Annotated in this window: 72 protein-coding genes, 1 pseudogene and 1 riboswitch (1 of these 74 only partly in view); of the genes and pseudogenes, 47 read left to right on the top strand and 26 right to left on the bottom strand. The window is 51.6% G+C overall.

The window, feature by feature from the left end; genetic code table 11:
* Positions 1-34 precede the first annotated feature (34 nt).
* Entirely contained in the window at positions 35-1,111 is a 1,077-nt protein-coding gene (locus C7E10_RS01045) for an IS30 family transposase (protein WP_105325528.1), read from the bottom strand.
* Positions 1,112-1,300: 189 nt separating this feature from the next.
* Here C7E10_RS01045 and C7E10_RS01040 point away from each other — a divergent pair, with 189 nt between their 5' ends.
* Positions 1,301-4,435: a hypothetical protein gene (locus C7E10_RS01040; protein WP_105325529.1), complete on the top strand. Its 3,135-nt coding sequence runs from the start codon at positions 1,301-1,303 to the stop codon at positions 4,433-4,435.
* A gap of 978 nt (positions 4,436-5,413) precedes the next feature.
* Here the strand turns inward: C7E10_RS01040 and C7E10_RS01035 are convergent.
* Positions 5,414-5,791, bottom strand: coding sequence for a hypothetical protein (locus C7E10_RS01035; RefSeq protein ID WP_199614758.1), 378 nt, complete (start codon positions 5,789-5,791; stop codon positions 5,414-5,416).
* Positions 5,792-5,863: 72 nt separating this feature from the next.
* The gene (locus C7E10_RS01030; protein WP_276802734.1) at positions 5,864-6,400 is read right to left on the bottom strand and encodes a hypothetical protein; all 537 of its coding nucleotides are present in this window, start codon (positions 6,398-6,400) and stop codon (positions 5,864-5,866) included.
* Between the two features lie 504 nt (positions 6,401-6,904).
* Between C7E10_RS01030 and C7E10_RS01025 the strand changes: the two genes are divergently transcribed.
* On the top strand, positions 6,905-7,876 hold the full coding sequence (locus tag C7E10_RS01025) for an ESPR domain-containing protein (protein WP_105325456.1): 972 nt from the start codon (positions 6,905-6,907) through the stop codon (positions 7,874-7,876).
* On the opposite strand, the gene C7E10_RS01020 is transcribed toward C7E10_RS01025, so the two are convergent.
* The 3 genes from C7E10_RS01020 to C7E10_RS01015 all read right to left on the bottom strand — a co-directional run bounded on the left by C7E10_RS01020 (position 7,799) and on the right by C7E10_RS01015 (position 10,352).
* Positions 7,799-8,677 (bottom strand): IS3 family transposase, encoded by an 879-nt coding sequence (locus C7E10_RS01020; RefSeq protein WP_200820168.1) that lies wholly within the window; start codon positions 8,675-8,677, stop codon positions 7,799-7,801. The two genes, C7E10_RS01025 and C7E10_RS01020, sit on opposite strands and share 78 nt — an antisense overlap.
* A complete protein-coding gene (locus C7E10_RS12110; RefSeq protein ID WP_105325519.1) occupies positions 8,628-8,996 on the bottom strand; it encodes a transposase in 369 nt (122 codons plus the stop codon). The genes C7E10_RS01020 and C7E10_RS12110 overlap by 50 nt, the downstream gene beginning before the upstream one ends.
* Before the next feature lie 279 nt (positions 8,997-9,275).
* Positions 9,276-10,352, bottom strand: coding sequence for an IS30 family transposase (locus tag C7E10_RS01015; protein WP_105325528.1), 1,077 nt, complete (start codon positions 10,350-10,352; stop codon positions 9,276-9,278).
* A 529-nt stretch (positions 10,353-10,881) separates the two neighbouring features.
* Here C7E10_RS01015 and C7E10_RS01010 point away from each other — a divergent pair.
* The 9 genes from C7E10_RS01010 to C7E10_RS00975 all read left to right on the top strand — a co-directional run bounded on the left by C7E10_RS01010 (position 10,882) and on the right by C7E10_RS00975 (position 19,084).
* Entirely contained in the window at positions 10,882-11,175 is a 294-nt protein-coding gene (locus tag C7E10_RS01010) for a DUF6110 family protein (protein WP_105325543.1), read from the top strand.
* A gap of 38 nt (positions 11,176-11,213) precedes the next feature.
* Positions 11,214-13,328 carry a heavy metal translocating P-type ATPase gene (locus C7E10_RS01005; RefSeq protein WP_105325527.1) on the top strand — a complete coding sequence of 705 codons (2,115 nt, stop codon included), beginning with the start codon at positions 11,214-11,216 and terminating at the stop codon, positions 13,326-13,328.
* Between the two features lie 187 nt (positions 13,329-13,515).
* The gene (locus C7E10_RS01000) at positions 13,516-14,862 is read left to right on the top strand and encodes an ISL3 family transposase (RefSeq protein WP_146109029.1); all 1,347 of its coding nucleotides are present in this window, start codon (positions 13,516-13,518) and stop codon (positions 14,860-14,862) included.
* A gap of 638 nt (positions 14,863-15,500) precedes the next feature.
* On the top strand, positions 15,501-15,689 hold the full coding sequence (locus tag C7E10_RS11925) for a hypothetical protein (RefSeq protein WP_118286657.1): 189 nt from the start codon (positions 15,501-15,503) through the stop codon (positions 15,687-15,689).
* Between the two features lie 200 nt (positions 15,690-15,889).
* The gene (locus C7E10_RS00990) at positions 15,890-16,510 is read left to right on the top strand and encodes a plasmid pRiA4b ORF-3 family protein (protein WP_158572295.1); all 621 of its coding nucleotides are present in this window, start codon (positions 15,890-15,892) and stop codon (positions 16,508-16,510) included.
* A 215-nt stretch (positions 16,511-16,725) separates the two neighbouring features.
* Positions 16,726-17,421, top strand: a complete 696-nt coding sequence (locus tag C7E10_RS00985; protein ID WP_146109028.1) for a hypothetical protein — start codon at positions 16,726-16,728, stop codon at positions 17,419-17,421.
* 83 nt (positions 17,422-17,504) lie between these two features.
* Complete coding sequence (locus tag C7E10_RS00980; protein ID WP_105325522.1) at positions 17,505-18,098, top strand: plasmid pRiA4b ORF-3 family protein; 594 nt, start codon at positions 17,505-17,507, stop codon at positions 18,096-18,098.
* Positions 18,099-18,219: 121 nt separating this feature from the next.
* The gene (locus C7E10_RS12470; protein ID WP_420837389.1) at positions 18,220-18,408 is read left to right on the top strand and encodes an MBL fold metallo-hydrolase; all 189 of its coding nucleotides are present in this window, start codon (positions 18,220-18,222) and stop codon (positions 18,406-18,408) included.
* 238 nt (positions 18,409-18,646) lie between these two features.
* Complete coding sequence (locus C7E10_RS00975) at positions 18,647-19,084, top strand: DUF559 domain-containing protein (RefSeq protein ID WP_160101760.1); 438 nt, start codon at positions 18,647-18,649, stop codon at positions 19,082-19,084.
* Positions 19,085-19,430: 346 nt separating this feature from the next.
* Here the strand turns inward: C7E10_RS00975 and C7E10_RS12465 are convergent.
* The 3 genes and pseudogenes from C7E10_RS12465 to C7E10_RS00960 form a co-directional block, all read right to left on the bottom strand.
* Positions 19,431-19,574: pseudogene (locus C7E10_RS12465) on the bottom strand (IS30 family transposase); the annotation flags it as partial.
* A gap of 185 nt (positions 19,575-19,759) precedes the next feature.
* Entirely contained in the window at positions 19,760-20,776 is a 1,017-nt protein-coding gene (locus tag C7E10_RS00965) for an IS3 family transposase (RefSeq protein WP_105325520.1), read from the bottom strand.
* Positions 20,727-21,095 (bottom strand): transposase, encoded by a 369-nt coding sequence (locus C7E10_RS00960; RefSeq protein WP_105325519.1) that lies wholly within the window; start codon positions 21,093-21,095, stop codon positions 20,727-20,729. Before C7E10_RS00960 ends, C7E10_RS00965 begins: the two co-directional genes overlap by 50 nt.
* A 1,230-nt stretch (positions 21,096-22,325) precedes the next feature.
* Between C7E10_RS00960 and C7E10_RS00955 the strand changes: the two genes are divergently transcribed.
* A complete protein-coding gene (locus C7E10_RS00955; protein ID WP_160101757.1) occupies positions 22,326-25,307 on the top strand; it encodes an autotransporter family protein in 2,982 nt (993 codons plus the stop codon).
* A 1,472-nt stretch (positions 25,308-26,779) separates the two neighbouring features.
* On the opposite strand, the gene C7E10_RS00950 is transcribed toward C7E10_RS00955, so the two are convergent.
* The 3 genes from C7E10_RS00950 to C7E10_RS00940 form a co-directional block, all read right to left on the bottom strand.
* The gene (locus C7E10_RS00950) at positions 26,780-27,787 is read right to left on the bottom strand and encodes an alpha/beta hydrolase fold domain-containing protein (RefSeq protein ID WP_105325517.1); all 1,008 of its coding nucleotides are present in this window, start codon (positions 27,785-27,787) and stop codon (positions 26,780-26,782) included.
* 132 nt (positions 27,788-27,919) lie between these two features.
* Positions 27,920-28,126 carry a hypothetical protein gene (locus C7E10_RS00945; RefSeq protein ID WP_105325516.1) on the bottom strand — a complete coding sequence of 69 codons (207 nt, stop codon included), beginning with the start codon at positions 28,124-28,126 and terminating at the stop codon, positions 27,920-27,922.
* A 100-nt stretch (positions 28,127-28,226) separates the two neighbouring features.
* Positions 28,227-29,225 carry an alpha/beta hydrolase gene (locus tag C7E10_RS00940; protein WP_105325515.1) on the bottom strand — a complete coding sequence of 333 codons (999 nt, stop codon included), beginning with the start codon at positions 29,223-29,225 and terminating at the stop codon, positions 28,227-28,229.
* Positions 29,226-29,444: 219 nt separating this feature from the next.
* Between C7E10_RS00940 and C7E10_RS00935 the strand changes: the two genes are divergently transcribed.
* Both C7E10_RS00935 and C7E10_RS00930 read left to right on the top strand, forming a co-directional pair.
* Entirely contained in the window at positions 29,445-30,791 is a 1,347-nt protein-coding gene (locus tag C7E10_RS00935) for an MATE family efflux transporter (protein ID WP_105325514.1), read from the top strand.
* Positions 30,792-31,034: 243 nt separating this feature from the next.
* Positions 31,035-32,597 carry a PAS domain-containing protein gene (locus C7E10_RS00930; RefSeq protein ID WP_105325513.1) on the top strand — a complete coding sequence of 521 codons (1,563 nt, stop codon included), beginning with the start codon at positions 31,035-31,037 and terminating at the stop codon, positions 32,595-32,597.
* 128 nt (positions 32,598-32,725) lie between these two features.
* Here the strand turns inward: C7E10_RS00930 and fba are convergent, their stop codons facing one another.
* Positions 32,726-33,655, bottom strand: a complete 930-nt coding sequence (gene fba / locus C7E10_RS00925; protein WP_105325512.1) for a class II fructose-1,6-bisphosphate aldolase — start codon at positions 33,653-33,655, stop codon at positions 32,726-32,728.
* Between the two features lie 34 nt (positions 33,656-33,689).
* A complete protein-coding gene (locus C7E10_RS00920; protein ID WP_231086280.1) occupies positions 33,690-34,568 on the bottom strand; it encodes an RluA family pseudouridine synthase in 879 nt (292 codons plus the stop codon).
* Between the two features lie 139 nt (positions 34,569-34,707).
* Between C7E10_RS00920 and C7E10_RS00915 the strand changes: the two genes are divergently transcribed.
* The 29 genes from C7E10_RS00915 to C7E10_RS00775 all read left to right on the top strand — a co-directional run bounded on the left by C7E10_RS00915 (position 34,708) and on the right by C7E10_RS00775 (position 70,810).
* Positions 34,708-35,322, top strand: a complete 615-nt coding sequence (locus C7E10_RS00915; RefSeq protein WP_105325511.1) for a hypothetical protein — start codon at positions 34,708-34,710, stop codon at positions 35,320-35,322.
* A 2-nt stretch (positions 35,323-35,324) separates the two neighbouring features.
* Positions 35,325-35,774, top strand: coding sequence for a dCTP deaminase/dUTPase family protein (locus C7E10_RS00910; protein ID WP_105325510.1), 450 nt, complete (start codon positions 35,325-35,327; stop codon positions 35,772-35,774).
* 13 nt (positions 35,775-35,787) lie between these two features.
* The gene (locus tag C7E10_RS00905; RefSeq protein ID WP_231086282.1) at positions 35,788-36,228 is read left to right on the top strand and encodes a hypothetical protein; all 441 of its coding nucleotides are present in this window, start codon (positions 35,788-35,790) and stop codon (positions 36,226-36,228) included.
* Between the two features lie 75 nt (positions 36,229-36,303).
* Positions 36,304-36,465, top strand: a riboswitch (Lysine riboswitch).
* A 105-nt stretch (positions 36,466-36,570) separates the two neighbouring features.
* Positions 36,571-37,341: a 4-hydroxy-tetrahydrodipicolinate reductase gene (dapB, locus tag C7E10_RS00895; RefSeq protein WP_105325508.1), complete on the top strand. Its 771-nt coding sequence runs from the start codon at positions 36,571-36,573 to the stop codon at positions 37,339-37,341.
* Between the two features lie 45 nt (positions 37,342-37,386).
* Complete coding sequence (locus C7E10_RS00890; protein WP_105325507.1) at positions 37,387-38,418, top strand: aspartate-semialdehyde dehydrogenase; 1,032 nt, start codon at positions 37,387-37,389, stop codon at positions 38,416-38,418.
* A gap of 21 nt (positions 38,419-38,439) precedes the next feature.
* Positions 38,440-39,681: an aspartate kinase gene (dapG, locus tag C7E10_RS00885; RefSeq protein ID WP_105325506.1), complete on the top strand. Its 1,242-nt coding sequence runs from the start codon at positions 38,440-38,442 to the stop codon at positions 39,679-39,681.
* The gene (gene dapA, locus C7E10_RS00880; protein WP_105325505.1) at positions 39,678-40,577 is read left to right on the top strand and encodes a 4-hydroxy-tetrahydrodipicolinate synthase; all 900 of its coding nucleotides are present in this window, start codon (positions 39,678-39,680) and stop codon (positions 40,575-40,577) included. Before dapG ends, dapA begins: the two co-directional genes overlap by 4 nt.
* A 195-nt stretch (positions 40,578-40,772) precedes the next feature.
* Positions 40,773-40,931 carry a hypothetical protein gene (locus C7E10_RS11980; RefSeq protein WP_158572329.1) on the top strand — a complete coding sequence of 53 codons (159 nt, stop codon included), beginning with the start codon at positions 40,773-40,775 and terminating at the stop codon, positions 40,929-40,931.
* Positions 40,932-41,122: 191 nt separating this feature from the next.
* On the top strand, positions 41,123-41,956 hold the full coding sequence (locus C7E10_RS00875; protein WP_105325504.1) for a PHP domain-containing protein: 834 nt from the start codon (positions 41,123-41,125) through the stop codon (positions 41,954-41,956).
* 19 nt (positions 41,957-41,975) lie between these two features.
* A complete protein-coding gene (locus C7E10_RS00870; RefSeq protein ID WP_105325503.1) occupies positions 41,976-42,887 on the top strand; it encodes an Asp23/Gls24 family envelope stress response protein in 912 nt (303 codons plus the stop codon).
* Positions 42,888-42,918: 31 nt separating this feature from the next.
* Positions 42,919-43,902 carry a ribonuclease HIII gene (gene rnhC / locus C7E10_RS00865; RefSeq protein WP_158572330.1) on the top strand — a complete coding sequence of 328 codons (984 nt, stop codon included), beginning with the start codon at positions 42,919-42,921 and terminating at the stop codon, positions 43,900-43,902.
* 239 nt (positions 43,903-44,141) lie between these two features.
* Positions 44,142-45,146 carry a lysylphosphatidylglycerol synthase transmembrane domain-containing protein gene (locus tag C7E10_RS00860; RefSeq protein ID WP_105325501.1) on the top strand — a complete coding sequence of 335 codons (1,005 nt, stop codon included), beginning with the start codon at positions 44,142-44,144 and terminating at the stop codon, positions 45,144-45,146.
* Positions 45,143-46,072, top strand: a complete 930-nt coding sequence (locus tag C7E10_RS00855; RefSeq protein ID WP_105325500.1) for an NAD-dependent epimerase/dehydratase family protein — start codon at positions 45,143-45,145, stop codon at positions 46,070-46,072. The genes C7E10_RS00860 and C7E10_RS00855 overlap by 4 nt, the downstream gene beginning before the upstream one ends.
* Positions 46,073-46,113: 41 nt before the next feature.
* Positions 46,114-47,085: a TAXI family TRAP transporter solute-binding subunit gene (locus C7E10_RS00850; protein WP_105325499.1), complete on the top strand. Its 972-nt coding sequence runs from the start codon at positions 46,114-46,116 to the stop codon at positions 47,083-47,085.
* A gap of 208 nt (positions 47,086-47,293) precedes the next feature.
* Positions 47,294-48,961, top strand: a complete 1,668-nt coding sequence (locus tag C7E10_RS00845) for a ribonuclease J (protein ID WP_105325498.1) — start codon at positions 47,294-47,296, stop codon at positions 48,959-48,961.
* A gap of 41 nt (positions 48,962-49,002) precedes the next feature.
* Entirely contained in the window at positions 49,003-51,333 is a 2,331-nt protein-coding gene (locus C7E10_RS00840; RefSeq protein ID WP_105325497.1) for an FtsK/SpoIIIE family DNA translocase, read from the top strand.
* On the top strand, positions 51,330-52,793 hold the full coding sequence (locus C7E10_RS00835; RefSeq protein WP_105325496.1) for a helix-turn-helix domain-containing protein: 1,464 nt from the start codon (positions 51,330-51,332) through the stop codon (positions 52,791-52,793). Before C7E10_RS00840 ends, C7E10_RS00835 begins: the two co-directional genes overlap by 4 nt.
* 36 nt (positions 52,794-52,829) lie before the next feature.
* On the top strand, positions 52,830-54,158 hold the full coding sequence (gene rimO / locus C7E10_RS00830) for a 30S ribosomal protein S12 methylthiotransferase RimO (RefSeq protein ID WP_105325495.1): 1,329 nt from the start codon (positions 52,830-52,832) through the stop codon (positions 54,156-54,158).
* A gap of 6 nt (positions 54,159-54,164) precedes the next feature.
* Positions 54,165-55,409, top strand: a complete 1,245-nt coding sequence (locus C7E10_RS00825; RefSeq protein ID WP_105325494.1) for a competence/damage-inducible protein A — start codon at positions 54,165-54,167, stop codon at positions 55,407-55,409.
* Positions 55,410-55,439: 30 nt separating this feature from the next.
* A complete protein-coding gene (locus C7E10_RS00820; protein ID WP_420837390.1) occupies positions 55,440-57,059 on the top strand; it encodes a DEAD/DEAH box helicase in 1,620 nt (539 codons plus the stop codon).
* A 4-nt stretch (positions 57,060-57,063) separates the two neighbouring features.
* Positions 57,064-58,890 (top strand): GTPase HflX, encoded by a 1,827-nt coding sequence (gene hflX, locus C7E10_RS00815; protein ID WP_105325492.1) that lies wholly within the window; start codon positions 57,064-57,066, stop codon positions 58,888-58,890.
* A 2-nt stretch (positions 58,891-58,892) separates the two neighbouring features.
* Entirely contained in the window at positions 58,893-60,134 is a 1,242-nt protein-coding gene (locus tag C7E10_RS00810) for a methionine gamma-lyase family protein (RefSeq protein ID WP_105325491.1), read from the top strand.
* 228 nt (positions 60,135-60,362) lie between these two features.
* Positions 60,363-61,034 (top strand): hypothetical protein, encoded by a 672-nt coding sequence (locus tag C7E10_RS00805; RefSeq protein ID WP_105325490.1) that lies wholly within the window; start codon positions 60,363-60,365, stop codon positions 61,032-61,034.
* An 85-nt stretch (positions 61,035-61,119) separates the two neighbouring features.
* The gene (locus C7E10_RS00800; protein WP_105325489.1) at positions 61,120-64,842 is read left to right on the top strand and encodes an autotransporter outer membrane beta-barrel domain-containing protein; all 3,723 of its coding nucleotides are present in this window, start codon (positions 61,120-61,122) and stop codon (positions 64,840-64,842) included.
* A 638-nt stretch (positions 64,843-65,480) separates the two neighbouring features.
* Positions 65,481-66,995 carry an AbgT family transporter gene (locus C7E10_RS00795; RefSeq protein ID WP_199614631.1) on the top strand — a complete coding sequence of 505 codons (1,515 nt, stop codon included), beginning with the start codon at positions 65,481-65,483 and terminating at the stop codon, positions 66,993-66,995.
* Between the two features lie 49 nt (positions 66,996-67,044).
* Positions 67,045-68,541: a gluzincin family metallopeptidase gene (locus C7E10_RS00790; RefSeq protein WP_158572331.1), complete on the top strand. Its 1,497-nt coding sequence runs from the start codon at positions 67,045-67,047 to the stop codon at positions 68,539-68,541.
* Between the two features lie 8 nt (positions 68,542-68,549).
* A complete protein-coding gene (locus C7E10_RS00785) occupies positions 68,550-69,158 on the top strand; it encodes a TetR/AcrR family transcriptional regulator (RefSeq protein ID WP_105325488.1) in 609 nt (202 codons plus the stop codon).
* 737 nt (positions 69,159-69,895) lie between these two features.
* Positions 69,896-70,075 carry a hypothetical protein gene (locus tag C7E10_RS00780; RefSeq protein WP_146109027.1) on the top strand — a complete coding sequence of 60 codons (180 nt, stop codon included), beginning with the start codon at positions 69,896-69,898 and terminating at the stop codon, positions 70,073-70,075.
* A gap of 66 nt (positions 70,076-70,141) precedes the next feature.
* A complete protein-coding gene (locus C7E10_RS00775) occupies positions 70,142-70,810 on the top strand; it encodes a hypothetical protein (RefSeq protein ID WP_105325486.1) in 669 nt (222 codons plus the stop codon).
* A gap of 197 nt (positions 70,811-71,007) precedes the next feature.
* Here the strand turns inward: C7E10_RS00775 and lexA are convergent, their stop codons facing one another.
* Positions 71,008-71,649: a transcriptional repressor LexA gene (gene lexA / locus C7E10_RS00770; RefSeq protein ID WP_105325485.1), complete on the bottom strand. Its 642-nt coding sequence runs from the start codon at positions 71,647-71,649 to the stop codon at positions 71,008-71,010.
* Between the two features lie 1,189 nt (positions 71,650-72,838).
* Between lexA and C7E10_RS12105 the strand changes: the two genes are divergently transcribed.
* Both C7E10_RS12105 and C7E10_RS00765 read left to right on the top strand, forming a co-directional pair.
* On the top strand, positions 72,839-73,207 hold the full coding sequence (locus C7E10_RS12105) for a transposase (protein WP_105325519.1): 369 nt from the start codon (positions 72,839-72,841) through the stop codon (positions 73,205-73,207).
* On the top strand, positions 73,158-74,036 hold the full coding sequence (locus C7E10_RS00765) for an IS3 family transposase (RefSeq protein ID WP_200820168.1): 879 nt from the start codon (positions 73,158-73,160) through the stop codon (positions 74,034-74,036). Before C7E10_RS12105 ends, C7E10_RS00765 begins: the two co-directional genes overlap by 50 nt.
* A 169-nt stretch (positions 74,037-74,205) precedes the next feature.
* On the opposite strand, the gene C7E10_RS00760 is transcribed toward C7E10_RS00765, so the two are convergent.
* The 9 genes from C7E10_RS00760 to C7E10_RS00720 form a co-directional block, all read right to left on the bottom strand.
* Positions 74,206-75,579 carry an MmgE/PrpD family protein gene (locus C7E10_RS00760; protein ID WP_105325484.1) on the bottom strand — a complete coding sequence of 458 codons (1,374 nt, stop codon included), beginning with the start codon at positions 75,577-75,579 and terminating at the stop codon, positions 74,206-74,208.
* Positions 75,580-75,581: 2 nt separating this feature from the next.
* Entirely contained in the window at positions 75,582-76,946 is a 1,365-nt protein-coding gene (locus C7E10_RS00755) for an MmgE/PrpD family protein (RefSeq protein WP_105325483.1), read from the bottom strand.
* Positions 76,947-76,965: 19 nt separating this feature from the next.
* The gene (gene gltS, locus C7E10_RS00750; RefSeq protein ID WP_158572346.1) at positions 76,966-78,183 is read right to left on the bottom strand and encodes a sodium/glutamate symporter; all 1,218 of its coding nucleotides are present in this window, start codon (positions 78,181-78,183) and stop codon (positions 76,966-76,968) included.
* 71 nt (positions 78,184-78,254) lie between these two features.
* Positions 78,255-79,649 (bottom strand): MmgE/PrpD family protein, encoded by a 1,395-nt coding sequence (locus C7E10_RS00745; RefSeq protein ID WP_105325481.1) that lies wholly within the window; start codon positions 79,647-79,649, stop codon positions 78,255-78,257.
* Positions 79,650-79,689: 40 nt separating this feature from the next.
* Positions 79,690-81,249 (bottom strand): citrate lyase subunit alpha, encoded by a 1,560-nt coding sequence (citF, locus tag C7E10_RS00740; protein ID WP_105325480.1) that lies wholly within the window; start codon positions 81,247-81,249, stop codon positions 79,690-79,692.
* Positions 81,249-82,145, bottom strand: a complete 897-nt coding sequence (locus tag C7E10_RS00735; protein ID WP_105325479.1) for an aldolase/citrate lyase family protein — start codon at positions 82,143-82,145, stop codon at positions 81,249-81,251. Before C7E10_RS00735 ends, citF begins: the two co-directional genes overlap by 1 nt.
* On the bottom strand, positions 82,132-82,440 hold the full coding sequence (gene citD, locus C7E10_RS00730) for a citrate lyase acyl carrier protein (protein ID WP_105325478.1): 309 nt from the start codon (positions 82,438-82,440) through the stop codon (positions 82,132-82,134). Before citD ends, C7E10_RS00735 begins: the two co-directional genes overlap by 14 nt.
* Before the next feature lie 14 nt (positions 82,441-82,454).
* A complete protein-coding gene (locus C7E10_RS00725) occupies positions 82,455-82,976 on the bottom strand; it encodes a LeuD/DmdB family oxidoreductase small subunit (protein ID WP_105325477.1) in 522 nt (173 codons plus the stop codon).
* A 13-nt stretch (positions 82,977-82,989) separates the two neighbouring features.
* The gene (locus tag C7E10_RS00720; protein WP_105325476.1) at positions 82,990-84,270 is read right to left on the bottom strand and encodes a 3-isopropylmalate dehydratase large subunit; all 1,281 of its coding nucleotides are present in this window, start codon (positions 84,268-84,270) and stop codon (positions 82,990-82,992) included.
* Between the two features lie 253 nt (positions 84,271-84,523).
* Here C7E10_RS00720 and C7E10_RS00715 point away from each other — a divergent pair, with 253 nt between their 5' ends.
* Together C7E10_RS00715 and C7E10_RS00710 are read left to right on the top strand one after the other, a co-directional pair.
* On the top strand, positions 84,524-85,351 hold the full coding sequence (locus tag C7E10_RS00715; protein ID WP_105325475.1) for an amidohydrolase family protein: 828 nt from the start codon (positions 84,524-84,526) through the stop codon (positions 85,349-85,351).
* A gap of 165 nt (positions 85,352-85,516) precedes the next feature.
* Complete coding sequence (locus tag C7E10_RS00710; RefSeq protein WP_105325474.1) at positions 85,517-85,780, top strand: LysR family transcriptional regulator; 264 nt, start codon at positions 85,517-85,519, stop codon at positions 85,778-85,780.
* Between the two features lie 1,315 nt (positions 85,781-87,095).
* Here the strand turns inward: C7E10_RS00710 and C7E10_RS00705 are convergent.
* Both C7E10_RS00705 and C7E10_RS00700 read right to left on the bottom strand, forming a co-directional pair.
* On the bottom strand, positions 87,096-90,374 hold the full coding sequence (locus C7E10_RS00705; RefSeq protein ID WP_105325473.1) for an autotransporter outer membrane beta-barrel domain-containing protein: 3,279 nt from the start codon (positions 90,372-90,374) through the stop codon (positions 87,096-87,098).
* 944 nt (positions 90,375-91,318) lie between these two features.
* Positions 91,319-91,516, bottom strand: partial view of a beta strand repeat-containing protein gene (locus C7E10_RS00700; protein ID WP_105325472.1) — the 3' end only. 3,225 nt of this gene lie beyond the right edge of the window; the window shows 198 of its 3,423 coding nt (coding positions 3,226-3,423); its start codon lies beyond the right edge, outside the window — the gene reads right to left on this strand; it ends in the stop codon at positions 91,319-91,321.

Here is a 91,516-nt window from a genome sequence, read left to right as displayed (position 1 = left end):
TGGTAAATTGCAAGTTGAATTTGAACAACTATAATCAAGAAACACACTCAATAGCATAAACTTCATCGAGGAATGCATCAAATAGCTCTGACGGCGTATGGTAGCCCAAAACACGACGTGGGCGCTGGTTCAGCGTATCTGCCATGTTCAGGATATCCTCATCAGAGAACCGCTCTACGGACATGCCCTTTGGGATGAAATCCCTCAGCAAGCCATTGTGGCGTTCGTTTTGAGCCCGTTCCCACGAGCTGTACGAATGTGTAAAGTACATCTTGGTGCCGAGACTCTCGAACTGTGACAAGTTCTCAAACTCAGGACCGTTATCGGCCGTCATCGTCTTAAAAATCTGGCTGAAGCGCTCTGCGCCATATAGCTCCTGCAACTGTGCAAGAGCGGATTCAACGCCGGCACAGGTACGTCCAGGAATGCGGATGGCGATGTAGTTGCGCGTAACCTTTTCAACAGCAGTGAAGACTACTGCCTCACGGCCTGCACGCTGACCAACGACCGTGTCCACTTCCCAGTGGCCAATTTCGGTACCTTCATTGACGACGGCAGGACGTTCCTCAATGGAGCGACCCTTCATACGCTTGTTCTTACGTACCCATTTCCGACGGTGTTTATGCTTTAAGGCTCGCGGGACTTCGAAGAGCGACAGCGGAAGCTTATTAGCCCAAAGCATGTTGTAAAGCGTCTTGGTACAGGGAATCTGTTCCGGCGTAAATAGCTTGTTCCGCCTAGCATAGCCAACGCAGGCATCCAGTGACCAACGTTCCTGGCGGACTTGTTCTACCATCCATTGGATGAACGATTCGCAGTCGTCATGATCGATTTTGCAAGTCTTCCTGGAGTTCTTGCGATTCTTTGCGTATGCCTTCTGACCGCGCTTTGCCATATACTGTGGGGCACGACCGTGCTTGCTTTTTCGTTCCGGCGTTCCACGCCGAAGCTCATAGAAAACAGTCGTATGAGCACATCCTACTGCAGCAGCAATGTTGCGAAGGGAAAGCCCTTGACGATGCAGAGCTTGAATCATACCACGTTCTTCCAAAGAAAGATGGCGGCCGGGGATACGTACGTCCTCCATTGTGTTAGAATGGATGTGATCCATCGTGATTGCTCCTTTGTTGATGATTTCTCGCAAAACCATTTTAGCATGAGGCTTCACTATGGATTTTTATTTTTTGATTAACTGTTCAAGTTCATTTTACAACTGACCAACATCATTGATTCCACTATCGGTTTGGATTCAAGCAACCCGGTTATCATTATGGGAGCAATGACAGGCGGGACCGGTGCAATGGATTATAATTCCGTCGTTATTGATCATTCCAATACAGGTTCCAAAATCATTCGTGCAGCGGATCGTAGTTTCGATGTAACGGGTACCGAAAAATTTAATTACATTGAAGCTAAGAATGGAAGCACGGTCGGCCAATTAAATGCTGCCTATGAACGCTATGGTAATATCAGAAACAATACCGTGTCGGTAAAGAATAGTCAGGTGACTAGAGAGATTATTGCTGCCCGGGTTTCAAAACATGGTAATGTGACGGATAACTACGTAATGGCAACGGACAGTACTGTTGCAACAGAAGTATATGGAGGCATGGCTGCCCGCGGCTATGCGGCCGGCAACTCGGTCCTCCTTGACGGCACAACAACGGTTGGGCAAACGGCCTACGGCGGGGACAGCTTTGTTTATGACGAAGGAACGGTGGGCGCAGCCGGCAACCGCGTAACGGTAACCGAAAATGCCAGTGTTCCTACGGTTTATGGCGGCTATGCAGGCAGCAAAACAACCATTAACGGTACTGTTTATACTGGCTCCGCAGCAGCCGTGGGCAACTCCGTGATTTATGACAGCCTGGCAGGGCAGGCAGGTATTGCGGTCTATGGAGGCTACTCCAAGGCCGGCAATGCAGGCCAAAAAGACCCCGTTACGCTTGATGGCGTCATCTATCAGGGCGGCAATACGGTTACGGCAGCGGGCAATAGCACTTTTCAGCGTATCACGGGCGGCTATGCAGCCAAGGACAGCGCAGGCAAGGGCGGCAATGCAGACAATAATACCGTTAGCTTGGACGGCGCCGGCGGTGCAGTGGCCCAGTTGATTTACGGCGGCAATTCCCTTAAAGGAAGCGCCAATGACAATATCGTTTCTGTGTCCAATATTACGAGGGATACCCCGGCAGTGGATCCTGCCGCAGCTGAGAGCAATATACTTGTCGGCGGCAGCGGGTTTACTAGTGCCACAGGCAATACGGTAACCATCTCTGCTTCCAAGCTGACCAACCAGGGAAATGTCTATGGCGGCCAGGGCGGCAGCAGGGCTAATGGAAATACCTTGAATGTGATAAATTCCACCTTGTCCGGGGCTGCAGCCGTTGCCGGCGGTAAGTCCAATGCCTTAACCGAAACTGATGCGGAGGGCAGCACTACCAATCCCAGTGCCAATGGGAACAAAGTCATTTTTAGCGGCAGTACCCTTTCGGCGGATAATCTTTACGGCGGCTGGCTTGCAGCGCCCGACCTTAATTCTGATTCCAATTTCTATTCCGCCGAGCAGGCTGCGGCCACTGGCACAGCTGATGGAAATCAGTTCGCTGTCAGTTCCGGTATTACCGTAAAAGAAGCCATAGGCGGCAAAAATGAAATCGGTGGCTCAGCCTCAAAGAATATCGTCACTGTGGATGACGGAACCATTGAAGAAAACCTGGTTGGCGGCTTGACCCAGTCTGGGGCTGCTTCCGGCAACACCCTTACCCTTAACGGCGGCACCTTTGGCACCAGCGTCAACAGCAGCGAAACCAGCAATCTTCTGGCAGGCGGCTATACAGCTTCCGGCCCGGCTGCTGACAATACCGTGACCATTGCCGGTGGTATTTTGGGCAATATGCTGAGCCTCTACGGCGGCTACAGCACCACCGAAAGCACCGGTAACACCCTGAATCTCTATACCAAGGACAACACCGTCAAGAACCTGGGTTACTTCCAGACCCTGAATTTCTATGTGCCGAAAGGAACCAAAGCTGGAGAGACCATGCTGGAGGTTACGGGCAACGCTGATGTCCACGGCGCGGCCATTTACGCCGGGGTGGAGGATACCACACAGCTGAACCCGGGCGAAGTGATCAACCTGATCCACGACGGCAATAACGAGATTAATACTACAGGCACCAGTTACGCCATGATGGACGGCAAGGATATCGTCACCGATGCAGCGTTCCTCCAGCGTAAGGCATATATCAAAAAGCAGGATGCCAATACCATCGTCCTGTATGTGCCCACGGACAGCCAGCCCATCCTGCATCCGGGTACGGAGATTATTGCTGACGGCCAGACCAACGCTTCCAGTACCGTTTCTGGCGGTTCTGACGCAGCTGTTACCGATGGCCTTCAGGCAGCTCTGACCGCTTGGGCAGAAAGCCACGAAGCTGCCCGGCTCCGGGAAGATGACCATGCGGCCCTGAGTATGACCGGTAGCCCCTACATTTCCAGCCCCGCGGGCATGAGCCTGAGACAGGGCCCTGTTATGGCGGCCGCTTCTCCCCTTGATGCAGCAGACGCCAAGAACGCCAATGTAACTCTCAGTGCAGAAGAAATCGCAGAGCGGGAAGAACGGGAAGTGGAAGCCAAGTTTACCCCTTATGTCATGCTGGGTGGGCACAACCTCCGGTACAACAGCAGTTCCACCGTAGATACCAATGGCTTTAACGGCGAACTGGGCTTTGTAAAGCGGGTTTTTAAGAAAGACTATGCTGACACCATCATGCCCTTCATCGAATACGGCACTGGCAGCTATACCAGCTATAAGAACGGCAGCAGAGGTGACGGCAGCCAGCGCTACGTAGGCGCAGGCATTCTCCTTCGCAGAGATCACGATAACGGCCTTCATTACGAAGGCTTGGTCCGGGTTGGCCGCCTTATGGGCGACTACGCCGGCAGCATCGGTGGCTATCGCACTACCTATAACTCCAGTGCCAACTACTTTGCCGCCCATGCTGGCTTGGGTAAGATTTTCCGTCAGGACAGCAACGATTATAATCTCTATGGGAAGTTCTTCTATTCCCACCTGGGCGGCGACAGCGTTACCTTACGCAGCAGTTTGGGCAGCGCTGACTACAGCTTGAGCAGCGTAAATTCCTACTGGACCCGTCTGGGCTTCCGGTGGACCAAACACTTGGATGAAGACACCACCAGTTTCTACGCCGGCCTGGGCTGGGATTACGAATTTGACGGTAAAGCCACTGCACGCTATAGAGACTATACAACCCCTGACGCCAGCATGAAAGGCTCCAGCGAATTTTTGGAACTGGGCTGGCAGAGCAAAGTAACCAAAGAGAACCCTTGGGGCGCCGACGTAAGAATCACCGGCTGGCACGGCGTGAAGCAGGGCTTCACATATGGTGTAACGATAACAAGACGTATGTAAATGTGAACTAAGGTAAAAAAAGCATTCCTACGGAAGCACAGATTTTCTGTAGGAATGCTTTTTTGTGTGAAATCGGGGGAATGGGTAGGGGACTAACAGGTAGTGCTGAAGAAAGCTGACGACGTGCTACAGTTTCTACGAAACTGTAGAGGTGTTTTTCAGAATATATGGCGGCACCAGCACCGCAGAAGGAGCTTTCCCCACCCAGGGCCCTTGGATTCTTGGTGTGGCCCGTCCCTCCCCTTCCTAAAGGCGGGGAGGGCAGAGGACGTGCTGGCCGGTTCTGTAGGTATTTTTGATAGTGAATGTAGTGGTAATGCTATATTAACGACTAACAATTGACCAGTAGTGGTTTTAGAATGCTTCCTGCGAGCGTTGCGGCCGCATCCAAACATCCCCAAAAATATCCCAGAGGATGTTTGGTTAATAAGGCCCATGCGATAGCCGTCCAAGGAGCAAGTCCGTCAGGACGCAGCTGCTTGGAATACGGCGAACCGCTCAGGAAGTGTCGCCATAGGCGACGATAGAAGTTTAATCCAGGTATCATCTTTTAATCAATTATTCGCGGCCCTTGGCCGCAGTAGGAGCACTCTCTGTATAACCCTCAACGTTCACGGGGAGGGTGTCGCACAACGTGCGACGGGAAGGGCCGGTGCCACCTGCGCCCGCATGCGTGCGAGGTCAGTTACTTGAACAAATCCGCAATAATAATATATTTTGTGCTGCTTAGCTCCTTCCACATTGTGCTCAAAAATAAGTAATTTTAGAAACGTGGTGGTGCATAACTGTTGACTTTCATCAAGAATGAGGGAAGTGGCGCCGGTAGGCGACGAAGAGAGTTTTCAAAGCACATAAATATCAAAAACGATATATTTTTCCTTTCATTCCAATATTTGCGGCCCTTGGCCGCTGCCTTCCCAGCCCAACAGCAGTCCCAGGCTGGGAAGGTGGGGCGCCCAGCGCCTCGGATGGGTGGCCCTAAGGCCGCTCCAGGCCCTCTGCTTGCAGGTCTCTAGCCATCCTTTCAATAGATTTTCTAAAGAATACAAGATATTTTCTCAATTCCTCGCTGAAACCGTCCAAATCTGCGTCCGTAATAACACCGTCATAGAGAAACCGCATCAGAAAATCAATCATGGTACCCTTGCTGACTTCACATCTGACCCCAGGATGTTTTTTGTCTTCACGCATTTTTTTCCAAAGGGTCCAAAATTTTGTTGATGCTGGATCCTTTCCTTGCAGGTACTGCGCGTATTCCTGAACCAATTTTCCCATATAGGCTTCCTGCCATTTCGGAAGTCTTTCCTGGTAAAGCTTCCAGTCTTTTTTGGTTACTTCATAATACACAGGCTCCATAAGCGCTCCTCCTTTACCTCAGTCGTCCTCGCCGCGCCGTTCCGTTAAAATCTCGTTCAAATCCCCACAATCCTAAGAAGGGGCGTCCCCTATATAGGGCACCGGTCTGGGAGGTCCCATTTTATACAGCTTGCAGTTCTTTGGCCCATAGCAAAAGCTCTCGAACCGGAATTTTTGGGAAACGCCCCAATCGTATTCAATGGCAACATTGGCCATACAAGCCCATTTGCAGGTGACGCATTTGCTGCCCCACCGTCTTTTGTCCAGCAGGCGGCAGCCGCGCCAGGCATAGACTTCCAAAGCAGGGACCTCTCCCACCCAGGGCGAATCCTTTGCTTCATCTACAAAAGCAGCTTCCGCCGTCTTTTTCAGAGCCCCGGCCCGATAGTAGTCGGCATATTCCCACTTGGGATACTGCTTCGTCCAGGCCGTTCCAGATATTTCATCACCAATATGAAAGCGCAGTCTGTTCTGCTGCCGTTCCGAAATGGCAATGGAAAAATCCCTGGCCTCACCGTCCGCCTTTCCCGTCAAAAACAGATTATAACCAATCATGCCATGGGTGCGGTTATCCAGCCGATAGCGCCAGACCTTGGAACGGGGCTGCACCGACAAAATACGGCCAAAAACTTGATTTTCTTCTGTTCGTTTTTCATAAAAATGCCTCCTTCAGGTGGAGTGCTTTTTGTCACAACCATTATACCCACGAAGCAATCCCAAAAGCAAACGCTAAAACGTTTGGAGTGTCCAGAAAGCCGGCAGTGGGGGATGCCCCGTGCCAACGCAAAGGGTTCCCAGGCCGCACCTACATAACCAAAATACGTACTTCACACACGTACAACAATCCTTATTTCGTACCATAAATTTGAGTACTATTACATAAATAATGAATTATATTACAAAACGCTGTACATATTATATAGTTATTTCGTATTCGTGAAAAATTCATTACATCATATTCTTTGTTTAATAACATAATGCTTATAAAATATAAAAACAATTAAAAGAAAACTGAAAAGTCATTGACAATTGTCCTCTAATGGAAGATAATTTGATACAGAGAACAGTTCTTAATTGTGCTCAAAATGGAATACGAGAAAAGGGGCGAGGTTTATGAACAAGGCATATCGAGTCATTTGGAGTCGAGTAAAACATTGTTACATCGTTGTCTCCGAACTGGCAAGAAGCCACACGAAAAAATCTGGGAACGCCAGAGCTGGGGGAAAAAGCATGGCAGCTCTTTGTACGTTCCTATTGCTCAGCAGTGCCGGTGTCGCAGGAGCAGCTGACACCACTGTTGGCGGCGGAGCAGGTGTGGCCTATGGGACGGGCAGTTCGGCACCCAAAGCGGAAAATGTGGCTATCGGGAAAAATGCCACCATTTCCTACTCTGGCGGCGTTGGGCAGCCATCTACAGGCGATATTGTTATCGGTGGTGGTGCACATACCAATAACTATATTGACCAAGGCGGTGGTATCGCAATTGGTGCCAATGCTTTTGTGGAAAATATGGTTGGAGGCTTAGAGCGATCTTTTGATTTTAATCAGGCCCAATATGATAGCATCTTTGGCATATCGTATGGATTCCCGAAAGATCCATCAAAAATGGTAACTGGTGTAGCTATTGGTCAGAATACCTATGCCCGTTCCGGCAGCGTCATGCTTGGTACTCATAATTATAAGGGAGCATTAGGCGACACAGAGGTCGATAGTGCAAATGCAAAGGCTGATAATATGTCGTTGTTTTCTACAACGGTAGGTGCCAATAGTTATACAAATGGATTATTTTCTTCCGTAACAGGCTCGTACTCCATTGCATCTTCTGATTATAGTGGTGGAACTACTAATGCTGTAAAGAATTTTGGCGCGACTATTACAGGTTCTTTAAACAGCATCGAATCGAAAACAGCATCCTCCGCTTACTCCGGCATCGCCAGCAGTATTGTTGGTGTGGCCAATTATAGTGGCACGTTTGTCAAGACCAAAATCGATGAATTTCTAAATGTATCAGGCAGCAGACATTGCAGCATTGAGCAGCAGTGCCGGGAAGTAGCGCTCTGCTGGCGGGACGTTCCCGATGGCTGAGTGGCAGCGCTGGAAGTTATACACGTTGATGTAGTTGCGGATGGCCTTGCGAGCCTCCCGGATGTTGCGGTACTGCGTGAGATAGGCTTCCTCATACTTGAATGTCCGGAACCACCGCTCAATCTTGATGTTGTCGGCCCAGCGGCTCTTGCCATCCATGCTCTGGCGGATCTTGTGTTCCTTGAGGAAAGCCTTGTACTCCTTGCTGGTGAACTGGCATCCTTGGTCGGAGTTGAGAATCTGCGGCTTTGCTATACGGAGCGCCTTCCTTACGGCGGCAATGACCATCCGGGTGTCCAGGGTATCGTCCACCTCCCAGCCAACAATGCAGCGGCTGTACCAGTCGATGATGGCTGTCAGATAAACGAAACCGTGCTCCAGGGGAATGTAGGTGATGTCGATGGACCATGCCTGGTTAGGCTGCTGAATATCCACATGCTTCAGCAGGTAGGGCATCACCTGCGCTTGTTGCTGCCGCTTGGAAAGGTTCATCTTCGGATAGATGACGTCGATGCCCATCTCGCGCATATAGCGAGCTGTCTTGCGTCGTCCGGCCTGATGCCCGAGGCGCTGCAGCTGCGAGGCCAGCTGCCTTGCGCCCCAGGCAGGATTGTCCGTGTGGAAACGATCGATGATGCGCTTGCATTCCAGCTCTTCATCTGATGGAGTGTTCTCTTTGGGGTGGTAGTATTGGCTTGTGCGGTTGACGCCGAGCAGCTTTGCTGCTTTCCGAAGGGAAAGCTCCTTGCACTCACTCCTCGAAAGGTTTTGGAGAATACTGTTTCTCGTAGTCCGGTCCAAGAATTTCCTCAGATTTTTTTTTCAACCAATCCACCTGCATGGTGAGTTGGCCAACTTTGCGGGCATAGGAGGCTTTCTCCTTCCGCTCGGTCTCGAGTTTTTGATTGAGGTTGTCCTCTCTGGAATCATCGAATATGATGCTTGCCTTGCTGAGAAACTCGTTCTTCCAGTTCCGCAAGAGGTTCGGCAGGATTTCGTTCTCAGCCGCCAGCGTGTTGAGGTCTTTCTCACCCTTGAGCAGCTCGATGACGAGATCGGATTTGAATTTCGACGTGAAATGACGGCGCGTGCGTGACATGATGATTATCTCCTTTTTCATTGATCGCCTCCAGTATACCACGAGATTCACATTAAGAAATAGTTTCGAAGTTGTCTTAATTCATAGTTCCATTATAGTACACCCCCACCGCCAGAACCACCATACACAGATCCGTGAACTTCAGCTTCACTTGCAATTCACCTCCCGAGCAGCATAAACCCCAGCCCCGTCGTCAATTACAGTCTAGACCGTTAAGGAGAATTTCTCAAGAGGGAGTTGCAGGAAGCAAAAAGATGGAAAATACATGGTAAATTGCAAGTTGAATTTGAACAACTATAATCAAGAAACACACTCAATAGCATAAACTTCATCGAGGAATGCATCAAATAGCTCTGACGGCGTATGGTAGCCCAAAACACGACGTGGGCGCTGGTTCAGCGTATCTGCCATGTTCAGGATATCCTCATCAGAGAACCGCTCTACGGACATGCCCTTTGGGATGAAATCCCTCAGCAAGCCATTGTGGCGTTCGTTTTGAGCCCGTTCCCACGAGCTGTACGAATGTGTAAAGTACATCTTGGTGCCGAGACTCTCGAACTGTGACAAGTTCTCAAACTCAGGACCGTTATCGGCCGTCATCGTCTTAAAAATCTGGCTGAAGCGCTCTGCGCCATATAGCTCCTGCAACTGTGCAAGAGCGGATTCAACGCCGGCACAGGTACGTCCAGGAATGCGGATGGCGATGTAGTTGCGCGTAACCTTTTCAACAGCAGTGAAGACTACTGCCTCACGGCCTGCACGCTGACCAACGACCGTGTCCACTTCCCAGTGGCCAATTTCGGTACCTTCATTGACGACGGCAGGACGTTCCTCAATGGAGCGACCCTTCATACGCTTGTTCTTACGTACCCATTTCCGACGGTGTTTATGCTTTAAGGCTCGCGGGACTTCGAAGAGCGACAGCGGAAGCTTATTAGCCCAAAGCATGTTGTAAAGCGTCTTGGTACAGGGAATCTGTTCCGGCGTAAATAGCTTGTTCCGCCTAGCATAGCCAACGCAGGCATCCAGTGACCAACGTTCCTGGCGGACTTGTTCTACCATCCATTGGATGAACGATTCGCAGTCGTCATGATCGATTTTGCAAGTCTTCCTGGAGTTCTTGCGATTCTTTGCGTATGCCTTCTGACCGCGCTTTGCCATATACTGTGGGGCACGACCGTGCTTGCTTTTTCGTTCCGGCGTTCCACGCCGAAGCTCATAGAAAACAGTCGTATGAGCACATCCTACTGCAGCAGCAATGTTGCGAAGGGAAAGCCCTTGACGATGCAGAGCTTGAATCATACCACGTTCTTCCAAAGAAAGATGGCGGCCGGGGATACGTACGTCCTCCATTGTGTTAGAATGGATGTGATCCATCGTGATTGCTCCTTTGTTGATGATTTCTCGCAAAACCATTTTAGCATGAGGCTTCACTATGGATTTTTATTTTTTGATTAACTGTTCAAGTTCATTTTACAACTGACCGTTAAGAAAATCTGCTATTCCTTTAACTTATCCATACCTATAGCCAACCAGGGAAATACCCCTGCAATAGAAAAGTCCTTATAAAAATAGCAAGAAAATGGAAGAAGAATAAGCAATATTCATAGTTACAGCGTTTTAAAATTTTATAAAACAATAGAACATACGGATAGGCATGAAAATGCGTTGAATTTTGCCTAAAAATGTTGCATTATCAAGTTAGTTCGTACTATAATGAGGAAAGTCAAATTGGACTATAACCTCCCCGGATGATACTGGAGTGTGGTGCAGACGCAATTACAATGCGGCTTTTGGGCGGGAATTAGGACGCCCCCCAAAGGATTGCGGCTGCAGCGGACTCATGTGAAACGTTCTCCTAATGGGCCAAATGCTCCGGGCAATTTACGGAAAGGTGGCAATGGATATGGAAAGAGAAGATTGGGTAAAAACGGGATTGGTAGCTGGAGGGGCTGTACTGGGTCTTTTGGGTGAAAAGCTGGTAAAATCCAAGCTGATGAAAAAAGCCCTGGTCAAGAGCACGGCCGCTGCCCTGCGGGTGCAAAAATGCGCTTCTGAAAGCACTGCCTGCCTGCAGGCACAAGCCGATGACATTGTAGCGGCTGCCAAGGAAGAAAACAAGAAAATTGAAGAAGCAGAAGCTGCTGCAGAAGCTGCTGAAGCTGCCCAAACGCCGGTTATCGAAGACGCTGCGAAATAAGCCCCGTTCCCTAGGGTCAAAACAAGGGAGCGAGAGCCATGAAATTTCAAATTCAAAATGAGGTTCCAGGCCGCCTGCGGGTGCGCTGCCTGGCCCAGGAGGGGCGGAAAGTCCGCTCTTTTGACCTGGAGCAGGGAGCTGCCATTTTAGGGGGCTTGGAACGGGTTGCCGGCGTCCGCAAGGTGAAGCTGTATTCCAGCGCCGCCGGCATTGCCGTCTTTTATGAACAGGATTTGGCAGGCGATAACCGCCAGGGGATTATTACCGCCCTGGCCCGGCTGAACATGAACGATCCGGAACTGCGGAAGGCCACCAAGGAGAAGGCGGGCTCCCTGCAGCTGAACCGGCAATACCGGAACCGGCTGATTGGGCTGGTAACCCGGCATTTTGCCTGCAAGTTCTTCCTGCCCCTGCCGCTTCGGATGATTCGCTCCTGGTACCATACCTTGGGCTTTATCCGCCTGGGGCTCCGGTCCCTGCGTCAGGGCCGGCTGGATGTGCCGGTGCTGGATGCGACGGCCATTACGGCAGCCATGCTGCAGAACGACCTGTCCACGGCGGGCAGCGTTATGCTGCTGCTCCATATTGGGGAACTGCTGGAAGAATGGTCCTACCGGAAGTCCGTCCACGACCTGGCCGAGAATATGTCCCTGCACATTGACACGGTCTGGAAAGTGGTGGAAGGTACGGAAGTGGAAGTACCCCTGGCCGAAATTGCGGACGGGGATCTGGTCAGCGTAAAGATGGGCTCCACCATTCCTCTGGATGGGGAAGTGACGGCTGGGGAAGCCTTGGTCAACCAGGCTTCCATGACCGGGGAATCCCTGCCGGTGGAAAAGAAGCCGGGGCTTACGGTGTACGCCGGAACGGTGGTGGAAGATGGGGAAATTACCGTGAAGGTCAAGGGCGGCGCTGGTGCCACCCGCTACGACCGGATCGTGGAAATGATCCAGGCTTCCGAAAGCTTCAAATCCAACCTGGAAAGCAAGGCCGCCCATTTGGCGGACAAGCTGGTGCCCTGGTGCTTGGGCGGTACCGTCCTGACCTACCTGCTGACCCGGAACGTTATGCGGGCCATGTCCATCCTGATGGTGGACTTCTCCTGTGCACTGAAGCTGTCCATGCCTCTTTCGGTGCTGTCCGCCATGCGGGAATGCAGCACCCATAAGATTACCGTCAAGGGCGGCAAGTTCCTGGAAGCGGTAGCGGAAGCGGATACCATTGTCTTTGACAAGACTGGTACCCTGACCCTGGCCAAACCCAAGGTGGCCGATGTCTTGTGCTTCAGCGGGTACGACCGGAGCACGGTGCTGCGGTATGCTGCCTGCCTGGAGGAGCATTTCCCCCATTCGGTGGCCAACGCCATTGTGCGCCAGGCTGCGGAAGAGGGCCTGACCCACGAGGAAATGCACAGCAAGGTGGAATATATTGTGGCCCACGGGATTGCTTCCCAGGTGGAAGGGAAACGGATTGTTATCGGTTCCGGCCACTTTATTTTTGACGATGAGCACTGCGTTATCCCGGAAGGGGAAGAAGCCATCTACGAAAGCCGGCCGGAAGAATATTCCCATATCTATATGGCCCTAAACGGCAAGTTGATGGCCATTATCTGCATTCAGGATCCTCTGCGGCCGGAAGCACCCCAGGTGCTGCGGAATCTGCGGCAGGCGGGCTTTAAACGCCTGGTCATGATGACTGGGGACAGCGAGCGGACGGCAGCGGCGGTAGCGGCCAAAATCGGGGTGGACCAGTTCTACGCCGAAGTGCTGCCGGAAGATAAGGCACGATTTGTAGAAGAAGCCAAGGCCCAAGGCCATACGGTGGTGATGGTAGGGGACGGTATCAACGATTCCCCGGCCCTGTCGGCGGCAGACGCCGGCGTTGCCATTGCCGAAGGAGCGGATATTGCCCGGGAGATTGCGGACATTACCATTTCTGCCCACGACCTGCAGCAGCTGGTGGTGCTGAAGCAGCTGAGCACCCTATTGATGCGCCGGGTAAACTTCAACTATGACTTTGTGGTATCCTTTAACGCCGGGCTCATTGGTTTGGGCGTATTAGGCATTCTGCCTCCGGCTACCACGGCTTTGCTGCACAATGGGTCCACCATTGCCATCAGTCTGCACAGCATGACGGATCTGATGGAAGCCTAACTTAAAAGAATGAACTGATAAGTATATAGAAAAAAAGGAAGTTCCTTTAGGAACTTCCTTTTTTTAGGCTCATCACGGAAAATTGGGGGATACGAAATCTAAGACAGAATTTAAAAACTGAAAAAAGGTATTGAAAAAGAGCACGGGATGCTCCATTCTAAGTAATAGCGACAAAACTACGAAAGGAATGATCCACGTGCTCTCAACCTCAAGTATAGCAAATTTATGCAAAAACATACAGGACAATTTTAATATTCCTACGAGTATTGCTTCTCTTTTTGAAGAGATCATAGATGTAAATAGTACCCGGCCTACAGCCGACGTTGTATGCCCTTGCTGCGGCGGTAAGGTCCATGTCCATGACAACCCTGTAACTACACTTAAAGACATGCCCTGGATACCCGGAAAGCCACGGATTCTTCGTGTGAGATTCCACCGCTACCGGTGCCAAAAATGCGGGCATACCTTCAATGAAAACATAACCTTTAAGTATCCTGGAACCAGAGTCACTTCTCGTGCCGCTTTATGGATCAAGATTTTGCTTATGCATCAAATGACGATTAAAGCAGTCAGCGATTTGACCGGTATCCATTGGGGAACAGTTTCTAAAATCCATAAGGAAATTATGGACGAGGCTCTCAAAACGCGAAGCGAGGAACTTCGCAAAAGTGGCTACCGTCCTAAGCATCTTGCCGTTGATGAGTTTGCAATGCACAAAGGCCATACTTACGCAACCTGTGTTATGGACCTTGATATGGGAGACATCCTCTGGGTTGGTGCGGGACGCTCTATAGCTGCCTTTACAAAGTTTTTTGAAGAGACAGACCTGGAGTATTTGTCTGAAGTAGAAGCTGTCGCAATGGACATGAACGCATCGTTCAACACCCTGGTAGAAAAGTATCTGCCTCATGCGGCAATAGTATACGACCGCTACCATATGCAAGCCCAGTATGGACGAGATGTGCTGGGAGCCGTAAGGCTGGAGGAAGCAAGACAGCACAAAGAGAAAGCCGATAACCTAAAGCTTGGGATTACAGAGAATATTGCTGAAGAGCAGGCAACAAAAGCAGAGGATTCAATTAAAGAGGAGAATCGGCTTTACAAGGAAGTAAAACAAGCTCGCTGGACGCTGCTTTGCAAGGAAGAAACACTAAGCGATAAAAAGGCAGAAAATCTCAAGGAAATCCTTAAAAAACATGAAAATTTGACAGTTTGCCATACAATGAAAGAGGAACTAAGTGATCTATTCGAGCTTAGAAACCCCGATTTAGCTGCCGTAGAATGGGAAAAATGGTTTAAAGGAGCCGAGGAGAGCAACATACCGCAGCTGCAAAAGTTTGCCCGCTTAAAGCGAAAACGCAAAGAGGGTTTGATTGCTCACTCAGCCCATCCGATTACCACAGGAAAGCTTGAAGGCTTCAATAACAAGATTAAGGTTGCAAAACGAATAGGGTATGGATACAAAAATGATGAATATTTTTTCACTCTGATTCGATATTCAGCATTACCATCTATACGAAACGGCACTGTCTAGAGATTGCGACAGTGGGATGTTGCTAGACATAAAAGAAGGATGGCAGAAATCTGCCATCCCACAATAAAACGTGAAGAGCCAATTTTTCAGGGTTTTACAGGTCCTTGTATAAGTGCGCCCTTTTGCCGGTCTGTATGCGAAGGTAAGGGCAGAATAGGGTAGGTAAGTATAGGCTAGACCAAACCAGAAAAATCCAAAAAACCGGTATGGTTTGTGATCACAGTATTAGCCCCTGATCGAACAAAAACCCCAGTTAGCCATGGATCGAAGTAGTACCCTATAGTTCCCATAGCGATAGTTCTTCTTAGTACTAAAAATTTACTATTGCCAAAGTAACTTACTAGGGGGTTACGCCGCATCCTGTGGATAACTGCGAACTGTTGCAAAATATCCACAAGTCTTAAAATGTCCGCACCATAAGGACTAACTGCAATGCAAAACAAGTACATTCCTCTTCAGCCCTGCCAAAAATTGCGGATTTGCGGTAAAAAAAACGAGCGCCATACCGGCATTGGCTCAGCCTTATTAAACTCTTTGCTGTAAGTGAAGCTGGCACTGGAACTTGGTAAAAAGGCCTGATGGGGTTTCGGATATCGGACGTTTTTTCTGCCAAGAAGTTTTGCTGTAGGAGTGTGTCCTTGGCTAATGCTGAAGCCCCGGTTAATGCTGAAGCCCCGGTTAATGTAAAAAACCTCACCATGGAAGATTCCTTCTATGCTGGGGATTTTTTTGTTTGCAGCAATATTTGCGGCAAGCGGCAGCTATGTGCTTTTTTCTGCTTGTTCTTGGGCTTGTCTTATAGCTTTCCGAGTTTGAGGTTGCTATAATTATTATAATAAGTGTATGCTATGGGAGCAGAAAACCTAGGCGTATTCACTTGGAATGCTAAAACCCTCAAACGTGAATCAATCCACTGATGAAATCCCACTTGCTATTGTTCAAGGAAAGGTGTACGGAACAGCCTAAGCCCGGCGGGGTCTGTGCTGCCAATACCAAGGTGATTAACAATTTTACTAAGGAGAATTCTATGACGGATGTATACTCTTTCCACGTAGCTCTGCAGGAATTTGAAAGCAAATTTTGGCGGGATTTTCAAATTTCTTCTAATGCTACTGTGGCCTTTTTGGCCTATACAGTGTTGGGATCCTATCAAGCCCAGGGAGAACACTTATTTTGCGTAGACTGTAAAGGAGTCCATTACGAATTTCCTATTGATGATTTTGATGATGAACTACCGCCTTCCGTAGACCCTTCTGCGGTGAAACTGCGGCAGTTGAAACTGGCTCCTGGGGATACACTGACGGTGGTTTATGACTACGGTGACGAATGGACCTTCCAACTGGAATATCAGGGAAAGGCGCCTATGGAGCGCAATACCTGGCCCCGTTATCCCCTGATAACGGACGGTGCCGGACAAGGTATCATAGAAGATATCGGCAGAGATGGTCTTGAAGAAATTGTCCAGAACAAGGACGAAAAAGGCGAGGACTATATCATTAGTGAATTTCAGGGCATACCGATGTATTGGGATTATACCCGGTTCGATTTGGCTTCGGAGAATCTAGTGCTCAAAGAAAAAGCCCGGTATCTCAGGGCGTTGTACGAAATTCCTTTTGAGGATGATTTTGAACCGGATTTCTCGGAATAGGCAGAAAGAGGATAGTGTCAAACCTCAGGACCAGAGGGAAAAGCGGCTGGAGTAAGCTTTCTTTGTTCCCTATTCGATAATTGAAGGGCCTGGCGGGAATTTATCTTGGAAATGATGGCCTGCTGAAAGGAATGCTTGACACTCTGGGGGAAGCCTAGAACAACTGGAAACCGGCATTTAAGGAAGCTTAATTTGGTGATTAGGGGATGAAAGTTTTGCGCATCAAAAAGAAAATAGTAAGCTTGGCCCTTTTGGCCTGCCTTGCAGTGGCTCCAGCGTATGCGGCGGAGTGGTATTGGTTGGGGTCAGATTCTTATAACTCCAGATTTGTAGATACTGCTTCCTTGGAGAAAAATGATTACCAGGCTATTGTTTGGTGGAAAAACACAGGACCAAAGGGAGACAGCTACCTGAAGAAATTGGCCTTTAACCGCTATGACCGGACCGTAGCGGTGGCAGCCTCGTATTTGCTTGACAAATATGGGGACTACAAGAAGACGTATTCTAATAAACCCCGGTCGGAGTGGAAGTATGAGGCCATTGTTCCGGAATCCTTTATGGAAGAAATTTATAACTGGCTTTGGCCTGCGGCTGCAGGCACGGCCAATCGTTGGTATTATTTGGGAAAGTGGTCGGACGGAGCCACTTTCTTTGTAGATAACTTGAGCGTTAGGAAAGATGCTCAGACGGCCCGGGTATGGACGAAAGAGAATGACCCCAACGGCCATTATTCCATACAATACCGCATCATCAGAAGAAATGAAAAAACGCTGACGATTTGGAAATCGTATACCCTTCGAGGCTCTGCAGGCCATGAATATATCGATACAGAAGCTTTCCCTAATGAGGTGATTCCCATTTTGCCTGGGTCCATGGATGAAAAGCTGTTTTATGCCATTTGGCCCAATTAAGCTTTTTAAGCAACAATTCGGCGGGGGTTACAGACGCTGCTTTTGCGTGGTAAAGTCTTTGTATATCTGGAGGTGTATTTGAAATGGCAGAAGTCTATACTTTTCACGTTGCCGTGAAAGAAATGGAGAATAAGATTTGGCGGGATATCGATATTTCTTCTAAGTCCACACTGGCCCAACTGTCGTACGCAATCCTGGTAGTCTTCAACACAGAGTATAATCATCTATTCTGCTTGTACTATAAGGGAAAAAGGTATGAGCTTCGCTTTGATCCGGATGCACCCAAGTCAATCCGACCCAATCGGGTACACCTGGAAAAAATGAAGCTTGAACCAGGGGACGAGCTGACCATGATCTATGATTATGGTTCTGAATGGGAATTCAGGATTACCTTCCAGGGTTCGCGGCCCATGGAAAAAGGCAAAGGAAACCATTATCCCAATGTGACAGCTGGTGCAGGGATTGGCATTAAGGAAAATATGTTCCCGCAGGAATACCTGGAATACATCCAAAAGGAAGATCAAACGTGGAAACCGGAAACTTTAGTAAACGCACTCGGCCAGGAATACCAACGGTCCTATAAAAATTTTGATTTGGAGCATATAAATTATGGACTGACCTGGGATGTACGATGGGTAAAGGCTGCCTACGAGCACACTAAAGACAGCCGCTGGTAAACTACAGTAAGCGACAAGAAACCCTCAGTCGGGTGATCTGTGAGATCACTTGGCTGAGGGTTTGTCATCATGACGCCTATTTGTAGTTGCCTACTACAGCGCTGCTGCTCACGCCGCTTTTGTGGGTGACACCATCTTTGACGGCAGTTTTGGCAACACGGAGTACTATGGCGGAAATGCCCGCGCCCTGCTTCACAGCATTTTGTATCAGCTTTTCCGCCTCCCGGAAGAAACCGTGCTGTATCCTGGCCATACTGGTCCCACCACTGTGGGACAGGAAAAGCTCCGGGTAGGATTGGAACTAAGCTGAAGGTGCAGGAAAAGAAATACGGATGCCCATTTCCTGCATCAAACATAATTTCACTGAATCCATTTAACAAGAACTATATTTTATTAAATTTGCATATTGAGAAACACATGTTCGCATGATATACTTTTTCTAACGAGAAATACCACGGATACAATTACATATTTTCAGGGCCTAGTTTTCGCTATCCACTTACAATGACTTTATTCCACCAACTATCTGCAGCAAAGGAAAGATCATGATGAACGAATCCAATCCCTACGTAAAACACCAAAAATTACAGCAAAAGGTAAAAGAACTTCGCAAGAACATGTCCAGAGCGGAAAAACGACTCTGGTTCGCCTTCCTTCGTCACCATTCCGTCAAGTGGCGCAGATTCAAGGTCTTTGACGATTATATCGTCACCTTTTACTGCGTCAAAGCCCAATTGGTCATCAATGTGATTGACGGGCAGGAAGCGGATGAAGAAACCTTGGCTTATATCCAGGCACGGACCGAATTCCTCAAACAATGGGGCCTGGAAGAAGTGCGTTTTTCCGAGAAAGATGTTCTTCAGTACTTTGATACCATCTGCTATGAAATCGACAATAAGGTACAAAGCCGGATCCAGGAAAATCCTGCCAGAAGGTCCCAATACCACGCAGATTATTGTATCTATTCCACGATTCCGTGGCCCTGAATTTAAAACTAGGCAAAAATAGTATCCAACATTTCTCGATGTACAAAAGTCTGAACCATTGTTTGCTTTTAGGAGCAGGACATTAGGTACAATAGAACTGGGACCTGTGATTCCACTGGGAATTTCTCGTCCCCGAAAATTAATTTGGGCGTTTTCAAAACGCTCGCAGCTTATCGGTGAAGTGGTAAAAACTGCGTTTGGATAATTGAATACGCCGTACCTGATGTCCTGCTCCATTATCTTGCTTGCCAGTACTGTAAACAAGGCCTAAGTGTGCCCGAATCATTTAAGCCAGCTATTTTACATAATCAATGGTAAATTGCAAGTTGAATTTGAACAACTATAATCAAGAAACACACTCAATAGCATAAACTTCATCGAGGAATGCATCAAATAGCTCTGACGGCGTATGGTAGCCCAAAACACGACGTGGGCGCTGGTTCAGCGTATCTGCCATGTTCAGGATATCCTCATCAGAGAACCGCTCTATATAGTGGCACGTTTGTCAAGACCAAAATCGATGAATTTCTAAATGTATCAGGCAGCAGACATTGCAGCATTGAGCAGCAGTGCCGGGAAGTAGCGCTCTGCTGGCGGGACGTTCCCGATGGCTGAGTGGCAGCGNTATATAGTGGCACGTTTGTCAAGACCAAAATCGATGAATTTCTAAATGTATCAGGCAGCAGACATTGCAGCATTGAGCAGCAGTGCCGGGAAGTAGCGCTCTGCTGGCGGGACGTTCCCGATGGCTGAGTGGCAGCGCTGGAAGTTATACACGTTGATGTAGTTGCGGATGGCCTTGCGAGCCTCCCGGATGTTGCGGTACTGCGTGAGATAGGCTTCCTCATACTTGAATGTCCGGAACCACCGCTCAATCTTGATGTTGTCGGCCCAGCGGCTCTTGCCATCCATGCTCTGGCGGATCTTGTGTTCCTTGAGGAAAGCCTTGTACTCCTTGCTGGTGAACTGGCATCCTTGGTCGGAGTTGAGAATCTGCGGCTTTGCTATACGGAGCGCCTTCCTTACGGCGGCAATGACCATCCGGGTGTCCAGGGTATCGTCCACCTCCCAGCCAACAATGCAGCNGTACTCCTTGCTGGTGAACTGGCATCCTTGGTCGGAGTTGAGAATCTGCGGCTTTGCTATACGGAGCGCCTTCCTTACGGCGGCAATGACCATCCGGGTGTCCAGGGTATCGTCCACCTCCCAGCCAACAATGCAGCGGCTGTACCAGTCGATGATGGCTGTCAGATAAACGAAACCGTGCTCCAGGGGAATGTAGGTGATGTCGATGGACCATGCCTGGTTAGGCTGCTGAATATCCACATGCTTCAGCAGGTAGGGCATCACCTGCGCTCGCTGCTGCCGCTTGGAAAGGATCATCCTCGGATAGACGACCTCGATGCCCATCTCGCGCATATACCGAGCTGTCTTGCGTCGTCCGGCCTGACGCCCGACCCGCTGCAGCCGCGAGGCCCGCTGCCTTGCGCGCCCGGCAGGATTGTCCGTGTGGGAACGATCGATGATGCGCTTGCATTCCAGCTCTTCATCTGATGGAGTGTTCTCTTTGGGGTGGTAGTATTGGCTTGTGCGGTTGACGCCGAGCAGCTTTGCTGCTTTCCGAAGGGAAAGCTCCTTGCACTCACTCCTCGAAAGGTTTTGGAGAATACTGTTTCTCGTAGTCCGGTCCAAGAATTTCCTCAGATTTTTTTTTCAACCAATCCACCTGCATGGTGAGTTGGCCAACTTTGCGGGCATAGGAGGCTTTCTCCTTCCGCTCGGTCTCGAGTTTTTGATTGAGGTTGTCCTCTCTGGAATCATCGAATATGATGCTTGCCTTGCTGAGAAACTCGTTCTTCCAGTTCCGCAAGAGGTTCGGCAGGATTTCGTTCTCAGCCGCCAGCGTGTTGAGGTCTTTCTCACCCTTGAGCAGCTCGATGACGAGATCGGATTTGAATTTCGACGTGAAATGACGGCGCGTGCGTGACATGATGATTATCTCCTTTTTCATTGATCGCCTCCAGTATACCACGAGATTCACATTAAGAAATAGTTTCGAAGTTGTCTTAATTCATAGTTCCATTATAATCAATGTCGCTGAATTTTTCCATGATATCCTATATTTTGCACACGGGGGTGTGCAAAATCCGGATTATCGTTGTATTGTATCAAATACAGGGTAGGATTGGATGGGGTAACATCCAGGCTGGCATCGCAATCCTCAAATTCAGTATTAAGGAGTGGGAAGATGATGAAAACGAAAAAACAATCTGAGTTGTCAGCAAAAATTTTGTTGGGAATTGTTGCTGCAGGTTTGACCTTTGGTGTGAACGGAATTACCCAGGCGGCAGACCTTGTGAATGTGGTGGGTACGACTGAAACGGCTAACTACTTCCACAATCTGACGCCAACAGCAGCACAATACAGATATGGCAATATTATGAACAATACTTTAAGTACAGAGAATTATACCGGTGATTCAGATGCCGCCACAGGTGGCGGTATTTTTCCACAATGTGCTTTTAGTACCACAGCACTGAAGGGAGTACAGACGATTGTTATCATTAATGGGGAGGTTTCCGGAAATACTGTTAAAGGTGCTCAATATCGTGCTGAAGGCGGCGGAGTATTTTTAAAGGGTTCTAATGTACTATTTGTAAATAAACCGATTACAAATAATAAAGCTATCAGTGTTGATTTTGCTCATGGTGGTGCGGTTGCTACCCATTACAATGGCAATTCTATAGAATATAATGGCAAAACATATAACTACCTTGTTCCAGGTTCTGTTTCTTTCTACGCCTTAACAAATAAAACTGTTTCTTATACTGGCAATGATATTATCTTAACGAATACAGCTGACTATAACAAGTTTGATGAATATGCTGGAGAGGCCATCGCTCCTTCTGGCGGCGGCTTTTTATCGCTCTTTGCCTACGGAAATGCAACTTTTAATACCTATGATGGTGCATCGATAACTGTCGGCAACGAAACGCCTGCTACTGCAACAGAAGACTCTATTTCCAGTGCCATCGTGGTTGACGGCAGAACAGATGTCCCCGAGCCAGCTATCACCAAGAAGGGGAACGGTACCCTGACTATTAATAGCAGCCTCAACAGATATTATGGTACGTTCACCCAACAAGCTGGTACGGTTAATCTAAATCAAGATCTGAATTGGGCCAACAAATATGACCTTCAAGCGGGCACGCTGAACTTAAAAAATGTTACGCTAGACAATATGTATGACAAGTTGAAGCTGGAAAATCTTGAAAGCACAATCGACCCAGATGACAGCAGTGTATTACATACTTCGACGTACCTTGCTTATTTTGATAAAACATATAATCATACTATCGTAAACTCTACAGGCAATCTTGTTACCGCTGCCGGTACCACCGTCAACGCACAGGATGTAACCCTGAAAGACGGCGGTTCTATTAACGCTGAAGGCGCCCTGAACCTCACCGGCGACCTGTCTGCAGACGCCTCCACCGTTACGGCTGCCAACGCTACCATTGGCGGCACTGTCTCGTCCACGAACGGTTCCACCGTTACCCTGGGCGGCGATAGCCTGGCCCTTAGCAAAGTCAATGTGGATGCAAACAGCAGTGTTGCCCTGAACGGCGGTACCTTAACCGCGACCAAGCTTGCTGATTCCATCACGGGCGGCGGCAAAGTTACCCTGGCTGGCACCGCAACCCTGGCCACCACGGCTAACCAGATCTTTACTGATACGGATACCACAGAAAAAACAGCAGGGGAAAATGCGCTGACAAGCACTGCGGATGCTTCTGTCAAGTTCAAGGCTGGTACCCTGTCCCTGAGTGATGACTACAGCTATACGTATTTGACCAATATCCAAGGCGTCATGGACGGCCTGGCCGACTCTACTACGGCTCTCGTCATGACCGGCAACCTGGTAGATACTACTGGTGTCAGCAATACCCTTTCCACCGATGCTATCAGCACCATCGGCAACACGGCTGCGTTGGACAGCGTTACTGTAAATACTGATAACAAAGATTTGGTTATCGGCAGCACCACTACAGAAGACGGCGCTGCATCCGTTTCTCGCGGCTTCAGCGTTGCTTCCCTGGACCTGGGTTCTGCTGACAGTGTTACCGTTACCGGCGGCCAAAGCCTGACCCTGGGCGGCCGCAGTACCACGGACGTTATCACCACCACTTCTTCTAACGGCAGTGCTGAAGTAGCTCTGACGGACGGCAGCTCTCTGACCATCGGCAACGCAGCCGTTACTGCTGACCAGACGCTGAACGTAAACGCTTCTGTAGCTGCTACCAACAGCACCGTAACCACCAACGGCCAAACTACGGTGGAAGGCAATGTAAGCCTGACCGACTCCACCATCGCTGCAAACACGGGTTCCCTGACCCTTGCCAAAGACCTGACTACTTCTGGCACCTCCACCATCACTGGCGACGTAGCTGTGGCAGGTACCATTACCGGCACTGCCAACACCACCCTGAACCTGGGCACCGGCACCACCGCAGCTACTCTGACGGCCGACAAAGTCAGCCTGAACGGCGGCACCCTGTACCTGGATCCTGTGTGGAACGGAGGTACACAAATTGACGGTACGGAAGTAGCCATCGAATCCCTGGATGGCACCAACGTAGTAGTAGGTGAAAACTCCACCCTGACCCTGGGTTCCAAGGATACCACCGCTGCTGAAAACATGTTCAAGGAAACGGGTCTGTCCTGGGGCTCTTCCGGCATCCTGTCCGCCCTGTATCTGGCTTCCAGCCAAGACCTGACCAATAACAGCATCGTGGTAAGCAGCACGGCTGACAATACCAAGGCTGGTACCGCCGGCACCTTCTCCATGGGAGACAATTCCCTCCTGATGGTGAGCGGCAGCACCGTATCCGGCAGCAATACCGCAGCCATCACCGGTGTTTCTACCACCAGCGTTTCTGATTCTGCCAAACTCTACATTTCCGGCGCCACCGCAGGCACCACCTATAACATCCTGTCTGGTTCCAGCGTCAAATCCGGCAACGCCTGGTACGCCGATGCCAATGCCGACACCACCAGCAACGTATTCACCCATAACCAGTTGCTGAAATTCGTGGGTGCTGAAGGCAACGGCGATACCCAGTACTCCGTTACCGCCGAAGCTAAGGACGCCACTGACGTTTATGGCAATGCCCTGAATGCAGCTAACGTAGTTTCCGCAGCTGTAGCTGCTGGCGGCGCCGCTGGTACCCTGTTTGGCAATGCGGCCAATAGCGACGTCCACAGCACCACCGCTTCTCAGGTAAACGCCCTGAACAGCGCCACCTCCCTCACCGAACTGGCTGGCGTTCAGCATGGTCTGTACACTGCTGGTAACCTGTTTACCGGCGCCGTTGCCAACCACTTGGCTGATGTCAAAGACACCACCCTGGATAAAGACCTGTGGGCTCACTACATCCATGACAAGGAAAACATCCGCGGCCTGGCTGTGAACGGCCTGTCCGGTGCAGACTACGATGCCCAGTACAACGGCGTGGTAGTAGGTTCCGACCTGTACCATAAGAATGGCGTGGTTGCCGGTGCAGCCCTGACCTACATGGACGGCTCCTTCTCCGGCAATACCGATACCGCTTCCACCAAGAATGATGCCGACTACTACGGCCTGAGCCTGTACGGCAGAGTACGCAGAGGCCAAACCTCCTACCTGGGCGACATCTCCTGGCTGCATGGCAAGAACGATCTCAGCCAGTACAACAGCGGCAGCGAGATTACCGGCGACGTTTCCTCCAACGCCTACACCGCCGGCGTACGGGCTGAACACGACTTCGCAGCCGGCGACGGCACCCTGACCCCGTATGCAGGTGTACGGTACGCCCACCTGGACTACGGCAACTACACCGACAGCCTGGGCATCCACCACGACAGCGACAACGCCAACCTGTGGCTGATCCCCGTAGGCCTGCGTTATACCCAAGACTTTGCGATGGACGGCTGGAACGTGAAACCCATTGCCGAAGCAGGCTACCTGTGGACCCTGGGTGACCGCAACAGCGACGAACGCCTGAACCTGAACGGTTCCTCCAGCACCTTCGGCTACGACGTATCCGACTCCGGCAGCTTCTACGGCCGCCTGGGCATCGAAGCAGAACACGGCCCCATGACCTATGGCCTGGGCTACCAGTACCAGAAAGGCAGCGACGTACGCAGCAACGTATGGAGCCTGGCCCTGCGGTACAAGTTCTAATAGGCTTTCCCCTTCCCTTCGGGGAAAGTGCACTTCCCATATATGAAAAACCAAAAAGAGCAGTCACAGCCCCATCTGTGATTGCTCTTTTTGGTTTAGTTTGCGGGAAGGTGCCTGACGTTAGGGAGGCGGATGGATCCAGTACGCACTAGCCCCTGCTGACCGCACGACCAAAAATCTGGTACAGAGTTTTCTACAGCAAAAATTTGCCCACGGGCAAATTTCCCGTCGTTGAGCTACCTAACGGTCCGCACTAGCCCCAAAAGGGGACAAATTTTCCCCCAATTGGGGGAAACGGCGCAAAGCGCCGATAGAGGAGCACTCTCCGTCTAATAGCCCTCAACATTTATGGGGAGGGTGTCGCACTCCGTGCGACGGGAAGGGCGGATGCCACCTGCGCCCGGAGTGGTTCGCGGCTTGCTGTTCATCATCGTCCTTCGGACTCGATTCACAGGCCGCTATCACAGGGGTCGTATATTCCACCCTTCTGCGGCTAAAGCCTTGAATGGTGGATACGACTCCCTGCGTGCGAGGTCAACTTCTAGAGAAAATACGCAATAATAATATACTTTATCCTGCTTATATACCCCCACATTGTGCTCAGTAAAAAGTAAGTTTAGAAATGTAGTGGTGCCTAATTGATTTCCTCAACCAAATGTTGCGGTCGCGTCCAAACAGCGTCGCAAGTATTCTATAAGCTGTTTGGTACACGCGAGCCATGTGATAGCCGTCCAAGAAGCAAGTCCGTGAGGACGCTGCTGATTGGAGCACGGCGAACCACTCGAGAGGTGTCACCGGAAGGTGACGAAGAGAGTTTAAAAAATGTAGAATAGCAATATTATTATACTTTACATCGAGTATAAAATATGCATTTAAACTTCCTTCGTCATCCCTGCGGGCTGACACCTACCACACGCTTGTGGTAGGCTTTCAGACCGCCACGGGTCAAGTATAATCTAAAATATAGTGCTGATATAAAGATGACCAGTACTTACTAAGAACGCTTCCTGCAAACGTGTAGGAAGTGGCACCGGTAGGTGCCGATAGAAGTTTAATTGCAGCTTTAGCGGCCATAGGCCGCAGAAGGAGCACTCTCCGTCATCCTTCGGATGCCACCTGCGCCCGCTTGCGTGCGAGGTCAACTTCTAGAGAAAATACGCAATAATAATATACTTAATCCTGCTTATATACCCCCCACATTGTGCTCAGTAAAAAGTAAGTTTAGAAATATAGTGGTGCCTAATTGATTTCCTCGACCAAACGTGGGAGATGCGCCTATTCCAAAGCTATTAAAGGCGCAGAGGGGGCACGAAACTGCGGGAAGGTGCCTGACGCTAGAAAGGCGTATGGGTCCGTCTAGACTATCTAATGATTCAAGTGCCTATAAAGAATAGTGTTGTCTTTTGTGGATGATAACAAACACCCCTGGAACGGCCGTAAGCCATTTCAGGGGTGTTAAGGTTTTGCAAGTTTTAATTTGCCATATTCAAATTAATGTAGGCCTGCATTTCTCTGTAGGCGTCAAGGCTGTCCTGGAGCTGGGGCAGGAGCATGGCGAAGTCGTGGGACATGCCGGGGTAAACGGTCAGGGTGACTTTGACGCCGTCTTTGACGGCTTTGTCGGTGAGTTTGGTGCAGTCATCCAGGAAGAGTTCATAGCCGCCGGCTTGGATCAGCATGGGAGGCAGTCCGGTCAGGTCGCCGTAGAGAGGGGACAGGCGGACATCATTCAGGGCCATGCCTTTGGGGGCGTAGCTGGGATTGTTGATTTCATGCAGCATTCCTTTATTGATTTCTCCCAGGCTCAGGTCTTTTTTCACGTTGTCCTGACGGGACGGGGACTGGGTTTCCATGGTGGTCCAGGGAGAGGGGAGTACTAGCAGGCCGGGTTGGGGCAGGTTTTGTTTTTTCAGTTCCAGGGCCAGGGCCAAAGCCAGGTTGCCGCCGGCAGAATCGCCGAAAAGAATCAGCTCTTTGGGATTGGTGCCGCGTTTCAGAATGGTCTTATAGGCGGTGACCATGTCGTTCAAGGCTGCCGGGTACGGATTTTTGGGAGCAATGCGATAATCCACCAGGTAGGTGTCCTTGGCATTGGCCACCACGGATTGCCGTACGGCCAGGTTCTTATAGTCGTTGTTCAGGGGGACGATGTAACCGCCGCCATGGACCTGGAGTACGGTGCGGTTGGGGTCGCCTTTGGGGTTCTCCAGTTTCACCATATTCAGCTTTTTGACCTTGAACGGGGTGTAGGTCCAGCCATCGGGCACGGAAAATTGGGAAGTCTCCGCACCGGTAACGGCCACTTTGAAATAGGCATCCATCTCTTTGTAGATGTAGGCCTGCTTGGCTTTGTCATCCTGGATTTGGACGCCTTGCTGGTTCAGGGACCAGGCGGGGGCGGCACTGACGGAAAAACCACCGGCAAATAAGCTGAAACCTAACAAGCCGGCTGCAGCCAGTCTGCGCAATTTGAGATTCATACAATCAGCTCCTTTACATTTTTATGAAAATTCACTTGTAGGACACATTTTCTGTATCTATTATACGCCTAATAATTGTTAGAGTCCAAGTAATTTATAAAATTTATAGAATATTTTAGGGCTGGGAATGGTTCACCTCTCCAGCTGCAGATTGATCAAGTCCCTGATTTCGGCGTAGGAATCGATGCTGTCCTGGAGCTCCGTCAGGTTCCTGACAAAGTCGTTGGGCATACTGGGGTACACGGTGAAGGTGACTTTCACGCTGTCTTCAGCGGCTTTTTGGGCCAGGGCTTTACAGTCGTCCAGAAAGAGTTCATAGCCGCCGGCTTGCCTCAGCAAAAGGAAAACACCCCAAAGCTGGAGTTTGGGGTCCAGTCTTGGGGTGTTCTTTTAGGGCTGGTGCGAATACGTTCAAGACAGCCTTACTAAGGTTTTTTGCTTATTTGGCCAGGTTCAGATTGATGAAGCTTTGGATTTCGGCGTAGGAATCCAGGCTTTCCTGGAGCTCAGGGATACACATATTGAAGTCGTGGGACATATTGGGATAGATGGTCAGGGTGACTTTCACATTGTCTTCAGCGGCTTTTTGGGCCAGGGTCAGGGCGTCATCCCGGAACAGTTCGTAGGCGCCGGCTTGAATCAGCATAGGAGGCAGGCCGGTCAGGTCGGCTTTTACCAGGGACAGGCGCGGATCGCTAAGCTTCATTCCTTTGGGGGCATAGGTGGGGTGATTGATTTCGTAGAACATTTTCTGGTTGGTTTCGCCCAGGACCAGGTCTTTCTTTACATTACCCTGGCGGGAAGCGGATTGGGTTTCGAAGGTGGCCCAGGGGGAATCCAGCACCAGCAGGCCGGGCTGGGGCAGTTTTTCTTCCTTTAATTTTACAGCCAGGGCCAGAGCCAGGTTGCCGCCGGCGGAATCACCAAAAAGGACAATCTGCTGGGGCTTGGTGCCTTGGGCCAGTACGGATTTGTAGGCGGTCAAGGCATCTTCCAGGGCTGCGGGGTACGGATTCTGGGGTGCCAGGCGATAGTTCACCATATAGGTGTCTTTGGCGTCTGCCAGTACGGCCTGGCGTACGGCCAGGTTCTTGTAGCCGTTGTGCAGGGGAACCACGTAGCCGCCGCCATGGAGCTGCAGGACGGTACGGTTGGCGTCGCCTTTGGGATTGGTTAATTTTTCCAGGGTAACGTTTTGGGCCTGGTATTTGGTGTAGGTCCAGCCGTCGGGGGCAGCAAAGTCTGCGGGCTTTTGGGCGGGATGGAAATAGGCATCCATGCGCTTGGCCACGTAGGCCTGTTTGGCGGTGTTTTCTTCAATTTTGACGCCGGGTTGGTTCAGGCTCCAGGCTGGAGCAGCGTAAACGGAAAGGGAGCCGGCAAAAAGGCTGAAGCCTAAGATGCTGGCGGTGATGACTTGACGCAATTTGGTATGCATTGGGGTACCTCCTTTGGTACAAACAAGATAGATTATTTTTATTATAAACCTGGAACCCGGCTCTAAGGCAAGAGTGTGAAGGCAAAAAGCTGATAGAATCTGGCTATCCTGGACTATACGCAAAAGCTATCGGTGCTATGCAGAAGGGGCAGTTGTAAATGCTTTGATTTCTACTATAATAGTAGAGTACAGAAAATTGTCTAGGAAAGTGTGAACGAGATGAGTGACGGAATTCGGAAAGGGAATCTGTGGAAGCAGATTCTGTTATTTGCCCTGCCCCTGGCGGCTACCACCATGCTGGAGCAGCTGTTCAACTCCACGGACGTGATTGTGGTGGGACGGTTTGCCAGCAGCAATGCTTTGGCAGCGGTGGGCAGCACCAGTTCGGTGGTGAATTTGTATATTACGATTTTTACGGGACTGGCCATTGGGGCCAATGTGCTGACGGCCCAGAACATTGGAGCCCGGAATCAGGCCAAGGTAACCCAGGCAGTGCATACGTCCTTGGCTCTGGCGCTGCTTAGCGGGCTATTGATGACCCTATTTGGGTACTTTACGGCGGAGCCGCTGCTGGTGGCCATGGGGACGCCGGCGGAAATCATGGATCTGGCGGTAAGCTACCTGAGAATCTATACCCTGGGGTCCATTTTCATCATGCTGTACAACTTTGAATCGGCCATTATGCGGGCCAACGGGGACACCAAAAGGCCCCTGTACTGCCTGCTGTTTTCCGGGGCACTGAATGTGGTGCTGAACTTGTTCTTCGTTATCGGCTGCGGGCTGTCGGTGGCCGGGGTGGCCATTGCTACGGTGCTGGCCAACGGGGTAGGGGCGCTGCTGCTCCTGCACTTTCTCCGGTCGGAAAAGAATATGGTTCAGGTGCGGCTGTCCTGGGTGCGGCTGGATATGCCCATGCTCCGGGAGATTCTGCGGATTGGGATTCCGGCGGCCATTCAGGGGGCCATGTTCAATGCGGCCAATGTGGTAATCCAGACTGGGTTCAACCAGTTGGGGGCAGACATTATTGCGGCCTCCACCATTGGGGTCAATGCGGAGATTTTTGCCTTCTACCTGATGAACAGCTTCAACCAGGCGGCGGTTACCTTCAACGGGCAGAATTTCGGGGCAGGGAACTACGCCCGGTGCCGGAAGTCCACCCGGGTGGCCATGATTCTGGCGGAAGTGATTTCCATGGGCTTTGTGGGGCTGCTGCTGGTATTCCGGGTGCCGTTTGCGGCACTGTACACCACCAGCCAGACCATCATCGAACTGGCGCAGGTGCGGTTAATCTACGTGCTGCCCTTTGAAGTGTTCAACATTATGATTGAAGTGTATTCCGGGTCCCTGCGGGGGCTGGGGTATTCTTCCGTGCCGGCGGCTATGTGTGCCATTTTCGTCTGCGGCGTGCGGCTGTTGTGGCTGTTTTTGGTATTCCCCCGTTACCATACGTATTTCTGCCTGTTGGTGGTGTACCCCATCAGCTGGATCCTCACCAGCGGAGCGCTGGCGGTGTGCTACTACAGCATAAGAAGAAAGGTGTTGCCACTGAAGACGGTGGAAGCCTGAGAAAAAATAATAGCTTGGCAACAACTCCCCTCCAAAAGGAAAATGGCGGGGAGTTTTCTTATGGGAAGTTTAGAAGACTTTCTTCGGCAGCCTCTATGGCACGGGTAGATTTTCTTTTCAAATTCTGCTGCAATGTTGTAAAAACAACATACTTCTTTCGCCCTTATATGTATACTAAAATTATACAGAAGGCTGTAAGGTACAGCGGTAAATCGATGTATGCAGTTAAGAAAGGAAATTTCTATGGCAAATCCCAAAACTTTCCAAGTAGATATAGAAAAATGCAAGGCCCTGGTTCAGCTGAAAAGGGACTATTTCAGCGGCAAGCTGTCTTTTGAGGAGGCCCGTGAGCTTCTGGTGCAGCGGTTTCCGGTGGTGACGCCGGAAGAGTTCGCCTATGGGGAGCAGCAGCTGAAGGAAGAAGGGGTCACGGACCAGGATATGCAGGACCGGATGGACGACCTGCTCCGGCTATTTGAACCGGTCTTGCAGGTGCGGAAGCTGGACAGCCTGCCGGAGGGGCACCCGGTAAAAAGCTATCTGGACGAAAACCGGGCGCTGGAGCCGGTACTGGCCCAGGCGGAAGCCCTGCTGCAGAAAGACAAGTTCATCAAGAACCCCTGGCTGGAGGTATACGACAAGCTGCTGGCGTATATCAAACACATTACCCGGAAGCACAACCAACTGTTTCCTTTCCTGGAAAAGGCGGGATTTGACCGTCCCACCGCCGTGATGTGGGCCTTTGACGATGCGGTCAGGGACAAAATCCTGAAGGGCAGCCGCCTGCTGCAGCAGGGGAATGAGACAGAATTTCTGGCCTTTCAGCCAGAAGTGGTGGCCGACCTCCGGGATATTATGGGGAAAGAGGAAACCATTCTGTTTCCTACGGCGCTCCGGGTGCTGACGGAGGGGGACTTCCGGAAAATGCGCATTGGGGAGGAAGAAGTGGGCTTTGCCAACATCCCGGAACCGATGGGCTTTCTGCCGGAAAAGGCCCAGCCCCAGGTGCAGGGTGCAGCGGTGCCTCAGGGCTTTATGGGGGAACTGGACGCACTGCTGCAAAAGTACCAGGTGGGGAAATCGGCCCAGGAATTCCTGGACGTGGCCAATGGGCAGTTGACCCTGGAGCAGATCAATTTAATCTACCGGCATTTGCCCATTGACCTGACCTTCACCGATGAAAACGACATTGTAAAGTTCTACTCGGATTCCAAGGAGAGAATCTTTGACCGGAGCGCCGGGGTAATCGGCCGGGTCATGCAGAACTGCCATCCCCGTTCGGTGCTGCCGGTGGTGAACAAGGTGGTGGAGCTGCTGCGCACCGGGCAAAAGGATAAAATCGAGTTCTCCCTGCGGAAGAAGGGAATGCTGGTTCACGTGAACTACATTGCCGTGCGAGACGAAAGCGGCAAGTTCCGGGGCATCCTGGAAACCATGCAGAACATTGCCCCACTGAAAAAGGATTTCGAAGGGGACCTGGTGGAGGCGGTGCCGTCTTCCCATAAAGCAGAGAAAACTCCTGGGGAGCAGGAGAAGCCGGAAGCAAAAGAGGCAGCGGGGGCTGCCCAGCAGGATCCGGCGGAAACAGTGGACCTGTCCATTACCATGGCGGGGCTGATGGATAAGTACCCGTATCTGAAGGACTATTTCGTCACGCTGAACCCCATGTTCAAGAAGATGCAAAATCCCATTACCTTTGCGGCGGTGGGGCGGTTTGTAACGCTGCAAATGGTGGCGCAGCGGGGCGGCTTTGTACCGGAAGAACTGCTGGAAAAGGTACGGGCAGAGATTCGAAGACACCAATAAGCGGGAAATAGAAAAGGGGAAAACAAAAAATGACTTGCGGCTCCTATGGGGGGGAGTTCACAAGTCATTTTTGTGCATTGTGTTGGGATTATTAAGGGTGGCAGGCAGCTGCGCCTGTCGGGCTGCTCTTACAGTCTATGGGAGGAGTTCAGTACGTCCTTCATCTTGTGGGCAACCATTTGTTTGATGGCTTCGCGGCCCTTGCCCAGGTAGGAACGGGGATCGAAGTCTTCCGGATGTTCTGCCAGGTATTGGCGGATGGAAGCGGTCATGGCCAGACGCAGGTCAGTATCGATGTTGATTTTGCAGACGCCGAAGGTGCCGGCTTTTTTCAGCATATCTTCCGGGCAGCCCTGTGCGCCTTCGATTTTGCCGCCAAATTCGTTGCATTTTGCCACGAATTCAGGCAGTACGGTGGAAGCACCATGGAGTACCAGGGGGAAGCCGGGCAGCAGGTTGGTGATTTTTTCCAGACGGGCAAAGTCCAGTTCGGGTTTGCCTTTAAATTTGTAGGCGCCGTGGCTGGTGCCGATGGCGATGGCCAGGGAGTCAACGCCGGTGCGTTCTACGAATTCTACAGCCTGGTCCGGATCGGTGTAGGTGGCGTCTTTGGTGTTGACCTTGACGGCATCTTCTACGCCGGCCAGTTTGCCCAGCTCAGCTTCTACTACAACGCCTTTGTTGTGGGCATAATCTACTACCCGTTTGGTCAGTTCGATGTTTTCTTCGAAGGGATATTTGGAGCCGTCGATCATTACGGAGGTGAAGCCGCCGTCTACGCAGGCTTTGCAGATATCGAAATCAGCGCCGTGGTCCAGGTGGAGCACGATGGGCAGGTTGGTGTCTTCTACAGCAGCCTGTACCAGGCTCAGCAGGTAGGCGTGTTTGGCATATTTGCGGGCGCCGGCGGAAACTTGCAGGATCAGGGGAGATTCTTCCTCTTTGGCTGCGTCTACAATACCTTGGATAATTTCCATGTTATTGACGTTAAAAGCGCCTACAGCATAATGGCCTTCATAGGCTTTTTTGAACATTTCTTTAGAAGTTACTAATGGCATATTTGACCCTCCTAGATTTTTTCTACGGTACTCATTATACCATACCTGGGGAAAATTTTCCCTGCTGAATGTAGGCCAAAAAGTCGGCAGGCAGGGGCGCGGTAATCCGCAGGGGCGCCCTGGTCAGGGGGTGTATAAGCTCCAGGGTTTTTGCGTGGAGCAGGTGGCGGCTCTGGGGCCCCGGGGGACCGTACAGGTGGTCGCCTGCCAGGGGATGGCCGGCGTGGGCGCAGTGGACCCGTATCTGGTGGGTGCGGCCGGTTTCCAGGGTAAACTGGACCAGGTCATAGTCCCCAAAGGTCTCAAGGACCTGGTAATGGGTAACGGCCGGGGCGCCGCTGGGGTCCACCTGGCGGCGGATAATGGAGCCGGGAGCCCGGGCAATGGGGCCATTCAGGCAGCCCTTGGGCGGGTCCCAATGGCCTGTGGTAAGACCCCAGTATTCTTTGCGGAGCTTCTGCTGGCTGAGCATATGGTGGATGCAGGCGTTTTTGGCAAAAAGCACCAGGCCGGAGGTTTCCCGGTCCAGGCGGGAGACCGGGTGGATGGCGGCGGGAATCTGGTGAGTCTGGTAATACCAGGCTACCCGGCGGCTCAGGGCCGGCTGGGGGTCAGGACTGGAATTGTGGGTTACCAGACCGGCAGGCTTGTTTACCGCCAGCAGCACGTCATCTTCGTAGACGATGTCTAGAGCCGCGGGCTCGGGCTCCACGGCGGAGGTCTCGGGAAGAAATTCCCAGGTGACGGTGTCGCCGGGGCTCAGCAGCAGGTCCCAGGACGTGGGAGCGCCGTTAACCTTCAGGACGCCGGCTTCCTTACATTTCTTCCAATATTGCTGGCTCATACCCCACTGGAGCAGCAGGGTCTTCAGGCGTAGGGGGGACTTTTCAGGGCTAAGGGTTAGACTGGGCAAAGGGAACCTCCTTGGGGCAAGTGTTGACTATGGGGGAAACATCAGTTAAGATGAACGGGTGGAAAGAACGTACAGGCTTTTTGGCTGTACGGCTATCTACACCAATAATACGCAATCCACGCAGGAATGGGGATATTAAATGAACAAGAAGATATTGGCCTTGGCGGTGCTGGGCTGTACGCTTTTCAGCAGCCAGGCTTTGGCAAAAGACGCAGATTGGAACCTCCTGGGCGAAAACAAGTCCGGGGCTTACTATGTGGACGCAGCTTCCCTTAAACCGGTGGGCAAGGAAGCGGACCTGACCCAGGCTTCCACCAAGGCGGTATTTAAGGACAAGGCGTTTTTGCGCATTCTTAACGACCACTTTGCCAAAAAACTGAAGGAAAACGATACAGCGGCCGGTTGTGAGCTTATTGTAACACTGAATTCGGTCCAAAACACCTATAAAATTGACCAGATCAAAGTGGTATCGGAAAAGGGCAAGACCTTGGAGTCCAGAAAGCTCCAGGAGGAGTTCTCTCCCATTCCGGCCAGGACCTTTGTGGCACAGCTGAACCAGGAAGTGAAGGCCTGGAAAATCCAAAAAAGCCACCCCTTGACTGTAGGGCGGGTAAAGCCCGGGGAAAAGGGCAAGCGGCTGAAGGTGAAGAAGGCTTCCAGTTCTCCTGCACTCCGGGTGGGCAAGGCAACCAAGCCTAAGGCTGCAAAAGCAAAGGTTGTACCCGTGAAGAAAACCCAGAAAGGAACCAACTAACTATGAAAATCAGAGGCTTTGAAAAAATTACTTCCTATCAAAATATGGATTTCCCCCTGCCCAGCAGACAAACCAGCCGCAGCGCCGGCTACGACATCTATCTGCCGGAAGAAGTCACCATTCCGGCCCATACCCAGAAGCTGGTGCCTACGGGAATCAAGGCGTATATGCAGGACAACGAATACCTGGGTATCCACATTCGCTCCAGCATGGCTGTAAAACGCCATTTGCGCCTGGTAAATAATGAAGGGATTGTAGATGCGGACTACTACAACAACCCGGACAACGAGGGTCATATGCTGCTGGCACTGTACAATGACAGCGACGAGGACGTGACTCTGCAAAAGGGCGAACGGGTGGCCCAGGGGATTTTCTATCAATATCTGTTGGCTGACCAGGACGGCGCCACCCCCAAACAGGAGCGCAGCGGCGGCTTTGGCAGCACCAAATAAGGAGCGATGCGCAATGAGCGACAATAAATGGAAGAAAATGGCGGATGCGGTGGATACCATCGGCGACTGGGCCGGCTACCATATTTATGAATGGTTCAAGCTGTTCCCGGAAGCCAGGGTAACAGCCCTGCGGGAATATATGTACGTGAAGGCCCATCTGGTGCAAAGCTGCGCCAAAATGGTGGGCCAGACCTACAGCCTGGAAGAATGGAACGATTTTTACCTGACCCTGGGCAAACAGATGGAAGCTACCCCGGACTACAGCTACGGGGCCAATTATGAGGAAATGTGTGAGGCCCTCCACGCCTATGAAGGGCTGAGCCTGCCCCAGGTACGCCAGGTCTTTGCCAAACGGGCAGGAATCGGGGCTACCGTATATTCCCAGCAATTTGTACCGGAATTAACAAATTTGTTCAGCCGGTGCATGGCAGATTTACGAAAAAACATTAAATAAGGCAAAAAGTGACGAAATTTGCTCAAATCGGTTGACATTTCGGCGCAGAATGCCTATACTAAAACCATAAAATTTACAAGTGATAGAGGCGCGGAAACGATCAGTAGTTTTCTGAGGGACACCAAAGAGGAAAATGAAAGGCCAACCGCCGAAGCAGGACCGTGGGTACATGGCCGTGCTGGGCTGCAGATCAAGAATCTGCAGACTGTCGCCTTAGGGTGGAGAGCTATCAATGATGTGGAATGAACAAGAGCTTCCTGGCAAAAGGAACGCTTCTATTTCTATAAGTCATTGGGCTCGCTCAATGACTTATTTTTTTAGGACAAAAGGAGAGATGGCTTCATGGTAAAAGTATTGGTAAACGGTGCATTGGGTAAGATGGGTCATACGGTTGTCCAAACGGTACTGAAACAAAGCGATATGGAACTGGTAGGCGCTGTAGATGTATTCGGGGAAGGCAAAACCGTGGAAGGCACGCCGGTGGATACCGATCTGGCAGCTGCCCTGGCCGCCCACAAACCTGATGTAGTGGTGGACTTCACCCGGCCGGATGTAGTTATGAATAGTCTTCGGACCATCTTGAACGCTAAAGTGAACGCTGTAGTGGGCACCACCGGTTTTACCAAGGAAAACTTGGACGAACTGGATGCCCTGGCCAAAAAGAATGATGTGGGCGTGCTGGTTTGCCCCAACTTTGCAATGGGCGCTGTGCTGATGATGAAAATCGCCACGGAAGTGGCCAAGTATTTCCCCCAAGTGGAAATCATCGAAATGCACCACGACCAAAAACTGGATGCGCCTTCCGGTACCGCCGTACTGACGGCCCAGAAATTGGCAGAAGCCAGAGGCGGGTTTGTAGCCCAGGGCAATCCGGATGAAACGGAAAAGCTGCCCCATGCCAGAGGTGCTGAATACGAAGGCATGAGAATCCACTCTGTTCGCCTGCCGGGCTTTGTGGCCAGCCAGGAAATCATCTTCGGCAGCATGGGCGAAACCCTGACGGTCCGCAACGATCCTGTCAGCCGGGAATGCTATATGCCGGGGGTTATGCTGGGCTGCCGTACCATGGTTAACAAAAAAGGTCTTGTCTACGGACTGGACGCCATTTTATAACATATCTAAAAACAATCGCTAGGGAAATAGAAAGGGGTACACATCATGAAACAATACAATTTGGCAATTTTGGGCGCTACGGGTGCCGTAGGTCAAGAATTTATCAATCTGCTGAACGAACGGGATTTCCCGTTTGCCAACCTGAAGCTGCTGGCTTCTGCCCGCTCTGCTGGCAAGGAACTGACCGTTCGGGGCAAAACCTATAAAGTGGAAGAAGCCAAGGCTGATTCCTTTAACGGCATTGACGTGGCTCTGTTTGCCGGCGGCTCCATCAGCAAGGAATTTGCTCCTATCGCTGTAAAAGCCGGCGCTGTGGTTATCGACAACTCCAGCACCTATCGGATGGACCCGGATGTGCCTCTGATTGTTCCGGAAGTAAACCCCCAGGACATCCAAAAACATCACGGCATCATTGCCAACCCCAACTGCTCCACCATTATCATGGTGATGGCCCTGAAACCCATCTATGACCTGGCTCGGATCAAACGGATCATCGTTTCCACCTACCAGGCTGCTTCCGGCGCCGGCAAAGACGGCCTGGACGAACTGGAACGCCAGATTCAGGAAGCTGCTGCCGGCAAAGAAATGGAAGCACATATTTTCCCCAGCGCTGGCATGCCGAAACATTATCCTCTGGCCCTGAACCTGATTCCGCAAATCGACGTATTCCTGGATAACCTGTACACCAAGGAAGAAATGAAGATGGTCAACGAAACCAAGAAAATCTTCTCCGATCCGGAAATGCGGGTAACGGCTACTACCGTTCGGGTACCTGTGTACAGAAGCCACAGCGAATCCGTCAACGTGGAACTGGAACACGATGTGGACCTGGCTGAAATCCGCAAGGCTTTGGCCAATTTCCCCGGCGTTGTGCTGCAGGACGATCCTTCCCAGCAGGTATATCCTATGCCCCTCTACACTTCCGGCCTGAACGATGTGTATGTAGGCCGTCTGAGACGGGACGAATCCGCTGCCAATAGCTTCAACTTCTGGTGCGTAGGGGACCAGATTCGTAAGGGCGCTGCCCTGAACACCCTGCAAATTGCAGAGACCATGGTTAAAAACGGCTGGCTGTAAGCAAAGAGGAGTCTGAGAGACATGAAAATCATTGTACAAAAATTCGGAGGAACGTCCGTAGCATCTCCTCACACCCGTGAGCTGGTTGTGAACAAAGTCAAGGAAGCTATCGGCAATGGCTATTCCCCTGTGGTAGTGGTATCTGCCATGGGCCGCAAGGGCGATCCCTTTGCCACCGATACGCTGATCAATATGCTGAAATCCGTGAACCCCTCTCCGGAGGATCACGAAATGGATCTGCTCATGGCTTGTGGGGAAATCATTTCCTCCGCAGTCATGGCGGCTACCTTGCAGGAAGCGGGCCTGAAGTCCAAAGCCCTGACTGGCGGCCAGGCAGGCATGATTACCGATAACGAATACGGCAACGCCAAAATCCGTAAGGTGGAACCGGATCACCTGCTGCAGCTGATTGAGCAGGGCATTATCCCGGTTATCTGCGGGTTCCAAGGGGTAACCGAAGACCATAAGAACATCACCACCCTGGGCCGGGGCGGCAGCGATACCTCTGCAGCCGCTTTCGGGGTAGCCCTGAAGGCTGACAAGGTGGAAATCTATACCGATGTGGACGGCGTTATGACCGCTGACCCCCGGGTAGTAAAAGATGCCAAGATTATCAAACAAATTTCCTACGATGAAATCCGGGAAATGGCCCACCAGGGCGCCAAGGTAATTCACCCCAGAGCGGTGGAAATCGTCATGCGCTACGGGGTGCCCATGGTAGTCAAGAGCACGTTCTCTGATGCCCCGGGCACGCTGATTACCAAGGAAGAAGATAACAACCCGGATATGGAGCAGCAGGACGATGTAAAAGGCCAGCATGCTTCCGGCGTGGCCAGCAAAACCGGCCTGTCCTTCTTTCAGGTAGAACTGGAACCGGGTGCCACCCACAACGGCAGTGAGCTGTTCGATACCCTGGCCCACAGAGGGGTCAGCATCGGCACCATGAGCCTCCAGCCCAGTTCCCTGATGTTTGCCACCTACAGTGCTGTAGCCAAAGATGCGGCTAAGGTGCTGGATGACCTGCATTTCAACTATACATTAACCGAAAATTGTGCTAAAGTAACGGTTGTCGGCGCTCACATGGGCGGGGTTCCCGGCATCATGGCCCGGTTCATCCTGGCCCTGACGGATGCAGGGATTCCCATTCTGCAAACCACTGATTCTGACAATCTCATTTCTGCCATTGTCAAGGACGACCAAGTGGATGCTGCTGTGAATGCGCTGCACAAGGCTTTTAAATCTCGGGAAGGTGAAGCGGAATGACTAGAACAAAACCCTACTTTGGTCGTTTGATGACGGCCATGGTAACCTTCTTTCACGAAGACGGCTCCCTGAATGCTGACGGCACAGCGGACTTTGCTGCCTGGCTGGTGGAACATGGCTCTGACGCAATCCTGGTTTCTGGGACCAGCGGCGAAGCCCCTACCATGACCGTGGAAGAAAAGGAAGAACTGTTTACCAAAGTAATTGCCAAGATTAACCATAAAGCTCCGGTAATCGTAGGCACCGGCTCCAACAACACGGCTGATGTGCTGAAGATGAACGAACTGGCAGAAAAAGTAGGCGCCGATGGGGTGCTGGTGGTGGGACCGTACTACAACAAACCGTCCCAGGAAGGTTTTTACCAGCATTTTAAGACCATTGCAGAGCATACCAAACTGCCGATTATCATCTACAACGTGCCCGGCCGTACCGGCACCAACATTCTGCCGGAGACCATCAACCGGTTGGCCCGGGAATGCTCCAACATTGTGGCAGTAAAGGAAGCTTCCGGCAATGTCAGCCAGGTGGCAGAACTGTACCGTATTGCTCCGGAAGATTTCTCCATCTACAGCGGTGATGACGGTTTAATCCTGCCGCTGATGAGCGTAGGGGCTGTGGGCCTCATCTCCGTACTCAGCAACGTAGGCGGAGAACTGCTCCAGGACCTGATGACCAGCTACGAAAAGGGCGAAGTACAAAAGGCCCGGGATTTGAATGCCAAGATGATTCCCCAGGCCAGATCCATGTTCCTGGTAAGCAACCCCATTCCCATCAAGGAAGCGGTTACCAAAATGACTCCCTTTAATGCCGGTCCGTACCGCCTGCCCCTGTGCCCGATGACGGACGCAGAACGGGCCAAGGTAACGGCTGCCTGGAAAGAAAGTGGCCTGCTGTAACAGCAAGGGCTGCACCACATAAGTTTGCGTTTGACCAAAACCACATGCAGTACCCGGACCTGCTGGGGGAAACCCTGGCAGGTCTTTTGGGCGTGCAAACCGTGTAATTGGACTCTTGACAAGCGGACATTTTTAGAGGAAAATGGTTACAGAAAAGATATCGGATGCATTGGCTAAAAGAGGAGACTAAAATTTATGAAACATTTGTTACAGCTAGATTTTCGCAAAGCCTTGCTGATCGTGTTCTTCTTTGCCCTGTACCGGAGTTTTATCACCGGGTCGCTGATGACCATGGCCGCAGCAGGCCTGATGGGCATCGCCCTCCTGGTGGAGTTTGGCCGTTCCCGGACTTAGCAAGGGTCCTGAACGGAAGTGTGGAAAAGGTTCGGATGCAGAAAAAAGCTTCAAGCAGCGTGCTGCCTGAAGCTTTTTTCGTGAATAGGGCCTGGCCGTACTTTATGGAGCAGGGAGGTCTTCCGCTCCCACGGTACCTTTTTCGGCTGCAAACTGGTATAATAGAGGCATAATCAAAGAGGAGAATTATTATGCTAGCTGATTTGCATATTCATACAACGTTTTCAGACGGAATTTATACCCCCCAGGAGATTGTGGACCAGGCGGTGGAAACAGGAACGCACACCATTGCCATTACGGACCATGACAATATCCAGGCGTTTGGGCCGGCTAATTCCTATATCCAGGAAAAAGGCTATACCTTGGAACTGCTCCGGGGAGTGGAGATAGATACCAATTATTATGGACGGGACGTCCATGTGCTGGGCTACCATTTTCGCCCGGACTATAAGCCTCTGCTTCAGGCCATGGCCTGGAACCGGGTGGGGCGGATTGACCGGGTCAGCCGGATCATAGACAAAATCAACAGTCTGGGCTATCCCCTGACCCTGTCGGAGGTGCGGGACGAGGCTGCCGGCTCCAAGAGCCTGGGCCGGCCGCATATTGCCAGGGTGCTGGTCAAGAAAGGGCTGTTTCCCACGGTGGGCGCGGTGTTTGATGCGCTGATTGCCGAGGGAAAGCCGGCCTACTGCCGCCAGGTGAAAATGAGCCCCAAGGAAGCTGTACAGCTGATTCACGAAGCGGGGGGCATTGCAGTGCTGGCCCATCCGGCGGAAATCAAGAATGTGAAGCTGGTGCTCCAGCTGCTTTCGGAAGTGCCCTTTGACGGGATGGAAGTCTGGCACCCTTCTACCCTGAAGGAACGGGTAAAGCACGATTGGCTGTCCATTGCCAAGGAGCAGGGTCTTTTGCCCAGCGGCGGCAGCGATCTGCACGGGAATCCTGACCGGTTCCCCAATCGTTTGGGAGAATTCCCCATTCAGTACGAAAATATTGCTGGCGTAATTAACGCCAAAAACCACTAAAATAAAGCGGGTGCGGCAAATGAAAGTGATTGCGTTTGTAGGCCCCAGCGGTACCGGGAAAAGCTACCGGGCCATCGGGGTAGCCCACGACCATGGCTGCAATGGCATCATCGATGATGGGCTGCTGATTGAAGGCACCAAGATTTTGGCAGGCAAGTCGGCCAAAACGGAACAGAATAAGGTACAGGCCGTGAAACGGGCCATCTTTATGGAAGATGACCACCGGGACGAGGTAAAACACGCCCTGACGGCCAGCGATATAGATACGCTGCTGGTTATCGGCACTTCGGACAAGATGGTGCGGACCATCTGCAAGCGTCTGGCTATTCCGGCACCGGCGGAGTACGTGTATATCCAAGACATTGCCACAGGCCGGGAAATGAAAAAGGCCCGGGAAATGCGCCTGAAGGAGGGCAAGCACATTGTGCCTGTGCCCACCATTGAGCTCAAGCCCCATTTGTCCGGGGTACTGGTGGATTTGCCCCACCGATTGTTCAACCGGAACAAAAGCAATAAGCCCCATTTGGCAGAGAAGTCCATTGTGCGTCCGGCCTTCAGCTACTATGGGAAGATTTCCGTGTCGGACTATGTGGTCATCGACATTGTGAAGATTGTGGTAAAAAAGAACAGAGATGTGGACCGAATCACGTCTATTAAGGTGCGCCGCCCTTCGGATACCAGCAAGGGCATGACCATCTATTTGGAACTGATTCTGTTCTTTGGTGCGCCGCTTTTTGAAGTGGTGAAAACCTTGCAGAATAAGATTAAGCTGAAAGTGGAGGGTATGACCTCCATGCCGGTAAAAAATATTGATGTTTCCGTGCGCAGCCTGACGGTGCGGCCGGAAGATAACCCGGAAAATAGTGAAAAGCCTGCGGCGGAGGATGATCTGGAACCTGTTATTGAGGTGGAGACCGAGGCTGTGCCGTAAGCCTGGAACCGGGCAGATAAGGAGAGTGTGCATGGCACCGGAAGAATTTGCCCGTTATGTGGCAGACAAGAAGAAAAAACTGCAGCAGGTAACGGCTGAGCCTGTCCAGCAGAAGGAAATCAACTACGGTCAGCAGCTGCGCATAGAGCAGGAAGGCGTGGCTGTCACCGTAGCTTTTTATAATGGAAAGAAAGGGCTCAAAATCGTCTGGGGCGGCAAGGAGTCCCCTCTGCGGCAGGTTTGTGAGGACTGCCTGTCGGGGTATGCGGTGACGCCCAAAAGCGTTGGCTCTACTACAAAAGAAGCGGTACTGGGCGGTCTGCGGGAAGAAACCCTGACCCTCCTGGCTGGCAAGCCGGGCTTTGATGGCTATTGGGCCGGCAGCGACGAGTCGGGCAAGGGGGATTTTTTGGGCCCTTTAGTAGTGGCGGCTGTGGCTGTGCGGGAAGAAACCGCCAGGCAGTTTCTGGAGTGGGGGATTCGGGACAGCAAGACCCTGACGGACGACAAAATCCACACGCTGGCAGAAAAAATCCGGGAGCATGCGGCAGGGTACTCTGTACTGACCCTGCGGCCCAAGTTCTATAACCAGCGGTATGCAGAGTTGAAAGCCCAAAAGCAGAATCTGAACCATTTGCTGGCCCACGGGCACGTGACGGCACTGGCCAAGGTGCTCAAGGAGTGCCCGGACTGTCATTTCGCCCTGGTGGACCAGTTCACCCGGGTTAATACCATTACCCGGGACCTGGAAGGGGCGTTCCCGGGACTGACGGTGTATCAGCAGCCCAGGGGAGAGCAGGACATGGCGGTGGCTGCGGCGTCCATTTTGGCCCGGGACCAGTTTGTCCAGGTGATGCAGCAGCTGTCGGAAGCGGCGGGCTTTGCCCTGCCCAAGGGCGGCGGTGCCCAGGCTACCAGAGCGGGAAAGAAACTGCTGGAAAAGTTTGGGGCAGAGCGGCTGGGAGAATTTGCCAAGCTGCATTTTGCCAATGCCAAGGAAGTGCTGGGAAAATAGACGTGGGGAAGGTTTGATGCCCTGCAAACGAGAAGAGAAAAGAGGCCAAGTGTGTGCAAACAGCTGGGCGTCCTTTTGATATTTGCCGGAAATATAGAAATATTTTCCGTTGTGACAACAAATTTACGATTGTTTCTCATTTGGCTGCTATAGCTATGGTATAATAAAGAGATGAATCAATGAACATGACAAAAATAGGGGATTTCCCCTAAATACAGATAATGGCAGGTTTTCGTACAATGAATAAAACTGTTTTTCGCGTGCTGTGCATTCTGTTTGTGGTAGTGGTCCTGGTTTCGGCTGGGGTTATCTACTTTACTTTTGATGTTTCGGCGCTGCGGTATCTTTCCACCTTTAAATTTTATTATGCCATTCTTGCTTTGTTGGTCCTGTCCATCGGCCTGTTCTTCGATGCCAGCCGGCTGATTACGCTGACCAAGATTTCGGGCGAGAAAATGGATTATACCCATGTGTACAATGCTGTATTCGCCAACTATTTCCTGGCCCTGTTGACTCCTGGCCAGGGGGGCGGCGGGATTGCCATGCTGCTGTTTATGAAACGGGCTGGGGTTCCCGTGGCCAAGTCCACGCTGATTATCATTGTGCGTACGGTAATGTCCATTTTGTTCCTGTTTCTGATGGTCCCTATTGTGTTTTATTTGGACCCGGAACTGGTTGGCTGGATGCCCAACAGTGTAATTGCCCTGGTCTGTGCGTTCTTTATCCTGACTCCTGGGCTTTTGTGGCATCTGGTGGTAACGGGCAAGATTGAGCACTGGCTGGTGCGTTTCTCCAAACGGTTTTCAACCCGGGTGCAGGAAGCAATTTTCCTGGGCTACCGGGATTTCCAACAGGCTATTTTCATGATGCAGCAGCATCCGCTCCAGGTTTTCCGGGCCTTTATTGAGTCTGGTCTGAGTTTGCTGTTCATTTATTCCGTAGTACCGGTGTTCATCCGGGCCTTTGGCATTCACATTCCTCTGTCCGTAATTATGGGCCGGATGTGCCTGATCAACCTGATTCTGTACTTTACGCCTACTCCTGGGGGTTCCGGCGTGGCAGAAGGCGGCTTTTTGGTACTGTTTAATCCCATTTTGCCTCCGGGCGTCTCCGGGGTGCTGGCCGTACTGTGGCGTTTCTTCTGTGAATACATTCCCTTCAGCATTGGGGCTGTGCTCACCATCCGTTACTTCGGCGTGGATATTTTGACGCAAATTCGCAATAGGAGGAACCTGGATTCATGACAAATATTCTGGTTACTGGCGGAGCAGGGTTTATTGGCTCCCATGTGGTTGCCTTGCTGCTGAAGCAGGGGTATGAAAAGGTATGCGTGCTGGACAATCTGTCCACTGGTAAAAAGGAAAACGTTCCCGCTGCCGTGCCCTTGGAAGTCCTGGACATCCGCAGCCCAGAACTTGAAGCCTTTCTCCAGAAACAGCAGTTTGATGTGGTAATCCATCTGGCGGCCCAGACCATGGTGCCCTTTTCCATGGCCCATCCGGATCTGGACGAAGCCATTAATATTTCCGGGATGGTGCATCTTTTGGAAGGCTGCCGGAAAAGCGGCGTGAAGAAGATTATTTTCTCCTCCAGCGCAGCCATTTACGGGGATAACCAGAACCTGCCCCTGAAGGAAACGGAAGCTCCGGCTCCCACGTCCTTCTATGGGCTCACCAAGGCGGCTGGGGAGCAGTACATCCGGCTGTACGAAAAGGCTTTTGGCCTCAAAGGCATCATCTTCCGCTTTGCCAATGTATACGGGGAGCGGCAGGGTGAAACTGGCGAAGGCGGCGTCATCAGCATCTTCGCCCAAAAGATTGCCAAACAGGAAGCGGTTTCCATTTTTGGGGACGGGAACCAGACCCGGGACTTTGTGTACGCCGGGGATATTGCCCGGGCCATTGTACTGGGAGTGGGCTATGAAGGCTCTGGTACCTTTAACGTTTCCACCAACCAGGAGGTCAGCCTGAACCAGTTGATTGCAGCCCTGGAAAAGGTTACCGGCAAGAAGCTCCAGGTAAACTACGGACCCGTACGGCCGGGAGATATTTATGCTTCCGTATTGTCCCACCAGGCCATTGTAGAAAAACTCAACATGACGGAGTTTACCCCTCTTGAACAGGGCCTGGCCAAAACCATGGCCTATTTTCAACGCCAGTACGGCAAATAATCAGCTACTAATTGAATGAAGGAATCCGGAGGTTTGGACCCATGAAAAAGTTTAGCGTATTTTGTCTCTTGCTGTGCCTGCTGCTTTTAGGCGGCTGTGCCGGCAGCAGCCAGAGCAGGGATAAAATGCAGAACAAGACCATGCGTCTGGCCACCGGCCAAAGCGGCGGTGCCTATGCGGGGCTGGGGGATGTTTTGACGCCCCTGCTGAACCAGAACATGAAGGGCGCTGCCGTTAAGACTGTAGAAACCAATGGTTCTGCAGCCAATATTGAGCTGCTGCGGCAGAAACGGGCAGAGCTGGCCCTGGTGCAGGGTGATGCGGCCTACGGGGCCCATACCGGGACGGAATCCTACCAGAACCGGAAAATGAGCAATCTCCAGGCCATCGGCACCCTGTTTGTGGAGCCGGTGCAGATTATCACCTACGATGTGACGGGAATCCGCAAACTGTCCGACCTGAAGGGGAAAACGGTGTCCGTAGGAGCAGCTGGCTCCGGCATGGAAAGCAACGCCCAACAGGTACTGGCTGCTGCAGGCATTACCTATGATGACCTGAATATCCAATATCTATCTGTAGCGGATACCCTGCGGGCGCTGAAGGAAGGCACGGTAGATGCGGCGTTTGTTACGTCGGTGCTGCCTACGCCGGCCCTTCAGGAATTGTCCCGGCAGCGGCGGCTGGTATTTGTACCGATAGCGGGCCAGGCCGCAGAAGAATTGTTGCGGAAGTACGATTTTTATCAGGAACTGGTGATTCCTGCGGGAACGTACGCTAACCAGACAGAAGCCTGTCCTACGGTGGCGGTGGAATGCCTTTTGGTGACCACCGATGGTACCAGCAAGGAAAACGCCCACAAATTGGCGGAAACCCTGTACGACCACTGGAATGAGCTGCGCCAGCAGTTCCCGTATCTGCCGGAACGGTCCCTAGAAAATATTTTACAGAATACGGAAATTCCCCTGACACCGGGAGCAGAGCAGTTCCTGACGGAAACCGAAGCCAAACAATAATCCAACGTTCAGGAAAAGTAATTTGCAAAACGGGCTCCAACACTGTATAATGAACAACAAGAGACTAGACCTATCGGTTTCGAAAAAGGGCCAAATGTTCGGAATCGTAGGGAATACGGGAAGAGAATCAAATAGTTTCGTTTGTTGGAGTATGGACGAAAATATACTCCAGTATTTCTATATGTAAAATAAATAAGGAGGTGTCTTTTTGAATAAAGGACAACAAAAGAAGTTAAGCATTATCCCCTTGGGCGGTCTGGGAGAGATTGGCAAGAATATGACCGCATTTCAGTACGGCAATGATATGATTTTGGTGGATGCTGGTTTGGCATTCCCCGATGACGATATGCTGGGCATTGATCTGGTAATTCCCGATACCACTTACCTGCAGGAAAACAAGGACAAGTTCAAGGCCATTTTCCTGACCCACGGTCACGAAGATCACATCGGCGCTCTGCCGTATATTATGAAGGACTTCAGCGTGCCCGTCTACGGAACTCCCCTGACCCTGGGAATCCTGGCCGGCCGTCTGAAGGAAAATGGTGTCAGCGACAGCAAATGCAAGGTGGTAAAGCCGGGCAACTCCGTACGGGCCGGCGCCTTCCGGGTGGAATTCATCCGGGTAAACCACAGTATTCCTGATGCCGTATGTCTGGCCATTCATACGCCTATCGGCGTGATTGTTCACACTGGCGACTACAAGTTCGACCAGACCCCTGTGGACGGTCAGGTGGCTGACTATGCAAAACTGGCGGAAATCGGCAATAAGGGCGTACTGCTGCTGCTGTCCGATTCCACCAATATTGAACGCACGGGCTATACGCCCAGCGAAAAAAGCGTGGGCAAGACCCTGGATGAACAGTTCAGACTGGCCAAGAACCGGGTCATTGTTGCCACCTTCTCTTCCAACGTACACCGGATCCAGCAGGTCGTTGACGCAGCTGTCATGACCCGCCGGAAAGTCGCTGTAATCGGCCGCAGCATGGTCAACGTAGTGAATATCTCCATTGAAATGGGATATCTAAACGTACCGGCCGGCGTGCTGATCGACATTGACGAAGCGAAAAACTACGCTCCCCGTCAGATTGCTATTATCACCACGGGCAGTCAGGGTGAACCGATGAGTGCCCTGACCCGGATGAGCAACAGCGACCACCGGAAAGTCTCCATTATGCCGGGGGATACGGTCATCATTTCCGCAACGCCTATTCCCGGCAACGAAAAGGGCGTAGCCCGGACCATCGACAACCTGTACAAACAGGGTGCTGAGGTGGTTTATGGCAAGGAGCAGGGCATTCACGTGTCCGGCCACGCCAGCCAGGAAGAAATCAAATTGATGCACCGGCTGATCCGGCCCAAGTTCTTTATGCCCGTCCATGGCGAATACCGCCATCTGGTAAAGCATAAGAAACTGGCCATGCAGCTGGGTATGCCTAAGGAAAACATCGTCATTGCCGAAAACGGCTCCGTAGTTGACGTAACCCCCAATTCCATCGGAATCAGCGGGAAGGTAACTGCCGGCAAGGTATTGATTGATGGTCTGGGTGTAGGTGACGTAGGCAACGTGGTTCTCCGTGACCGCCGCCAGCTGTCCCAGGACGGCATCCTGATTGTGGTGGTTACCATTGACCACAGCAACTACCGGATTGCTGCCGGCCCGGATATTGTTTCCAGAGGCTTTGTGTATGTACGGGAATCTGAGGAACTGATGGAAGGCGCACGGGACAGAGTGCTGAGTACCCTGGACAAGTGCCGGGAAAACAACATCACCGAATGGTCCGCCCTGAAATCGGCGGTACGGGATTCCTTGGGCAAGTATCTGTTCGAAAAGACCAGAAGACGTCCGATGATCCTGCCTTTGATTATGGAAATCTAAGTCTTAACTAATTCAAAACAAATCTTCAGGAAGGTAGAAGCGTGGAGAATAAAGGAAAACACGGGAGAAAAAAACAAACGAAATTTGATTTTACCATCAATCGGGAAGTGCTGGGGATTCTGCTGGCAGCCTTTGCCGTCTTTTTGGCGGCGGGGCTGGCAGGTCTGAATATCGGCAGCCTGGGGGCTTATCTGCTGAAGGTCCTGGTATATGCCCTGGGTGTGGGCAGCTTCCTTTTCCCCCTGTATGTGGGTGTTATGGGCCTGGCGTTTATCATCAACCATGAACACCTGCGGTTTTCCCGGAAATTCTTCACCCTTCTGCTGTTTCTTATTTCTATCCTATCCCTATGGCATGTGTACCACACACCGGAGGGCTCGGAACTGATTCCTGAGTATCTTATGACCGGTGGCGGCCTCTTGGGAGGCGCCATCGTGTTTGTTTTTACGAAAATATTGGGCCGGGTGGGTACGGTGATTCTCTTGAGTGCCAGTGCCCTGACGGCTTTGGTCCTCACCGGGAAGTTCTCCCTGAGCAAGCCGCTAAAAACGGCGGGCACCATGGCTGCCGAAGGAGCCGAAACTGCCGCCCAGAAATGGGAGGAAATGCGGGAACGGCGCCGGGAAAACAAGCATTCTTCTTTCTATAACCAGGAAGAGGACGGGAAAGAACTGCCTCTGTTCCCGGGACGCCAGGAAGAAAAACCTGCGGAGGAGCCCAAACTGACCTTTGCTGAACGGCTGAAAAAGGCCAGCAGCGGTCCTCTCCTGAAGTTCCAGAGGGAGCAGGTGGCTGCGTCCCCTTTGCCGGAACCGGCTTTTGCGCAGGCTTCTGAACCCTTTGGCGGCGAACCGGAAGACTCCGGCGAGTTTACGGTGCCGGAAAAGGACGGGGACAGCGGGGAAGAAAGCAACTACACCTTCCCGCCCCTGGATTTGCTGAACAAGGAAAAGCCCGTGAACAAGCGGAATTTCCAGCAGGAAATCGAGACCCAGGGTGGGACCATTGAGCAGACGCTCCACGACTTTGGGGTGAATGCCGCCCTGGTGAACGTGACCAAGGGACCTTCGGTCACCCGGTATGAACTGGAACCGGCCCCCGGGGTGAAGGTCACCAAGATTCAGAACCTGGCGGACGATATTGCCCTGAAGCTGGCTGTGTCCAGCATCCGGATTGAACCCATTCCCGGGAAGGCCGCTATCGGTATTGAAGTCCCCTCCCAGACGGTGGAACCGGTAACCTTCCGGTCCATTGTGGACTGTCCCGAGGTGAAAAACGCCAAGGGTAAGCTGTGCATTGGACTGGGTAAGGATATTTCCGGCCACGTGGTGGTGGCGGACCTGAGCCGTATGCCCCACCTGCTGATTGCAGGCTCTACGGGTTCTGGTAAATCCGTCTGCATCAACACCATTATTGCCGGGCTGCTGTATCGGTGCAAGCCCGAAGAAGTTAAACTGATCCTGGTGGATCCCAAGGTAGTGGAACTGACCAACTACAACGGGATTCCCCATTTGCTTACCCCTGTGGTGACCGGTCCTAAGCAGGCCGCTTCTGCCCTGCACTGGGCGGTGGTGGAAATGGAACGGCGCTACAGTCTGTTTGCCAAAACCCAGGTCCGGAAAATCGATGACTACAATGCCATTGCAGAACCTGGGGAGAAGCTTCCTTTTATTGTAATTATCATTGACGAGTTGTCCGATCTGATGATGGTGGCAGCGGTGGATGTGGAAGATGCCATTTTGCGTCTGGCCCAAAAGGCCCGGGCGGCAGGCATCCATCTGATCCTGGCCACCCAGAGACCTTCCGTGGACGTGCTGACCGGTACCATCAAGGCCAATATTCCTTCCCGGATTGCCTTTGCGGTTTCCTCCCAAATCGACAGCCGTACCATCCTGGACGCCAGCGGGGCTGAAAAGCTGCTGGGCCGGGGGGATATGCTGTTCTTCCCTACAGGGGCCAACAAGCCTCTCCGGGTACAGGGAGCCTTTATTACGGATGATGAGCTGAACCGCATCGTCGACTTTATCAAAGCCCAAGCCATTCCGCCTGCCTTTGCGCAGGAAGTAACTACCCAGGAATTGGCTGGAGATAAAAAGAACGCCGGTAATTCCGGTGATGAAGATGCTGAAGATGAACTGTTTGAAGATGCTGTGCGGCTGGTTATGTCCACCCATCAGGCTTCGTCCTCCATGCTCCAGCGGAAGTTCCGCATCGGGTATACCCGGGCGGCACGGCTGGTAGATGCCATGGAAGAAAAGGGCATTGTTGGTCCGGCGGATGGCAGCAAGCCGAGAGCGCTCATTATGAGTCCGACGGCAATCGAAGAAAGATTCTTTACCAAAACGTCTAAGAAAGAGGCCAACCTATTATGAAAAGCAAAATTGGAGCCTACTTAAGGCAAAAAAGAGAAGAGAAAAAACTCTCCTTGGAGGATATTGCCGAACATACCGGCATCCGGGAACCCTATTTGTCCGCTTTGGAAGAAGGGGAATTCAACAAGATTCCCGGAGATGTATTTATCCGCGGCTTTTTGCGCAACTATGGGAATTATCTGGGCCTGGATGGCAACCGGATTGTAGAGGCCTACCGGCTGGGGCTGGATCCCAAACTGGTGATGGGGGAGGAAGAAAAGGTGGAGATTCCGGTCAAGCCGGAGCTGCCCCGTTCTTCCGATACCATTGTGATTTCCCGGGATATGTTCCCCCTGCGGAAAAATCAGCCTGTGAAGGCGGCTGAACCCGCAAAGGAAACGGCTGCCGCTCCGGCGGTGGAAAACCCGGCAGAGGAAACTAGTCCGGAAACGGACGTAAAAACCGCTAAGCCGGCGGAAGCCGGTGCTGGCCTGGGGGCTATTGCAGCGGTAGAGCTGGAAGAAGCCATTAAGGCGGACAAGGAAGCCGCTGCCCAGGAAGAAGCTGCCAAAAAGGCGGCAGAACCTGCTGCGGCGGAGGAGCCTGCTGAAGCAAAACCGGAGGCTGAGGCTGACCAGCAGAAGGAAACGGCTGCGGGTACTACTGCCCTGGCAGGTGCGGCAATGGGTACCGCAGCAGGCGCTGCTGCCAGTACTGAAGCTGGTGCAGCAGGCACAAAAGTCGCTGAAGCAGCAGCTATAGACGCCACCGCCGGTACTGCCAGCGAAGAAGCAGCGGTCAGCAGCCCCAGTGATCCTAGCTCTGCCTCGGACGCTTTGGGCAAGGCCCAGGTCAAGGCGGCAGCCGTTTGGGCGGCAATCCAGGATAAGTTCCACCTGATGATGGACAAAATCCGGGAATTTATTGATGAAAATCTGTATGAAACCGTACCGGAGGAGGACGGCGGCGTAGTAGCCGAAGAACCTTCCCGGGGCCCTGGTTTCAGTTTTAAGGTCTTTGCTACGGTCTTTGGGGTATGCCTGGCCATTTTTGCTATGGTTATGGCCTACTTTATTTTCGGCGGGAAAACCACGCCGGACCTGCAGCCTGCCACCAACCTGACGGATGGGGTTAAATCCGACCATTCCACCCAGAAGGCACCGGAAGCCAAGCAGGAAGAACCGAAAAAGGAAGAAAAGAAAGAAGAACCCAAACCCACCCAGAAAACCCTGGGCTTGGGCAATAAGGTAACGGTTGAAATCACCTATAAGAAGCCGGTTTGGACCCAGACCCATGTGGACGGAAAAGTGGTAGAAGCTGCCACCATTCCTGCGGGCTCTACCCGTACCTACAAGGGGGATAAGGAAGTTTCCCTGAACCTGGGCAGTATCCGGGATGTGGAAATCAAGGTCAACGGCAAGGTGGTTCCCTACGGTGAAAAAGAGTGGGGCGTTGCCAATAAGACGTTCCGGGCCAACTAAGGCCTGATGCGGTAAGAAAGAGAGAGGAGCAGCAGTTTGGAAATCGGAGTTGTCAGCCTGGGCTGTCCCAAGAATCTGGTAGATTCTGAAGTGATGATGGGCCTGATCCAGGAAAGAAATTGGAAAATCACCAACGATCCTTCCCAACCGGATGTGATTATTGTCAATACCTGTGGTTTTATTGAGAGCGCCAAGACGGAATCCATCAATACAATCCTGCAAATGGCGGAATACAAGAAGGAAGATGCGGCCCGGAAGCTGATTGTGACGGGCTGCCTGGGTCAGCGCTATGCCGACGACCTGTTCAAGGACCTGCCGGAAGTGGACGCCATTATCGGTACGGAATGCTACGAACAGATAGGTTCCGTCATTGACCGGGTACAGGCCGGGGAACGGTTTGTGCTGGTAAAGCCCCCCAAGGTCTATACCCAAAAGACCAAGCGGGTACTGGCTACGCCCAAGTACACTGCATATCTGAAGATTGCCGAAGGCTGCAACAACCGTTGTTCCTACTGCGCCATTCCGAAAATCCGGGGACCTTACCGGAGCCGTCCTTTTGAGGAAGTGTTGGACGAAGCCCGGAGCTTGGTGGAGCAGGGGGTGCGGGAGCTGATTGTGGTGGCCCAGGATACTACCCAATACGGCATTGACCTGTACCACAAGCTGCGCCTGTCCGAACTGCTGAAGGCCCTCAATGAGATTCCCGACCTGCGCTGGATCCGGGTGCTGTACTGCTACCCCGATTCCTTTACGGACGAGCTGATTGAAACCATGGCCACCTGCGACAAGGTCTGCAACTATGTGGACCTGCCGCTGCAGCACGCCAGCAACAGCCTTCTGAAAACTATGCGCCGCCGGGATACCCGGGAGCAGGTGGAAGAACTGCTGGCCAAGCTGCGTCGGCGGATTCCGGATATTTGCCTGCGCACCACGTTCATCGTGGGCTTCCCTGGGGAAACAGAGGAACAGTTTGCCGAACTGCTGGACTTTGTGAAAAAGGAACGGTTCCAGTGCGCCGGGGTGTTCACCTATTCCCAGGAAGAGGGAACGGAAGCCGGGGAAATGGAAAACCAGATTCCCGAAGACGTGAAGCAGGACCGGTACCATGAATTGATGGCGCTCCAGGCGGAAATTTCCGAGGAGATCCAGCAGGACCGGGAAGGCCGGGTTTTGGAAGTATTAATTGAAGGCAAGGACGAGGAAGATCCCAATCTGGCGGTGGGCCGCTCTTATGCGGAAGCCCCGGATATTGACGGGAAGATTTATGTGGAAGACGCTGGGGATCTGAAAATTGGGGATTTTGTAAAAGTACGGATCAGTCAGGGCTTCACCTATGAGGCTGTAGGACAGATCGTAAAGGAGTGATTCCTTGTGAACGTAGAAGTCATCAATACGGGGACGGAGCTGCTATTGGGAGATATTGTCAACACCAACTTCCAATACCTGTCCCGGATGCTCAATGATGCAGGCTTTAATGTGTTGTACCAAACCACCATCGGGGATAACGGCGACCGGCTGTTGGAAGTGTTGGGCGCGGCCCTGAAACGGGTGGATATCATCATTACCACCGGCGGTCTGGGACCTACCCGGGGGGACATTACCAAGGAAATGGTGGCCCAATATCTGGGGCTGCCCCTGGAACCCAGTGAAGTGTGGCTGGAAAAGCTGAGAAAGCATTTTGCCGCCCGCCATGTGGAAATGACGGACAACAACAAGAAACAGGCCATGATTCCTCAGGGAGGCATCGTTTTTGACAACCAGGTGGGCACGGCTCCCGGTATTGGTGTCTGGACTCCGGACCACAAACTGATTATTATGCTGCCGGGACCTCCGGCGGAGACCAGCTACGTTTTTTCCCACGAAGTGATGCCGTATCTGCGGCAAAGCTACAAGGACCAGGGCATCATCCACTCCCGGGTGCTGCACCTGCGGGGACTGACGGAATCCAAGGTGGCCCAGGAACTGGATGCCATTGTAATGGCCCAGACCAACCCCACCATCGCCATCTATGCCCGGAAGGGTGAGATCATCATCCGGATTACCGCCAAAAGCGACACCCTGGAAAAGGCGCAGGCCATGAATCTGGCCACAGAGCAGCAGATCCGGGGCGTACTGGGAGACTATATTTACGGGGTGGATTACGAAACCCTGCCAGAGGCATTGGGAAAGCAGCTGAAAGCCAAAGGGCTGACCATTTCCTTTGCCGAATCTTGTACCGGCGGCCTTGCCTCCAGCATGGTCACCGACATACCGGGAAGCTCCGAATACCTGATGGGTTCGGTAGTTTCTTATACCAATCAGGTAAAGCATCAGGTACTGGGAGTTTCCCAGGATACTTTGGAGCGCTATACTGCCGTTAGCGAAGAAACCTGCCGGGAAATGGCTGAAGGGATCCGCCGCCTTATGGGCACGGACCTGGGGGTCAGCATTACTGGAATCGCTGGGCCGGGCGGGGGTACACCGGAAAAGCCGGTGGGCCTGGTCTATGTAGGGGTGTCCGACAAGAATGGAACCCAAGTGCAGGAATGCCGTTTTAAAGCGGCCAGAACAACCATTAAATTACGAAGTGCCATGAATGCCCTGTCCCTCGCAATGGACCGGGTGAAAGATTTATAATTAGGAGATATTATGACCGAAAACAACGAAATGCAAAATAACACCACCACCATTACCCCTGCAGAAGAAATCACGTCTTTTGAAGACCTGCATTTGGACCGTAAAATCATCAACGCCCTGAAGGATATGGGCTTTGAAGAACCTTCCCCCATTCAGAAGGGTGCTATTCCCCTGGCTTTGGAAGGGGAGGACCTGATTGGCCAAGCCCAGACAGGTACTGGTAAGACGGCTGCCTTTGGGATTCCCATTATCCAAAACCTGGACGAAAAGAACCGCCACGTCCAAGCCCTGGTAATGTCCCCTACCCGGGAATTGTGCATCCAGGTAGCTGACGAAATCACCAAGATTGGCCGGACCAAACGGGTACGGGTACTGCCGGTGTACGGCGGCCAGCCCATCGATCGTCAGATCCGCAGCCTGCGCAACGGCATCCAGGTAGTCATTGGTACGCCGGGCCGTCTGCTGGACCATATTCGCCGTCAGACCATCAGCCTGGACCATGTGAAATTCCTGGTATTGGACGAAGCCGATGAAATGCTGGATATGGGCTTTGTAGATGATATGGAAGAAATCATCAAAAACGTTCCCACGGAACGCCAGACCATGCTGTTCTCTGCTACCATGCCCCGGCCCATTCTGAGCATCAGCAAGAAGTACATGAGAGCTCCCAAACTGGTGGCCATCCATAAGGAAGTCGTTACGGCTCCCACTATTGACCAATACTACTACGAAACCCGGGATAAGGTGGACGGTCTGTGCCGCATTCTGGACACCACCGACGACTGCCGGATGATTATTTTCTGCCGCACCAAGAAGGGTGTGGACGAGCTGGTTATTGCCCTGGCTACCCGGGGCTACGAAGCTGAAGGGCTGCACGGCGACCTGAGCCAGAATCAGCGTGACCGAGTTATGAAGAAATTCCGTCAGGGCCAGGTGGACATCCTGGTAGCTACCGACGTGGCAGCCAGAGGCCTGGACATCGACAACATCACCCACGTGGTGAACTTCGATATTCCCCAGGATCCGGAAAGCTACGTGCACCGCATTGGCCGTACGGGCCGTGCCGGCAACACCGGTGTTGCCCTGACCTTCATCACGCCTCGGGAATTCAGACAGCTGAAGCTGATTGAACGGAGCATCAAGACCAAGATTATCCGCGGCACCCTGCCTACCGATGCCAGCGTGCTGGAAAGACAAAGAGAGCAGATCGTTTCCAAGATGCAGAGCATTCTGGAACAGGATCGGTTCCATGAATACCTGCCCATCGTGGAAGCCCTGGAAAAGGACTACGATACCCAGGATATTGCAGCTGCTGCCCTGAAGTTCATGCAGGAAGGCGCCAAAGCCCTGGAAGAACCGGAAGAACAGGTGGGTCCTGCGGGCCTCAGCAACACCGGCGCAAAACCTGGCATGGTGCGCCTGTTTGTGAATATCGGCAAGAGCTCCCGGGTAACGGTGCGGGATATTGTCCAAAGTATTGCCATCGAAGCGGAAATTCCGGCTCACAGCATTGGCCGGATCAGCATTTACGACAAGTTCAGCTTTGTTGAGGTTCCCATGGAATATGCGGAAAAGGTTCTGGCCGTTATGCACCGGAACACCATCCGTGGCTACAAGGTGAACATGGAGCCGGCAAAAGCAAGAGGATAATTGTATGACTCATGAAATCTATGGACGGACGGAGGGCCTGAAAAAACAGGTCCTCACCCAATTAGAAGCAATCTATGAGCTGCAAGCAGGGCAGGGCCAACTGATCAGTCAGGAGTTGGCCCTTGTTTTGCGTGACCTGTCGGACCAGATCAAGCGGGAAATCTCCGTATATCTGGACCGGAAGGGGGTGGTGACAGCGGTAGCGGTGGGTTCCGATTCCCACGTGGAGCTGCCGGCCATCGACAGCCGCCGGAGCCAATTCCGGCTGTGCGGCATTACCTGCATCCATACCCACCCGGAAGGTGCAGCCAAACTCAGCGGGGTGGATATTTCTGCCCTGAAGGACTTGCGCTTTGATGCTATGGCGGCTATGGCGTGGGAAGATCTGTCCCAGGACCCCCTGTTGTCCTTTGGAATGATTACGGACCTGGATGACGACCAAAACCCCGTTGTGGAGGAATTTGGCCCCTTTACGGCCAAGAATGCAGCCCGGATTCCCTTTGGGAATATGATCCATATGATCGAACGGATTCTTGGAAAAAAGACCCGGGGCCACAGCCTGGCCAGCGGTCCGGAACGGGCCATGCTGGTTTCCCTGAACTGGGGGGACCCCCATGCCCGCTGGACGGCGGAGGATTCCATTCAGGAACTGGGACAGCTGGCGGAAACGGCCGGCGCCGAAGTGGTGGGCAAGTTTGTCCAGTCCCGGCCCAAACCGGACCCGGTATTCTTTATCGGCAAAGGGAAGGTCCAGGAACTGTCGCTGTTTGCCCAGCAGGAAGAAGTGGACCTGTGCATCTTTGACGACGAGCTGTCCCCGGCCCAGCAGCGGAATCTGGAGCAGGCTATTGGCGTGCGGATCATCGACCGGACGGGCCTGATTCTGGATATCTTTGCGGGGCGCGCCCGGACCAGTGAAGGGAAGCTCCAGGTTGAGCTGGCCCAGTTAAAGTATATGCTGCCCAGAATCATGGGGCAGGGCACCAGCCTTTCCCGGCTGGGCGGCGGCATTGGTACACGGGGTCCCGGCGAAACCAAGCTGGAAGTGGACCGGCGGCGGATTCGTGACCGGATTTCCTTCCTGGAAGACCAGATCAAGAAAATGAAAAGTTCCCGGGACCTGCAGCAGCGGGCCCGGAACAAGAACGAGGTGGCCCAGGTGTCCCTGGTGGGGTATACCAACGCAGGAAAATCCACCCTGCTAAATACCTTGACCCATTCGGACATCTATGCCCAGGATCAGCTGTTTGCTACCCTGGACCCCACCACCCGGCAGCTGGAACTGCCGGACCAGGGCTTCTGTACTATTACGGACACCGTTGGCTTTATCCAGCGGCTGCCCCACCAACTGGTAGCGGCCTTTAAATCCACCCTGGAGGTGGTAAAGGACGCGGACCTGCTGCTCCATGTGATTGATTGCAGCCACGAAATGGCCAACGAGCAGGAGGAAGCCGTGTACCAGGTACTCCAGGAGCTGGGCGTTACCGATAAGCCCATGCTGAAGGTGTACAACAAGATTGACAAGCTGGAACACCAGGAAGGTCTGGTGCACCGGCTTTCGGCCCAGGAAAATACCCTGTGTGTGTCTGCCAAGACCGGCGAGGGCATTCCTGAGCTGCTCCAGGCCATTGCCAAAGCCCTGGGCAAGGACGTGCTGGAGCTGTCCCTTTGCATCCCCTACGATAAGACCAAGCTGGCGGCCCAGCTTCACGAGGAAGCTACGGTGCTCAGCGAGGAGTACGGGGAAAAGGGCGTAATGCTGAAAATCCGGCTGGCCAAGGATAAAAAATCCCTGGTTGAGCCGTATATACTAGAGGAGGTTTCACTGTAAAAATGATTGAATGGGATAAAATTGAGCAGCAGGCCCTGGAATGCGTGGCCCGTCAAACCAAGGAACATGAGGAAGCGGCAGTCTACAACACCAAAAAGGTGCTGGACGCCTTTGCAGCCCATCAGGTAGCAGATTACTATATGCTGCCCAGCAACGGCTATGCCTATTCCGATACGGGACGGGACCAGCTGGACCTGATTTATGCGGATATCTTCAAGACGGAAGCGGCGCTGGTCCGTTCCCAGTTTGTTTCCGGCACCCATGCCCTGGCGGTGGCCCTTTTGGGCAATCTCCATCCGGGAGATGAGCTGATTGCCGCCACCGGCGAACCCTATGACACCATGCAGACCATTATCGGCAGCCCGGTGAAAACTCCTGGCTCCCTAACGGATCTGGGGGTCATTTACAAGGAAATTCCCATGGCAGGGGATACCCCGGACATTCCCGCCCTGCTCAAGGCCCTGAGTCCCAAGACCCGAATGGTTCACGTGCAGCGCTCCTGCGGCTACAGCAGCAAGAGAAAGACCCTGACCGTGGCCAAAATCGGGGAAATCTTTAAGGCCGTGAAGGCTGTGCGGCCGGACATCATCTGCTTTGTGGACAACTGCTACGGGGAATTCATCGAAAAGCAGGAACCGACGGAAGTGGGGGCGGACCTGGTGGCCGGCTCCCTGATCAAGAACCTGGGCGGCGGCCTGGCTCCCACCGGCGGCTATATTGCCGGCCGGGCGGATCTGGTAGAACAGGCTTCCTACCGGCTGACTGCTCCGGGCCTGGGCGGCGAAATGGGCGCTACCCTGGGGGATACTGCCCGGGAAATGTACCAGGGCCTGTTTTTGGCACCCCATGTGGTACTCCAGGCCGTGAAGACCTCCATTTTCGCAGCCTCCGTGTTCCAGTCCCTGGGCTTTTCTGTGTCTCCGTCCCCTGAGGACGTGCGCAGCGACATTATCCAAACCATCGTGCTGAACAACCGGGAAAACCTGTGTGCCTTCTGCGAAGCCATCCAGGCCCATTCCCCGGTAAACGCCCACGTGACCCCGGTGCCTTCCCATCTGCCGGGCTACCAGGACGAAATCATCATGGCCGCCGGTACCTTTGTGCAGGGCGCATCCATTGAGCTCAGTGCCGATGCTCCTCTGCGGGACCCCTTCCGGGTATTCATGCAGGGCGGCCTGACTTTTGAACACGGCCGCATTGCCATCATGGCTGCTGCCAAACAGATTATGGAACAAGGCAAATAAGAGAAATAAGAAAGAACGCTCCTACTGGATCTACCGGATCCGGTGGGGGCGTTTTTGCGTGCAGGGGAGGGTGGGCTAAGGTAACTTCTTACCGGCTTGCAGGAAAGCTGAATTTCTGTTCTCTTGACGAAGAAAAATCGCAATTTTATGTAAAATCCAGTTGTACTCTGCTATAATAGTATTGTGTAATAATTCTAGAAACAGGTTATACCTAAGGGGGATTACATCATGGGGAGAGAAAATAAATGGTTTTATGCTTCCATTATGGCTGCGGTTTTTGCTGCGGGGGCAGGCTTTCACCCTGCGCTGGCAGCCGGTATTACTATTGGGACCCTAGACCCGGCGACGAAGGTCCTAACGCCGGCGGCTAATACACCAACGGGATTAACTCTGTCTACTAAGGCTCTGTACGGGACGACCTATACACAGAACCCTTCTCATACGGCGCTTTCCTTATACGGCGAAGGAACGAGCCTGACGCTTGAGGTAACCTCTAGCACTCCCGCTGGTGGAGAACAGGATATTCCCGGTCTTGTGGCGGCTGGGTATGTAACCGAAGCTGCGACAGCAGCCACTGGTAATACGCTCTCCCTGACGGACCAGGCAGCCATTACTGTGAAGCTGGGTTACCATTACCAAGATAGTGACATTCATTACAGCCTTGCCGGCGGTATTTCCAGTCAAGGTGCCGCCATAGACAACAACGTTACTCTGAACAACACTCCTATAACACTCGTGAATAACCCGCAGCAAGCGGTGGATGAGAAAAATACAGAAGATAAGCGAGAGCTGCAAAAAAAACTGGCAAGTTTCTGCCAGTCTCGTCGGCGGTGCCGGTGCGTTAACGGCTGCTGGCAATACCGTTTCTATTACGGACGCTGTGATTACGGGGACGTATGATGGCGTCTATACTAGTCAACAGAATAGTCCTCTCAAGCTGAATGTTACGGGCGGTGCCGCCTTGGCTTCTGAGGCGACTTCCGGTATGAGTGCCAATCATAATAGTGTGACCATTACCCAAACAGCAGCCGGAGGTACTTCCAGAGGTGCCTATGGCGACATTACGGGCGGCTTTAGCAGCTACGGAGAAGCCAATAACAATGCTGTCAAACTGGAGAACCTGACCGGAGCAGCACTGGATAGCATCTACGGTGGCGTTTCTGGCATCAATGCGTTGCCGGATAAGCTGCTAGATTACAATCAGCTTACGCTCAATGACCTGTCCCAGACCTACGCCGTTTCCTATACTGCAGACAACAATACCGTTTCTGTAAGCGGCTCGAATGCAGAGGAAGGGGATATTTATGGCGGCTATGCCGCAAGCGATACAGAATTATCATCGGCTGCAGAGACTGCCTCAAACGTAACCGTGCCTGTGACCTTGACCGCACAGGCCAGTGGTAACACGGTCACTGTGGCTGACAGCACGGTGGACAGTATTAGTGGCGGCATGGCAGAAGGCAATCTTTTTACTAGCGATGAATTTGATACGGACCTCATTACCATTTCTCCCCAACTCATCATGCATACAGACGCAAACACAGTGAAAATTACAAATTCCACCATAACCTGGGATATCTATGGCGGCCACAACTGGATCATGGAAGACTATGGCACTAATTCGTATGCGACAAATCCGGATAAACTGACCCTCCTGACTGCCGATGAAAATACCGTTTACCTGGAAAATTCCCAAGTGAAATACGGTGTCTACGGTGGGTCGGCTCTTGATCAATACGATGATTATAAACTATTGGCACCAAGTCCCTTCCAAGGCGAGGCCAATGGGAACACCGTGACCTTAGTGAATACAGCTGCTGGAAGCGTAGTCTACGGCGGAGAAGTCGAGGGTATGGATGTTTTTTGGAGCGGTGCGCTTGATACGACGCTAACAATGGAAGAAATGGCCGCCATCATGAAACCCTCCAATGCTAACAATAATACGGTCACCATTACCTATCAGCTGGATACGCAGAATAAGTCCGGCGAAATTGCCGGCGGTTATACGGTCTATGGCGATGCCAACAACAACCAAGTCTCCGTGACAGGGAAAATTCTCGGTACCGGTACGGACGCGCAGGCTAATTGGTCTCTAGGCGGATTTTCAACTTATTCTGGCAGTACGCATGAGTATACCAGAAATATAGAAGGCGGCTATACCGAAGGCGGTAATGCCAATGACAACAAGGTTAGCGTAAAAAATGTGGCAATCCTGGGATCTGTCGTCGGCGGCTATGCAGATACATTTGTTGACTTCGCTTTAGATACGGCAGGTGCACTTTCGCAGAACTGTAATAACAATACCGTAGCTTTGGAGAATGTCTACGGTTTTTCCGAAGAAGGCAACAGCACCATCTATGGTGGTTGGGCTATAATTCAGGGAGACAATCCGCATGTTGATTCCCCTTTCGTTCCCAGCTATAGGACGACAGCGCAAATTCAGCAGAATGCCTTGGGCAATACAGTCACTCTGCAAGGTGACGTCGCCACGCCGACTATATCCATCGTAGATGGCGTCTATGGCGGCTGGTCCGGCGATGTGATTACCATCGGGATTCCCACCACGGCTGCAGACGCCCGCTTCTATACCGATACTGCTGCCAGTAACGACAACACCGTCTCCCTGTCTAACTATCAGTCTGGCTACGTCGTAGGCGGCGAAGCGGAACTCAACCTGAGTGCCATAGGCGTAACGGACGAGGAAGCAGCAGTAAGTACAGCAAGTACGGCAGAAACGGTAAGCGCGCCGACCGTCACCCTGGCTGCTGTCGGCACGGCCAATAACAACAAGGTCAGCCTCACCGGCAGTACCATTACCTCCTCCGTCCTCGGCGGTGCAGCCGTGGTTAACACCACCTTGGATGATGCTCTCACGAGCTCCGACATCACCTTTAACCGGACCCATTCTGACACAGCCCAAGGAAATACGGTCACTCTGGCGAAAACCAAGGTAACGGATAACGTCATCGGCGGCCTGGCCCTCCGCGGCACAGCAGCGGGTAACACTGTAACCATAGGAGCAGACTCGCAGGCAGCCAGCCTCTACGGCGGCGTCTCCGGCTACGGCAAGGCTATCGGAAATACGGTCAACCTGGCCGGTGGCACAGTTGCTAACGTCTATGGCGGCGCCACAGGCGTCCTGGGTACGGGCAGCGACCTGCAGAACTCTTTAACTGATGCCATCACCACTCTGGCCGACGTTTCTGCAACGATTACAGACCCTGACGTTTCCCAAAGCGATGCTAACGGCAACACGGTGAACTACTACGGCGGCACCGTCACGGACAGCATCATCGCCGGTAAATCTGCTTCCGCGGCGGCTGATAACAACACGGTCAATCTATATGCGCCCTTAGTGGAAACTGGACTGAACCTCTACGGCGGCATAGGCAAGACTGAAAGCACCGGCAACACGCTGAACGTCTACTCCAATGGTAATAGCGTGGGTAATTTGGACCACTTCCAAAAGCTCAATTTCTACGTACCTAAGAATGCAGTTGCCGGTGACACAATGCTGACGGTGACCGGTGACGCCAATCTTGCTGGCGCTGCGATTTTGGGCGGTGTAGAGGAAACCGCCAAACTCACCTACGGGGACGAAGTGAATCTCCTGTACGATGCCAATGGACTTAGCACGGATGGCGCTTCCCTGGGCGTCCTGCCTGGCAAAGACAGGATTCTGAACGCCGGGTTTGTCAGCACTCCGGTGGAAGTACAGCAGAAAGACAAGAATACCATTATCCTGAAAGTGCTGGATCGTTCCGCTTCCACCCTGTCTCCTGATACCAAACTGATTGCCGAAGGTAACGCCGCAGCCCTGAACTTCATTGGGGCGGGGGCGGATACCGCAATGGATGCGGGCTTTATGGCAGCCTCCCAGGCCAGTCAAAACAGCGAAAGCCAGAAGACCTTTACGCCTTACGTGACCATTGGCGGGCAGAATATGCGCTACGATACCGGCTCCTACGTGGACAGCAACGGCTACGCCGGGAACCTGGGCCTGGTGAGGAGAATCCCGAATGCCAACTCCGTGGATACCATCATGCCCTTTGCGGAATACGGCAAAGGCAATTATACCAGCCACCTGGATAACGGCAGCCGGGGGGACGGCACCCAGCACTACGGCGGCGTTGGTCTGCTCTTGCGTCGGGACCTGAATAACGGTGTATATTATGAGGGCAGTTTCCGGGCCGGCGTGATGGATGGGGATTTCCGGGGTGCCCTGGAAGGGTACTATACAACGTACGACACCCATGCCCGGTATGCCGGTGCCAGCCTAGGCCTGGGCCGGATCTATCAGGAAAGCGACAAGGATAGCGTGGATGTATACGGCCGGTTCAACTATACGCACCTCACCAGTGACGATGTAACCCTCCACAGCGCCTTGGGCACGGCGGACTACAACCTGGATGCCGCCGATTCCTACCGCACCAGACTGGGTGCCCGGTGGACCCATAACTACAAAGAAAATCAGTCCTACTATGCCGGTCTCGGCTGGGATTACGAATTTGACAGCACCACCAGAGCCACCTATGATGGCTTCAGTACCCCGTCGCCTGAGAGTAAAGGCTCCAGCGCTATGCTGGAACTGGGCTGGAAGAGCGATGCTACCAAGGAAAATCCCTGGGGCGCAGACCTGCGGCTTACTGGCTGGGCCGGGAAACAGAGAGGCCTGGTGTTTAATGCCAGCATTACACGGAGACTGTAAATGTGAAAGAAAGTAAAAATCATTCCTCCAGAAGCACTGAGCCTCAGGAGGAATGATTTTTTTCGTGAAATCGACAAACAGATGAGGCAATTACCGGTGGCGTTGAAGAAAACGGAGGATGGACTACAGTTTTTTGCAAAAACTGTAGAGGTGTTTTTAAGAATATATATCCGCTTCGCGGCAGCTTGGATAGGAACCCCATCCCGGTCACGGTTTAGTACTTGGGCGCGACCGGGATGGTTATCCTGATATTGCCTTTTGTGTTTTTTTAGCCAGTGGGACGCTTTCAACTAAGCAATTGCGGCGCCGTTTTGTCTGTCCTGTACAACGGCAGTATCAGGCAAGGAAGGTGTGGGTGGAGTCTCCGGTGGATGGGGGACAACCAGTAAATCTTTCTTTGCCATCAAGACCTTGCTGTTCCCGCTGGTTTCCTACCGCACTTAGTTTTGCTTTTCTGCACTGAATAAGTATCCAAAATACACTTCCTACAACCGTTTCATTTGCAACAATAAACTCCGAAATACTGTATACATTCACAAAAAATCCGCATATTTTTCTCTGCAAATTGACAAGTTTTCACTTTCTGACTACAATGGACTCAAAAATATGACTGTGGTCATAAAAATGGGATTGGTGTTATGGAAGCGATGGAAACGAAAAAAAGCGGCGGGGGTATTTTGGGAACCATTGAGCGGGTGGGCAACAAGCTGCCCCATCCCTTTATCCTGTTCCTGTACATCATCGCCATATTGGCGGTGGTTTCTGCGGTGTTTGCTGCTATGGGAACCCACGTAATCAATCCCTCCAACGGGAAGACCGTATTTGTCCGCAGTATCCTCAGCCAGGAAGGGCTGGTCTGGGTTGTAGAGCATCTGCTAAGCAATTTCTCCAGTTTTGCACCCCTTGGGTTGGTGCTGGCCATGCAGATGGCCATTGGTCTGGCGGAAGCAGCAGGGCTTTTGTCCACGGTGATGCGCCGGGCCATGATGGGGGTGCCCTTGTGGGCCCTGTCGGCTACAGTGATTTTCCTGGGCATCAATGGCAGTATTGCTTCTGAAGCGTCCATTATTGTCATTCCGGAACTGGCAGCCTCGGCTTTTGCTGTGCTGGGGAAGAATCCCCTGGCCGGGCTGATTGCCGGCTATGCGGCGACCAACGCGGGTTTTACAGCCAACGTGCTGATTACCGGTACGGATGCGCTGCTGTGCGGGGTTACCCAGGAAGCGGCCCATATCATCGACCCCAATGTGGTGGTTACGGCTGCTGACAACTGGTTCTTTATGATTGTTTCCTGCTTCCTGCTGACGGCGGTGGGCGTTGTGGTCAACGACAAGGTCATTACCCCTCGGCTAGGTGCCTATACGGGAGAACTGGCCACCGAAGGCACGTCTGTTACTCCTGCGGAGAAAAAAGGGCTGCGGTATGCTGGCATCTTCACGGCCGTTTATGTGGCATTGCTGCTTCTGTGCACCGTACCGGCAAACGGCCTGCTTCGGGGCAAGGGCGGCACCCTGATTCCCAGTCCTTTCCTGAACGGCCTGGTGCCCATCCTGATCATCTACTTTATCCTGGTGGGCGTGGTCTACGGCAAGACCGTGGGCACCATCAAACAGTCCAGTGACGTGCCGAAGTTTATGGCCCAGTCCCTGAACTCCCTGACCGGGTACATTGTGCTGGTATTTGTCATCAGCCAGTTTATTGCCATGTTCAACTTTACCAACCTGGGTATGGTTATTGCTGTAAACGGTGCTGCCGGGCTGCAAAATGCCGGGTTTACCGGTGTGCCGCTGATTATCGGGATTATTCTCCTTACCACGGTGGTCAACCTGTTCATGTCCAGCGGCTCCGCCAAGTGGTACATCTTCGCTCCGATTTTCGTGCCCATGCTGATGATTCTGGGATACTCCCCGGCTTTTGCCCAGGTCATCTACCGTATTGGGGACTCGGTAACCAACCCCATTACGCCGATTTATCCGTACCTGCCTATTATTATTGGCATGGCCCAGAAGTATGAGAAGAACACCGGCATGGGAACCATCATTTCCCTGATGCTGCCGTATTCCGGGGCTTTCCTGGTAGTATGGATTCTGCAAATGGCAGCCTGGCTGCTGCTGAAGCTGCCTCTGGGGCCTGGGGTATCCTGCTTCTTCTAAGCCTGCACCAGTTTGCTTTTAGAATTGCTGGAATAGGAGGTCTATTGCGTTGTCCTACGAATTGAAATTGCAACGGCTAGAGGAAATCCTGCGGGAATTCCGCTATCTGAAATCCATGGAATCGTTATTTGAGCTGGACCAGTGGGGGCTGCTGCCGGAACAGGGCGCAGCCTACCGGCAGGAGATGCAGGCCCTGGTGGCCGCCCGTAAAACGGGGCTGTTCCAAACGGCTGAGGCCCGGGAATTGGCCCAGTATTTTGCAGAAACCTCCGGTAATACTGCGGTGGAACGGGGCGTTATCCGCTTCTTCTTGTATCAATATCGGACTTTGGGGCTGATGCCCCAGGACCTGCTGCGGCAGTACAACTTGATTCGGGCGCAGGCTATGTTTGCCTGGAAGAAGGCCCGGGAAGCCAAGGACTTTGCTGTATTTGCACCTTATCTGGAACAGGTCTTTACCCTGAAGAAACAATTGGCCCTGGCGGCGAACCCGGACCAGCCGGCTTTTGACACCCTGGTGGCCCAAACCGATGAGGGCCTTCAGGCGGCTGTAGTAAGCCGGGAATTTGAGGTGCTGAAACACGGGCTCAAGGAACTGCTGGGCCGCCTTCGCCGCAGCGGCCGGGACTTTGACGACAGCCTGCTGCACAAGGACCAGGATCCGGACAAGATGCTGGCGCTGGCCAAACACCTGGTGGGGGAAATGGGCTTTGACCCCAAGCGGGGGACCATCAACCAGCAGGTTATCCACTCCTTTACGTCTTTTATGGGTCCCCGGGATTCCCGAATCTCCACCTACAAAAGCGGCAACCCCCATTTGCTGTACTCCCTGCTCCATGAGTCGGGCCACGCCATGTATTCCTACTCTACGGCGGAAGAATATGCGGCCGTAGGGCTGTGGGGCGGCAGCGAAGGGGGCTTTCATGAGTCCCAGTCCCGTTTTATGGAGAATATTATCGGCCGGAGCCGGGCCTACGCCCAACATCTGCTGCCCCTGCTCCAGGAAACGTTCCCGGATTTTGCCGAGGTGACGGCTGAAGGGCTGTACCAGGCTCTGAACCGGGTGCAGCCCAGTCTGCAGCGAATCAACGCCGACGAGGTCACCTACAGCCTCCATGCCATTATCCGGTTCGAACTGGAACGGGATTGGTTCGCAGGGAAATTGACTACCCAGGAGCTGAAAAAGGCCTGGGACGACAAGTACGAGGCCTACCTGGGGGTGCGGCCCCAAAATGACCTGGAGGGAATCCTCCAGGATATGCACTGGGCTGGGGATTACATTGGCTATTTCCAGAGCTATGCCCTGGGAAATATCTACGATGGGCAGATTTTGGCCGTGCTGCTGCGGGACGTGCCGGATTGCTATGAACGGGTGGGTCAGGGAAACTTTGCTCCCGTTCTGGACTGGCTTCGGGACCATATCTGGCAGTATGGCATTGTCTATACCGGCAGTGAGCTCATGACGCAGCTTACCGGAAAAGCCCTGGACGCCCAGCCTTTCCTGGCTTATCTGAACCGGAAATACGGCGCCCTGTATGGCTGCTGAGGTGCCCCATGAAAAAATTGACCAAGGGGGACCAGACCAAGGAACATTTGTACCGCTGCGCCCTGGCGCTGTTTCGGGACAAGGGGTACGACGGGGTCACGGTGGACGCTATTGTTCAGCGGGCCCACGTGGCCAAGGGAACCTTCTACATCTATTTCAAAAGCAAATCGGATATTATCACCGAGCTGCTGAAGTCCTACGACTCCTATTATCTGGCGCTGGAAAATCAGCTGCAGCCGTCCATGGGGGTGGAGGAAAAATTTGATGCCATCATTACCGGTTCCTGCCGCTTTACCCAGGAGGAGATTGGACGGGAATGCATTCAGGTGCTGTATAAGGCCCTTTTGAAAGGGAATGACCGCTTGGACGCCCTGGACCTGGAACGGGCCCTGTATGGCATTTTCCGGGCTCTGGTGGTGGAAGGAATTGCCCAGGGGCACTACGCCAAGGCAACGGATCCGGACCATTTTACCCGGCTGCTGCTCCGGTGCATCCGGGGCACGTATTTCGAATGGTGCATCCAGACCAAGGGGTTTGATTTAACGGAAGAAACCCTAGGGCTTACCCGGGCTTTTCGCAAAGCCTATTGGGTGCAGCCCGGACCCAAGGAAGACTAAGAATTCCTGCCAGGAATAAGACAAAACGCTTCTGCTCGGATATTGCTGCCAAGCGGAAGCGTTTTTTGCGCCTTGGGTGGCGTATAATACCTTTTGCAGCTTGCAGGGGTCAGCTGGCAGGGGAGGATTGCCCCAAACCAGTACTGTGCACTGCTACAGTAGAGAAGAAGAGTGTAACTTTAGACCCCAAGCCGAATGCTTTTGAGGTGGATTTATGACCGTTATGAACGGACAGATTTTTGGGCTTAAAAGCAATAATTCCAGGCCTGGCAGCTTAAAAAGGTTCTTCACAAATTGACGATAATTTAACGAAAAGTAAGCTTATACTTTCCAATTGAAAAACGCTGTATTTTGTATAACAACGAGTAAAGCTGTAGGAAAATACAGGGCTCAAGCAGTCTTTAGCCAGCTTTGCGTTAGCTTGTGTATTTAATAAAGGTTTTATAGATTAGAAACTATTCTTATTAATAATGTTCATTTGTTACGATAATTTCATAAAACCTTCATGTATGGGGAAAAATGGCCATAATATTTTTGTTTCTGCAAAAAGTGTGTTATACTTAACATAAGAAAGCGGCTGGTTGTCCTCTGGTTGGGGCAGACAGACATCCCCGTTCAGGTTAGCAGCAACAGTTGTTTACGAAGTAGAAACGCCCTGAGCAGGAGACTATTCTTGCAGAAAAGAGAGTATCATGAAACCGTATATTAGCTATCAGGGCTACACTGGAAAAGTGGAATTGGATGTTATAACAAGACTGTACATTCTTAACGTCATGGAAATGCAGGGTGGCATCCATTTTATGGCCCCCAATTACGAAACACTGACGGAAGACTTCTATGATTGGGTAGACGATCTGATGTTAGGCAATGACGAGGAAGACGATACCCTGGAAGATAGGGGACTAAGTTATATGTAAGCCTCCAAGACCCGGTAAGGTAAATTCCCTGCCGGGCTTTTTTATTTTGTTAGGAGATGGAATGGTATGGCAACGGAAGGGGAAGCGCCCAGCAGCACGGCGAAAAAGGTCTGGCGGGTGCTGAGTATAGACTTTGACTATTACCTGGATACTACACTGGAAGTCCGGGATGAGGAATTTCCTCCCGGTGGAGATAATATCCCGCCTCAGGAACTGAAAGCGGAATGGCAGCAAAGCTACCAGGAATACCCGCAGCTGCGGCGTTTGGGGCTGCGGCACCTGCCTTATGCCTACCATTGCCACGTGCTCCACGCTATCCACCGGGGCAAGGCCTACGTGGCCGACAGCCATGGGGAGATTGTAGAGCTGCTGAAGCAGATTCCCCGAGCTGAAACCCTGGAATTGACCCATATCGACTTTCATCATGACAATTACGTATCGGCCGGCAGCAAGGTGGACTGCGCCAACTGGGTGCATCACCTGCAGCTGCACCGGGATCCGGAGAATACCCACGTAACCTGGATCCGGCGGCTGGACAGTGAAATGGCGTCCCTGTACGGGCCTTTCCCTTATCCCAATACCACGGATTATCATATTTCCAGTCTATATGATTACGTATTTCTCTGCTTTTCTCCGGAGTGGACGCCGCCCCATCTGCGGGGTGCTTTCCAGAAGCTGGTTCAGGCAGTCAAACAGCTGCACCCCAGACTGCTAAAATCTGGAGAGAAACTGTAGGGGGCATATTCCCTGAGGAATGGCCACTGGAGACAGGAAAGCGGCCCGGCAGCTGAAGGCATCTTGGCCTTGCCCCAGCGCTATGCAGCCTTTGACCGGAACCGCCTGCAAATACTGCCGGTGCCTTGGCGAAAATTTCAGCAAAAAAAGACGTCTCTGGATTTCTTCAGAAACGTCTTTTTTAATGCAATTGTGCTTTACAGAGATCTAAATACCCCAATGACTTTCCCGGTAATCCGGATGTTGTCCGTACCAATAATGGGAGAATAGGCATCATTTTCCGGCTGGAGGCGAATCTGCTTTAGGTCCCGGAAATACCGTTTGATGGTGGTTTCTTCGTCATTAATCAGAGCTACCACAATGTCGCCGTTGCTGGCGTAATCCTGCTTGCGGACAAACACGTAGTCGTGGTCATAAATACCGGCATTCTTCATGCTGTCGCCTTCGACAACCATCATGAACACATCGTCCCGGCAGCCAATCAGGTCCATGGGGATGGGGTAGGTATCCTCAATATCTTCTACTGCCAGAATGGGATCACCGGCGTGGACAGCGCCTACCAATGGCACGGGTACCATATCCTTTTTCCGCCAGCCCAAGTCCTGGGGCATATAAGTACGGGGCTTTTCAGGGTCCCATTTCAGATAGCCGGCATCTGCCAGCTTTTTCAGGTTATTATGCACAGAAGCGCTGGAAGAAAGACCTACTGCCTGACCAATTTCCCTTACCGAAGGGGGATAGCCGTTGGAAAAGGTGTAGGTGTTGATATACGTAAGAATCTTGGTCTGTCGATCAGTTAAGGAAGTAAGCTTAGATTCGGAATTGGCTGCATTGTTCATAGACAGATCTCCTTTACCCCCAAAATCCGCTTTTGGGATATTATTATCGAATATAGGTTGCTACTAGCCTTAGTATACCAAGCTTATCCCAAAAAATCAAACAAATGTTTGCAAAAAGCGCAATAAAGCCTCAATTTTGCACAAAACGAACAGGAAAAGTGGAAACAAGCACAATCGATATATTATCGATATATTGTGGTAGGGCTGAAATGGTTTGAAACGTCCAAATTTGCGATTTGACGAGATTTAAGTGAAAGTACAATAACTTACTCAACTTACTCACGCAGAATTGGAAAAAACGATTCTAAAGCCATTTAACGCATGAAAAATCAGCCGGGAAAAGGAAAAAAGTAAGGTGTACGCTGAGAACTCAAAAAAAGTAAACTGGTATCCTAGCAGAGCACCCGAAAACACTGGGTGCAAGCTGCAGAACAGCAAAAATGGCTAAAGCAGCAGACTGGCATCCAGATAAACAGTTGAAGTCACACCAAACCACTGAAGGTCCGTTGGATAAATCACAGCTTTGACGAAATGCAGAGACTCAGGCGCCTATAATATGATGTCTCAAAGTTCGGAGGCAAGGCAAAGACACAGGCAATAAAAAGGAAGTTTATGGCACGGTAAAAGCCGATTGTCCAACGTGAAAACCAGCAGCGGCAGTATGGCGAACATCATTTAAAAATGCTTGCGAACCGGATTTGTAAGGGAGTTGTAAATTTCTGAAAAAAATCAAGAAAAATTTTACGTCCTATAATATATATTATGTTAAATAGTGTGGAAAAAATTTAACAAAGGGTAAGTTCCTGGCTTGCCAACCGTTAAAAAGTCATACTATTGGCGCCAGCCCAGGCGCTGCCAGTGTTTGCAGGCTTTATTTTTTCGGCAAAGTGCTTTCTGGTCCTACAAACCTATTGCTTTCAGGTCTTGCTTTCAGGTCCATTTAACGGTATTTTCCTTTTTAGCTTCGGGCTTTATTATCTATACCATAATTATATACGTATAGATATATGCAGGACCTTTGCGTTGCTTTTCTATGACGCAGCTTTTTGTAGTTTTTACCTTTTACGTTTCCTACTTTTTCGTTTGGCCCCCGTGAGTATGTGTAGCCGATGCTATAATGGAACTATGAATTAAGACAACTTCGAAACTATTTCTTAATGTGAATCTCGTGGTATACTGGAGGCGATCAATGAAAAAGGAGATAATCATCATGTCACGCACGCGCCGTCATTTCACGTCGAAATTCAAATCCGATCTCGTCATCGAGCTGCTCAAGGGTGAGAAAGACCTCAACACGCTGGCGGCTGAGAACGAAATCCTGCCGAACCTCTTGCGGAACTGGAAGAACGAGTTTCTCAGCAAGGCAAGCATCATATTCGATGATTCCAGAGAGGACAACCTCAATCAAAAACTCGAGACCGAGCGGAAGGAGAAAGCCTCCTATGCCCGCAAAGTTGGCCAACTCACCATGCAGGTGGATTGGTTGAAAAAAAAATCTGAGGAAATTCTTGGACCGGACTACGAGAAACAGTATTCTCCAAAACCTTTCGAGGAGTGAGTGCAAGGAGCTTTCCCTTCGGAAAGCAGCAAAGCTGCTCGGCGTCAACCGCACAAGCCAATACTACCACCCCAAAGAGAACACTCCATCAGATGAAGAGCTGGAATGCAAGCGCATCATCGATCGTTTCCACACGGACAATCCTGCCTGGGGCGCAAGGCAGCTGGCCTCGCAGCTGCAGCGCCTCGGGCATCAGGCCGGACGACGCAAGACAGCTCGCTATATGCGCGAGATGGGCATCGACGTCATCTATCCGAAGATGAACCTTTCCAAGCGGCAGCAACAAGCGCAGGTGATGCCCTACCTGCTGAAGCATGTGGATATTCAGCAGCCTAACCAGGCATGGTCCATCGACATCACCTACATTCCCCTGGAGCACGGTTTCGTTTATCTGACAGCCATCATCGACTGGTACAGCCGCTGCATTGTTGGCTGGGAGGTGGACGATACCCTGGACACCCGGATGGTCATTGCCGCCGTAAGGAAGGCGCTCCGTATAGCAAAGCCGCAGATTCTCAACTCCGACCAAGGATGCCAGTTCACCAGCAAGGAGTACAAGGCTTTCCTCAAGGAACACAAGATCCGCCAGAGCATGGATGGCAAGAGCCGCTGGGCCGACAACATCAAGATTGAGCGGTGGTTCCGGACATTCAAGTATGAGGAAGCCTATCTCACGCAGTACCGCAACATCCGGGAGGCTCGCAAGGCCATCCGCAACTACATCAACGTGTATAACTTCCAGCGCTGCCACTCAGCCATCGGGAACGTCCCGCCAGCAGAGCGCTACTTCCCGGCACTGCTGCTCAATGCTGCAATGTCTGCTGCCTGATACATTTAGAAATTCATCGATTTTGGTCTTGACAAACGTGCCACTATACTCGCAATCAATTTTCCTTGGTTACCTTAAAGGAAAAGATCCTTCCGGATTATGGGAAAAACTTTATCCGTTTAGTACAACGAAAATGTGCTTCGTTTGCTGACTTGAACCCGTCCACCATTTAGCGGGCGGTGTTCAGGATATCCATCAGCGGGTTTATTTGACTGGCTTCATCCATGGATTGAATCAAAGCCAGCAATGTATCTGCTTCCTTCTTAGGCAGCACAGATTCAGTATTAATCCGGAATTTCTGCTCCAGTTCTTTCCAACCAATGGGATTACCCGGAGACCCTTTCAAATCATACAATTCCTTTTCATACACGGTACCATCTTTTAAATAGACCTTTACTTTGGCACCTCTGCGCTTTGGATAAAGTTTTTGAACATCAGGATCAACTGCGACAGTAACCAAATTACCGAGCTTAATATTAATGGGGTCCTGTGTATAACGCTCATCCAAATGGGCAATGCCAAAGCAGTGTTCATGCAAGGCCAGGGCAACGCCGTAAGCTAAGCTGAATTTAGCTTCTCCGGCATCCTTCGGAGCTTTGATAATACCGGTCATGTCGTAGGCTACCTGGTGGGTCCCTACCCATACTTTTTCAACAGCTTCCCAAGAGAAGCCATGTTCAGCCACCAAATCAAGGACAGCTTCAATTGCAGGCTGGGAATGTCTGGCAGTAGGATACATTTTACTATAGGTATCACCAATCAGGAATTTCTCCCCAAGTCCTTCACAAACCTTTTCAGGATCAACATTTTCTGACTTGGCCTTAAAGAATCCAGACTTGCCTTCAAAGGCGCTGAGGGAACCTTCCATATTTTCCTGAGCGTAATAAGCGGCTGCAATGCCGTTATATACAGCATTCCCTACCTGAATGCATTTAGAAGCCTGACCTGTTACAGTAGCTTCCATTAAACCGGAGGCATACAAAGCGCTAAGGCCCAGACCTTGCTCCAATTGATTTTCCGTCAAATTCAGCAATTTTCCGGCCACAGCCATGGAGCCAATTGTGTCATCATTACCAGAAGGATGAAACCCCTTCTTGATTTGGTAAGGTGCCATATTTGAAGCTAATCTGTAGACAATATCATAGCCAATAACAATGGCTGTCAAAATTTCCTTACCGCTGCAGCCCAGTGCAGAGCCTAACGTCAACGCTGTAGGAATAATCGCGGCGCCGCAATGTACGCCTGCATTTTTATGGCCATCATCCAACTCAATACCATGAGCAAAGGTAGCGTTGATCATAGCCGCTCTTGCCAACGGGAACTCTTTTGCACCACCCGTAATAACAGCAGTATCGCCTTTTCCAAACTTCCTGCAGGCTTGCAGGAAGTTTTCTTTATATTCCCAATGGGAGGCACCAGCCAGTGCAGCTCCCAAGGTATCCATAATTCTTTCTTTGGCAATCTGAATAACATCCTGCGGAAGCTTTTCGTATGTGGTCTCCGCAATAAAATGAGCAAAACGCTTAGGGATTATATAATCCATTGTTAGTTAGCCTCCTTAATCCGATGCAGCATTTCTGTCAATACATCGGAAGGACTTGTCACTTGTTCCAACGACTCAAGGGTATTCCAAAGTTGCTTTGCATACTCTGCATCAGCAATTTCTTGAACATGTCCCAGGAATTTCTTTTCAATGGTACCTGGAGGGAACGGAGATTCGCGATCACCATCAGGAATTTTCTTCAAGACTTCATACTCTTTGTTCTCGTTTGTCGTAATACGTACTTTGGCTGCGCCCCACAAACTTTTATCTTTTTTGGCCATCTCTGCAATTTCTGAATCCAGCAATACGATTACTTTCCTGGACAGGGAAGCAATTTCAGGGTTCTGCAAATTTTCTTCCATATAGTCATCGCGTACTACCCCAAACTTTAACAGATTTGCCACCGCATAAGGAACGCTGGTCTGTGCCTGTGCACTGTCTTTGGGGTCGTAGGTTCCTGCATCATAAAGGAAAGGTCCGCCAAATACCTGAACCGTTTTTACATCTTCCAACCGCAGCTGGTGATCCGACATAATCTTGTTCACAGCATCCAACGTGGCATGGATACGTCGTACACAGGCATGAATCTTCATATATGCATATTGAATATCCCAGCGCAGTTTCGGTTCTTCCAACAGTTCGCGGTCTGGATGAGCCGAGAAGGCGTTAACAAAGCCTAATTTTCCTTCATATACGTGGGAAGGCCCGCCTAAACCATAAGCTGCAATTTGAGCTGCGGCAATTCCCACTTTCGCGCCAAAGCCAGCCACAAGATACTTTTGGGCAGATCCATCAATTGCACTTTGATTTAACCCGCCAATTACGGCTGCAGCCAAGGAAATGGCATCCACCAGCTGTTTTTTGGAAAAGCCCATCAAGGTTCCAGCAACCACTGCGGCAGCAGCAGCGCCGCAGGCACTGGTGGCATCTATGCCTCTTTCCAAATAAGCAGACGGATTAATCACCCGGCCCTGCCAACAATATACTTCGTAGCCCTTAATAATGGCTTCCAGATATTTTTTCCCATCCACCTTTTCTTTGGGCAGAGTCATAGCCATGGCAGCAGCTGTGGCCTGTATTACAACACCAGGGTGAGCCATGGCAAAACGATGGCCATCATCCATATCCAACATTCTGGCGGAACTTGCCATCCACATGGCAAGTTCCTCAGCAACAGGCTTTTCGCCCAGTTTGTCTTTTAACGCCTCATGCAATTGACGAGACATACTCTTTTTGGTGCTGGCACAAAAGATTCCGATAAAATCGGCAACGTATTCTTTGGTTAACTTTAGAATATCTGGGGGAATTTGCTCATAAGACATATCATCAAACAAATTCACCAGTTTGCTTACACTTGTTTCTTCCATTCGAATGCCTCCATATACCTTATGCAAACAGATTGATAAAGGTGGTAATCAATGCTGCATTAATCAGTGAAGTGAACAGGCCGCCTACAAAGGGTACAACCAATCTGGATTGTGGTGCGGGGCTGTATTTTTCTTCAACAGTAGCGATGTTCATCATAGCGTTCGGGGTTGCCCCAAAACCATAGCCAATCTGAGCTGCACACATTACAGCCGCTTCATAATCCTTACCCATCAGCGGGAAGGTAACCAGTACTACATAAGCGGTAGTGGTGATCACTTGCACCAGCAAAATGATTGCCATGGGAACAGCCAGATCAATCAGCTGCCACAGTTCTACAGACATCATTGCCAAAGCCAGGAAAATATTCAAGGAAATAGAACCTGCGATATTTCCTTCCCGTTCGTAGGTGGGATAGAGATGTGTATAATCGGAAATGTTTCGAATAACCACAGCCACCAGCATGGAGCAAAGGAAAACTGGAATAGTAATGCCAGTGGATCTTTTGATCAATACGTTCAATACAACACCAAAGGCCATCGAGATGAAAATATGGAAAGCCATCAGCATCACATGAGAGATAAATTCTTTTTCAGAAATTTTCAATTCGTCTGTAGAGCCTTCGCCTTCGTTTTCCACTTCTAAGGTCTTTTCCACTACATTCGTACCACTGAGCTTAAATTTTCTAATCAAAAAGTCAGCTGCTGGGCCGCCTAATAAACTACCGAATACTAAGCCAAACGTTGCCCCTGCAATTGCAACCGTTGTAGCACTATTAATACCCATACTCTGAATTTGCGGACCAAAAGCGCCAGCATTGCCGTGACCGCCAACCAGAGGAATAGACCCAAGGCAGAGCCCTAGCAATTTGGGCAGGCCAAGAGCAACAGCAGTATAACCGCCGATAATATTCTGCATAGTAATAAGAATGGCAGTACTTACAGTCAGCAAAATAATGGGTTTTCCAGCTTTCCGCACAGTTTTCATAGAAGCAGAATACCCAATGCTGGTAAAGAAGGCTACCATGCAAAGGTTTTGAAAGACTGCATCCAGCTTTAAGTGCAAAATGTTGTATTGATGAAAAATCAGATTAATGACGGCGAAAAGGATACCACCAACAACGGGTGTAGGAATACAAAACTTCCGCAAGAACTTCAGATGGTTTTTGATAATGCTGCCAATATAGAAAAAGAACAGTGCCAAAGCAACAGTTGCATACAAATCTAATGTGACTTTCACGCTCAACATCTCCTTAAAAATAGGGTATTCATAAAAGCTTGACTTCAGTTGGGTAAGAACAAATCAGATTATTACTTTAGTACAAATATTTCTGATAAAGCATTACAATATTCTAACTGCTGGATTTGATGAATATATTGCTGATTTAGAACTCCAAATGGAGTTTTTTCTACAAGATGGGTAAATTTTGATGCCACCATATCCCAGCCGAATTTCGTCTCTTTTGTTTCTCCTATGGGTATATGCTGAGTGTGGGTCAGAATTTTCCCACTGCTTGTATAGACAACTACTTTACTGGCACTAAAATGTGAAGGATGTTCTTTTAAATATGCTTCTAAGTCAGAATCATATTTTACGATAATTCGTTCTTCAAAGCGAGACACAGTTTCATCTTTTAAACATTCTCTCAAAAATTCTGCGGAATCCAACTTTCCATAAAGCAGTACTACCGCTGTTGTAAAAGGCAGGCTGGATTGTGCACTAATCTCAGTTTTGGGATAAGGTTCTGCAAAACGAAGCAAATAACTGGATGCTCTGATTTCCACTTTTTCAATCTGCTCAGGAACCAGGTGATAGCTTTCTTTTAACTGCAAAGCTGCATCCAAAGTTGCATGAACACCTCGCAGGCAGGCAAACCGCTTAAAATAGACTTCATTAATTTTAAACAACTTCCCTAAACTATCCAATACGTGATCAGTCTCAAAACCATGGCTGCTTTGAAAGGCTTGGAAAAGTCCCCTTTTCCCTTCTAAAATTTGCGGTGATCCAGTAAATCCAGCTCTTGCCAAATCTACTGCACGCAAACCATTAAGCGCAGCCCAGGCTCCACAGAGATACTTTCCTGAGGTACCATCTTGCTGGCATTCTATAATTCCTCCAGAAAAAGTCCCTGCTAAACCCATAGCATTTGCGGCCTGGCCAGAATCGCATTTCATTATTCTGGCCAATAATGCCGCAGCTGCTACAGAACCACATACACCGGTTGCATCAAATCCCCTTTCCCTATGCATATAGGGGTTTAAAGCTTCAGCAATCCGTGCGTATACATCATACGCAGCAACAAGGGCTGCAATAGCTTCTTTACCTGAGATTTTATGCAGCTTGCCCATTATCAGTAATGTTGGAACCAGAAACGAACCAGGATGGCCCATTGCCTTACTAAAGCCATCATCCATATCTGCCATTCTGCCCATTGCGCAATAAGCGAATATCGCTGCACGTGTAGAAAGTGCGTAATCCTGCTCGCTCAAAAAAGTGAAAGTAGCTTCAGTTTTAACTTCTTCGCTGATTGATTTTGCATATTGCAGGAGGGGTACTGCAGCTGCATCAAATCGTCCATTGATGAAGTTGGCACTGGCATCTAGAATAACTTCTTTAGCGCGCTCGATGGAGGCTTTTGGCAATTGGTCATAGTGCAGATTCACTGCATAGTCCGCCAAGACTTGAGCTAATGTTTTTCTCATCATTGCACCAGCCTTCAAGGGGCATCCGTGTGGATAATCCTGTTTACTTTTTGATTTGGCGAATTACATCCAGCACGGTGCCGTCCCGATATTCTACAATGGCGGCTACTTTGTCGGTGGTTTCAATGGGTTTATAGACGCCTGTCAGGGATTCAGCCAATTGCTGCAGTTCTTCAATGGTTACCAGTTTCAAAGAGGTCTTTTCCAAATCTTCTTTCAGTTCCTGGTAATTCCGGTGTTTCGGGTTCAAGGCAATTCCGGCTTCGGTTACTACTGCTGCCACGGTTTCACCGGGGGTGCACAGGGTAAACACATGTTTTACCACGGAAGGAGTTCTGCCTCTGATGATGGGGATGGTAACAATGGAAATGGCTGCGCCGCCGGCTACATCCGGGCCGCCGCCCAGTCCGCCCATCATTTCGCCGGAGGATCCGGTGAGGATGTTTACGTTAAAGTCCGTATCGATTTCCAGGGCACCCAGTACGCCGAAGTCTTCCCGGTTCAGATAGCCGCCTTTGTTATAGGCATTGGAATAGTCGGCGTTGTCAATTTCGATAACCCCAGGACGATCCACAATGGCCCTGGCTGCTACGTTATCGAAGCTTTGGCTACAGGCAACCACCCGCACCAGTTCTTCATCATACATATCGATGATGGCTGCGGGAATGCCGCCCAGGGCAAAGCTGGCTTTGACGCCCCGTTCTTTCATCCGTTCTGCCAGATATTTGGTAATGGCAATGGGGATGGCGCCGGCGCCGGTCTGGAAGGAGAAGCCGTCTTTGAAGCGGCGGGAAGCGGAAATCAGGTCCACAGTTCGTTCAGCAATCATCAGATCCCGAGGGTTCTTGGTGAGCCGAGCAGCCCCTGCGCCAATTTTGGCAGGATCGCCGATGGAATCCACCTTCACCACATAATCCACGTACTGTTGGCTGATGCTTACCGGGCAGCAGGGATATTCCACCAGGTTGTCGGTGATGACAATCACGCAGCCGGCATTTTGGGCATCTACGAAAGAGTAACCCAGGGAGCCGCAGGCATTGGGGCCGATTTGGCCGGTGCAGTTGCCGTTATCGTCTGCAGCAGAAGCGCCGATGAAGGCTACGTCAATCTGCAGTTCGCCGGCTTCGATAGCCCGGGGCCGGGAACCGTGGGTACGGAGGATTACCGGCTTTTCCATTTCACCGGCCAACACAGCATCCCCCAATTGGCCGCGGATACCGCTGGCTTCAATCCGGTCGATGGTTCCGTCTTCAATAAAGTCCACAATGGAGGGTTGGGAAATGTTGACCACGGCGCTGGGGGCAAAACGCAGATGCTTGATGCCCAGTTTGCGGATGGCCAGAAGTACCTGACCAATGATTTTGTCCCCTTCCCGGAAGGCATGGTGGAAGGAGATGGTCATGCCATCTTGCAGGCCAGAGGCTTTGATAGCTTCCTCCAAGCTTCCCAGGAGTTTGGTATCTCCGGGAATTCTATGGCCTGCCGTACGCTTGGTAACCACAGGACCTTTCCGGGCTGGGGTTACATAGGCGCCCTGATAGGGTTTTACTACATAATCGCCGATTTTTTCCGGCAGTTTGCGTCCTAAACTATTTTCTATCATCACAAGTTACCCCCGATCTTGATTCCAGCAGCCTCTGCTTTGGCCAAGGTGGAGCGGGCCCGGAGTTCCATGGGTTTATCCACCATGCCACCGTCCAGCGTGCAAACGCCCGTATGATTCCGGGCAGCTTTCTTCAAAGCTTCCAGCACTCGGACTGCATTGATAATCTCCTTACGGGAAGGGGTAAAGCAAGCGTTTACTTTGTCAATCTGTCTGGGATGCACGCAGGTTTTGCCGTCAAAGCCCAGGGTTCTGGTCATTTCCAGATCCCATTGAAGGCCTTCGCTGTCGTTGATATCAGAAAACACGGCGTCCTGGGCGGAAATACCGGCTTCCCGGCAGGCCATCAGGATGGTGTTCCGGGCGTAGAAGATTTCCCAACCCGGCTTGGTGCGCTGGGCGCTCATGCTGGCAGTAAAGTCTTCGGCACCCAGGGCCATGGCTGCCACCCGAGGGCTGGCCTTGGCAATTTCCCGGGCATTGAGTACGCCCAAATAGGATTCGATATTGCACCACAGGGCTATTCCGCCAACAGGCAGGCCGGCCTTCTTTTCAATGGCAGTAATTTTTTTATCCACCCGTTTGACTTCCTCAGCATATTCCACCTTGGGCAGGCGAATGGCGTCGGGCTGTGCCCGTACTGCTGCTTCCAGGTCTTCGTCCAATTCTTTGGAGTACAGGCCATTGACCCGGATCAGGATATATTTGCCGGCCGGGCGCTGGTATTTCACTGCGTTGTAGACCAAGAAACGGGCAGCATCTTTCTCGCCAGAAGAAACGGAATCTTCCAGGTCGTAAACCAGGCAGTCTTCATTATAGAAGCCAGCCTGAATCATTTTCACAGGACTGGTACCTCCAGCATAGAGGGAGGTCCGCATCAGCTCAGTTTTGGCCATGTTGATCCTCCTTTCTCCAATCGTAATGGATTTCAGCTGCTCTGCAGACCGCACATTCCATGCGGGCCCGGATGGCAAAATCCAAGGCGCCTTTATCGTACACTTCTACTCTGGCGTCCTTTACGTCAAAATTCTTCAGGACTTCCCGGATGGTAGCTTCGATAGCATCACCAAACAGGGTTTTTACAACGCTCTGCAAATCGATATCAATGCCTTTTCCCGGATTGGGAAACAGTTTAATCTGCACATCGCTGGATTCCAGCGTACCGACCAGGGCCGGTTTCTTTAATTCCATACTCGTGTGCCTCCTTAGTCTTCTTTGGCGTGGGCTTTCATATAGGGGAACAGCCCTCCGGCTTCCATGATTTCGTGTTCCAGGTTGCTGACGGCATCTCCGTGGAAAACCACACCGGTGTTTTGGTCTTTGATTTCCCCGGTGGACAGGTCAACTTCCAGGGTATCGCCGTTTTTGATCTTGCCGTCTTTGATGCCCTGGGACAAGCCCTTGACGAACAGGACCGGATAACCGTTGTTGATGGCATTCCGGTAGTAGATTCGAGAACAGGTTTCTGCCAAAATGCAGGGTACTCCGGCGTATTTCAAGCAGTATACGGCGTGTTCTCGGCTGGAACCGCAGCCAAAGTTCTTACCAGCTACAACAAAGTCCCCAGGTTTTACTTCCTTGGCAAAGTTTTCCATGCCCGGATAATATTCAAAAGCGTATTGGGGCATTTGCTTGGGGTCTGTTTCCGCCAAATATTTGTTGTGATAAATCAAATCCGTATCTACGTTATCGCTTAATACCCAGGCACGGCCAATTTGTTTGCTCATTCTGCGTTCCTCCCTATTTCAAAATATCCCGGGGGTCAGTGATGCAGCCCCGAAGTGCAGTAGCCATGGCAGACATGGGAGAAAGCAGATAGGTATGGCTCCCCTTGCCCACTTTGCCTATGAAGTTCCGGTTGTTGGTGGCTACGCCCACATCCCCTGCAGGCAGTGCACCGTAATGTTCTGCTGTGCACAGGGCACAGGTGGGATTGGTGAAAACAATGCCGGCATTCAGGAAATCCGTAACGAAGCCGTCTTTCAGGCACTGCAGTTCCACTTCCGTGGTGCAGGGGGTGATGATTACCCGGGTGCCCGGATTGATCTTACCGCCGCCTGCCATAAGCACGTCATGGGCAGCTTTAATATCTTCGTAGCGGCCGTTGGAGCAAGAACCGATATGAACCTGGTCCACATGGGTACCAGCAACTTCCCGGACAGTCTTTACATTATCCGGTGCATCGGGGCAGGAGGCCATGGGCTCCAATTCGTCCACATTGTATTCCAGAACCTGGCAGTACTCAGCATCGGGGTCAGCAGACAACGCCTTCACCCGGTCCACCACTTCTTTCCCAGCCCGTTCTACCAGCCAATCCAGTACAGGGCCATTGGGCATAATCAGGGGAACCTTGCCGCTCATTTCGGTTACCATGGAGCACAGGGTAATCCGCTCTGCCAGAGTAGCCCGTTCTACCGTATCGCCGGTGAATTCCACTGCCAGGTAGTCCATGCCGCCGGCACCCAGGTCGCCTACAATCTTGGTAAGCAGGTCACGCATACACACGCCTTTTTTGAAATGACCGGTGATGTTGATTTTCATAGTTTCCGGAACCCGGAACCAGCACAGGCCTTTCACATACGCAGCTGCTACGTCAGAGTTGCCAACGCCGGTAGCAAAGGCGCCTACGGAACCCAGCAGGTTCATATGGCTGTCCGTGCCCAGGACCACATCCCCCGGTTTGATCAGGCCGGCTTCCAGCATAACGTGTTGGCCGATGCCGTGGTTGATGTCAAACAGATGAGGAATACCTTGTCTTTTTGCAAATTCCCGGATGATTTTCTGGTTATTGGATACCTTTTCCGAATGGGAGGGTGTCTGCAAGTCAAAGGTATAGGCTACTTTATTGGGATCCCATACCTTGGCATCCTTGCCCATTTCCTTTTCAAACTGCAGCACGCAGTTGGCACCGCCGAAGTCTCTGGCGGAAGCCAGGTCCACATGGCACCAGACCCGTTCCCCTACCTTGACAGGATGGCCAGATGCACGCTCCATAATTTTTACAATGGCTGTCTTTCCCATTGAACTGCCTCCTTTTATTGCATTTCTAAAATTCAGTGAATTATCAACCGAATCTTGCCTTCACCTACATGCTACCGTTTCATCCATGTAATGAAAAGCACTTTGTATTTGTAAGTCTGCAACCAAAGGTTGCATCTAAGGACATAAAAAATCCGCAACCTAAAGTTGCGGTATCGTTCCATTTAACTGCTTTTTTATTACATAGCACTCATGATACCATGGTCTTAACAAAATAACGGAGGTTGTGGGTATTATGAGCACAAACAAATTCAGTTTCACCATGCCGCCCCAGGCATGCAATGCACACCTGCACATTATTGATCCTGCTTTCCCCAATGATGGTAAGGCAGCTTCCCAGATTGGCACTGTGAAAACCTATAAATATCTTGCAGAAAAGCTGGAATTGCCTAGAGCCATATTTGTCCAGGCGAAACCCTTTGGGAAGGACAATACCTGCCTGCTAGACGCCATCCAGAAGTTCGGGCCGGCCAACGTAAGGGGCATTGCCGTCGTAGATGCCACTGTCAGCGATAAGGAATTGGAACGGCTCCATGAAGGCGGGGTACGGGGGCTGCGTTTTAGCGTATGGAACCCAAAAAATGCAGTTGTTTCCTTTGATGACTGCTACCCTCTCAGCGAACGGGTAAAAGACCTGGGCTGGAATATCCAGTTGCATATGAGCGCCGCCCAAATTGCCGAGCATGCTGACGTCATCCGAAAAATGGACTGCAAAATTGTCATTGACCATATGGGGCGCCTGGATCCGGTGCTGGGCACCAAAGACCCGGCTTGGACGTTCATCCAGGAAATGCTGGAAAAAGGCAACACCTGGATTAAACTCACCGGTCCCTATTTGAACACCACCAGCGTATATCCTTGGGTGGATGCTACAAAAACTGCCCGTACCATTGCCGAGTTTGCTCCCCAACGGATTGTTTGGGGGACGGATTTCCCCCATGTTACGGAAAAGAAAAAGCCGGACGAATTCCAATTGGTGGAACTGCTAGCCCAATGGCTGCCCAGTGACCGGCTGAGACGCCTGGCTCTGACCGACAATCCCGCCGAACTATACGGCTTCTAATCTGTTTTCTTCCGCCTTATTGGCTTATTGCTTGTGAAACTTGAAAGCGATGCTTCTGGACTTGTTCAAAACCCTCTGTTTCTATTTCTTGAACCCCTCTGCCGAAGCATCGCTTCTTGTTACCCAAAACGAAACCGCCATAATTTGAGATGGGAGGCATCCCCTATGGAAAAAGATTTGGTAGAAACGTTTTTGACCATTGCTAAGGTCAATAATATCAGTGAAGCCTCCCGGGTGCTTTATGTATCCCAGGCTACCGTCAGCTATCGGCTAAAGCAGCTGGAACGCCAGGTAGGTGCTCAGCTGGTCCTGCGGCAGCAAGGCTCCCGGGGCACCCAACTGACACCCAACGGCAAACGACTCCTGCCCTTGGCCCAATCTTGGTTATCAGTGAACATGGCATTTGAAAATTTTCAGCCGCAAGAATAATACTGGGTGAGGTATGACCCCATACTAGCCCCGCTCTATAACTGGAGCGGGGCTAGGTGTATGCGGCGGTCGGCCGCAAAGGCTTGGGTGACGGCTGGGAAAGCCCCTTTTGCCGCGTTGCGGCATTTTCCCCCTGTGTGGGGAAAGGTTTGTCCCCATTTGGGGCTAGTGCGGACCGTTAGGTAGTCCAACAACGGAAAAATTGCCCAAGGGCAATTTTTAGCTGGAGAAAACTCTGTACCGGATTTTTGGTCGACGTTCTCAACGGGTGCGGTACAGACATCCTACTTTTGAACCCCATCCCGGCTGCGTTTTACTCTTGGGCGCAGCCACCCTTCCCCTTCTCCTGTTCGCATAGCGAACAGGTAAGGAGAAGGCATTCGGCCTACGGCCGCAGAAAAAGTCGTAGTGAACCTCATCCGTCGCCTCTGGCGACACCTTCTCCAACGCTTTACGGTCGCATCCAAATGTCAATTCAGTTTTCAAGGACATTTGGAATATGCGACCTATGTGATAGCCGTCCAAGAAGCAAGTCCGCGAGGACGCCGCTGATTGGAGTACGGCGAACCACTCAGAAGGCTTCCAGGCCCCTACCGGTCATGTAATAGACTAGAGTAGTGATGATATTTACGAACCATGTTGCTTTGCTATACCCCGTTTAGCACATGACTCGTATGGGCCTAAGACTGGCCCCTGCAAGCGTGTAGGGGCCGTCAGCCCGTAGGGATGACTGAGGAAGTTCACCCCAGCATTTACGGCGCTAGCGCCGCGAAAAATAGCTTTAATGAACTTCTATCGGTGCCTACCGGCACCACTTCCTGAGCGGTTCGCCGTATTCCGGTCATCAGCACCCTACGGGTTTGATTCCCGGACGGCTGTCGCATGGCTCGCGTATACCAAACAGCTTTTGGAAAAACTGTAGCGCTGTTTGGACGCGAACGCAACGTTTGCAGGAAGCGTTCTATATCGCTGCTGGTCAATTGTTAATCGTTACTATAGCGTCACCACTACATGAGCTATCAAATCACTACCTGTAACGGCCAGCACGTCCTCTGCCCTCCCCGCCTAACAGGAAGGGGAGGGACGGGCCACACCAAGAATCCAAGGGCCCTGGGTGGGGAAGGTTCCTTCTGCGGCGCTGGCGCCGCAATATATTCCCAAAAACACCTCTACGCTTTCGTAGAAAGCGTAGCACGTCGTCCGTTTTCTTCAGCACTACCTGTCAGCGCCCCACTCATCCCCCGATTTCAAGCAAAAAAGCCGCTCTCCAAAATCTGCATGATTTTGGAGAGCGGCTTTTTACTTTCTTTCACATTTACAGTCTCCGTGTGAGGGATGCATTAAACACCAAACCTCTTTGCTTCCCTGCCCACCCGGTCACTCTGAGATCTGCGCCCCAGGGGTTTTCCTTGGTGGCGTCGCTCTTCCAGCCCAGTTCTAACAGGGCGCTGGAGCCTTTGCTCTCCGGGGACGGGGTGCTGAGGCCATCATAGGTGGCTCTGGCAGTGCTGTCAAATTCGTAATCCCAGCCCAGGCCTGCGTAGTAGGACTGGTTCTTTTGGTAATTATGGGTCCAGCGGGCGCCCAATCTGGTGCGGTAGGAATCGGCTGCATCCAGGTTATAGTCCGCCGTGCCAAGGGCATTGTGCAGGGTTACGTCATCGCTGGTGAGATGGGTATAATTGAATCGGCCATATACATCCACGCTATCTTTGTCGGTTTGTTGGTAGATCCGGCCCAGACCCAGGCTGGCGCCGGCGTACCGGGCATGGGTGTCGTAGGTGGTATGGTAGCCTTCCAGGGCGCCCCGGAAGTCGCCGTCCATGACGCCGGCCCGGAGGCTGGCCTGGTAATATACACCGTTGTTCAGGTCCCTGCGCAAGAGCAGGCCTACGCCGCCATAGTGCTGGGTACCGTCGCCCCGGCTGCCGTTATCCAGGTGGCTGGTGTAGTTGCCTTTGCCGTATTCGGCAAAGGGCATGATGGTATCTACGGAATTATCGTTGGCAATGCGCCGTACCAGGCCCAGGTTCCCGGCGTAGCCGTTGCTGTCCACATAGGAACCGGTATCGTAGCGCATGTTCTGCCCGCCGATAGTAACGTAGGGCGTAAAGTTCTTCTGGCTTTCGCTGTTCTGGCTGGCCTGGGAAGCTGCCATAAAGCCGGCATCCAGGGCCGTATCCGCTCCTGCCCCAATGAAGTTCAGGGCTGCGGCACTGGATTCAGCAATGAGTTTGGTATCCGGAGAAAGTGTGGCCTTTTGGCCCTCCAGGACGTGCAGCACAAGGGTGTTGGCGTCCTTTTGCTTTACCTCCACCGGCCGGATCACAAACCCGGCATCCATAACCGTATCCAAGCCAGCCAGGGTTCCGTAGGTCGCCCCGTCCGCAGTGATGCCCTTGGCATCATACAGCAGGTTGATTTCGTCCCCGCCTTTAAGGGCCGTGGTCTTTTCCACGCCAGCCTGAATGGACGCCCCGGACACATCTGCCGTACCCGTTACTGTCAGCATGGTATTTCCGTTTACGGCCTCAGTTGGCACGTAGAAGTTCAGGTTCTGGAAGTGGTCCAGGTTGGCAACACTGTTGTTCAGGGTATAGACGTTCAGGGTATTGCCGGTGCTTTCGGTCTTGCCAATGCCGCCGGAGAGGCTGACACTGCTGCCCACCAGGGTTCCATACAGGTTCACGATGTTGTCGTTGGTTGCGGCGGATTCGGACTGGCCGCCGATGATACTTTGATTCACCGTGCCGCCGTAGTAGTTGACTGTGTTGCCGTTGGCGGAGCCGCTGTCGTAGTTTGTGGTAGTGAAAACTTCTACATGGTTTACATAATCGCTTTGTGTTATTTCAAAAGCTTTTGCGTAGCCGCCCCAGAGGGAATCTGCGGTGCCGCTGATCATGTTGACTGTATTGTCTTTGGCCTTGCTGGTAAGCTTAGCTTGAGTCTCAGCACCTACGTAGGTGTCGCTCAGGAATGCTATTTCATTCAAGTCGTCTCTCAACGTGCCATCTGTTCCCAACTCACCTGCAGCGCCGCCATAGGCACTGGTTACCGTGCTGTCAGAAAGGTTGACCGTATTGCCTGCGGCTGTACCTTGGAAGGCCAAGCCGCCAACCACGTGCCCATAGCGTAGTTCCTCATTGTCAATTTGTCCTGTCACATTGCTTCCTGTCAGAACGACTGTATTGCCCGTGGCCGTATCGCTCATGCTCTGTGTAAGCGTCATTCCCAGGTCAATGGCCTCATCCGCTTCAATATAGGCAGCGGTCCCACCGCCAATGACGTTGCGGGTAACAGTGCTGTCCGTCAAGAAGACGCGGTTGTCATTTGCCCTGTCACTTGCGATTATGGATAGAGAACTTGAGTTCTTCTGAGAACCATATTCCTTATAAACATATACGGCAGTGCCGGAGTTGCCGGCTATGACATTTCCTGCCTGGTAGTGATTTAAGGAAACCGTATTACCATTGCTGCTCAAGGATACAGCATAGCGCTCAGCCGAACTCGTATCGTTTACATTGAAATTTGCATTGGATTCTGTATAGCTGCCACTGGCGGTTTTGATGTGTGCCAACTGGGGCATGTCAGGTGAGCCAACCAGAGTCACCGTATTATCATTGCTCTCACCGTATAGCTGTGCTCCTTCGTTTTCCGGGTCTAAATCTGCAAAAACAAGCACATAGCCACCGAGGGCCTCGGACCAATGATTATTTCCCGAGTCGTCATCTGCGCCATACACATTTTTTAAATATATGCTGTTTCCATTGGTACTGACGTAGGCCCTCCTATCGTCCGATACATACAGATCATTTTCTGTATAACCGCCAATAACGTTATCGTTAATGCCGATGTTCTCCAAGCTGACCTTGTTTCCGTTGGCACTGCCACCCCACGTTTCACCGCCGGTTACATATGCAGATTGTTTAAGAAATCTAGATTTCACAAACACATTCGTTTGGGCTTCCGCCCCACTGCCGCTGAGGGTCCCTTCCAGTCTGATGGTATTGCCGCTGGCATCGCCCTTAGTCGTGTAGCCGCCATAGATATCCTGATAGGTAATAGGTGTAGTTGATTCATTGGTGATGGTCACTGTGTTGTTACTGGCAGCAGAAGGCTGCAGATACGGGAACAGGTCAGAGTCTTCGCCGATACGCTCTACAGAACCACCATATATTAGGCTAAACACGGTGGTATTTTTCAGCGTAACCGTATTGCCGCTGGCGTCTGCCGTAAAAGGTGCAGTGATGCTTGTATTGTCTTCATCAAGAAAAACGTAGCCGCCATAGACCGTGCCTTTGACATACGCATTTTCTGCATCCACCGTATTTTCATCGGCTTTGCCATAAGGAGAATAGCCGCCGTAGACCCTGCCCCACGTGACATAGCCCGTTTCGGTGATGGTCACCGTGTTTTTGGTGACATTGTCCCCTGCCTCGGTGCCCTGACCGCCGTAGACGTCTACCTTTACTTCCGTGTCAACCGTCGTGGTCTTTCCGGTAACATCCGCTGCAAGGGCTGGATGCAAGCCTGCCCCCGCAGCAAAAACAGCAGCCATGATAGAAGCATATAGCCATTTACTTTCTTTCCCCATAATACACCCTCCCTTACAAACATCTTGTTACGACAGTTATTACATAATACTATTATAGCAGGATTATAGGGAATTTTACATAAATTTTGGGGATTCTTGGCACGATAGAGGGTGGCTTGCGGAATAGTGCGGTCAGCGGACTTCATGGTGCTAGTGCGGGGAATCCTCGAGCGGTTCGCCGTATTCCAGTCGCCATCGCCTTGCAGGCTCGGTTCCTGGACGGCTGTCGCAGGGGTCGTATATTCCATTTCTCAGCGGCTAAGGCCTTGAGAAATGGATACGACTCCCCCCGAATGGGAAACGTCCGTCCCCTTTTGGGGCTAGTGCGGTGAGGATGGTAGCTCAACTACAGAAAAATTGCCCACGGGCAATTTTTAGCTGCAGAAAACTCTGTACCGGATTTTTGGTCGTGCGGTCTTCGGGGTGTAGTGCGAGAATCTTGGTTTTGAACCCCATCCGCCGGCGAGTGCGCCGACACCTTCCCCTTTTCCAGTGCACGCTGAGCAGTGCACTGGTAAGGAGAAGGCAGTAATTAACTTCCTCCGTCAGCCTTTGGCTGACACCTACCACACGCTTGTGGTAGGCATCCAGACCACTACTGGTCAATTGTTAGTCGTTACAATCGCATTCCCACTACATTAACTGTTAAAACACCTACAGAACCGGCCAGCACGTCCTCTGCCCTCCCCGCCTAACAGGAAGGGGAGAGACGGGCCACACCAAGAATCCAAGGCCCTGGGTGGGGAAGGCTCCTTCTGCGGCGCTGGCGCCGCAATAAAATGGCTGGAGGCAATCCATCGTGGATTGTCTCCAGCCATTTCGTATATTCTATCTTGATTCCTCAACAGCTTGAAGCCCTGCTTTTCGGGCTTCAAGCTGTTGGAAGTGCTCCGTTTTCCTGAATTCCGACTGTTACGGTACGCTCTAAACTTTCTTGCTTACGTTTAAAGTCTTCTGCTTATTGTCACCCCATATGTTACCCCTCTTTGTGCTCCGGTCCAGCCTGTCACTCGCAGATCTGCGCCCCAGGGGTTCTCTTTCGTTGCTTTGCTCTGCCAACCGAGCTCCAGCATGCCGCTGCTTCCCTGGACGCTGGGGGCGGGGGTGCTAAATTCTCTGTACTGGGCTCTGGCTTCTCCGTC

The organism is Acidaminococcus hominis (assembly GCF_900291475.1).
In the GTDB taxonomy this organism is placed as follows: Bacteria; Bacillota; Negativicutes; order Acidaminococcales; family Acidaminococcaceae; genus Acidaminococcus; species Acidaminococcus hominis.
The sequence above is the reverse complement of the archived record's forward strand: the minus strand, read 5'-3'. Positions and strand labels throughout refer to the sequence as shown.

Bases quoted from the DNA above. Each gene is read 5' to 3' on its own strand.
- C7E10_RS01045 (WP_105325528.1), bottom strand. From the start codon at position 1,111: ATGGATCACATCCATTCTAACACAATGGAGGACGTACGTATCCCCGGC.
- C7E10_RS01040 (WP_105325529.1), top strand. From the start codon at position 1,301: ATGGATTATAATTCCGTCGTTATTGATCATTCCAATACAGGTTCCAAA.
- C7E10_RS01035 (WP_199614758.1), bottom strand. From the start codon at position 5,791: ATGGAGCCTGTGTATTATGAAGTAACCAAAAAAGACTGGAAGCTTTAC.
- C7E10_RS01025 (WP_105325456.1), top strand. From the start codon at position 6,905: ATGAACAAGGCATATCGAGTCATTTGGAGTCGAGTAAAACATTGTTAC.
- C7E10_RS12110 (WP_105325519.1), bottom strand. From the start codon at position 8,996: ATGAAAAAGGAGATAATCATCATGTCACGCACGCGCCGTCATTTCACG.
- C7E10_RS01015 (WP_105325528.1), bottom strand. From the start codon at position 10,352: ATGGATCACATCCATTCTAACACAATGGAGGACGTACGTATCCCCGGC.
- C7E10_RS01010 (WP_105325543.1), top strand. From the start codon at position 10,882: ATGGAAAGAGAAGATTGGGTAAAAACGGGATTGGTAGCTGGAGGGGCT.
- C7E10_RS01005 (WP_105325527.1), top strand. From the start codon at position 11,214: ATGAAATTTCAAATTCAAAATGAGGTTCCAGGCCGCCTGCGGGTGCGC.
- C7E10_RS01000 (WP_146109029.1), top strand. From the start codon at position 13,516: ATGATCCACGTGCTCTCAACCTCAAGTATAGCAAATTTATGCAAAAAC.
- C7E10_RS00990 (WP_158572295.1), top strand. From the start codon at position 15,890: ATGACGGATGTATACTCTTTCCACGTAGCTCTGCAGGAATTTGAAAGC.
- C7E10_RS00980 (WP_105325522.1), top strand. From the start codon at position 17,505: ATGGCAGAAGTCTATACTTTTCACGTTGCCGTGAAAGAAATGGAGAAT.
- C7E10_RS00975 (WP_160101760.1), top strand. From the start codon at position 18,647: ATGAACGAATCCAATCCCTACGTAAAACACCAAAAATTACAGCAAAAG.
- C7E10_RS00960 (WP_105325519.1), bottom strand. From the start codon at position 21,095: ATGAAAAAGGAGATAATCATCATGTCACGCACGCGCCGTCATTTCACG.
- C7E10_RS00955 (WP_160101757.1), top strand. From the start codon at position 22,326: ATGTATGACAAGTTGAAGCTGGAAAATCTTGAAAGCACAATCGACCCA.
- C7E10_RS00950 (WP_105325517.1), bottom strand. From the start codon at position 27,787: ATGAATCTCAAATTGCGCAGACTGGCTGCAGCCGGCTTGTTAGGTTTC.
- C7E10_RS00940 (WP_105325515.1), bottom strand. From the start codon at position 29,225: ATGCATACCAAATTGCGTCAAGTCATCACCGCCAGCATCTTAGGCTTC.
- C7E10_RS00935 (WP_105325514.1), top strand. From the start codon at position 29,445: ATGAGTGACGGAATTCGGAAAGGGAATCTGTGGAAGCAGATTCTGTTA.
- C7E10_RS00930 (WP_105325513.1), top strand. From the start codon at position 31,035: ATGGCAAATCCCAAAACTTTCCAAGTAGATATAGAAAAATGCAAGGCC.
- fba (WP_105325512.1), bottom strand. From the start codon at position 33,655: ATGCCATTAGTAACTTCTAAAGAAATGTTCAAAAAAGCCTATGAAGGC.
- C7E10_RS00915 (WP_105325511.1), top strand. From the start codon at position 34,708: ATGAACAAGAAGATATTGGCCTTGGCGGTGCTGGGCTGTACGCTTTTC.
- C7E10_RS00910 (WP_105325510.1), top strand. From the start codon at position 35,325: ATGAAAATCAGAGGCTTTGAAAAAATTACTTCCTATCAAAATATGGAT.
- C7E10_RS00905 (WP_231086282.1), top strand. From the start codon at position 35,788: ATGAGCGACAATAAATGGAAGAAAATGGCGGATGCGGTGGATACCATC.
- dapB (WP_105325508.1), top strand. From the start codon at position 36,571: ATGGTAAAAGTATTGGTAAACGGTGCATTGGGTAAGATGGGTCATACG.
- C7E10_RS00890 (WP_105325507.1), top strand. From the start codon at position 37,387: ATGAAACAATACAATTTGGCAATTTTGGGCGCTACGGGTGCCGTAGGT.
- dapG (WP_105325506.1), top strand. From the start codon at position 38,440: ATGAAAATCATTGTACAAAAATTCGGAGGAACGTCCGTAGCATCTCCT.
- dapA (WP_105325505.1), top strand. From the start codon at position 39,678: ATGACTAGAACAAAACCCTACTTTGGTCGTTTGATGACGGCCATGGTA.
- C7E10_RS11980 (WP_158572329.1), top strand. From the start codon at position 40,773: ATGAAACATTTGTTACAGCTAGATTTTCGCAAAGCCTTGCTGATCGTG.
- C7E10_RS00875 (WP_105325504.1), top strand. From the start codon at position 41,123: ATGCTAGCTGATTTGCATATTCATACAACGTTTTCAGACGGAATTTAT.
- C7E10_RS00870 (WP_105325503.1), top strand. From the start codon at position 41,976: ATGAAAGTGATTGCGTTTGTAGGCCCCAGCGGTACCGGGAAAAGCTAC.
- rnhC (WP_158572330.1), top strand. From the start codon at position 42,919: ATGGCACCGGAAGAATTTGCCCGTTATGTGGCAGACAAGAAGAAAAAA.
- C7E10_RS00860 (WP_105325501.1), top strand. From the start codon at position 44,142: ATGAATAAAACTGTTTTTCGCGTGCTGTGCATTCTGTTTGTGGTAGTG.
- C7E10_RS00855 (WP_105325500.1), top strand. From the start codon at position 45,143: ATGACAAATATTCTGGTTACTGGCGGAGCAGGGTTTATTGGCTCCCAT.
- C7E10_RS00850 (WP_105325499.1), top strand. From the start codon at position 46,114: ATGAAAAAGTTTAGCGTATTTTGTCTCTTGCTGTGCCTGCTGCTTTTA.
- C7E10_RS00835 (WP_105325496.1), top strand. From the start codon at position 51,330: ATGAAAAGCAAAATTGGAGCCTACTTAAGGCAAAAAAGAGAAGAGAAA.
- C7E10_RS00820 (WP_420837390.1), top strand. From the start codon at position 55,440: ATGCAAAATAACACCACCACCATTACCCCTGCAGAAGAAATCACGTCT.
- hflX (WP_105325492.1), top strand. From the start codon at position 57,064: ATGACTCATGAAATCTATGGACGGACGGAGGGCCTGAAAAAACAGGTC.
- C7E10_RS00810 (WP_105325491.1), top strand. From the start codon at position 58,893: ATGATTGAATGGGATAAAATTGAGCAGCAGGCCCTGGAATGCGTGGCC.
- C7E10_RS00805 (WP_105325490.1), top strand. From the start codon at position 60,363: ATGGGGAGAGAAAATAAATGGTTTTATGCTTCCATTATGGCTGCGGTT.
- C7E10_RS00800 (WP_105325489.1), top strand. From the start codon at position 61,120: ATGAGTGCCAATCATAATAGTGTGACCATTACCCAAACAGCAGCCGGA.
- C7E10_RS00795 (WP_199614631.1), top strand. From the start codon at position 65,481: ATGGAAGCGATGGAAACGAAAAAAAGCGGCGGGGGTATTTTGGGAACC.
- C7E10_RS00785 (WP_105325488.1), top strand. From the start codon at position 68,550: ATGAAAAAATTGACCAAGGGGGACCAGACCAAGGAACATTTGTACCGC.
- C7E10_RS00775 (WP_105325486.1), top strand. From the start codon at position 70,142: ATGGCAACGGAAGGGGAAGCGCCCAGCAGCACGGCGAAAAAGGTCTGG.
- lexA (WP_105325485.1), bottom strand. From the start codon at position 71,649: ATGAACAATGCAGCCAATTCCGAATCTAAGCTTACTTCCTTAACTGAT.
- C7E10_RS12105 (WP_105325519.1), top strand. From the start codon at position 72,839: ATGAAAAAGGAGATAATCATCATGTCACGCACGCGCCGTCATTTCACG.
- C7E10_RS00760 (WP_105325484.1), bottom strand. From the start codon at position 75,579: ATGGATTATATAATCCCTAAGCGTTTTGCTCATTTTATTGCGGAGACC.
- C7E10_RS00755 (WP_105325483.1), bottom strand. From the start codon at position 76,946: ATGGAAGAAACAAGTGTAAGCAAACTGGTGAATTTGTTTGATGATATG.
- C7E10_RS00745 (WP_105325481.1), bottom strand. From the start codon at position 79,649: ATGATGAGAAAAACATTAGCTCAAGTCTTGGCGGACTATGCAGTGAAT.
- citF (WP_105325480.1), bottom strand. From the start codon at position 81,249: ATGATAGAAAATAGTTTAGGACGCAAACTGCCGGAAAAAATCGGCGAT.
- C7E10_RS00735 (WP_105325479.1), bottom strand. From the start codon at position 82,145: ATGGCCAAAACTGAGCTGATGCGGACCTCCCTCTATGCTGGAGGTACC.
- citD (WP_105325478.1), bottom strand. From the start codon at position 82,440: ATGGAATTAAAGAAACCGGCCCTGGTCGGTACGCTGGAATCCAGCGAT.
- C7E10_RS00725 (WP_105325477.1), bottom strand. From the start codon at position 82,976: ATGAGCAAACAAATTGGCCGTGCCTGGGTATTAAGCGATAACGTAGAT.
- C7E10_RS00720 (WP_105325476.1), bottom strand. From the start codon at position 84,270: ATGGGAAAGACAGCCATTGTAAAAATTATGGAGCGTGCATCTGGCCAT.
- C7E10_RS00715 (WP_105325475.1), top strand. From the start codon at position 84,524: ATGAGCACAAACAAATTCAGTTTCACCATGCCGCCCCAGGCATGCAAT.
- C7E10_RS00710 (WP_105325474.1), top strand. From the start codon at position 85,517: ATGGAAAAAGATTTGGTAGAAACGTTTTTGACCATTGCTAAGGTCAAT.
- C7E10_RS00705 (WP_105325473.1), bottom strand. From the start codon at position 90,374: ATGGGGAAAGAAAGTAAATGGCTATATGCTTCTATCATGGCTGCTGTT.